This is a genomic window from Micromonospora sp. NBC_00617 (assembly GCF_045161355.1).
Taxonomy (GTDB): domain Bacteria; phylum Actinomycetota; class Actinomycetes; order Mycobacteriales; family Micromonosporaceae; genus Micromonospora.
The window spans coordinates 2,573,669-2,685,985 of the sequence record NZ_CP107751.1 but is presented as its reverse complement, the minus strand read 5'-3'; the positions used below and the strand labels follow the sequence as shown (position 1 = coordinate 2,685,985).

General features: G+C 72.9%; 113 protein-coding genes, 2 pseudogenes and 1 riboswitch (2 of these 116 only partly in view). Of the genes and pseudogenes, 61 read left to right on the top strand and 54 right to left on the bottom strand.

Annotated elements, in window-relative coordinates; translation table 11 throughout:
- Positions 1-437: the 5' portion of a VOC family protein gene (locus OG505_RS12345; RefSeq protein ID WP_405434481.1), read on the bottom strand. Its footprint begins 7 nt before the window's first position; the window shows 437 of its 444 coding nt (coding positions 1-437); its start codon is at positions 435-437; its stop codon lies off the left edge, out of view.
- Positions 438-572: 135 nt separating this feature from the next.
- On the opposite strand from OG505_RS12345, the gene OG505_RS12340 reads away from it, so the two are divergent.
- The 7 genes from OG505_RS12340 (at position 573) to OG505_RS12310 (ending at position 7,616) form a co-directional block, all read left to right on the top strand.
- The gene (locus OG505_RS12340; RefSeq protein ID WP_405434479.1) at positions 573-1,376 is read left to right on the top strand and encodes a DedA family protein; all 804 of its coding nucleotides are present in this window, start codon (positions 573-575) and stop codon (positions 1,374-1,376) included.
- 62 nt (positions 1,377-1,438) lie between these two features.
- Positions 1,439-2,602: a sensor histidine kinase gene (locus OG505_RS12335; protein WP_405433295.1), complete on the top strand. Its 1,164-nt coding sequence runs from the start codon at positions 1,439-1,441 to the stop codon at positions 2,600-2,602.
- Positions 2,593-3,243, top strand: a complete 651-nt coding sequence (locus OG505_RS12330; RefSeq protein WP_405433294.1) for a response regulator — start codon at positions 2,593-2,595, stop codon at positions 3,241-3,243. Before OG505_RS12335 ends, OG505_RS12330 begins: the two co-directional genes overlap by 10 nt.
- Before the next feature lie 506 nt (positions 3,244-3,749).
- Positions 3,750-4,334 (top strand): hypothetical protein, encoded by a 585-nt coding sequence (locus OG505_RS12325; RefSeq protein WP_405433292.1) that lies wholly within the window; start codon positions 3,750-3,752, stop codon positions 4,332-4,334.
- Between the two features lie 415 nt (positions 4,335-4,749).
- On the top strand, positions 4,750-5,169 hold the full coding sequence (locus OG505_RS12320; protein ID WP_405433290.1) for a protein-tyrosine phosphatase family protein: 420 nt from the start codon (positions 4,750-4,752) through the stop codon (positions 5,167-5,169).
- Positions 5,170-5,431: 262 nt separating this feature from the next.
- Entirely contained in the window at positions 5,432-6,745 is a 1,314-nt protein-coding gene (locus OG505_RS12315) for a D-alanyl-D-alanine carboxypeptidase family protein (RefSeq protein WP_405433289.1), read from the top strand.
- 43 nt (positions 6,746-6,788) lie between these two features.
- Complete coding sequence (locus OG505_RS12310) at positions 6,789-7,616, top strand: peptidylprolyl isomerase (protein WP_405433287.1); 828 nt, start codon at positions 6,789-6,791, stop codon at positions 7,614-7,616.
- A gap of 165 nt (positions 7,617-7,781) precedes the next feature.
- On the opposite strand, the gene OG505_RS12305 is transcribed toward OG505_RS12310, so the two are convergent.
- Entirely contained in the window at positions 7,782-8,804 is a 1,023-nt protein-coding gene (locus OG505_RS12305) for a LacI family DNA-binding transcriptional regulator (RefSeq protein ID WP_357490591.1), read from the bottom strand.
- 272 nt (positions 8,805-9,076) lie between these two features.
- Here OG505_RS12305 and OG505_RS12300 point away from each other — a divergent pair, with 272 nt between their 5' ends.
- A complete protein-coding gene (locus OG505_RS12300; protein ID WP_405433285.1) occupies positions 9,077-10,096 on the top strand; it encodes an acetylxylan esterase in 1,020 nt (339 codons plus the stop codon).
- A 66-nt stretch (positions 10,097-10,162) separates the two neighbouring features.
- A complete protein-coding gene (locus OG505_RS12295) occupies positions 10,163-11,038 on the top strand; it encodes a M15 family metallopeptidase (protein WP_405433283.1) in 876 nt (291 codons plus the stop codon).
- A 3-nt stretch (positions 11,039-11,041) separates the two neighbouring features.
- Here OG505_RS12295 and OG505_RS12290 read toward each other — a convergent pair whose 3' ends face one another.
- A complete protein-coding gene (locus OG505_RS12290) occupies positions 11,042-12,229 on the bottom strand; it encodes a spore photoproduct lyase family protein (RefSeq protein WP_405433281.1) in 1,188 nt (395 codons plus the stop codon).
- Positions 12,230-12,431: 202 nt separating this feature from the next.
- Between OG505_RS12290 and OG505_RS12285 the strand changes: the two genes are divergently transcribed.
- The 3 genes from OG505_RS12285 to OG505_RS12275 all read left to right on the top strand — a co-directional run bounded on the left by OG505_RS12285 (position 12,432) and on the right by OG505_RS12275 (position 16,125).
- The gene (locus OG505_RS12285; RefSeq protein WP_405433280.1) at positions 12,432-13,697 is read left to right on the top strand and encodes an RICIN domain-containing protein; all 1,266 of its coding nucleotides are present in this window, start codon (positions 12,432-12,434) and stop codon (positions 13,695-13,697) included.
- Positions 13,698-13,720: 23 nt separating this feature from the next.
- Positions 13,721-14,182: a hypothetical protein gene (locus OG505_RS12280; protein ID WP_405433278.1), complete on the top strand. Its 462-nt coding sequence runs from the start codon at positions 13,721-13,723 to the stop codon at positions 14,180-14,182.
- 743 nt (positions 14,183-14,925) lie between these two features.
- Complete coding sequence (locus OG505_RS12275) at positions 14,926-16,125, top strand: RtcB family protein (protein WP_405433276.1); 1,200 nt, start codon at positions 14,926-14,928, stop codon at positions 16,123-16,125.
- A 44-nt stretch (positions 16,126-16,169) separates the two neighbouring features.
- On the opposite strand, the gene OG505_RS12270 is transcribed toward OG505_RS12275, so the two are convergent.
- From OG505_RS12270 to OG505_RS12245, 6 genes and pseudogenes are all read right to left on the bottom strand, one after another.
- On the bottom strand, positions 16,170-16,961 hold the full coding sequence (locus OG505_RS12270; protein WP_405433275.1) for a maleylpyruvate isomerase family mycothiol-dependent enzyme: 792 nt from the start codon (positions 16,959-16,961) through the stop codon (positions 16,170-16,172).
- Positions 16,962-17,099: 138 nt separating this feature from the next.
- On the bottom strand, positions 17,100-17,246 hold the full coding sequence (locus tag OG505_RS12265; protein ID WP_405434904.1) for a hypothetical protein: 147 nt from the start codon (positions 17,244-17,246) through the stop codon (positions 17,100-17,102).
- 77 nt (positions 17,247-17,323) lie between these two features.
- Positions 17,324-17,491: pseudogene (locus tag OG505_RS12260) on the bottom strand (TetR/AcrR family transcriptional regulator C-terminal ligand-binding domain-containing protein); the annotation flags it as partial.
- Positions 17,492-17,607: 116 nt separating this feature from the next.
- A complete protein-coding gene (locus OG505_RS12255; RefSeq protein ID WP_405433274.1) occupies positions 17,608-18,597 on the bottom strand; it encodes a Gmad2 immunoglobulin-like domain-containing protein in 990 nt (329 codons plus the stop codon).
- Positions 18,594-20,063 carry an ATP-binding protein gene (locus OG505_RS12250; RefSeq protein WP_405433272.1) on the bottom strand — a complete coding sequence of 490 codons (1,470 nt, stop codon included), beginning with the start codon at positions 20,061-20,063 and terminating at the stop codon, positions 18,594-18,596. Before OG505_RS12250 ends, OG505_RS12255 begins: the two co-directional genes overlap by 4 nt.
- 13 nt (positions 20,064-20,076) lie before the next feature.
- Positions 20,077-20,757: a response regulator gene (locus OG505_RS12245; protein WP_405433270.1), complete on the bottom strand. Its 681-nt coding sequence runs from the start codon at positions 20,755-20,757 to the stop codon at positions 20,077-20,079.
- 250 nt (positions 20,758-21,007) lie between these two features.
- Between OG505_RS12245 and OG505_RS12240 the strand changes: the two genes are divergently transcribed.
- Positions 21,008-21,355 carry an L-rhamnose mutarotase gene (locus OG505_RS12240; RefSeq protein WP_405433269.1) on the top strand — a complete coding sequence of 116 codons (348 nt, stop codon included), beginning with the start codon at positions 21,008-21,010 and terminating at the stop codon, positions 21,353-21,355.
- Positions 21,356-21,416: 61 nt separating this feature from the next.
- Here OG505_RS12240 and OG505_RS12235 read toward each other — a convergent pair whose 3' ends face one another.
- Positions 21,417-21,980, bottom strand: a complete 564-nt coding sequence (locus OG505_RS12235) for a hypothetical protein (RefSeq protein WP_405433267.1) — start codon at positions 21,978-21,980, stop codon at positions 21,417-21,419.
- A 214-nt stretch (positions 21,981-22,194) separates the two neighbouring features.
- Between OG505_RS12235 and OG505_RS12230 the strand changes: the two genes are divergently transcribed.
- Positions 22,195-22,848 carry a hypothetical protein gene (locus OG505_RS12230; protein ID WP_405433266.1) on the top strand — a complete coding sequence of 218 codons (654 nt, stop codon included), beginning with the start codon at positions 22,195-22,197 and terminating at the stop codon, positions 22,846-22,848.
- Positions 22,849-22,925: 77 nt separating this feature from the next.
- A complete protein-coding gene (locus tag OG505_RS12225) occupies positions 22,926-23,273 on the top strand; it encodes a hypothetical protein (protein WP_405433265.1) in 348 nt (115 codons plus the stop codon).
- Positions 23,274-23,291: 18 nt separating this feature from the next.
- Here the strand turns inward: OG505_RS12225 and OG505_RS12220 are convergent, their stop codons facing one another.
- Positions 23,292-26,144, bottom strand: a complete 2,853-nt coding sequence (locus tag OG505_RS12220; RefSeq protein ID WP_405433263.1) for an ATP-binding protein — start codon at positions 26,142-26,144, stop codon at positions 23,292-23,294.
- A gap of 205 nt (positions 26,145-26,349) precedes the next feature.
- On the opposite strand from OG505_RS12220, the gene OG505_RS12215 reads away from it, so the two are divergent.
- Both OG505_RS12215 and htpG read left to right on the top strand, forming a co-directional pair.
- Positions 26,350-28,107: a M28 family peptidase gene (locus OG505_RS12215; protein WP_405433262.1), complete on the top strand. Its 1,758-nt coding sequence runs from the start codon at positions 26,350-26,352 to the stop codon at positions 28,105-28,107.
- 219 nt (positions 28,108-28,326) lie between these two features.
- Positions 28,327-30,243, top strand: a complete 1,917-nt coding sequence (htpG, locus tag OG505_RS12210) for a molecular chaperone HtpG (protein ID WP_405433261.1) — start codon at positions 28,327-28,329, stop codon at positions 30,241-30,243.
- Between the two features lie 105 nt (positions 30,244-30,348).
- Here the strand turns inward: htpG and OG505_RS12205 are convergent, their stop codons facing one another.
- Complete coding sequence (locus OG505_RS12205; RefSeq protein ID WP_405433260.1) at positions 30,349-31,002, bottom strand: response regulator; 654 nt, start codon at positions 31,000-31,002, stop codon at positions 30,349-30,351.
- Positions 31,002-32,174, bottom strand: coding sequence for a sensor histidine kinase (locus tag OG505_RS12200; protein WP_405433259.1), 1,173 nt, complete (start codon positions 32,172-32,174; stop codon positions 31,002-31,004). The genes OG505_RS12205 and OG505_RS12200 overlap by 1 nt, the downstream gene beginning before the upstream one ends.
- Before the next feature lie 155 nt (positions 32,175-32,329).
- On the opposite strand from OG505_RS12200, the gene OG505_RS12195 reads away from it, so the two are divergent.
- Positions 32,330-33,703 (top strand): nitrilase-related carbon-nitrogen hydrolase, encoded by a 1,374-nt coding sequence (locus OG505_RS12195; RefSeq protein WP_405433258.1) that lies wholly within the window; start codon positions 32,330-32,332, stop codon positions 33,701-33,703.
- Here OG505_RS12195 and OG505_RS12190 read toward each other — a convergent pair.
- On the bottom strand, positions 33,681-36,497 hold the full coding sequence (locus tag OG505_RS12190) for an AfsR/SARP family transcriptional regulator (RefSeq protein ID WP_405433256.1): 2,817 nt from the start codon (positions 36,495-36,497) through the stop codon (positions 33,681-33,683). The two genes, OG505_RS12195 and OG505_RS12190, sit on opposite strands and share 23 nt — an antisense overlap.
- Positions 36,498-36,678: 181 nt before the next feature.
- Here OG505_RS12190 and OG505_RS12185 point away from each other — a divergent pair, with 181 nt between their 5' ends.
- Positions 36,679-37,080 (top strand): peptidase inhibitor family I36 protein, encoded by a 402-nt coding sequence (locus tag OG505_RS12185; protein WP_405433255.1) that lies wholly within the window; start codon positions 36,679-36,681, stop codon positions 37,078-37,080.
- Positions 37,081-37,164: 84 nt separating this feature from the next.
- Here the strand turns inward: OG505_RS12185 and OG505_RS12180 are convergent, their stop codons facing one another.
- Positions 37,165-37,653: a peptidoglycan-binding protein gene (locus tag OG505_RS12180; RefSeq protein WP_405433254.1), complete on the bottom strand. Its 489-nt coding sequence runs from the start codon at positions 37,651-37,653 to the stop codon at positions 37,165-37,167.
- Here OG505_RS12180 and OG505_RS12175 point away from each other — a divergent pair.
- Positions 37,631-37,987, top strand: coding sequence for a ThuA domain-containing protein (locus OG505_RS12175; RefSeq protein ID WP_405433251.1), 357 nt, complete (start codon positions 37,631-37,633; stop codon positions 37,985-37,987). The two genes, OG505_RS12180 and OG505_RS12175, sit on opposite strands and share 23 nt — an antisense overlap.
- Before the next feature lie 181 nt (positions 37,988-38,168).
- Positions 38,169-38,313, top strand: a riboswitch (cyclic di-AMP (ydaO/yuaA leader).
- The gene (locus OG505_RS12170) at positions 38,313-38,999 is read left to right on the top strand and encodes a transglycosylase family protein (protein ID WP_405433249.1); all 687 of its coding nucleotides are present in this window, start codon (positions 38,313-38,315) and stop codon (positions 38,997-38,999) included. It overlaps the preceding riboswitch by 1 nt.
- An 80-nt stretch (positions 39,000-39,079) precedes the next feature.
- Here the strand turns inward: OG505_RS12170 and OG505_RS12165 are convergent, their stop codons facing one another.
- The 3 genes from OG505_RS12165 to OG505_RS12155 form a co-directional block, all read right to left on the bottom strand.
- The gene (locus OG505_RS12165) at positions 39,080-39,418 is read right to left on the bottom strand and encodes a hypothetical protein (RefSeq protein ID WP_405433248.1); all 339 of its coding nucleotides are present in this window, start codon (positions 39,416-39,418) and stop codon (positions 39,080-39,082) included.
- 111 nt (positions 39,419-39,529) lie between these two features.
- Complete coding sequence (dinB, locus tag OG505_RS12160; protein WP_405433246.1) at positions 39,530-40,717, bottom strand: DNA polymerase IV; 1,188 nt, start codon at positions 40,715-40,717, stop codon at positions 39,530-39,532.
- Positions 40,718-40,774: 57 nt separating this feature from the next.
- Positions 40,775-41,212, bottom strand: a complete 438-nt coding sequence (locus OG505_RS12155) for a VOC family protein (RefSeq protein ID WP_405434478.1) — start codon at positions 41,210-41,212, stop codon at positions 40,775-40,777.
- 94 nt (positions 41,213-41,306) lie between these two features.
- Between OG505_RS12155 and OG505_RS12150 the strand changes: the two genes are divergently transcribed.
- A complete protein-coding gene (locus OG505_RS12150) occupies positions 41,307-42,281 on the top strand; it encodes a helix-turn-helix transcriptional regulator (RefSeq protein ID WP_405433244.1) in 975 nt (324 codons plus the stop codon).
- Here the strand turns inward: OG505_RS12150 and OG505_RS12145 are convergent.
- From OG505_RS12145 to OG505_RS12130, 4 genes are all read right to left on the bottom strand, one after another.
- Positions 42,176-42,757: a GNAT family N-acetyltransferase gene (locus OG505_RS12145; RefSeq protein WP_405433242.1), complete on the bottom strand. Its 582-nt coding sequence runs from the start codon at positions 42,755-42,757 to the stop codon at positions 42,176-42,178. The genes OG505_RS12150 and OG505_RS12145 overlap by 106 nt on opposite strands.
- Positions 42,754-43,305, bottom strand: coding sequence for a GNAT family N-acetyltransferase (locus tag OG505_RS12140; RefSeq protein WP_405433240.1), 552 nt, complete (start codon positions 43,303-43,305; stop codon positions 42,754-42,756). The genes OG505_RS12145 and OG505_RS12140 overlap by 4 nt, the downstream gene beginning before the upstream one ends.
- Before the next feature lie 522 nt (positions 43,306-43,827).
- Positions 43,828-45,402, bottom strand: a complete 1,575-nt coding sequence (locus OG505_RS12135) for an FMN-binding glutamate synthase family protein (protein ID WP_405433238.1) — start codon at positions 45,400-45,402, stop codon at positions 43,828-43,830.
- Between the two features lie 147 nt (positions 45,403-45,549).
- Positions 45,550-46,680: a peptidoglycan-binding protein gene (locus OG505_RS12130; protein ID WP_405433237.1), complete on the bottom strand. Its 1,131-nt coding sequence runs from the start codon at positions 46,678-46,680 to the stop codon at positions 45,550-45,552.
- Between the two features lie 190 nt (positions 46,681-46,870).
- Between OG505_RS12130 and OG505_RS12125 the strand changes: the two genes are divergently transcribed.
- Positions 46,871-47,836 carry a mechanosensitive ion channel family protein gene (locus OG505_RS12125; protein WP_405433236.1) on the top strand — a complete coding sequence of 322 codons (966 nt, stop codon included), beginning with the start codon at positions 46,871-46,873 and terminating at the stop codon, positions 47,834-47,836.
- 204 nt (positions 47,837-48,040) lie between these two features.
- Positions 48,041-49,339 carry an MFS transporter gene (locus OG505_RS12120; protein WP_405433235.1) on the top strand — a complete coding sequence of 433 codons (1,299 nt, stop codon included), beginning with the start codon at positions 48,041-48,043 and terminating at the stop codon, positions 49,337-49,339.
- An 8-nt stretch (positions 49,340-49,347) separates the two neighbouring features.
- On the opposite strand, the gene OG505_RS12115 is transcribed toward OG505_RS12120, so the two are convergent.
- Both OG505_RS12115 and OG505_RS12110 read right to left on the bottom strand, forming a co-directional pair.
- Positions 49,348-49,767, bottom strand: coding sequence for a YchJ family protein (locus OG505_RS12115; protein WP_405433234.1), 420 nt, complete (start codon positions 49,765-49,767; stop codon positions 49,348-49,350).
- A gap of 44 nt (positions 49,768-49,811) precedes the next feature.
- Positions 49,812-50,582, bottom strand: a complete 771-nt coding sequence (locus OG505_RS12110; RefSeq protein ID WP_405434476.1) for an SGNH/GDSL hydrolase family protein — start codon at positions 50,580-50,582, stop codon at positions 49,812-49,814.
- Between the two features lie 89 nt (positions 50,583-50,671).
- Between OG505_RS12110 and OG505_RS12105 the strand changes: the two genes are divergently transcribed.
- The gene (locus OG505_RS12105) at positions 50,672-51,385 is read left to right on the top strand and encodes an MBL fold metallo-hydrolase (protein WP_405433232.1); all 714 of its coding nucleotides are present in this window, start codon (positions 50,672-50,674) and stop codon (positions 51,383-51,385) included.
- A 145-nt stretch (positions 51,386-51,530) separates the two neighbouring features.
- Here the strand turns inward: OG505_RS12105 and OG505_RS12100 are convergent, their stop codons facing one another.
- From OG505_RS12100 to OG505_RS12090, 3 genes are all read right to left on the bottom strand, one after another.
- Complete coding sequence (locus tag OG505_RS12100) at positions 51,531-51,677, bottom strand: hypothetical protein (RefSeq protein WP_405433231.1); 147 nt, start codon at positions 51,675-51,677, stop codon at positions 51,531-51,533.
- Positions 51,678-51,782: 105 nt separating this feature from the next.
- On the bottom strand, positions 51,783-52,394 hold the full coding sequence (locus OG505_RS12095) for a class F sortase (protein WP_405433229.1): 612 nt from the start codon (positions 52,392-52,394) through the stop codon (positions 51,783-51,785).
- An 86-nt stretch (positions 52,395-52,480) separates the two neighbouring features.
- Positions 52,481-52,975 carry a hypothetical protein gene (locus tag OG505_RS12090; protein WP_234591483.1) on the bottom strand — a complete coding sequence of 165 codons (495 nt, stop codon included), beginning with the start codon at positions 52,973-52,975 and terminating at the stop codon, positions 52,481-52,483.
- A gap of 309 nt (positions 52,976-53,284) precedes the next feature.
- Between OG505_RS12090 and OG505_RS12085 the strand changes: the two genes are divergently transcribed.
- Positions 53,285-54,556 (top strand): lycopene cyclase family protein, encoded by a 1,272-nt coding sequence (locus tag OG505_RS12085; RefSeq protein ID WP_405433226.1) that lies wholly within the window; start codon positions 53,285-53,287, stop codon positions 54,554-54,556.
- Between the two features lie 10 nt (positions 54,557-54,566).
- Here OG505_RS12085 and OG505_RS12080 read toward each other — a convergent pair whose 3' ends face one another.
- On the bottom strand, positions 54,567-55,676 hold the full coding sequence (locus tag OG505_RS12080; RefSeq protein WP_405433225.1) for a serine hydrolase domain-containing protein: 1,110 nt from the start codon (positions 55,674-55,676) through the stop codon (positions 54,567-54,569).
- Between the two features lie 111 nt (positions 55,677-55,787).
- Here OG505_RS12080 and rnhA point away from each other — a divergent pair, with 111 nt between their 5' ends.
- On the top strand, positions 55,788-56,261 hold the full coding sequence (rnhA, locus tag OG505_RS12075) for a ribonuclease HI (RefSeq protein ID WP_007459445.1): 474 nt from the start codon (positions 55,788-55,790) through the stop codon (positions 56,259-56,261).
- A gap of 243 nt (positions 56,262-56,504) precedes the next feature.
- On the opposite strand, the gene OG505_RS12070 is transcribed toward rnhA, so the two are convergent.
- The 5 genes from OG505_RS12070 to OG505_RS12050 form a co-directional block, all read right to left on the bottom strand.
- Positions 56,505-56,741, bottom strand: a complete 237-nt coding sequence (locus OG505_RS12070; RefSeq protein ID WP_405433223.1) for a preprotein translocase YidC — start codon at positions 56,739-56,741, stop codon at positions 56,505-56,507.
- Positions 56,742-56,780: 39 nt separating this feature from the next.
- Positions 56,781-58,001 (bottom strand): MFS transporter, encoded by a 1,221-nt coding sequence (locus tag OG505_RS12065; RefSeq protein WP_405433222.1) that lies wholly within the window; start codon positions 57,999-58,001, stop codon positions 56,781-56,783.
- A gap of 120 nt (positions 58,002-58,121) precedes the next feature.
- Complete coding sequence (locus tag OG505_RS12060; RefSeq protein ID WP_405433221.1) at positions 58,122-59,003, bottom strand: pentapeptide repeat-containing protein; 882 nt, start codon at positions 59,001-59,003, stop codon at positions 58,122-58,124.
- 76 nt (positions 59,004-59,079) lie between these two features.
- Complete coding sequence (locus OG505_RS12055) at positions 59,080-60,186, bottom strand: DUF5919 domain-containing protein (protein WP_405433220.1); 1,107 nt, start codon at positions 60,184-60,186, stop codon at positions 59,080-59,082.
- A gap of 232 nt (positions 60,187-60,418) precedes the next feature.
- Positions 60,419-61,225, bottom strand: coding sequence for an SDR family oxidoreductase (locus tag OG505_RS12050; RefSeq protein ID WP_405433219.1), 807 nt, complete (start codon positions 61,223-61,225; stop codon positions 60,419-60,421).
- Positions 61,226-61,267: 42 nt separating this feature from the next.
- Between OG505_RS12050 and OG505_RS12045 the strand changes: the two genes are divergently transcribed.
- The 4 genes from OG505_RS12045 (at position 61,268) to OG505_RS12030 (ending at position 67,897) form a co-directional block, all read left to right on the top strand.
- A complete protein-coding gene (locus OG505_RS12045) occupies positions 61,268-61,870 on the top strand; it encodes an MBL fold metallo-hydrolase (RefSeq protein ID WP_405433218.1) in 603 nt (200 codons plus the stop codon).
- A 361-nt stretch (positions 61,871-62,231) separates the two neighbouring features.
- Complete coding sequence (locus OG505_RS12040; RefSeq protein WP_405433216.1) at positions 62,232-62,948, top strand: hypothetical protein; 717 nt, start codon at positions 62,232-62,234, stop codon at positions 62,946-62,948.
- Positions 62,945-66,157, top strand: a complete 3,213-nt coding sequence (locus tag OG505_RS12035; RefSeq protein ID WP_405433215.1) for a helicase HerA domain-containing protein — start codon at positions 62,945-62,947, stop codon at positions 66,155-66,157. The genes OG505_RS12040 and OG505_RS12035 overlap by 4 nt, the downstream gene beginning before the upstream one ends.
- 21 nt (positions 66,158-66,178) lie before the next feature.
- The gene (locus OG505_RS12030; RefSeq protein ID WP_405433214.1) at positions 66,179-67,897 is read left to right on the top strand and encodes an AIPR family protein; all 1,719 of its coding nucleotides are present in this window, start codon (positions 66,179-66,181) and stop codon (positions 67,895-67,897) included.
- A 114-nt stretch (positions 67,898-68,011) separates the two neighbouring features.
- On the opposite strand, the gene OG505_RS12025 is transcribed toward OG505_RS12030, so the two are convergent.
- The 7 genes from OG505_RS12025 to OG505_RS11995 all read right to left on the bottom strand — a co-directional run bounded on the left by OG505_RS12025 (position 68,012) and on the right by OG505_RS11995 (position 77,263).
- A complete protein-coding gene (locus tag OG505_RS12025) occupies positions 68,012-69,442 on the bottom strand; it encodes a DUF6297 family protein (protein ID WP_405433213.1) in 1,431 nt (476 codons plus the stop codon).
- Positions 69,439-70,062, bottom strand: coding sequence for an ATP-binding cassette domain-containing protein (locus OG505_RS12020; RefSeq protein ID WP_405433212.1), 624 nt, complete (start codon positions 70,060-70,062; stop codon positions 69,439-69,441). Before OG505_RS12020 ends, OG505_RS12025 begins: the two co-directional genes overlap by 4 nt.
- Positions 70,063-70,134: 72 nt before the next feature.
- Positions 70,135-72,471, bottom strand: a complete 2,337-nt coding sequence (locus tag OG505_RS12015) for a tetratricopeptide repeat protein (RefSeq protein WP_405433210.1) — start codon at positions 72,469-72,471, stop codon at positions 70,135-70,137.
- Between the two features lie 38 nt (positions 72,472-72,509).
- Entirely contained in the window at positions 72,510-74,279 is a 1,770-nt protein-coding gene (locus tag OG505_RS12010) for a hypothetical protein (RefSeq protein ID WP_405433208.1), read from the bottom strand.
- Positions 74,276-75,553: a hypothetical protein gene (locus tag OG505_RS12005; protein ID WP_405433207.1), complete on the bottom strand. Its 1,278-nt coding sequence runs from the start codon at positions 75,551-75,553 to the stop codon at positions 74,276-74,278. The genes OG505_RS12010 and OG505_RS12005 overlap by 4 nt, the downstream gene beginning before the upstream one ends.
- A complete protein-coding gene (locus tag OG505_RS12000) occupies positions 75,550-76,182 on the bottom strand; it encodes an ATP-binding cassette domain-containing protein (protein WP_405433206.1) in 633 nt (210 codons plus the stop codon). The genes OG505_RS12005 and OG505_RS12000 overlap by 4 nt, the downstream gene beginning before the upstream one ends.
- A gap of 88 nt (positions 76,183-76,270) precedes the next feature.
- On the bottom strand, positions 76,271-77,263 hold the full coding sequence (locus tag OG505_RS11995) for a helix-turn-helix transcriptional regulator (protein WP_405433205.1): 993 nt from the start codon (positions 77,261-77,263) through the stop codon (positions 76,271-76,273).
- A 44-nt stretch (positions 77,264-77,307) separates the two neighbouring features.
- Between OG505_RS11995 and OG505_RS11990 the strand changes: the two genes are divergently transcribed.
- Genes OG505_RS11990 through OG505_RS11970 form a run of 5 tightly spaced genes read left to right on the top strand, consistent with a single transcriptional unit; the run spans position 77,308 to position 80,934 of the window.
- Positions 77,308-77,787 (top strand): hypothetical protein, encoded by a 480-nt coding sequence (locus tag OG505_RS11990; protein WP_405433203.1) that lies wholly within the window; start codon positions 77,308-77,310, stop codon positions 77,785-77,787.
- Positions 77,787-78,248, top strand: coding sequence for a hypothetical protein (locus OG505_RS11985; protein ID WP_405433202.1), 462 nt, complete (start codon positions 77,787-77,789; stop codon positions 78,246-78,248). The genes OG505_RS11990 and OG505_RS11985 overlap by 1 nt, the downstream gene beginning before the upstream one ends.
- 25 nt (positions 78,249-78,273) lie before the next feature.
- Positions 78,274-78,525, top strand: a complete 252-nt coding sequence (locus OG505_RS11980; RefSeq protein ID WP_405433200.1) for a hypothetical protein — start codon at positions 78,274-78,276, stop codon at positions 78,523-78,525.
- Positions 78,526-78,584: 59 nt separating this feature from the next.
- Positions 78,585-80,075, top strand: coding sequence for a flavin-containing monooxygenase (locus OG505_RS11975; protein WP_405433199.1), 1,491 nt, complete (start codon positions 78,585-78,587; stop codon positions 80,073-80,075).
- Positions 80,062-80,934, top strand: coding sequence for an SDR family NAD(P)-dependent oxidoreductase (locus OG505_RS11970; protein ID WP_405433198.1), 873 nt, complete (start codon positions 80,062-80,064; stop codon positions 80,932-80,934). The genes OG505_RS11975 and OG505_RS11970 overlap by 14 nt, the downstream gene beginning before the upstream one ends.
- Here OG505_RS11970 and OG505_RS11965 read toward each other — a convergent pair whose 3' ends face one another.
- From OG505_RS11965 to OG505_RS11955, 3 genes are all read right to left on the bottom strand, one after another.
- Entirely contained in the window at positions 80,935-82,413 is a 1,479-nt protein-coding gene (locus OG505_RS11965) for a cryptochrome/photolyase family protein (protein WP_405433196.1), read from the bottom strand. It lies immediately after the preceding gene.
- Between the two features lie 75 nt (positions 82,414-82,488).
- On the bottom strand, positions 82,489-83,664 hold the full coding sequence (locus tag OG505_RS11960) for a low temperature requirement protein A (RefSeq protein WP_405433195.1): 1,176 nt from the start codon (positions 83,662-83,664) through the stop codon (positions 82,489-82,491).
- A 69-nt stretch (positions 83,665-83,733) separates the two neighbouring features.
- Positions 83,734-84,153 (bottom strand): hypothetical protein, encoded by a 420-nt coding sequence (locus tag OG505_RS11955; RefSeq protein ID WP_405433194.1) that lies wholly within the window; start codon positions 84,151-84,153, stop codon positions 83,734-83,736.
- A gap of 161 nt (positions 84,154-84,314) precedes the next feature.
- Here OG505_RS11955 and OG505_RS11950 point away from each other — a divergent pair, with 161 nt between their 5' ends.
- From OG505_RS11950 to OG505_RS11930, 5 genes are all read left to right on the top strand, one after another.
- Entirely contained in the window at positions 84,315-85,400 is a 1,086-nt protein-coding gene (locus OG505_RS11950; RefSeq protein ID WP_405433193.1) for an S-(hydroxymethyl)mycothiol dehydrogenase, read from the top strand.
- Positions 85,400-86,029, top strand: a complete 630-nt coding sequence (locus OG505_RS11945; protein ID WP_405433192.1) for an MBL fold metallo-hydrolase — start codon at positions 85,400-85,402, stop codon at positions 86,027-86,029. The genes OG505_RS11950 and OG505_RS11945 overlap by 1 nt, the downstream gene beginning before the upstream one ends.
- Before the next feature lie 377 nt (positions 86,030-86,406).
- Positions 86,407-86,865: a VOC family protein gene (locus OG505_RS11940; protein ID WP_405433191.1), complete on the top strand. Its 459-nt coding sequence runs from the start codon at positions 86,407-86,409 to the stop codon at positions 86,863-86,865.
- A complete protein-coding gene (locus tag OG505_RS11935) occupies positions 86,849-87,958 on the top strand; it encodes a DUF3626 domain-containing protein (RefSeq protein ID WP_405433189.1) in 1,110 nt (369 codons plus the stop codon). The genes OG505_RS11940 and OG505_RS11935 overlap by 17 nt, the downstream gene beginning before the upstream one ends.
- Before the next feature lie 230 nt (positions 87,959-88,188).
- Positions 88,189-88,902: a hypothetical protein gene (locus OG505_RS11930; RefSeq protein WP_405433188.1), complete on the top strand. Its 714-nt coding sequence runs from the start codon at positions 88,189-88,191 to the stop codon at positions 88,900-88,902.
- A gap of 76 nt (positions 88,903-88,978) precedes the next feature.
- Here OG505_RS11930 and OG505_RS11925 read toward each other — a convergent pair whose 3' ends face one another.
- A complete protein-coding gene (locus tag OG505_RS11925) occupies positions 88,979-90,418 on the bottom strand; it encodes a hypothetical protein (RefSeq protein WP_405433187.1) in 1,440 nt (479 codons plus the stop codon).
- Between the two features lie 279 nt (positions 90,419-90,697).
- On the opposite strand from OG505_RS11925, the gene OG505_RS11920 reads away from it, so the two are divergent.
- The 4 genes from OG505_RS11920 (at position 90,698) to OG505_RS11905 (ending at position 93,693) form a co-directional block, all read left to right on the top strand.
- Complete coding sequence (locus OG505_RS11920) at positions 90,698-91,009, top strand: MazG-like family protein (protein WP_405433186.1); 312 nt, start codon at positions 90,698-90,700, stop codon at positions 91,007-91,009.
- A 584-nt stretch (positions 91,010-91,593) separates the two neighbouring features.
- Positions 91,594-92,154, top strand: coding sequence for a hypothetical protein (locus OG505_RS11915; RefSeq protein ID WP_405433184.1), 561 nt, complete (start codon positions 91,594-91,596; stop codon positions 92,152-92,154).
- Between the two features lie 376 nt (positions 92,155-92,530).
- Positions 92,531-92,848, top strand: a complete 318-nt coding sequence (locus tag OG505_RS11910) for a PadR family transcriptional regulator (RefSeq protein ID WP_405433183.1) — start codon at positions 92,531-92,533, stop codon at positions 92,846-92,848.
- Entirely contained in the window at positions 92,845-93,693 is an 849-nt protein-coding gene (locus OG505_RS11905; RefSeq protein WP_405433181.1) for a hypothetical protein, read from the top strand. Before OG505_RS11910 ends, OG505_RS11905 begins: the two co-directional genes overlap by 4 nt.
- 14 nt (positions 93,694-93,707) lie before the next feature.
- Here the strand turns inward: OG505_RS11905 and OG505_RS11900 are convergent, their stop codons facing one another.
- Positions 93,708-93,839, bottom strand: a complete 132-nt coding sequence (locus OG505_RS11900; RefSeq protein WP_405434902.1) for a hypothetical protein — start codon at positions 93,837-93,839, stop codon at positions 93,708-93,710.
- A pseudogene (locus OG505_RS11895) lies at positions 93,824-94,078 on the bottom strand (transposase); the annotation flags it as partial. The pseudogene OG505_RS11895 and the gene OG505_RS11900, both read right to left, overlap by 16 nt.
- A 255-nt stretch (positions 94,079-94,333) precedes the next feature.
- On the opposite strand from OG505_RS11895, the gene OG505_RS11890 reads away from it, so the two are divergent.
- The 3 genes from OG505_RS11890 (at position 94,334) to OG505_RS11880 (ending at position 97,327) form a co-directional block, all read left to right on the top strand.
- Complete coding sequence (locus OG505_RS11890; protein WP_405433179.1) at positions 94,334-95,329, top strand: hypothetical protein; 996 nt, start codon at positions 94,334-94,336, stop codon at positions 95,327-95,329.
- A gap of 203 nt (positions 95,330-95,532) precedes the next feature.
- Complete coding sequence (locus OG505_RS11885) at positions 95,533-96,504, top strand: pirin family protein (protein ID WP_405433178.1); 972 nt, start codon at positions 95,533-95,535, stop codon at positions 96,502-96,504.
- A gap of 154 nt (positions 96,505-96,658) precedes the next feature.
- Positions 96,659-97,327, top strand: a complete 669-nt coding sequence (locus tag OG505_RS11880) for a hypothetical protein (RefSeq protein WP_405433176.1) — start codon at positions 96,659-96,661, stop codon at positions 97,325-97,327.
- A 284-nt stretch (positions 97,328-97,611) separates the two neighbouring features.
- Here OG505_RS11880 and OG505_RS11875 read toward each other — a convergent pair whose 3' ends face one another.
- Entirely contained in the window at positions 97,612-98,280 is a 669-nt protein-coding gene (locus OG505_RS11875; RefSeq protein WP_405433174.1) for a DUF1345 domain-containing protein, read from the bottom strand.
- A 42-nt stretch (positions 98,281-98,322) separates the two neighbouring features.
- Positions 98,323-98,595, bottom strand: coding sequence for a DUF2795 domain-containing protein (locus OG505_RS11870; protein WP_405433173.1), 273 nt, complete (start codon positions 98,593-98,595; stop codon positions 98,323-98,325).
- 182 nt (positions 98,596-98,777) lie between these two features.
- Between OG505_RS11870 and OG505_RS11865 the strand changes: the two genes are divergently transcribed.
- The 6 genes from OG505_RS11865 (at position 98,778) to OG505_RS11840 (ending at position 102,688) form a co-directional block, all read left to right on the top strand.
- Positions 98,778-99,188 carry a DUF2267 domain-containing protein gene (locus OG505_RS11865; protein WP_405433171.1) on the top strand — a complete coding sequence of 137 codons (411 nt, stop codon included), beginning with the start codon at positions 98,778-98,780 and terminating at the stop codon, positions 99,186-99,188.
- Positions 99,189-99,407: 219 nt separating this feature from the next.
- Positions 99,408-100,433, top strand: coding sequence for a TerC/Alx family metal homeostasis membrane protein (locus tag OG505_RS11860; RefSeq protein WP_405433169.1), 1,026 nt, complete (start codon positions 99,408-99,410; stop codon positions 100,431-100,433).
- Between the two features lie 76 nt (positions 100,434-100,509).
- The gene (locus tag OG505_RS11855; protein WP_405433167.1) at positions 100,510-101,109 is read left to right on the top strand and encodes a sulfite oxidase-like oxidoreductase; all 600 of its coding nucleotides are present in this window, start codon (positions 100,510-100,512) and stop codon (positions 101,107-101,109) included.
- A gap of 7 nt (positions 101,110-101,116) precedes the next feature.
- On the top strand, positions 101,117-101,881 hold the full coding sequence (locus OG505_RS11850) for a ferredoxin reductase (protein WP_405434474.1): 765 nt from the start codon (positions 101,117-101,119) through the stop codon (positions 101,879-101,881).
- 67 nt (positions 101,882-101,948) lie between these two features.
- The gene (locus OG505_RS11845) at positions 101,949-102,242 is read left to right on the top strand and encodes a DUF6510 family protein (RefSeq protein WP_405433165.1); all 294 of its coding nucleotides are present in this window, start codon (positions 101,949-101,951) and stop codon (positions 102,240-102,242) included.
- A 41-nt stretch (positions 102,243-102,283) separates the two neighbouring features.
- Positions 102,284-102,688, top strand: a complete 405-nt coding sequence (locus OG505_RS11840; RefSeq protein WP_405433163.1) for a hypothetical protein — start codon at positions 102,284-102,286, stop codon at positions 102,686-102,688.
- Here the strand turns inward: OG505_RS11840 and OG505_RS11835 are convergent.
- Positions 102,675-102,968, bottom strand: a complete 294-nt coding sequence (locus OG505_RS11835; RefSeq protein WP_405433162.1) for a hypothetical protein — start codon at positions 102,966-102,968, stop codon at positions 102,675-102,677. The genes OG505_RS11840 and OG505_RS11835 overlap by 14 nt on opposite strands.
- A 222-nt stretch (positions 102,969-103,190) precedes the next feature.
- Between OG505_RS11835 and OG505_RS11830 the strand changes: the two genes are divergently transcribed.
- Together OG505_RS11830 and OG505_RS11825 are read left to right on the top strand one after the other, a co-directional pair.
- Positions 103,191-103,976: a Scr1 family TA system antitoxin-like transcriptional regulator gene (locus tag OG505_RS11830; protein WP_405433161.1), complete on the top strand. Its 786-nt coding sequence runs from the start codon at positions 103,191-103,193 to the stop codon at positions 103,974-103,976.
- Positions 103,967-104,155: a DUF397 domain-containing protein gene (locus tag OG505_RS11825; protein WP_405433160.1), complete on the top strand. Its 189-nt coding sequence runs from the start codon at positions 103,967-103,969 to the stop codon at positions 104,153-104,155. Before OG505_RS11830 ends, OG505_RS11825 begins: the two co-directional genes overlap by 10 nt.
- Here the strand turns inward: OG505_RS11825 and OG505_RS11820 are convergent.
- A complete protein-coding gene (locus OG505_RS11820; RefSeq protein WP_405433159.1) occupies positions 104,133-104,432 on the bottom strand; it encodes a hypothetical protein in 300 nt (99 codons plus the stop codon). The two genes, OG505_RS11825 and OG505_RS11820, sit on opposite strands and share 23 nt — an antisense overlap.
- A 152-nt stretch (positions 104,433-104,584) precedes the next feature.
- Here OG505_RS11820 and OG505_RS11815 point away from each other — a divergent pair, with 152 nt between their 5' ends.
- The 3 genes from OG505_RS11815 (at position 104,585) to OG505_RS11805 (ending at position 107,321) form a co-directional block, all read left to right on the top strand.
- Positions 104,585-105,301, top strand: coding sequence for a VOC family protein (locus OG505_RS11815; protein ID WP_405433157.1), 717 nt, complete (start codon positions 104,585-104,587; stop codon positions 105,299-105,301).
- A 42-nt stretch (positions 105,302-105,343) separates the two neighbouring features.
- Complete coding sequence (locus OG505_RS11810; RefSeq protein WP_405433156.1) at positions 105,344-105,877, top strand: GNAT family N-acetyltransferase; 534 nt, start codon at positions 105,344-105,346, stop codon at positions 105,875-105,877.
- Positions 105,878-106,019: 142 nt separating this feature from the next.
- Positions 106,020-107,321 carry an NAD(P)/FAD-dependent oxidoreductase gene (locus OG505_RS11805; protein ID WP_405433154.1) on the top strand — a complete coding sequence of 434 codons (1,302 nt, stop codon included), beginning with the start codon at positions 106,020-106,022 and terminating at the stop codon, positions 107,319-107,321.
- A gap of 23 nt (positions 107,322-107,344) precedes the next feature.
- Here OG505_RS11805 and OG505_RS11800 read toward each other — a convergent pair whose 3' ends face one another.
- The 3 genes from OG505_RS11800 to OG505_RS11790 all read right to left on the bottom strand — a co-directional run bounded on the left by OG505_RS11800 (position 107,345) and on the right by OG505_RS11790 (position 110,417).
- A complete protein-coding gene (locus OG505_RS11800) occupies positions 107,345-108,490 on the bottom strand; it encodes an AI-2E family transporter (protein WP_405433152.1) in 1,146 nt (381 codons plus the stop codon).
- A 33-nt stretch (positions 108,491-108,523) separates the two neighbouring features.
- Positions 108,524-109,303 carry a spermidine synthase gene (locus OG505_RS11795; RefSeq protein WP_405433150.1) on the bottom strand — a complete coding sequence of 260 codons (780 nt, stop codon included), beginning with the start codon at positions 109,301-109,303 and terminating at the stop codon, positions 108,524-108,526.
- Positions 109,304-109,442: 139 nt separating this feature from the next.
- A complete protein-coding gene (locus OG505_RS11790) occupies positions 109,443-110,417 on the bottom strand; it encodes a DUF2267 domain-containing protein (protein ID WP_405433149.1) in 975 nt (324 codons plus the stop codon).
- Between the two features lie 201 nt (positions 110,418-110,618).
- Between OG505_RS11790 and OG505_RS11785 the strand changes: the two genes are divergently transcribed.
- Positions 110,619-110,933 (top strand): hypothetical protein, encoded by a 315-nt coding sequence (locus OG505_RS11785; RefSeq protein WP_405433147.1) that lies wholly within the window; start codon positions 110,619-110,621, stop codon positions 110,931-110,933.
- Between the two features lie 152 nt (positions 110,934-111,085).
- Here the strand turns inward: OG505_RS11785 and OG505_RS11780 are convergent, their stop codons facing one another.
- On the bottom strand, positions 111,086-111,412 hold the full coding sequence (locus OG505_RS11780) for an STAS domain-containing protein (protein ID WP_405433146.1): 327 nt from the start codon (positions 111,410-111,412) through the stop codon (positions 111,086-111,088).
- Between the two features lie 279 nt (positions 111,413-111,691).
- On the opposite strand from OG505_RS11780, the gene OG505_RS11775 reads away from it, so the two are divergent.
- A protein-coding gene (locus tag OG505_RS11775; protein WP_405433145.1) for a SpoIIE family protein phosphatase crosses the window boundary here: on the top strand, positions 111,692-112,317 show its beginning. 1,141 nt of this gene lie beyond the right edge of the window; 626 of the gene's 1,767 nt are visible here — the first part of the coding sequence; its start codon is at positions 111,692-111,694; the stop codon falls past the right edge of the window.

Genomic DNA, 112,317 nt, shown 5'->3' with positions numbered 1-112,317 from the left:
CCGAAGGACACGAGAGCGCCGCGCTCGTCGAAGACGGCCGTGCCCGCCCAGGCGACCTCCCAGCGGTTGCCCTCCGGGTCGGCGATGTAGGCCGAGCGGCCACCCCACGGACGGTCGGTCGGCTCGGCAACCACCGTCGCCCCCGCCGCGACGGCCGCCGCGAAGGCCGTGTCGACCCCGGCGCGGTCATCGACGTTGCAGGCGAGGGTCACGCCGGACCAGCCGCCGGCCGGGCCGGCGACGCCGGGTGCCGCCTCGGCGGCCAGATCCGGCAGCGGATAGAGGGCGAGCAGAACGCCACCGAGCAGGAACGCCGACCAGCCGTCGTCGCTCGCCGACAGCTCCGGCCAGCCCAGGGAGCGGTAGAACGACCGCAGCAAACCCATGTCGCGTACGCCCAGGGTGACCACGGACAGCCGAGAGGGGATCGCACTCATGACGCCGATCCTGCCGCAGCGGTACGACAATCGGTTCCCTCGTCGGGGGTCCCCGGCCGGGCCCTCGGCATCCTCAATGGAGGGTCGTCGCGGTCCCCGCGCGTTCTGCGCGACATCCAGGGGTACGCACGGCGGCTGCGCCACCGCGAGCCGCAACGGGGTGCGGTTTTCCGCACCCCCGCCGCCGCGGCCGAACCGCCCGAGGGCGGAATCGTCGGCTACGTCAGCGATCTGGTGGAACGGCTCGGCGGGCCGGGCGCCGGTCTGGCGGTGGCGCTGGAGAACCTGTTCCCGCCGATCCCCAGCGAGGTCATCCTGCCGCTGGCCGGCTTCGTGGCGGCGCAGGGTCGGATGAGCCTGGTCGGCGCGATCTTCTGGACCACGCTGGGCTCGGTGCTGGGCGCGCTGGCGCTCTACCTGGTCGGCGCGTCCCTGGGCCGGGAGCGGATGCGCGCCATCGTCGCCAGACTGCCGCTGGTGAAGCTCAGCGACGTGGACCGGACCGAGGCGTGGTTTCTCCGGCACGGCGTGAAGGCGGTGTTCTTCGGTCGGATGATCCCGATCTTCCGGAGCCTGATCTCCATCCCGGCCGGGGTGGAGCGGATGCCGGTGCGAACCTTCCTGCTCTACACGACGCTGGGCAGCCTGATCTGGAACACCACCTTCGTGCTCGCCGGCTACCTGCTCGGCGACAACTGGCACCTCGTCGAGGGCTACGTCGGCACTCTCCAGAACGTCGTGATCGTCGCCTGCGTCGCGGCCGTCGCCTGGTTCGTCGGCGCGCGGGTGCTGCGGGCCCGCCGCACCGCGCGAAACCCCGAGTCGGCCGACCGCCCCGGTTCGGACCCGGGGCCTGCTGGGCATGGCGCGGGGATGCCGGATCCGGGCGGTCGGGGCACTCTCTACCGGGGCGGCTCCTGGGCCTCGGACGAGCGCTAGCCCGCCGCCTCGATGTCTGCGCTGAGCCGTAGCGAAGGGGATGCCACACGAAGGGACGCCAGGTGACAGGGGAGCGGCACACCCGCCCGTGGTGGGCTCGGCTGCGGCTGCGGCTGCCGCTCGGCGTCGCCGCCGGGAGCGCGACGGCCGCCGTCGAGCTCGGCTTCCTGGCCGTCGCGGCGGTCGCGCTCGTCGTGTCCGCGCCCGCGCCCGCGGCCGGCCGCCGGGTCACCGACCTGACCAGACGGTACGCCGGACAGCTCGTACACCTGGAACGTCGGCGCCTCGCCGGTCTGCTCGCCGCGGACGAGCCGCCCGCGGCGCACGAGGTGGCGACCCGGCGGCAGGTGGGCTACCTGGCCGCCCGGCTGCTGCCCGGCGCGCTCGGTCTGCTGGCGTACGCCGTGCTCGGCATCGGCCTGGTGCTCGCGGGGATCGTGCTGCATGCGGCGGTACGCGGCCAGTTGAGCATTGTCGACGCGCTGTCCCAGGTCGCCGTCGGGGTGGTGCTGCTCCTGCTCAACATCCAGGCCCTCGCCAGCATCGCCGCGCTGGACGTCCGGCTGGCTCGGCGGCTGCTGCGGCCGGGGCGTCAGGCGGAGCTGACACGGCGGGTGCAGGAGTTGACCACCAGCCGCGCAGCGGTCATCGCAGCTGTCGACGCCGAACGGCAGCGCATCGAACGCGACCTGCACGACGGTCTCCAGCAGCGGCTGGTCGCCCTCGGCATGCTGCTCGGCAGGGCCCGCCGCGCCCGCGACGCCGACCGGACCCGCGCCCTTCTCGCCCAAGCCCACGAGGACGTGCAGCGGGCCGTCGAGGAGCTGCGCGAGGTGGCGTGGCGGGTCTACCCGTCGGCGTTGGACGCCAGCGACCTGGGTGAGGTGCTCGCCATGGTCGCCCGCGGTTCCGAGGTGCCGGTGCGGATCCGCTGCGACCTGCCGCTGCGCCCCGCACGACAGATCGAGACGGTGCTCTACTTCGTGGCCTGCGAGGCGCTCACCAACGCCGCGAAACACGCCGCCGCTACCCTGGTCACGGTCGAGATCGGCGTACGGGAAGGGTGGGTCCGCATGCGGGTGCACGACGACGGCGTCGGCGCGGATCTCACCGGGCGCGGGCTGTCCGGGCTGGCCCGGCGGGTCGCCGCGCTGGACGGTCGGCTGGGCGTGACGAGTCCGGCCGGCGGCCCGACCACAGTGCTCGCGGAACTGCCGTGCGGTTAGTTCTCGCCGAAGACTCGACCCTGCTCCGGGAGGGCCTCACGCGGCTGCTGGCCGAGGAGGGCCACGAGGTGGTCGCCGCCGTCGGCACCGCCGATGAGCTTGTCGAGGCGGTCGCCCGGTCCCGTCCCGACGTGGTCGTCACCGATGTCCGGATGCCGCCCACCCACACCGACGACGGGTTGCGTGCCGCGCTGGAGATCCGCGAGCGCTGGCCCGACACCGGCGTCCTCGTGCTCTCCCAGTACGTCGAGCGGCGCTATGCCGCCCGCCTGCTCGCGGACCGTCCCGAAGGAATCGGTTACCTGCTCAAGGACCGGGTCGCCCAGGTGGACGACTTCCTCGACGCCCTCGACCGGGTCGCCGCCCGGGGCACCGCGCTCGACCCGGAGGTGGTCCGCCAGGTGGTGGCCGGATCGGAGCGACCCGACCCGTTCGGCCGACTCACCCCGCGCGAACGGGACGTCCTGCACGAGATGGCCCAGGGGCACACGAACGCCGCGGTCGCCCAGCGGTTGCACGTGTCGCAGAGCGCCGTGGAGAAGCACGTCAACGCCATCTTCGACAAGCTCGGCCTGGCCCACACGGCCGGCTACAGCCGCCGCATCCGCGCGGTCCTGCGCTACCTGGGCACCCCCGCGTAGAGGCCGGGATGTCCCGATTATCCGGGGCTTCCGGTATCGGGGATTCCGGGTGGGTCGTCACCCGCCGGCTCGTTCCGGCGCACCTGGGTGGTGGGCGGTGGGCGTGCTGTCCGGTTGCGGGGCGGGTTGGGATGTGACCGGGTGCATCCGGGGGCCGGAATCGTGGCGGGCCGGGGGCCGTTACACACCCTGACGATCGCAGGACCACGGCCACCCCCGCCCGCTCGACCGGGTTGGGAATGGCCGGCCCGGCCGGGTCGTTGCAGATCCCCGAACGACCGTGGGCCCGCCCCCTGGGTCCGCTACCCGGCCCCGGCGAGGGCCCGGGAATGACCCCGGACCGGTTGTCGTTACACACGGTCCCGGCAACGCGAGCCTTCCCGGTTCGCAGGCCGCCCCCAGACTTTTCCTCTGTTTTGTGCAGCGCCGGACGAGGTGCTCACACCCCGCGTCACCGTCCCCCGATGGTGGTGTGTGGTGTTCCTACCCCCGAAGGAGCTACCCCCATGAACACGATCTTCCGTAAGAGCATGCTGTCCGTTGCTGGTCTCGCGTTCGCCGGTGGTGTCTTCGCCGGCCCGATCGCCCATGTCGCCACCTCGAGCACGGACGCCCGCCCGGTGGCAGTCGTGCAGGCCGACAAGCCCGACATGAGCAAGCTGATCCCGCACGGCACCCAGGGTGCCCAGTCGCACATCGACCTGAACGACGAGCAGACCGCCAACGTCAAGGCGATCATCGCCGCCACGAAGAAGGCCGGCCTGCCCGAGCGCGCCGCGGTCATCTCGATCGCGACGAGCCTGCAGGAGTCGAAGCTGGAGAACCTGGGTCACCTCGGCGACATGAACGACCATGACTCGCTGGGTCTGTTCCAGCAGCGTCCGTCCAGTGGTTGGGGCACGCCGGAGCAGATCACTGACCCGGAGTACTCGACGACCGCGTTCCTCAAGGGCCTCAAGCAGGTTGACGGCTGGCAGGACATGCCGCTGACCAAGGCCGCGCAGACCGTGCAGGTGTCGGCGTACCCGGACGCGTACGCCCAGTGGGAGCAGCAGGCCGCCGACCTGGTCGGCCAGTACTGGAACAGCTGACCCACGGCATGACCCGACCGACTGGCCGGCACCCCGAACCCGGGGTGCCGGCCATCGGCATGTCCACCCCGCCGGCTCGCCCTGGTCCGGCCCGGCCCCGCCCGAACGAGACGTCGCGGCGCAGATCTTGGACAGTCTCCGTCAGCTCGGAACGGAAACTGTCCAAGATCTGCGCGGAGCGGGAACACCGGGAGGTGTCGGCTGGTTGTGAACCAGTGTCGGTGTGACTCAGTGTCCCCGGGCCTCACCTACATAGCCCTCGCGGAATACCGTTCGGCTGGAGCCGCGTCGCGCACTCGCCGAGAGGCGACCTGCACACCGACACCGGCGCCGCCCCCGACCAACTGGTCGGGGGCGGCGCTGTCTGTGCCCACCGGGGCACGATGACCCGCCTCGGTGGCGGCACAATGGGTTGGTGACCGCCGCGCAGATCTGGACGGAGCAGTCGGGGTTGCTCGTACTGCCGAGCGGGGCGGTGGTGCGCGGACGCCGCATCGCCGCTACCGCCTCGCCCGCCGACTTCGCGCTGTTGTTGGCGCCCGGCCCGGAGCCGACCTGGCCGTACCGGCGGATCAGGTGGCCCGACTTCTGGGTGCCGCTCGATCGGGCGGACGCGCTCGACGCGTTGCGCGTGGCGCTGCGCAGGGCAGGCGACGGCGAACGCGTCGAGGTGGCCTGCCGGGGCGGGGTTGGCCGGACGGGAACGGCGTTGGCCGCGCTGGCGATCCTCGACGGCCTGCCGGCCGAGCGGGCGGTGCCCTGGGTCCGGGCGGGCTACCACCCGAAGGCGGTCGAGACACCCTGGCAGCGGCGCTGGCTGCGCCACGTCGCCTGACCACAGATGTCGCCGGCCACGCGACAGGGCAAGGCCGTCCGCCGACCGCTGGCATGGCCAGCCCAAGGCGTCGCGTCGGCCCGCGCACCCACACGCCGACCGCTGGAGTGGCCCGCCCGCACCGCCGAGCCGGTCCGCCGCAGCCTGCGGCGGTTGCAAGGCAGCGCCGCCCTGCACGACTACCTGGTGGAGCGGGCCGTCGCCGCATGGTCGGGCGGCCAACCGCTCCCGCCGGGCGATCTTGTTGACTAGGGTCGGTCAGATGAGAGCTGTGCTGCTGGCGGTCACGGCGTCCGCCGTCCTGCTCGCTCCCGCGCCGGTCACGGCCGCTGCGGCGGCCCCCACGCCCATCGCCGCGACGGAAGCCGCCGCGACGGGTGCCGCCGCGACGGAAGCCGCCGCCGTGCGGTGCCCACGGGCGCCGGCGCCGGCGAAATCCCGGCCGCCACGGCCCTCGCCCCCGCCCGCCGTGCCCGAAGCGCGGGTGGTCGGCGGCGCCGGACTGGCCACCAGCGGCCTCGTCGTGCCGCCCGGCGCGAGCACGCCACCGGCGATCACCGCCACCTCGTGGCTGGTCGCGGACCTGGATTCCGGCCAGGTGCTCGGGGGTTGCGGTCCGCACGAGTACGGCACGCCGGCCAGCGTCCAGAAGCTGCTGCTGGCGGCCACGATGATGCCCCGGCTCGACCCCGCCCAGACGGTGACCGTCACCGCGGCGGACATGAATATCGAGCCCGGCTCCTCCGCCGTCGGCCTGGTCGAGGGCGGCCGCTACACGATCGAGACGATCTGGCTGGGGCTGCTGCTCAATTCCGGCAACGAGGCGGCGAACGCGCTGGCCCGGCTGGGCGGCGGGTCCGACGGCGCGGCCGGGGGAGTCCGCGCCATGAACGACCAGGCACACCACCTGGGCGCGCTCCAGACGCACGCGGTCACCCCGTCCGGCCTGGACGGCAAGGGCCAGTTCACCAGCGCGTACGACTTGGCGCTGATCGCCCGGGCCTGCTTCGCCCAGCCGACCTTCCGGCGGTACGCGCTCACCCGGCTGGCGGCGATTCCGGCCCAGCCGGCGCAGCGGACCAAGGGCTTCCAGATCCAGAACGAGAACCAGCTTATCTACCGGTACCCGGGCGCGTTGGGCGGCAAGACGGGCTTCACCGACCTGGCGCGGCACACCTACGTCGGCGCGGCGGAGCGTGACGGGCGTCGGTTGGTGGTGACGCTGCTGGGTGCCGAGCCGGCGCCGATGCGCGGCTGGGAGCAGGGGGCGGCCCTGCTGGACTGGGGTTTCTCGCTGCCCCGCGATGTCAGCGTCGGCCGCCTGGTCGAGCCGGGTGAGCTGACCGCCACACCATCGGCCACGCCATCGGCCGCGCCGGCCGCGTCGGCCGCGCTGGCCGCGCCCGGCCCGCCGCGCCCGGCGGCGGCCAGCGGCCCGGCGGGCACCGGCTCGGGATGGCTGTGGTCGGTGGTCGCGCTGAGTGGCGCGGGAGTGCTGGCGCTGCTGGGCGGGTTGCTGTGGCACCGCCGCCGCCGGTTGCCCGGTCAGATCGACAACGAGCCTCGGCATCCATAGACTCCGGTCTTTCTGGCAGCAGTACGAGCCCAGGAGGATCCCTGTGTCGAGTGAACTCGAAACGCCTTCCGGCGCGGCGGCACCCCGCCGGTCGGTGCGCGCGCTGACCCGCGTCGCGGGTGTGGCGGCGTTCGCCGCAACGCTGATCGTCGGCGCGTCGGCTGCCGCGGTGGCCGCGCCGGGCGCGGCCGACGACGCGGTGAGCGCGTCCGCCGTCGATGCCCGCCCGCCGCGCACCACGCACGGCCCGTGCGCCTACACCGAGACGCCCGACGAGCCGGCCGCCCGGCCGGTGCCGCTGCCGCCCGACCCGCGCCGCACCCCGGACCGGGGCAGCGTCCGGGTGACCCTCTCCACCAACCAGGGGCCGATCGGGTTGACCCTGGACCGGGCCGCCGCACCGTGCACGGTGCAGAGCTTCCTGCACCTGGTCGGCAAGCGCTTCTACGACCGCACCCCGTGCCACCGGCTCACCGCGTACCCGACGCTGAGCGTGTTGCAGTGTGGCGACCCGTCCGGCACCGGCGAGGGCGGCCCCGGCTACCGCTACCGTGACGAGCTGCCGACCGACCTGCCGCCGGCCCCCACCGACCCGACCGGCGTCCGCCGGGTCTACGCCCGGGGCGTACTGGCGATGGCCAACGCCGGGCCGGACACCAACGGCAGCCAGTTCTTCCTGGTGTACGCCGACTCGGCGCTACGCCCCAACTACACGATCTTCGGCACGGTCGACACCGCCGGGCTCGCCACCCTGGACCGGATCGCCGCCCAGGGAATCGCGCCGACGGCCGAGGACCCGGCGCCGGTCGACGGCGCTCCCGCGCTGCCGGTGACCATCCGGCGTGCCGTCCGGGCACACCACCACCACTGACCCGCTCGGCGCGGTGCGCGGCTCCGGTCGCCCACCGCGCCGCGAGGCGTCCACGTCCCTCGTCGTCGCCGATGCGGCGGGGCGGCAGGCCGGAATTTTCGCGGCTGGACCGGAACGGGTGGAACCGGAATCCGACCCGGTTCGGGCCCGTCGGAACGGAAGGGGTCAGCCGGTCGGCGGGACGGCGGTGCTGTCCCGGACGACCAGCTCGGTGGCCAGCTCCACCCGGGGCGAGTCGATGCCCTCGCCCTGGGCCAGTCGTAGCACCGTCCGCACCGCCAGCCGGCCCATCTCGACCAGGGGCTGCCGGACGGTGGTCAGCGGCGGTGACGCCCAACGGGCTTCCGGCAGATCGTCGAACCCGACCACGCTGACGTCGTCGGGAACCCGCAGCCCACGGCGGCGGATGGCCTCGTAGACGCCGAACGCCATCTGGTCGCTGGCCGCGAAGATGCCGGTCGGCGGGTCGGCCAGGTCGAGCAGCGCCGTGCCGCCGGCGAAGCCGGAGGCGTGGTAGAAGTCGCCCGGGTAGATCAGCGCGTCGTCCACCGGCACACCGGCGGCCTCCAGCCCGGCGCGGTAGCCGTCGAGGCGGGCCCGACTGCACAGCAGGTGCGTCGGACCGGCCACGAACCCGATCCGCCGGTGGCCGACCGCCAGCAGGTGCTCGGTCGCGGCGAGCCCGCCGGCCCAGTTGGTGGCGCCGATCGTCGGGACGTCCATCGCCGGCACGCCGGCCGGGTCGACGACCACCACCGGCACGTTGAGGCGGCGCAGTTGCGCGTGCAGGGGCGGGCTCAGGTGCGACGTCACGAAGATGACGCCGTCGGTGGCGCGGGTGCGCAGGTTCTGCAACCACTGCCGGGCCGCCGTCGGCTGCCGGTGGATCGCGGAGACCACGGTGCCCACCCCGGCGCCGTGCCCGACGTCCTCCACGCCCCGGATGATCTCCACGGCCCAGGGGCTGTCCAGGTCGTTGAAGACCAGGTCGACGAGGCCCGCGCGGCGGACGCTGCGGCTGCTGCGGCGCCGGTAGCCGTGGTGGCGCAGCAGCTCCTCGACGCGTTCGCGGGTGTCGGGGGCCACATCGGACCGGCCGTTGAGCACCCGTGACACGGTCGGCACCGAGACCCCGGCCTCCCGTGCGATCGCGGTGATGGTCACCCTGCGTCCGTCGTCCGCGTCCACCCGCGTCTCCTTCACCGCTCCGGAGAGACGACCACGAGCGTCGTCCATCCAGTGTCCCGGAACGGCACGCCCGCCCCTCGCGCCATCTTGCCTCACGGACGGGGGTTGACGACACGCCAGGTCGGTTCTAGCGTTCGGCTGAGTTGCGGAAATGTTCCGGTAATTTGTCGGATGCGTATCGGCGTACGGCCCCGTCTCCGCCGCCCGGCTGTCGGCGTCGGCCACGCCGTGGACGCACCCCGTTCAGTGCGATGCGACAGACAAGGGGCGCCATGCACACGGACCTGCCCGAGGCGCAGCTACGCGAGTACCGCGGCGTGGTGCGGGACCCGGCCGACTTCGACGAGTTCTGGGCCGACACCCTGGCGCAGGCCCGCGACGCCAACTGGCCGGTCCGACTCGAACCCGTGGTGACCGGCCTGAGAGCCATCGACGTGTACGACGTGACGTTCCCCGGGTTCGCCGGTCAGCCCGTACGGGCCTGGCTGCGGGTGCCGCGCGGGGCCGACACGGCGCTGCCGACCGTCGTGCAGTATGTGGGGTACGGGGGCGGGCGCGGGCACGCGCTGGAGAACCTGCTCTGGGCGTCGGCCGGGTTCGCCCATCTCCAGATGGACACCCGGGGGCAGGGCTCGGGCTGGAGCCGGGGCGTCACCGCGGACCCGGGCGCCGCCGGCCCGGAGGCGCCCGGCGTGGCGACGCGGGGCATCGCCGATCCCCGTACTTACTACTACCGACGGTTGATCGCCGACGCGGTCCGGGCGGTGGACGCGGCCCGGACCCTGCCGATGGTCGACCCGACCCGGGTGGCGGTGCTCGGGCACAGCCAGGGTGGCGCGCTGGCGCTCGCGGCCGGCGCGTTGGCGCGCGGTGTGCGGGCCGTGGTCGCCCTCGTGCCGTTCCTCTGCGACATTCCGCGTGCCGTGGTGGTCACCGACGCCCACCCGTACCGGGAGATCCGCGACTACCTGGCGATCCACCGGGACGCCGAGGAGCGGGTGTTGACCACCCTGTCGTACGTCGACGGCGTCAACTTCGCCCGACGCTGCCGCCGGCCGGCCCGGTACTCGGTGGCGTTGATGGACGACATCGTGCCGCCGTCGGGGGTCTACGCCGCCCACAACGCGCACGCCGGGCCGACCGAACTGTCGGTGTGGCGCTACAACGGCCACGAGGCCGGTGGGATCGACGACGACGAGGCGGCCCTGCGTTTCCTCGACGCGCACCTGGTCGACACCCGCGACGCGGCGCCGACCGTGCCAGCTCCGGCTCCGCTGGCGGCCGGGGGTTGAGCGGGCTCGCGGCGGCCGAGCGCTGATCCGGCGCGTAACCCGGACCGCTGCTGATAGACAGGACGTGTGCGCTGGTCAGTGCGGGTTGGTGGCGGCGTCGCGCTCGCGCTCGTCGCGGTGCTCGGCGGCTGCTCCCATCCGCAACCGCGTACCCGCCCGGCGGCCCCGGTCCCTGCCTCGGCCCCGGTCGCCACCTCGGCGAGCCCTCCACGGCCGTCGGCCACCCCGTCCCCGTCGGCGACCGGCGGGTTGCCGGGTTTCGTGGTGCTGACCGACCTCGACCCGCGCATCCGCGCCGACATCCGCTACGCCACGGCGCACAACTTCGTGGGCCGGCCGATCGTCGGCTACCGCGAACCGCTGTGCCTGCTCACCCGACAGGCCGCCGAGGCGCTGCGCCGGGTCCAGGACGCCGCGCTGGCCGACGGTCACAGCCTCAAGGTGTACGACTGCTACCGCCCGCAGCCGGCGGTCGACGACTTCGTCGCCTGGTCGAAGCGCCCCGGCGAGCAGCAGACCAAGGCCGAGTTCTATCCGGACCTGGCCAAGGACCGGCTCTTCGCCGACGGCTACCTCGGCGCACCGACCGCCCACAGCCGGGGCAGCACGCTGGACCTCACGCTCGTCGACGAGCCGCCCGCCGACCAGCCCGCGTACGTCCCGGGCCAGCGGTTGGTCCCGTGCACCGCGCCGCCGGGGCGGCGCTTCGCCGACAACAGCATCGACATGGGCACCGGGTTCGACTGTTTCGACGCCCGGGCGCACACCGACGATGCTCACGTCACCGGCGCGGCACGGGACAACCGGCAGTTGCTGCGACGGCTGATGACCGACGCCGGGTTCGTCAACTACGACCGCGAGTGGTGGCACTACAGCCTCCGCGACGACCCGCACCCGGACACCTTCTTCGCCGCCCCGGTGGCCCGCTCCTCGCTCGGCTGACGGTCAGGTCCAGTAGAGGATGCGGCAGGCCGGTACGCGGGCGGCCAGCTCGGCGGTGAACCAGCCGCGCAGCTCGGCCATCGTGTCGCGGGGGTAGACGTACTTCACCGCGCCGAACTTGCCGTGTTTGCGGCTGCGGGCCTCCTCGTCCATCTCCAGCCGGGTGTGCGGGTACCAGCCGAGCAGCACCTCCTTGCTGCCCGGCGTGAACCGGTGCGTGATCAGCTCGGCGGTCAGGTCCACCTCGGGAACCCCGTCGACCGCCGCGCGGACCTGGTCGAGCAGCTCCCCGTAGCGTTCGCGCCAGTCCGGCAGCGGCATGATCGGGGCGATGGTCAGCCCGACGGGGTAGCCGTCGAGCGCGAGGCGGCGCAGCGCGGCGAGCCGGTCCGGCACCCGCGCGGTGCCGCCCTCGAACCGTTCGCTCACCGGGGCGCAGTTGACGCTGAACCGGACCCGGGTGCGGCCGGCGTGCGGCAGCCCGACGAAGGTGTCCACGTCGGCGCACTTGGTGGTCCAACGCAACTGCACGGGCGCGTCCCACTCGGCGAAGTGCTGCACCGCCCGCCGCCAACTGCCGGTCAGGTGTTCCAGCGCGAGCGGGTCGGTGTAGCAGGACGCCTCGAAGGTGGTGCCCTCGTCGGCGCGTCGTGCGTTGCGGCTGGTCACCGTTCCGCGCCCGGCGTACGCGGCCAGCCCGGCCAGGATGTCGTCGAGGTCCGCGTACACCCGGGTCACCGGCGGGCCGGAGAGCGAACCGGCGAGGTAGCAGTACTGGCAGTGCGCGGGGCAGCCCTCGGCGAGGTCGACGCGCCAGTCGGCGCTGGGGGCGATCGGTTGCAGGGCACGCCGCGACGGTGGGCTCACCACGATCGCCATGGTCGCCTTGGCGCGGGCGTACGTCTCCCGGTCGGTCTGCCCGCGTACGCCGGTGAGCCGGTTGGACCGCAGTCGTTCCACCTCGATGCCCAGCGCCCGCACCCGCTCGACGATCCGCTGCCCGTGCGGGTGGTCCAGGGCGGCCGGGGTGGCCACCACCCGGCTCGGGGTCCAGCGGCGTGCCGGTCTCGCCGCCGGGGCGAGCCCGGCCAGGTCACGGGTCGGCACCCGCTCACCGCTGGCGTCGTGTGGCGCGGCGGGCACGTCCACGGCGAGCGGCTTGTCGACGTCGACGGCGTCCGGGCTGGTCATCGGGCCGGGGTACCCGCTGCCGCAGGAATCCCACCCGATCGGCCGGCCGGCGATTGACGCACCGGGCGGCACCGCATAACCTTTCGTCTATCTGTAAACCTTATGAACAGATAGTTCACGTCGACGCGGCGGCGCGCGTCCCGACCGAAGGGACGATCAGGTGATCGCAGAACTTCCCTCCCGTACCCGAAGGATCCTGTCGGTGTTCGTCGCCCTCGTCGTCGCCGTGAGCGCCGGGCTCGGCCTCGGCGTCGCGCGCAGCGCGCAGGCCGCGCCGACGTTCAAGGTCCTGGCCTTCTACAACGGCACCTGGGACGCCGCGCACATCGACTTCGACCGGGACGCCCGCGCCTGGTTCCCGCAGGCCGCCGCCCAGTACGGCTTCTTCTGGGAGGCGACCACCAACTGGAGTTTGCTGAACACATCGAACCTGGCCCAGTACAGCGTCGTCATGTTCCTCGACGACGCGCCGCCCGCCGCACAGCGACCCGCGTTCGAGCAGTACATGCGCAACGGCGGCGCGTGGCTGGGCTTCCACGTCAGCGCCTGGACCGACAACCCGTCGAGCTGGAGCTGGTACTACAACACGTTCCTCGGCTCCGGCTCCTTCCAGACCAACACCTGGGAGCCGACCCGCGTCACGATGCGCGTGGACAACCGCACCCACCCGGCCACCCAGGCGCTCCCGGCGACCTTCGCGTCGTCGTTCAGCGAGTGGTACTCCTGGAGCAACGACCTGCGACAGAACCCGGACATCGACATCCTGGCCTCCGTCGACCCGTCCAGCTTCCCGGTCGGCACGGACCCCAACCAGTCCTGGTACGGCGGCTACTACCCGCTGGTGTGGAGCAACAAGCGCTACAAGATGCTGTACGCCAACTTCGGGCACAACCGCATGAACTACAGCACCAACACTGGCCTGTCCTCGACCTTCGACAGCCCGCAGCAGAACAGGCTGCTGATCGACGGCCTGCACTGGCTCGCCGGCGTCGGCACCGTCCCCCCGACGACGCCTCCGCCGACCGACGGCATCTCGCCGACCGCCTGGCACACCGTGGTCAACCGGGGCAGCGGCAAGTGCGTGGACGCGCGGGCCGCCGGCACCGCGAACGGCACCGCCATCCAGCAGTACGCCTGCAACGGCAGCGCCGCCCAGCAGTACCAGTTCGCGCCGACCAGTGGCGGCTACCTGCGGGTCAACAACCGCACCAACAGCGCCCAGGTGCTCGACGTGACCGACCGGTCGACCGCCGACTCGGCGCTCATCCAGCTCTGGTCCTACAGCGGTGGCAACAACCAGCAGTGGCGTGCCGAGTCCGAGGGCGGCGGCTACTACCGGCTGGTCAACCGCAACAGCGGCAAGTGCCTCGACGTGCCGGGGGCGTCCACGGCGGACAGCGTCCAGCTCATCCAGTACGCCTGCAACGGCACGGCCGCGCAGTCCTTCCGGCTGGTGCCGCAGGCGTAGATCGCGGGCGGTAGCGTCCGCGCATGGCCATCCCCGATCGCGTGCCCATCGCGTACGAGTCCGACTACCGCACCCGCTACATCGGCCGGTACGACAAGGGCCAGTTCTTCGGCTCCGTCACCGCGACACTCGCCGACGGTGCCGGAGCCGAAGACGACTGGTACCGACACAAGCGGTGGTACGCGGTGCTGCACCGCTTCGACGCCGACGGCGTACACACCGACTCGGACATCTGGTTCGCCGGCACCAGCGAGGACGAGGAAGCCTCGGGCACCCGTGCCGAGGCTCGCCTCCTCGAATGGCTCGACGGGCTGCCCGGCCTGGTCTTCGGCGACATCGCCATCGGACTGTTCCAGGTCGAGGTCGACGGGCACGTCTTCGGGCTGGTCGACTGGTCCGCGGAGTACGACGGCGAGGACCACGCCGAGTTTCTCCCCGACGACCTGGGCTTCGACCCGCCCTGGGACGGCTGCTACGACACCTGAGCCACGCGGCGCGGTGCGGCTCGGCTCGGCGCGGCTCGGTGCGGTGCGGCGCGGTGCCCTGCCCGAGGCGGACCCCCTGGTAGGCGCCCTGTAGAGCTGCCCCACGAACGGGGCAGGCACGAGGGCCCACGGTCGCCGCCGCGACCACCGCCGCCGTGGGCGCGTGCCGCGACCACCGCCGACGCGTTGGTGGCGGCGCTTCCTCCGGCCGGACCCGGTGGGGGCGCCGCCCCACCTGCGGGGCAACTCGACAGGCCGCGAGAGTGACAGCCCGGGTCCGACGACGGTCCGCCAGGCCGACCAACTCTGCCCGGCCCGATCGCGGCCCGCCGGGCCCGAATCACGGCCTCGCCGGGCCTGACGCAATATCCTTTGCGGACAGCTTCTGACACACCTACCGTGATGTGGAGTACGGCCGACCGAGCACACCCGGGGGGAGCACGCCATGTCGCAACGCACAACCACCGACGCCACCTGGCGCGTGCCGGGTGCCGGTGCCGGTGCCGTCTTGCCGTCCGGCGCGTCGTACCGGTGTCTCGGCCGGCCCGCTCAGGATCGCAACCAGGACCGGTATCCGGGGCGGCGACTTCGCTGACGCCACGCGCGTCGCGCGCGGCCGCCCACCCCGCAGGGGTCGGCGGCCCTTTTCGTATCCGACGAGCTTTCACGCCGGCTCTACCCGGCGCGCGATCATTTACGGTCACCAGGTAGCGCTGGTGTCGGCACGACACGAGGAGACCACGATGGGATTCACCCCTCTCGCCGGTACCCGGGCACCGGTCCGGGTCTGGACCGACCCGTACGCCATCGAGCCGCAGGCCGCGAAGCAGCTGCGCAACATCGGCGCGTTGCCCTGGGTGCAGGGTGTCGCCGTCATGCCCGACGTGCACTTCGGCAAGGGCGCCACGGTCGGCTCGGTGATCGCCATGCGGCAGGCCGTCTCGCCGGCCGCCGTCGGCGTCGACATCGGCTGCGGCATGTCGGCGGTGCGGACGTCGCTGACCGCCGCCGACCTGCCGGACGACCTGGCCGGGCTGCGCTCGGCGATCGAGGCCACCATCCCGGTGGGCTTCGCCCAGCGGCAGGAGGCGGTCAACCCGCGCCGGGTCCGTGGTCTCGAGCAGGCCGGCTGGGACGACTTCTGGAGTCGGTTCGCCGGCCTGGACCGGCGGGTGGCGCAGCTGGAGACCCGCGCCCAGCGGCAGCTCGGGACGCTCGGCGGCGGCAACCACTTCATCGAGGTCTGCCTGGAACAGGGCGGAGACGACGAGGGTCGGGTGTGGCTGATGCTGCACTCCGGGTCGCGCAACATCGGCAAGGAGTTGGCCGAGCGGCACATCGGCGTGGCCCGGCGGCTGCCGCACAACGCCGACCTGCCCGATCGGGACCTGGCGGTGTTCCTCGCCGGAACGCCCGAGATGGACGCGTACCGGCGGGACCTGTGGTGGGCGCAGGAGTACGCGCGGCGCAACCGGGCGGTCATGCTGGCGCTGCTCTGCGGCGTGGTGCGCGAGCACATCCCGCAGGTCGGCTACGACGAGCCGATCTCGTGTCACCACAACTACGTGTCCGAGGAGAGCTACGACGGGGTGGAGGTGCTGGTGACCCGCAAGGGCGCCATCCGGGCCGGGCGGGGTGACCTGGGCATCATCCCCGGGTCGATGGGGACCGGGTCGTACATCGTGCGGGGCCGGGGCAACCCGGACGCGTACTGCTCGGCGTCGCACGGCGCCGGCCGGCGGATGTCACGGGCACAGGCCAAGCGGACGTTCAGCACCGACGACCTGGCCGCGCAGACCGCCGGCGTCGAGTGCCGCAAGGACGCCGGGGTGGTCGACGAGATCCCCGGCGCGTACAAGGACATCACCGAGGTGATGGCCCAGCAGGAGGACCTGGTGGAGGTGGTCGCGCACCTCAAGCAGGTCGTCTGCGTGAAGGGCTGACGGGGTACGCGCGGGCCGGGAGCACCGGCCCGCGCGCCGTCCCTTTAGAAGCCGACGAAGACCCGGCGCAGGTCGTCCAGGGTCAGCGGACCGCTCACCTGCACCCCGTCCGGCGTGTAGCGCGGCCCGAGCCGGCCGACCACCAGCCGCAGCCACGTCTCGGCCGGCAGGGACAGCTCGCCGTCGGGCTGCTCCGGCGCGTCGGTCAGCGTGATCTGCTCGCCCAGCCGCAACCCGAACGTGCGCTCCGGGTCCCGCAGCCGAACCAGCAGGGTCGCCTCCCGGCCGCCCAGCTCCGGCGGCCGGCTCGTCCAGCCCAGCATGCCGCCGATCTGCTCGATCAGCAGCGGCACCGCCTCCGGCGTCACCGCCGCGAACGGGTTGAATGCCACCTCGGCGTCCCACTGGTGCAGCGCGAACTCGCTGAGCCGGAACCGGGCGGCGGTGGCCACGTCCACCGGCTCCGGCAGGAAGCCGAGGTTGATCCGCAACGTCGAGCGGGTGTCCGCGTCCAGCGCCTCGTACGCCTCGACCAGCCGCTGGTTGGACTCCAGGAAGCCGGCCGCGTGCTCCTCGGGGGACATGGCGTCCCAGCGCTGCCAGACGGTGCGGTTGAAGTCGCCGTCCGGGGCGGGCGTGCCCTCGCGGGCGGCGGTCAGCCCGGCGAGGCCGATCTCCGCGCCGCTGCCGAGGTGGCTGAGCACCTGGGAGACCTGCCACTCGCTGGCACCCGAGGGTCGGCGCAGGTCGTCTTCCTTGAGGTCGCGCACGAGCGCGGCAAGCTCCTCGTGGCCCGCCCGTAGCGCGTGGATGATCTGGTCGGCAGCCGTGGACATGTGTCTCCTCAACGGATCTTCGACGATGGTCGGGACGCTTTGCGGCGCGTCTGTCGACGTCCCGGCGCCGGGTGAGCCGGGGGCCGTCGAGGTGGTTCCGGGCATGGTGAAGCCTTCCGTGGTGCGGATGTCGATGGATCAGGCCTGGGACGGGCGGTCGTGCTGGTAGCGGAGCACCGGGATCAGCACCTCATCGACGACCTGGGTGAGGAACGCGTCGTCGGCGGGCAGGCCGTGCGCGACGACACGGGACAGGGTGAGCGCGGGCGCCAGGTCGTGGAACAACTCCCGTTCACCGGCATCCGGGGGATCTCCCCGCGGGCGGCGGCGCGCACGAGGATGGCGGTGCTGGCCACCCGCCCGGCGGGCAGCACCTGGTGGCGTACCAGGCGTTCCAGCTCCGGGCTGGTCCGCATGGCGAAGGTCAGCGCCTGCATCAGGTCGCAGTCGGCGACGCAGATGGCGGCGGTGGCACGCAGCAGTTCGATCAGGTCGCCCCGCAGCGAGCCGGTGTCGGGCGGGTTGTGCACGCCGACCTGACCCTAGTTCGTTGCTGGCCGTTTCCTGCAGGCTTTTATGAGTTTCGTCGCACCCGGCGGACGAAACGGTTACGTTTCCACCCGCGTCGGGCGGATGAACCCCGTGGTCAGCTCCCGGCGGGCGCGAGGATCACCGGCACGGCCACCGTGTTGATCCGGGCCCCGTCGCGCGCGGACACCTCGTACACCTCGATCGTGCCGTGCTGCTCCCGGGCCGTACGCCAGCCGACCACCAGCCGGTACGCGCCCCGGCAGCCACTGCCGCAGCTGGCGGTGCCGAAGCCGGTGGCCACCTCCCGGCCGGCGGCGTCCAGCACCCGGATGCTCACGGTGGCCTCGAACACGTCGGCGGTGCCGGTGACGGTGAGCGGGGCGGTGACCCGGTCGCCGACGCTCGGGGCGGTGACCACGATCGGCGCGAGCAGGTCCGGATAATCGGCCCGGCCGACCGCTGCGCCGCCGCCGAAGCGGACCAACCGGACAGTGGGGAACTGGGTGAGCGTCCACACCACCTGCGCCTCGCGCAGCCGCCGACGCTCCGCCGGGTCGTCGCCGGACGCAACGGGACCGAGTGTCGCCACGCCGTCGGTGATCCGGGTGACCTCGACACCGGCCGGCAGCAGGGTGACCATCCCGGTGGCGGCCTCGGCCGGCGTGGGCCCGGCGGCCAGTTCGGTCAGCGCGAGCCGGGACGTCGTGACGGTGGCCGGCCGGGTGCGTCGGGTGGGGACGAGCAGGCCGTTTCGCACGTACCACAGCTCGATCGTCACCGGGTCCGGCCGGCGGGTGGCGGTGGCCGACGGCGCCGGCGGCCGCGGCGCGGTGCGGGTGGCCGCCGGCGACGGTGGTGACCCGGGCGGCGGGTTGGGTGCGGAGGTCGGGCCTCCGACGGGCGGGGCGCTCGGCGGAGGCGCGGTGGGCGCCGCGCCCAGGACACCGGAGCGGGGAGTGCCGCACGCGCCGAGCAGGAGCGCGGCGACCAACACCGGCACGCCGACCGCACGCCATCCGCCGCGCCAGCGCGCTCGGACCGCGCCGCGCCAGCGCGCTCGGACCGCGCCGCGCCAGCGCGCTCGGACCGCGCCGCGCCAGCTCACCCGTCACCGCCCGTCGGGCCGGCGGTCGCCGCTTCGGCGTCCTCGTCGAGGCTTGTCGCGGGGCGTGGCACGCCGCCGGGCGGCCCGTCCGGGCCGTGCGCGGGCAGCTCCAGACGGAACCGGGCGCCGGCGCCCGGCGCGCTGCGGACGCTCAACACCCCACCGAGCAGGGCGGCGTGTTCCCGGGCGATGGCCAGGCCGAGCCCACTGCCGGGCGCGGAGCGCGCGGCGTCGACCTGGTGGAACCGGTCGAACACGTGTGGCAGGTGCTCGGCGGGAATGCCCGGCCCCTGGTCGGTGACCGTGAAGACGACGAGCGCGCCCGCCCTCTTCACGGTCGCCCGGATCTCGCCGCCGCCGTGCTCGACCGCGTTGGCGACCAGGTTGGCCAGGACCCGCTCCAGGCGACGCGGGTCCGTGTGCAGCGCGACCGCGTCGCCGGTGACCAACACGCGGTCCGACCAGCCGCGCGCCGCGACGATCGCACACAACAGCGCCGGCGCGTCCACCGGCTCGACGTTCGGCCGTTCCCGCCCGGCGTCCAGCCGCGAGATCTCCATCAGGTCCTCGACCAGGCAGCGCAGCCGGACCACGTCGCCCACCAGCAGCCGCGCGGCCGGCCGGGCGTCGTCGGGCAGCCGGTCCAGCTGCTCGCGCAGCAGCGAGGCCGCGGCCACCAGGGCGGTCACCGGGGTACGCAGCTCGTGCGCCACATCGGCGGTGAACCGCCGCTCCCGGGCCTGCGCGGCCGACAGGTCGGCGATCTTCGACTCCAGTGCCTCGGCCATCTCGTTGAACGACGCCGCCCAGACGCTGAACTCGTCGCGCCCGCGGACCGGAAGGCGGGTGGCCAGCAGCCCTTCGGTGAGCGCCCGGGCGGCGCGGCTGGCCCGACCCACCGGCTCCAGGGCGCGGCGGGCCAGGAGATGGCCCACCCCGGCGGCGACCAGCACCACGAGCACCCAGCCGGCCAGCAGCGCGGTGCGCACCTGACCCAGATCGGTGGCGATGTCGTCCTCCACGGTGATCACGTACAGCTCCGCGGTCGAGCCGGGAATACGTCCGCCGACCACCAGCAGTCGGGGTCGCTGGTCCGGCGCCGAGCGCTGGTAGGCGAGCTGCCCGTCGGCGACCGAGGCCCGCAGTCGCGTGCCCAGGGCGGGGGCGTACGCGGGATGGGAGGGACGGGTCGGGCCGTCGACGAGGACGACATGCCGGCCGCTGCCCTCGAAGCTGGCGAGCAGTTCGGTGCCGCGCTGCTCGGTCAGGGGCAGGAACTCACCGGCGAGCAGGAGCTGATAGCGCGCGTCGGCGGCGGCCTGGCGCAGCGAGGCGTCCAGCCAGGACTGCCGCAGCACCACTGCTGCCCCACCGGCGAGCAGGCCGGCGGACACCCCGGCGACCAGCACGAACGCGATCGTCAGCCGGCGCCGCAGGCGGCCCGGCGCCACCGCTCGTCCGGCCATCGCCGACCTCCCGTCAGAGCGTGGACAGCTTGTAGCCGGCGCCGCGCACCGTGCGGATGCGCCGTGGGTGTGCCGGGTCGTCCTCGACCTTGGCGCGCAGCCGCTGCACCGCCACGTCGACGAGCCGCGAGTCGCCCAGGAAACGCTGGTCCCAGACCAGGTCCAGCAGCAGCTCCCGGGTGAAGACCTGGCCGGGGCGTCGGGCCAGCTCCAGCAGCAGACGGAACTCGGTGGCGGTCAGGGTCACCTCTCGGCCGTCGCGGCGTACCACGAAGCCGCCCGGATCGATCTCCAGGTCGCCGACGGCGATGGTGGGCGACCCGGCCGGCGCGCTCGCCCGTCGCAGCACCGAGCGGACCCGCGCCACCAGCTCGGGCAGGTCAAAGGGTTTGCGCAGGTAGTCGTCGGCGCCGCATTCGAGGCCGACCACCACGTCGAGCGTGTCGGTGCGGGCGGTCAGCATGAGGATCGGCACCTGGCTCGTTCGCCGAATCTCCCGGCACACCTCCAGGCCGTCCAGGCCGGGCAGCATGACGTCGAGCACGATCGCGTCGGCCGGGTGCGCCCGCCAGGCCATGAGCGCCTGCCGCCCGTCGACGGCGGTGTCGACCCGGAAGCCGGCGCGACGCAGACCGAGGGCGGTGACCTCCCGGATGGAGGCGTCGTCCTCGACCACCAGCACGCGGCCCTCCACCACCTGAGAGTAGACCCGCAGCGACGCTGCGCAGCCCTGGCGAAACGGTCGGTGTCGGCGGCCCGGTCGGGTCCGGGGGCGGCATCGGTCGCCCTCGACCTCCGGCGGGTGATCCTCGATCTTGGCTACGGCTACCATCGGGTCGCCAACCGCACCAACGCGTTGGTCATCGATGGCCAACCCGTACCGGGCCGTCGCCACCGTGTGACCAGTTCACCTGAGAGGACACGACGTGCAACGTCATGGCTGCGTGATCCGGCTTCGCCCGGAGCACCGGGAGACCTACCTGCGCTTACACGCCGAGGTCTGGCCGGACGTCGAGGAGACGCTGCGCGAGGCGAACTTCCGCAACTACACCATCTTCCTCCACGACGACCTGCTCTTCGGCTACTACGAGTACGTCGGCGACGACTACGAGGCCGACCTGCGGTACATCGCCGCCGACCCGCAGACGCAAAAGTGGTGGAAGTTGACCGACCCGTGCCAGGAATCGCTCGCCGAACCCGGATCGGGGGACTGGTGGGCCCCGATGCGGGAGGTCTGGCACCTGGCCGACGGGGCGGCTGGGAAGGCGCCCGAGCAGCCCCCGGCGAACTAGCCTGCAGCGTGCGGGTGGCCAGTCCCAGTTCTCCGCGCCGCTGCAGGGGCCGCCGCCCCGCTCACCACTGGTGGGCGACGTCCAGCACGACGCGGCTGTGTGTGCCGGGGCCGGCGAGCGTGAACGTGCGGAACGGCAACCGAGCCCGTACGCCGACCGCGAAGGTGCTGTAGCCCTCGAAGCTGCCGCCGAAGACGACGTCGCGCAGCGTTGAACAGCGCAGCAGGTTCGCGACGTGCTCGCCGACCGCGTAGGGCACGGTGCCCTGGTGTTCGGCGTCGTACGCCGGGGCCCACAGCGAGACCCGCAGCAGCGCGCCCCCGGCGGTGTACGGCGACAGCGCCAGCCCTTCGCCCTCGGTCCACGTCTCGCCGTAGCCGACCGCGTAACCGTCGACCGGGCCGGCGAACTCGAACACCACCCGGTCGTAGCAGTCGTGCCCCCCGGTCCGTACGGCGACCAGCGGGGCGTCGCTCAGCGCGCCGGCCGACCTCTCCGCGCTGCCCCAGGTGATCCCGCAGGACGTCGACCCGGTCGTGGTGCCCGCCGCGGTGCTGCTGCCCGCGCTGGCGACCAGACCGGCGAGGACGACCGCCAACGCGGTCAGTGTGCTCCTGATCCTCATGGTGATCTCTCCGCTCGATGCCGGGGTCACGTCGCGGCAGCGTTGCCGGTGACCCTCTGCCGTCACGGTCGTCCTCCCGCGGCACGCGAGCTTCGCCGTGGCGTAACCGCCGGGTAACAGTGGCCGGCAGCCGCCGCCGCGGCGTGGCCGTGTCACCCACGCCGTCCCACAACGCGGTACTGTGCCTGGCAGTCGACACATTCGAGGTGGACCCGTGCCTACCGTCGTCGTCCTCGCGCTGACCCTCGCCCTCGCGCCCGCGCCGTCCCCGTCGGCCACCTCGGGCCCGGTCGGCGACCTCCTCGGCGGTGTGGGCCGGGTCGTCGACGATCTCCTCGACGGCCATCGCGCGCCGAGCGCGACGCCGACGCCGGGCGTCACCCCCACCGCGATGTCCGCGCCGACCCGGCCGCCAGCGACCGCCCCGCCGAGCCCGACCGCGCCGGGTGTGACCGCCGCGACCGCCGGGTCGTCGGCCGGTGTCCGGGCTCCGGCCGCCCCCGGCAGCCCGGCCGGTGGCTCCGGCGCCGACGCCCACGATGCCGCCGTGCCCGTGCATATCGTCGACACCCCGACGCCCGAGGTTCCGCCGGCGCTCGCCAGCCCCACCCGCGGTGGCTGGCCGCCGGTGTCCTACCTGCTGGTCGCGGCCGTCCTGGCGGTGCTGGCACTGCTGCTTCCGCGCCGCCGCGCGTCCGACTCCACGATTGGTCCCGCGTCGGATCCCGGTCCCGCGCCGAGTCCCGACCCGGAGCCGGACCCCGACCCCGGGCCGGACAATGTCCGCCGCCTGCCGACCAGCCTCAACGCCATCTACGAGCTGGGTCGGCTGGATGAGCGGCTTGAGCAGGAACGCCGCCGCACCTGACGTACGGTCTCCCGGTCGTCGGGGTCACTGCGCTGCGTAGGCGCCCTCGCTACGTCGTCTCGGTGTCGGTGCCCGGCGTGCCCAAGGTGACCATCGGGCTGGCCGCCGGTCGTCGCGCCCCGGACGGCACGTTGAGCACGGACATCCTGGTCAACGACGTCGAGGGCGCCGACCGCAGCCCCGGTTTCCACCAGATCGGCTACGACGAGCGCTCGTCGGACACGCCGGTGCCCACCTTCGGCTACTTCGTCGGCCCCGCCGAGCGGATCATCGGCACGGTGGACGGTCGGCAGGTCGATGCCCGGGTGGCGCGCTGGAGCAGGGACAAGCAGGTGGTGATCTTCTGGTTCGACCCGGCCACGCTCACGCCCGGGGAGCGCCTGGACGGGATCGTCGCCCGTGACCGCGGGGGCCGTCGACTCTGAAGCGCTGGCGGCGGTGCCTCAGGCCGGGTCGGTCAGCCGGCGCTCGATGGTCACCGTCGTCCCCTCGCCGGTGGAGACCAGTCGTACGTCGCCGTAGGCGTTCATCAACAGTGCGCCCCGGCCCCGGTCCATGGCCGGCCGACGGTCCCGCCAGGTGCCGAAGTCGCGCACCGAGATCCGGACCCGGTCGCCACCCACCTGGAGCCGGACCCGCACCTCGGGGCGGCTGGGGCGTTGTGCGTGCTCGACGGCGTTGTTCATCGCCTCGGACGCGGCGAGCAGCAGATCCGCCAACACGTCCGTGTGGAGGCCCAGCTCGTTCAACGCCAGCCGGACGTCCTGGCGCATGGCAGCCGCCGAGGTGGGCACGGACGGGTACGTCCACTCCGCTGCCAGGATGTCGCCGAGCCCGTCGCCGGTCGTGCCGACCACGGACCCGCCGGCCGGTTCCCCGCCAGCCGGTTCGGTGGTGGCGCGCACGGCGGGTGCGTTCTCGGCGGGCTCCGCCACCGGCGGGGCGGGCGCGACGGCGGTGGCCCCGGTGGATCGCGTCGACCTCGGGGCGTCGAGCGCGCTCGGGCTGTCGTCGTCGGTCGGTGCGGTGACGTCGTTGCCGGACGGGTCGGTGCGGGCACGACGGATGGCGGCCCGGATGCGGGCGATCAGCTCCGCGGCGGCGAACGGCTTCACCAGGTAGTCGTCGGCGCCGAGGCTGAGGCCCACCACGCTGGCCTCCTCGCCGGCCCGGGCGGAGAGCACCAGCACCGGCAGCGCCCGGGTCGCCGGGTCGGCCCGCAGTCGGCGTACCAGGTCGAAGCCGTCCAGCACCGGCATCATCACGTCGGTGAGCACGAGGTCCGGCGGCTCCCGGTGGATCGCGTCGAGGGCCTGCCGACCGTCGGTGACCGACCGGACCCGCCAGCCCTGACCGGCGAGCAGCCGACCCAGGTACGCGCGCATGTCGCTGTTGTCGTCGGCCACCAGGATCCGGGCGCCGGCCAACTCGTCGGCGACCGGGCCGTGCGCCGTGGCGGGCTCGGCGCTGCTGCCGCCCGGGTCGGCCAGCCATCCCACCGCCTCTGAAACGGCGGCGCGGGCCACGTCGCCCCGCCCGTTGGGTGCTGGCCCGGTCGGCGCCGCGCGCCGCGCCGCCGACCACGGCAGGGCCACCGTGAAGGTGGTGCCGACCCCCACCCGGCTGGTCACCCGGACCTCGCCGCCCTCCAGCCGGGTCAGCTCGTGGACCAGGGCCAGGCCGATGCCGGTGCCCTCGTGGCTGCGCGAGCGCGCGCCCTGCACCCGGTGGAAGCGCTCGAAGAGCTTCGGCAGGTCCGCCTCGGCGATCCCGATACCGGTGTCGGCGACGGTGAGGCGTACCTCGTCGTGGTCGGCGTCCACGGCGATCCGGATGCGGCCGATGAACGTGTACTTCAGGGCGTTGGACAGCAGGTTGGTGACGATACGTTCCCAGTTGACCGGGTCGAGGGTGACCGGCCGGGGCAGCGGCGGGCAGTCGACCTCCAGCGCCAGGCCGGCCCGTTCGACGGCGGCCCGGAAGACGCTGGCCAGCTCCGCGGTGAGCCCGGCGAGGTCGACCTCGCGGGCGTCGCTGCGAGCCCGGCCGGCTTCCAGGCTGGAGAAGGTGAGCAGACTGTTGACCAGGGTCAACAGCCGGGTGGCGTTGCGCCAGGCGGTCTCCACCCGCTCCCGCTGCCCGGGCGCCAGCGGCGCGGCGGTGTCGGCGAGCGCGTCGGCGAGCGGCCCGAGCATGAGCGTCAGCGGCGTACGGAACTCGTGGCTGACGTTGGTGAAGAAGGTGGTCTTCACCCGGTCCAGCTCGGCCAGCGCCTCGGCCCGACGCCGCTCCTGCTCGTACTCCTTCGCGTTGCGTACCGCCATGGCGACCTGTTGGGTCAGCAGTTGGTAGAAGGAGCGGTACGCCTCGTCCAGCTCCCGGTTGGAGCTGACGCCGGCCAGCAGGACGCCGATGGGTTGGTCCTCGGCGGCCGAGGGCAGCGGCAGCGCCAGCGCGGTGCGGGTGGGATCGCCCCACGGGCCGGCGGGCAGGGGCAGCCGATCCGCGACGCCCGTCACGTCGGTGGGTCGACCCTGCGCGGCGTCCGGGAGCGCCCAGGCGCGGGCCGCCGGGCTCGGGTCGGCCAGGTCGACGACGTCCGGCAGCGCCCCGGCCACCGTGGGGTGACCCGGGTCACCGCCAGCGCAGGCCGTCCGGCGCAGCACCGCGCCGTCGCGCAGGTAGATCGCGGCGAACGGCACGTCCAGTGGGTGGTCGTCGATCGCGTCGATCAGCCGGGCGCAGGTGGCGTCGACGTCGACGGTGCGCCCGTCGCCGCGCAGGCTCAGGTCGCGCAGCAGCCGCAGTCGCCGTTCGCCGACGACCTGCTCGGTGACCTCGCTGCACACCGTCAGCACGCCGACGGTGCGGCCGTCGTCGTCGCGGGCGGGGGCGTGCGAGACGCTGAAGTACGCCTCCTCGCGGTAGCCGGCGCGCTCCAGCAGCAGTTGCAGAGCGGGCACCCAACTGGCCACGCCGGTCGCCATGGCCCGCTGGATGAGGGGGGCGAGGACGTCCCAGCCCTCGGCCAGGGTCACCCGCACGTCGTCGCCGAGCGCGGCGGGGTGCTTGTCGCCGATCAGGGCGGAGTACGCGTCGTTGTAGAGCTGGGAGAGGCGGTCGCCCCAGAGCAGGAGCATGGGGTAGCGGGAGGAGAGCACCACCCGCACGGCGGCACGTAGGCTCTGCGGCCAGCTCGACACCGCGCCGAGCGGGGTGTCGGCCCAGTCCAGCTCGGCCATCAGCCGTCCGGTGTCACCGCCGTCGTCGAACAGGTCGGTGCGGGGTCGTGTCACGCTCGACCCGCCCTCATCGCTAAGCCCCCCGTTCCGGGCCCGATGACCCCTGCTGGCGTTACCTACCCATCCTGGCACCTCTACTCACCTGTGCCGACGCCGGTACCCATTGTCGAACCGGTGGGGGTTCGGGACGAACGTCCGATGCCGATGGCATAGATCTCTGTAAGTGTCTCGGTTATCTCTCCAACCCCGAGGAGCCCCCATGAGAGGCAGAACGCTGAGCGCGGCAATCGCGCTCACCGTGTTCACCGGGATGACGGTGACGCTGGCCGCCCAGCCGGTGACCGCGTCACCCTCCGCCCCGACGACAGCGGCCCGGCCGATCGCCGCGTCCGCCGCCGTCCTGGCGGCGCCGGACATCTCCGTCACCAACGTCCAGGCGCATCTGACCCAGCTCAACTCCATCGCCAGCAGCAACGGCGGCAACCGGCGGGCCGGCTCGGCCGGCTACACCGCCTCGGTCAGCTACGTGAAGAGCAAGCTCCAGGCCGCCGGCTACACCGTCAGCGAGCAGACCTGCTCCAGCTGCACGTACCCCTCGAACAACCTCATCGCCGAGTGGCCCGGCGGCCCGACCGACCAGGTGGTGATGTTCGGCGCCCACCTCGACAGCGTCTCGGCCGGCCCGGGCATCAACGACAACGGCTCCGGCTCGGCCACGCTGCTGGAGAACGCGCTGGTCCTCGCCGCGCAGAACCCGACCATGACGAAGAAGGTCCGGTTCGCCTGGTGGACCGACGAGGAACAGGGTCTCAACGGCTCCCGGTTCTACGTGAACTCGCTCAGCGCCACCCAGCGCGGCTACATCAAGGGCTACTACAACTTCGACATGGTCGGCTCGACCAACGGTGGCTACTTCATCAACCGGGTCACCTCCACGACAGCGGCGCCGCTGAAGGCGTACTGGGACTCGCTGGGGCTGCAGCCGGAGGAGAACGTCGAGGGTCAGGGCCGCTCCGACGACTACTACTTCCAGCAGGCCGGCATCCCCACCTCCGGCTACGCCGCGGGCGCGAGCGCCCGTAAGACCAGCACCCAGGCGGCCAAGTGGGGCGGTACGGCCAACTCCGCCTACGACTCGTGCTACCACCGTTCCTGCGACACCACCGCCAACGTCAGCGCCACCGTGCTGAACCGGGCCGCGGACGGCGTCGCGTACGCGCTGTGGCAGCTCGCCGTGGGCGGCGGCACCCCGACCAACGACTTCTCGATCGCGGTCAACCCCACCGCGCTCACCGTCGCCCGGGGGGCCAGCGCCACCGCCACGGTCGGCACCACGACCACCGCCGGCTCCGCGCAGACGGTCAGCCTCACCGCGTCCGGCGCGCCCAGCGGGGTGAACGTCTCCTTCAGCCCGTCGTCGGTGACCTCCGGCGGGTCGGCCACGCTGACCCTGACGGCGTCGGCCAGCGCCGCCACGGGCACCGTCACCATCACGGTCACCGGCACCGGCTCGGTCACCCGCACCGCCAGCCTCACGTTGACGGTCACCGGCACCGGCGGCTGCTCCGGCGGCCAGGTGATCGGCAACGGTGGCTTCGAGAGCGGCAGCACGCCGTGGACCGCGTCCTCCGGAGTGATCACCAACTCCAGCAGCCAACCGGCCCGGACCGGGTCGTACAAGGCGTGGCTCGACGGGTACGGCAGCACCCGTACCGACACCCTGTCCCAGTTGGTGACCGTGCCGGCCGGCTGCGCCAGCTACACGCTGTCGTTCTGGCTGCACATCGACACCGCCGAAACCACCAGCTCCACGGCGTACGACAAGCTGACCGTGCAGGTGGGCTCGACCACGCTGGCGACGTACTCGAACCTCAACGCCGCCTCCGGCTACGCCCAGCGCACGTTCAACGTGGCCGGGTTCGCCGGGCAGACGGTGACCCTGAAGTTCACCGGCACCGAGGACTCGTCGTTGCAGACCAGCTTCGTGATCGACGACGTGACCCTGCAGGCCAGCTGAGGGCGTACCCGTCGAGGAGGGCCGCCGCCGGATGCTCCCGGCGGCGGCCCGTCGCGTCCCGGGCCAGGGGAGCTGCGGGTAGAGCGCGGCGACCCCGCCGGCGAGCCCGGCCTGGCACTTTCTCGGATCGGGAATACGACCCGGACGCGGGCACGACCGCAGCGGTGACGACTCGTATCCTTTGCGCGAACCTCCGAACGAGCCGAGAAGGGAGACGGTGTGAGCAACCAGGCCGAGACGTTGGAGTTCCAGGCCGAGGCGCGTCAGCTCCTCCAGTTGGTGGTCCACTCGATCTATTCGAACAAGGACGTCTTCCTGCGGGAACTCATCTCGAACGCGTCCGACGCCCTGGACAAGCTGCGGCTGGCGACGCTCGTCGACAAGGATCTCGTCGCCGACACCGACGACCTGCACGTCGCCATCGAGGTCGACCGGGACGCCCGCACGCTGACCGTGCGGGACAACGGCATCGGGATGACCCGCGACGAGGTGGTCCGGCTGATCGGCACGATCGCCAAGTCCGGCACCGCCGAGCTGCTGCGCCAGCTGCGCGAGTCCGCCGACGCCCGCGCCTCGCAGGACCTGATCGGGCAGTTCGGCGTCGGCTTCTACGCCGCGTTCATGGTCGCCGACCGGGTCACCCTGCTGACCCGTAAGGCCGGCGAGACCGGCGGCACCCGCTGGGAGTCCACCGGCGAGGGCACCTACTCGATCGAGGCCGTCGAGGAGGCGCCGCAGGGCACCGCGGTGACCCTGCACCTCAAGCCGGCCGACACCGAGGACAACCTGCACGACTACACCGCCGAGTGGACCATCCGCGAGATCGTCAAGCGATACTCCGACTTCATCGCGTGGCCGATCCGGATGCGCGTCGAGCGTCCCGGCGCCGAGGGCGAGGCCGCCACCAGCGAGGTGCAGACCCTCAACTCGATGAAGGCGCTCTGGGCGCGGCCCCGCGACGAGGTCGACGCCGCCGAGTACAACGAGTTCTACAAGCACGTCAGCCACGACTGGGCCGACCCGCTCGAGGTCGTGCACATGAAGGGCGAGGGCACCTTCGAGTACGAGGCGCTGCTGTTCCTGCCCAGCCACGCCCCGCTGGACCTGTTCTCCCCGCAGGGCCGTCGCGGCGTGCAGCTCTACGTCAAGCGCGTGTTCATCATGGACGACTGCGAGGCGTTGGTCCCCACCTACCTGCGCTTCGTCAAGGGCGTCGTCGACGCGCACGACCTGTCGCTGAACATCTCCCGCGAGATCCTTCAGCAGGACCGGCAGATCCAGATCGTCCGCCGCCGCCTGGTCCGCAAGGTCCTCGCCACGGTCAAGGACCTCAAGGCCAACCACCCCGAGCGCTACCGCACCTTCTGGACCGAGTTCGGCGCGGTGGTCAAGGAAGGGCTGATCGACGACACCGACAACCGGGACTCCCTGCTGGAGATCCTGTCGGTCGCCTCCACCCACGACGCGGCGGAGCCCACCGACCTGGCCGGCTACGTCTCGCGCATGAAGGACGGCCAGAGCGACATCTGGTACGCCACCGGCGACTCCCGCGCCACCATCGAGAACTCCCCGCACCTGGAGGCGTTCCGGGCCAAGGGTCACGAGGTGCTGCTGCTCACCGACCCGGTCGACGAGGTGTGGGTCGAGCGGGTCGGCGAGTACGACGGCCGGCCGCTGCGCTCGATCGCCAAGGGTCAGGTCGACCTGGACACCGACGAGGAGAAGCAGCAGGCCGAGGCCGAGCGCGAGCAGCAGCGCCAGGAGTTCGCCGCGCTGGTGCAGTGGCTGGGCACGACCCTCGCCGACAGTGTTCGGGAGGTCCGCCTGTCGTCGCGGCTGACCACCTCACCGGCCTGTGTCGTGGGCGACGCGCACGATCTCACGCCGACGTTGGAGAAGATGTACCGGGCGATGGGGCACGACGTCCCCTCGGCCAAGCGCATCCTGGAGATCAACCCCGGTCATCCGCTGGTCACCGGGCTGCGCAAGGCCCACGAGCAGGGCGACTCCACCGAAATCCTGACCGAGACCGCCGAGCTGCTGTACGGCCTGGCGGTGCTCGCCGAGGGCGGTGAGCTGGCCGACCCGGCCCGGTTCACCCGGACGCTCGCCGACCGGCTGGCGCGCACCCTGTAGCCGTTCGCCCCCTCCGGCCGGCGGGTCGCCCGATCAGGGCCCCGCCGGCCGGTCACGTCGTCGGAGTCGACCTGCGCCACCGCCAGGTGCCCCTGAACGATGCCGTCACTGACCGGGGATCACCAGGCCGGATTCGTAGGCGATCATGACTGCCTGGGCGCGGTCGCGCAGATTCAGTTTGGCGAGCAGGTTGCCGACGTGCGTTTTCACCGTGTGCTCGCTCAGGTGGTGGTGCGCGGCGATTTCGGCGTTGGACAGGCCGGCCGCGATCAGGCGCAGTACGTCCGTCTCGCGGGCGGTCAGGGCGGTCACCGCGGCGGCGAGCGCCGGGTCCGGGTGGCCGCGCCGGTGTAGTTCGCCGATCACCCGGGCGGTGACGCCGGGGGCGAGCAGCGCATCGCCGGCGGCGACCACGCGGACCGCGTTGACCAGGTCGGCTCGTGGGGCGTCTTTGAGCAGGAAGCCGCTGGCACCGGCACGCAGGGCCGCGTACAGGTAGTCGTCGGTGTCGAACATGGTCAGGGCGAGGACCCGGCTCGGGGTGAGTGAGCAGACGTGCCGGGTCGCGGCGACGCCGTCGAGGACAGGCATACGCATGTCCATCAGGACGACGTCGGGAAGGTGATCGAGGGTGGCCCGCACGGCGGCGGCGCCGTCGGGGGCCTCGGCGACCACCTCGATGTCCGGCTCGGCGCCGAGGATCGTGGCGAACCCGGCCCGGAACAGGTCCTGATCGTCGGCGAGCACGACGCGCAGCATCAGACGGCCGCGGGTGCGGAGAGAGGCAAGGTGGCGGTGACGGTGAAGCCATGGCTGTCGGAGGCCGGGCCGGTGTGCAGGGTCCCGCCGCAGGCCTGGGCGCGCTCGCGCATGCCGGCGATCCCGTATCCGGGCACCCCGGCGCCTGAAGCCCGGTTGCCGCGACCGTCATCGGTGATCGACACGGTCAGGGAGTCCGCGCTGTAGCTCAGCAGGATGCGGACCGATCGGGCCTCGGCGTGCCGGACCACATTGGTCAGGGACTCCTGCACGATCCGGTAGGCGGCGACCCCGACGTCCGCGGACGGCTCGATCGGCGACCCGAGGGCAACACCGACCGGCGGATCGGACGTGATCTCGGACCGCGGTCCGGGGACGGATCCGCACGGCGGGGGCGAGACGCTGAGGACGGCGTCGAGTCCGGTGGCGCGGACGCGTTCGACGAGGACGGGCAGGTGGGCCAGGCCCGGCTGGTCGAGTGGCTGGTCGGCGGGTTCGTGCAGGCTGCCGACCGCGCGGCGGAGCTGGACGACCGCGTCCCTGCCGGTGGCCGCGATCGTGGCGAACGTGGCGTCGGCGCGGTCCGGGTGGGGGCGGACCAGAAGTGGTCCCGCCTCCGCTTGGACGATCATGACGCCGACCGCGTGGGTGAGGATGTCGTGCAGGTCGCGGGCGATGCGGGTGCGTTCGCGCAGCACGGCCGCCGCACGTTCACCGGCGACGCGACGATCGCGTTCGGCGACGGCCATGGCCTGGGTACGGCGGGCACGGGCGCTGGTGCCCAGGGCGTACGAGAAGCTGTAGGCGACCACCAGGTACCGCAGCACCTCCACGTCCGGGTGTGGATAGAGCAGCGAGAACAGCAGGCCGCCGGCGGTGAGCAGGATGCCGAGCAGGCGGATCGGCAGGGCGGCCCGCGCCGCGAACGTGTAGAGGCAGACGAGCGGGCCGACCGGCAACAGCGGGGGTGCGCCGAGCGAGGCGGAGACGGTCGTGGCGAGGCCCACGACGACGGCGACCTGGAGCAGTGCGCGGTCACGCCACAGCACCGGGACCGAGGACGCGACCGCGAGCGGCAGTACCCACCAGGCACGTGGCCCGCCGGCCAGGGCGGGCAGCACGGTCGCGGCCACGGCGGCCACGGTGACGGCGAGATCGGCGTACCGCTTCACGTCGGCAGTATGGTCCGGCCCGGCGCTGCCGCGCCTCCCTCCACAGGACCAGATCACCTCCGGTTCGTACGGCGATCCGCCCCGGCCGCTCCCGCCGCACGATCGACGCATGACGACAATCATCGCCGCGCTCCTGAGTGGACTGCTCTGGCTCGGTGGCTCCGGGCTGCACCCGGCTCGCCCCGATCCCGCTGATCCTCGCGTCGTTGCGGGTACGCCCGAGGACCGCGCTCGGTGCGACGATCCTCGCCTGGTCGATCGGCCAACTCGGCATTGTCGGGTACTACCTCGGCACCCTGCGACTACCGGTCCCCGTGGTCGGCGGCGTGTTCCTGCTCGGCCTCGGCCTCGCGGCCGGCACGGTCCTGCTCGCTCGGACACTCCTGCTGCGCGGGCGAACCGTGACCGCCGTTCTCACCGTGCCGTCACTGTGGGTGCTGGGCGAGTACGCCGCGTCCCGCCTGTTCCCGCACGGTGCCTGGTGGAGCCTCGCCTACACGCAGGCGGACGTCCGCCCGGTCATCCAGCTGACCGCGCTCACCGGCGTGTGGGGCGTCACCTACCTGCTGCTCGCCGTCCCGATCGCCCTCGCCGCCCTGCTGAGAAGCCTGCGGCCCACCCGCACTCCCCGGCTGGGCAGCCCACGCCCTGCCCTCACCTGCCTGCTCGCCCTCCTGCTCAGCGTCGGCGGATGGTCGGCCTGGTCATTGAGCCGCTCCCCGGACCCGGCCGAGCCGCTGACCGTGGGCCTCGTCGCGCTGCGACAGCCCGAGGACGGGCTCCCGATCGACGAACCGTCCGGACGTGACCTGCTCGCCCGGTACGTTCCGCGGGTCTCGGGCCTGGCCGCGCGCGGGGCGCGGATCGTCGTGTTGCCGGAGAAGGTGTTCGCCGTGACAGACGCCACCCTGCCCCTGCTCGTCGACGCGCTCCAGCAGGCCGAGGCCCGGGTCGTCGTCGGCGCGGTGCTGCGGCGGGCCGGAACCGCGAGCAACGTGGCGCTGGTGCTGGACCCGAGCGGAACGATCAGGACGTACGAGAAGCAGCATCTGATTCCGGGCCTGGAGGACTGGCTGACGCCGGGTGACGACGAGGTGATCGTGGACGGGCGGTACGGCGTGGCGATCTGCAAGGACCTCGACTATCCCGGTCTGGTCCGGCGGTATCGGGCGCAGGGCGTCTCGGTGCTGCTCGTCCCCGGTTTGGATTTCACCTCCGACGGCTGGCTGCACGGCCGGATGGCCCTCGTCCGTGGCGTGGAGAACGGGCTCACCGTGGTCCGCGCCGCCGCGTTCGGCCGGCTGACGGTCACCGACCCGGGCGGCAGGATGGTGGGCGAGGCCACCGCCGGTGACGCGGAGTTGCTGGTCACGGCCGCTCCGACGACGGGGTTGGGTACGGTCTATTCGCGTACCGGAGATTGGTTTCCGATCTTGTCCCTGGTGTTGTTCGTCGTCTCCGTGGGTGGGGCGGTGGGCCGGCCGAGCAGCAGACCCCGGCGGCCGGTCACGATCCGTCGGCTGCCGTGAGCCGCTGACGGATCCGCTCGGCGTCCGGGTGCCCGAGCTCGTCGAGGATGCCCAACGCCGTTCGCCAGCTCCGGGCCGCTTCCGCCGGCTCGCCAACGTCGGCCAACGCCTCCGCGAGGTGCGTCAGCGTGTCCGCCTCGTAGTAACGGTCCCGGAACTCCCGGTACAGCGCCAGCGCGTGCCGGTACGCGACCACCGCCTCCGCGGGTCGCCCGGCGCGGTGCTGCGCGTAGCCGAGGGTGTCCCAGGTGGGCGCCTGGCCGTGCCGGTCGTCGAACTCGCGCAGCAGCTCCAGCCCCTGCTGGCACGCCTGCACCGCGGCGTCGTGCGCCCCGAGCTGGGCCTGGTACCAGCCGACCGCGTTCAACGCCATCGCCTGCCCGTAGCGGTGGCCCGCCTCGCGGTACAGCGCCAACGCCGCCTCGGCATGCTCGACCACCTCGGCACGCCGGCCCTCCCGGTCGGCCACCTCGGCGAGGTCGAGGCAGGTGTGCCCCTGGTTGGCCGGGTCGCCCAGCTCGCGGAACAACTCCAGCGCCCGCTGGAGCTGACCGGGCGCCTCGTCGAGCCGACCCAGGCGGGCGTGCGCACGGGCCAGGCTGCGGTGCGCGTGCGCCTGCCCGATCACCTCGCCGCTGCGCCGCGCCGCCACCAGCGCCGTGCGCTGCACCGCCAACTGGTCGTGCCAACCGCCCTGCCGGTCCAGGAAACTGGTCAGGCTCCAGGCCAGCTGCCAGGCGTGTCGGTCGAACCCGCTGGCGGCGCATCGTTCGACAAGCGCGATCAGCACGTCGCGCTCGCGCGTGAACCAGGCCACCGCCTCGTCATGGTCGCCGAACTTCTCCGGCCGGACGCCGGCGACGGACGGGGCGAGGGTGATCGGATCCCAGTGCGGGTGCAGCAGCACCGCCGCGCCGTGCGCGGTGTGCAGGTAGTGGTCGAAGAGCCGGCCGCGCGCCTCGGCCCGGTCGCCGGCCGGATCGTGTTCGGCGGACAGTTCGGCCGCGAAGACCCGCAACAGGTCGTGCATCGCGTACCGGTCCGGGCCGCGCTCCAACACCAGATGCGCGTCGGCCAGCTCGCCGAACGCCGCCTGGACGGCCCGTCGACCGCCGCCGGCGAGACTGACCGCCGCCGCCGAACTCACCGTCACGTCCGTACTTCCCCCGACCAGCCGGAACAGCCGCGCGGTCGACGCCGACAACAGCCGGTACGACCAGGACAGCGCCGCCCGCACACTGCTGTCGTGCTCTCCGGTGTCCAGTCCGTTCAGCCGGCCGTCGGCCCGGAGCTGCGCGCCCAACTCGGTCAGGGGCAGCTTTGGCCGGACCACCGCCCGGGCCGCCACCACGACCAGGGCCAGTGGCAGCCGGTCGCAGAGTCGGACCAGCTCGTCGACGGCGGCCCGCTCGGCCTTCGCTCGCGCCCCGATCCGCGCGTGCAGCAGGGCCTGCGCGTCCTCGGCGGTGAGCAGATCCAGCACCACCGCCTCGGCGCCCTCGGTGGCCACCAGCCCGGTGAGCCGGTCCCGGCTGGTCACCAGCACCAGGCAGCCGGGCGCACCCGGCAGCAGCGGCCGGACCTGCGCCGCGTCCCGAGCGTTGTCGAGCAGCACCAGCATCCGCCGACCGGCGAGCAGGCTCCGGTACAGCGCGGTCTGTGCCTGCTCATCCGCCGGCACCTCCCGCGGCGGCACCCCGAGCGCGGCCAGGAAACCCCGGACCACCTGCTCGGCGCTGCGCACCACACCGCTGTGGCTGTAGCCCTGCAGGTTGGCGTAGAGCTGCCCGTCGGGGAAGTGTCCGGCGGCGCGGTGCGCCCAGTGCACGGCGAGCGCCGTCTTGCCCACTCCGCCCGCTCCGGAGAGCACCGCCAGCGGGACCGCCCCGGGTTGCGCCTCGGCGGACGCCCGCAGCGCGTCCAGACGAGCCAGCTCCGGGCCGCGCCCGGCGAAACCCCGGACATCCGATGGCAACTGCGCCGGGATCGGGCGGTCCGGGTGGGGCCTGGCGACGAGGCCCGCTCCGGCGGGGGCGGGGGACGGACCGGGAGTCGGCGCGGCGATCTCACCGCGCAGGATGGCCTGGTGCAGCTGGCGGAGCTCGACGCCCGGGTCCGCGCCGAGCACGTCGGCGAGGCGGTCCCGCAGCCGGGCGTAGTACGCCAGCGCCTGTGCGCCGCGACCGGCCGCGGCCAGCGCGTGCAGCAGCACGACGGCGACCGGTTCGTCCAGGGGGTGATCGTCGGCGAGCCGGGTCAGGGGGTCGATGACCGCGTCCGGCTCGCCCCGCCGCAGCAGGCCGCGGGCCCACTGCACGGCGGTGTCGGTGTGCCGGCGGTGCCAGTCCTGCCGGACCCGGGCCGCCCACTCGCCGGGCAGCCCGGCCAGCGGCTCGCCGCGCCACAGCTCCAGCGCCCGGCGCAACAGCTCCACCCGCTCGGGGTCGTCGTCAACCAGTCCATCGGCCCGGCGCCGCAGCGAGTCGAAGTGCTGGCCGTCCACTGTCTCCGGTGGCTGGTCGAGCAGGTACCCGCCGGAGCGTCGTACCAGCGCGTCCGGTGCGCCCGCGTCGGCCAGCACGCGGCGGAGCCGGGCGAGGTAGACGTGCACGTTGTGGCGGACCCTGGGCGGTGGCGTGTCGCCCCAGACCCGGTCCACCAGCGACTCCACGTGGACCGGTCGGCCGACGTCGACCGCCAGCGCGGCCAGGACGGCGCGCTGGCGGGCTGCTCCGGCGTCGACCAGGCGGCCGTCCGCCCAGACCTCGACCGGCCCGAGGACTCGAATCTCCATGAACCGCCGCTCGCCGCGTCGCCAGTCGGACAATCCGCCGACGAGCGGCCGGATTGAGATTCCGGCAGGAATTCGTCGACCTGCCGCGCAGATCATGTTGGCACAGCGGCATCGATCAACGCGATGTCGGCAATTCGACTCACGACCTGTTCCGGTCGTGACGACACCGGAGGTCACCATCGTGCGAAGTGCTCTGCGAAGGTTCACGTCCGCCCTGCTCGGCGTGGTTGCCGTGGGCGCCGCGCTCGGCGTCGCCCCGAGCCCGGCCCAGGCCAACTACGCCTGCCCCTCGGGTCTGCTCTGCCTGTACGCCGGGGCCAACTTCAGCGGCGACATCTTCCTGCTCGACGGGCCGTACAACGGCTGCAACGACGTCGGGCTGCCCTCGTACTTCCGCAACAGGACCCAGTCGATCATCAACAACCGGCCGTCGGGCACCGTCTCCACCTTCTGGGACAACGCCAACGCCACCGGCCTGCTCGGCTACCAGCACGCCTACGGCTACCGGGCGAACCTGGCGTACGACTCGGCCGCGATCGGGGGGACCTGGAACCAGCGGATCGAGGCGGTCCGCGTCTGCTGAGCCGCGGACCGAACCGGGTAGGGGGGCGCAACGACGGCGCCGGCCGGAATCCACGGGGGACTCCGACCGGCGCCGTCGCGCGGCTCAGCCCGGGTAGTAGCAGACGTTCGGGATGACCGGGCCGCCGTTGACCCCGAAGATCGCGAAGCCCATGTACGCCCGGGTCTGCGGGCCGTACTCGCCGTCCTCGGCGATGTTCGCGTACACGATGTCCTCGTTGATCTTGTGCTGGGCGTACCGGACGGCGTCGCGGGTCTTCGAGCCGTAGTTGCCGTCGAGGGTCAGTGACCGCGCGTAGCAGTTGTTCAGCGCCTCCTGCAGCACCAGCACCGCCGAACCCGAGTGGCCGTAGCTGAGATAGCACTGCTTGTTCCCGGTCTGCCAGCCAATGGTTGGCACGTGCATGTCCGCGCCGCCGGGGTAGCCGCCGACCCGGTAGAAGGTCAGGCTGGTGCACGGGCTGGAGGCGTGCGCGGCGGTCGGTGCGAGCAGGGTCAGGCCGGCGCTGGCCAGTACGGTCACGAGAGTGGCGGCGGCACTGCGGCGGCCGATGCGGCTCCGGTGGATCGGCATGCTCTCCTCCTGGGAAGGTTGCCGGGGTCGACCCGGTGTGCTTCCGAACATCGCGGCCGTCGATCTATGGTTTCCTGCCCGAACGTCAATTCCCAGGAGCGCCGATCGGCCCGTTCCTCGCCCGGCGCACCAGCGTCGCGCATCCGCTCGCCTGTACGCGCACGAGGAGGGCGGCGCCACCCATCCACTGGTCTGGGCACGCACCCTCGGTCGCAGCCGGGTGGTCTACTCCGCTCTCGGTCACGACACCCGGTCCTACGAGTCGCCCGGACACGTCGAACTGCTCCGTCGCATCACCGCCTGGCTGCGTACGGACGGTGACCACCGGGCCTGATCGGAATCGGTCCATCATGGTCGGTGCACAGCCGCGCGTCATCCGCAACCGCTGGCAGAGGCGCTATGCGTGCGCCGGTGAACAAGTTCACAAGCGTTGGGCGAGGGTCACTGACCGTGCCTACCGTCGGTCGAGTCCACCACCGTGGACACCACGACCGGCAACGCCAAATCCTGCCCCCGGTCGTCGGATACCAGAACCCCGGGCAGGAGCGGGGGACCCACGTTCCTCGGTGCATGTCACCTCGGGGTGAAGCCGCCACCGCGCGGCCGGGCTCCTCGGCCCGAACCCGACAGCTCACCTCGCCGGCGTGGAGGAACCACACATGACGTCTGTCTACACGCCCCGTCATCGACGGGTCACCACCCGCCGCGTCGCCGTCGGCACCCTGGCCGTCGGCGCGGTCACCGGCGCCGTCGCCCTCTTCGGGCCCGCGGCCCCGGCCCAGGCCGGTGTCAACTGGGACGCGATCGCCCAGTGCGAGTCCGGCGGCAACTGGAAGATCAACACCGGTAACGGCTACTACGGCGGCCTGCAGTTCTCCCAGGGCACCTGGGCCGGCTACGGCGGCAAGAAGTACGCCGCCCGTGCCGACCTGGCCAGCCGCGGCGAGCAGATCGCCGTCGCCGAGAAGGTACTCGACGGGCAGGGCATCGGCGCGTGGCCGACCTGTGGCCGCAAGGGCGGTTCGTCGGGCGGCGCCGCCGCGAAGTCCTCGACGAAGTCGTCGAAGTCCACTGCCGAGAAGGACCGGTCCACCGCTCGGAAGGATCGCTCCACCGCCCCGAAGGAGCGGTCGTCGCGCGGCGACCAGCCGGCGACCCGCAACCACGAGCGCACCGCCCCCGCGGCCGGAGACGACACGTACGTCGTCAAGCCGGGGGACACCCTGTCGGAGATCGCCGACAGCCACCGCCAGGCGGGCGGCTGGCAGGCCCTGTACGAGCGCAACCGGCAGCTGATCGGCGCCGACCCGGGTCTGATCCTTCCGGGCCAGCGGCTCAGCCTGTAAGAGCACCAGCAGCGGGCGCTCGACCGGATTCCGGTCGAGCGCCCGCTGGCATGTCGGGGAGGCGGTTCGGCGGGTGGGCCTCAGGCGGCCGAAGCGGTCGCCGTCGACACCGACCCGGTCGCACGGGTCTGCCGCGCAGCCGAAGCCCTCTCCGGGGACCGGCCGGTCGACGCGGCGGCGTCGGATCGCTGCGGGGCGGCTGTTGGCGATGTGTCGTCCGCCCGCCGGGCCAGCCGGAGCGACTGTTCAGCGGTGCTGCGCGCCGCACACGGCCAGGGTTGGCCGGCGCAGAGCAGGTTGCGGCACGCGCCGTTCCCGTCCGGCTCGTGTGCGCCCAGCACGTCGAGCGCGAGCTGCCAGAGCAGCGGATCGGTCACGTCGCGCGGACGCTCGGCACGCCGGCTCGCACGGTTGCTCATGTCGTCGGACATGGTGGTCCCCCCTGTCAGGCTGATTCCCCCAAACGTCTCCACTCGCACCGCCGGTAAACCCCCACCCGCTGTGATCTGCGTGGCAGCGCGTCGTGCCCGTCAGTCCGGCAACAGCGGCATCTCGACGCCCGGGTCCCGGCCCAGCAGCACCGCCCGGGTGAGCGCCGCCGAGCCGAACCGGTCGCGGACCGCGTCCACCGCGGCGTCCAGGTCGGCCCCGGTGTCGACGTCGAACGGCAGCTCCGGCTGCACCGGGTTGTCGTCGAGATTGCCGACCGAGACGCCGATCAGGGTGACTCCGCGGCGCTCGATCTCCGGCAGCGCGGCCCGCAGCAACGCCCGCGCGGCGTCCAGCAGCGGCGTGGTGTCCGCGGTCGCCTTGCGGACGGTGTGCGAGCGGGTGGCCCGGGTGTAGTCGCCATAGCGCAGCCGCAGCACCACCGTGCGCCCGGACCGCCCGGCCGCCCGCATCCGCCGGGTGACCCGGTCGACCAGGCCCGCCAGGATGGCGTCCAGCTCCGCGGGGGCATGCGGGGTAGGGCTCAACGCGTGCTGCGCGCCCATCGAGCCCCGGCGGCGGCCCACCTGCACCGACCGGGGGTCGCGGTTGTGGGCCAGGGCGTGCAGGTGCCGGCCGGCGCCCGCCCCGAGCAGGGACACCAGCGCGGCCTCGCCGAGCCGGGCCACCTCCCCGACGGTACGGATCCGGCGCTCCCGTAGCTTTGCCGCGGTGACCGGGCCGACGCCCCACAGCCGTTCCACCGGCAGCGGGTGCAGGAACTCCACTTCGGCGTCGGGGGCGACGACCAGCAGCCCGTCCGGTTTCGCCACCCCGCTGGCCACCTTCGCCAGGAACTTCGTCCGGGCCACGCCCACTGTGATCGGCAGGCGGACCCGGTCGCGGACCTCCCGGCGCAGCCGCTCGGCGATGTCGACCGGTGCGCCGACCAGCCGCCGCAGGCCGCCCACGTCGAGGAACGCCTCGTCGATGGAGAGCCCCTCGACCAGCGGCGTGGTCTGCCGGAAGATCTCGAACACCGCCCGGCTGGCCTGCGTGTACGCCGCCATCCGGGGCGGCACCACGATCGCGTCCGGGCACAGCCTGCGCGCCTGCTGGCCACCCATCGCGCTGCGGACACCCCGCGCCTTCGCCTCGTAGCTGGCGGCGAGCACCACACCACCGCCGACGATCACCGGCCGCCCCTGCAGGCGCGGGTCGTCGCGCTGCTCGACCGACGCGTAGAAGGCGTCCAGGTCGGCGTGCAGGATGTGGGCGCCGGTCGACACGTACACATGTTCGCACGACGCCCGTCCATCGCGGCGGTGAGCTGGGCGAACGCCCGATCAGTCGAGGCAGAACTCGTTGCCCTCGGGGTCGGCGAGCACGAGGTGACCGGCGCCGAGCGGGGGAGCGGGCTCGTGCCGTGCGAGGCGGGTGGCGCCGCGGGCGACGAGCCGTTCGGCCTCCGCCTCCAGGGCCGCCATCCGCTCGTCACCCGTGAGCCCGGGGGCGGCCCGCACGTCGAGGTGTACGCGATTCTTGGCCTGCTTGCCCTCCGGCACACGCTGGAAGAACAGGCGCGGCCCCGCGCCCCTGGGATCGACCACCGCCGACGCGTCGTTGCGGCGCTCCGGTGGCACACCCATCGCGTCCAGCGCGGCGTCCCACGAGTCGAAGTCCCCGGGCGGCCCCTGCAACTCGTAGTCGAGCGTCTCGGCCCAGAACGCCGCCAGGCTGGCCGGGTCGGCGGCGTCGAACGTGATCTGCACCTCGCGGGCCATGACAGCTCCCTCTTTCCTGGTCTGGCTGGTCATGCCGCCACCCTCTCGCGGATGGCGGACAGGATCGTTCCGCTATTCGTGCAACGATCGGCGGGTGACGGTGGAGGCGACGACGGAGCGGGTGCTGCGGACGCTGGCCCTGTTGCAGCGGCGGTCGTCGTGGACGGCCACCGAGCTCGCCGCCGAACTGGGTGTCACCGACCGCTGTGTGCGCCGTGACGTGCAACGGCTCCGCGCGCTCGGGTATCCCGTCCAGGCGTCGGTTGGCGTCGGCGGCGGCTACCGGCTCGGCGCGGGCACCCGGCTGCCGCCGCTGCTTCTCGACGACGAGGAGGCGATCGCCACGGCGGTTTCCCTGCGACTGGCGTCGGGAGGCACGGTCGCCGGGGCGGGCGAGGCGGCTCTGCGGGCACTCACGAAACTTGACCAGGTGATGCCGGCGCGGCTGCGCGCCGAGGTGCGAGCGGTGCACGGCTGGACGGATACCCTCGTCGGACCGGTGGTGGAGATCGATGCGGAGCTGCTGGTGACCCTCGCCCGTGCCTGCCGTGACGCGGTGCGGGTGCGGTTCCGCTACGCCGGTCGCGACGCCGGTGAACGGGAGCGGACGGTCGAGCCGGTCCGGATGGTCACCACCGGCCGTCGCTGGTATCTGATGGCCTGGGACGTCGATCGTGACGACTGGCGGACGTTCCGCCTGGACCGGATGCGGGCCACGGTGGCGACGACCTGGCGCTTCCGATCGCGCGAGCATCCGGATCCGATCGCTTTCGTGCAGCGGTCGGTGACCGACGCGCCCTACCGGCAGCTCGCCCGGGTGCGGGTGCACGCCCCGCCCGAGCGCGTGCGGGAGGTGGTGCCGCCGCAGGTGGGGCGCGTGGAGGCCGACCGCGACGGGTGGTGCGTGCTCGTCATCGGCGGCGACAGCCTGGACTGGCTCGCCGCGCACATCGCCCGCCTGAGCTATGAGGTGGAGGTGCTGGAGCCCGCCGAACTGCGCGAGGCCGCCGCCCGGCTCGCCCGCCGCCTGGCGGCGCTGGCCGGGGCGGCGTCGGAGCCCACGGTGTAACGCCGCAGCGACACCGGGCTGCCGTCCGGGGCGGTCCACGATGCCGTGCTCGTGCCCGTGCACCGCCATCCGGTGCGCTCGTAGAGGGCGACGGCCGCGGCGCCGTCGGCGACCACTTCGAGCACCAGACGCACCCCACGCGCGTCCGCCCAGTGCCGTGCCCGGGCCAGCAGAGCGCTGCCCAGCGCCAGCCCGCGGGCGGCCGGCGCCACGAAGAGGCGGGCCACCTCGGCTGCCGGATCGGCGCGCGGCTCGTCCGCCGGGTCCGGCAGGCGGTGCACCGCGACGTGTCCGACGATCGTTCCAGCGGGGTCGACGGCGACCCAGGCGCGCGCCGGGTGCGGCTCGCGCAGCCAGCGGTGCGGGTCGGCCGGCCAGTTCAGCGGATAGCGGTCGACCCGGTGCACGTCGGCGAGCGCCGCGACGCAGCCGTCGAGGTCGGCGGCACGCCGGCGGCGGATGCGCGGTGGGTTCACAGCTCGTCGAAGGGGCGGGCGTAGCGGAACTCGCCCCGAATCGACTCGCGCCACGCGGTCAGCGGTCGAGCCATGAAGTACGGCGGACCCCACGGCTGTGGCGGTGTGACGCCCAACTCGACGGCGGGCCGGAACCCGAAGCGCGGGTAGTACTCGGGATGCCCGAGCAGCACCACGAGCGGTTCGTCGCGGGCGTCGGCCGCGCCGAGCACCGCGTGCATCAACGCGGTGCCGACGCCGCGACGCTGCCACGCGGGAAGCACGCCGAGCGGCCCCAGGCCGAGGGCGACCGGCTGGCCGGCCACCCGCGCGCGGGTGGCCACCACGTGCCCCACCACCAGGCCGTCCGGATCAACCGCCACCAGGGAGTACGCGGGCAGCCAGCCCTCATCGGCGCGCAGCGCGTCGACAAGCGTCGCCTCGGCCGGCGTCGCCTCGACTGGCGTCGCCTCGGCCGGCGTGCCGTCGTCCGTGGTCCTGGCGAAAGCGGCGGCGTGCACCGCGCGGATGGCATCGACGTCGGCAGGCGTCTCGCGTCTGATCAGCACCGCGCCACGATACGGGTGTCGCCGGCAGCGGCTCCACGCGATTACCAATCGGCGACCGCCGATGACGAATGCCCCGACCGGTCGATGCCAGATGCAGCCCCGGCAGCGACCGTCGTGCCGGCCGACGCGACATCGCCCCTGCACAGCACGCTCCGCTCCCCCCGCTCCCCCCGCTCCGCCCCGCTCCGCCCCGCTCCGCCCCGCCCCGCTCCGCCCCGCCCCGCCCCGCCCCGCCCCGCCCCGCTCCGCCCCGCTCCGCTCCGCCCCGCTCCGGAGGCGACGCGCGCGACCCGCGCGGCCCCGCTCCGCCCCGCCCCACTCTGGAGGCGACCCGCGCGGCCCCGCCCCGCTCCTTAGGCGACGCGCGACCCGCGCGGCCCGTCACCGCGAGCGGTGGACATGATGCGGCAGAGCGGTATTCCTGTGAGTCATCTTTATGACGCACAGGAATACCGCTCGTCGGAGTTATGGCCGCCCAGAGCAGAAGGCCGCGTCTGCTTCCGCCGTCCTGAGCCGCCGCGCTCAGCCGACGGCGGTGGCCGACGGAGGGGCGCTGCCACCCCGGGGCGACTCCGGGGTCATCAGCCGGATGATCTCCTTCTGGTCGGCCGGCGAGGGCAGGCCCCAGTGCGGTTGGTAGCCGTACACCTCGTGCAGTGGGGTGGAGCCGGTGCGGCCGTCCAGGATCTCCACGGCGTCCGTGCCGATCAGGCCGGGGTGTTCGACGCCGCACGCCTCGGCGACCTTCGTCAGGTCCCGGCGCAGCGTCCGCAGGTAGTTGGCCGCCCGGACGGATTTGAGCGTCGGGTCGAGGCCCCGCGCCAGCCACGCGTTCTGCGTCGCCACACCGGTGGGGCAGGTGTCGGTGTGGCACTTCTGCGCCTGGATGCAGCCGATCGACAGCATCGCCTCCCGACCCACGTTGACCATGTCGCAGCCCAGCGCGAACGCCACGATGGCGTTGTCCGGAAGGCCGAGCTTGCCGCTGCCGATGAACACCACCTGCTCGTGCAGGTCGTGTTCGGCGAAGACCTTGTAGACCCGGGAGAAGCCCTGCTGGAACGGGAGCGACACCGAGTCGGTGAAGATCAGCGGCGCGGCGCCGGTGCCGCCCTCGCCGCCGTCGACCGTGACGAAGTCGACGCCCCGGCCGGTGTCCCGCATCAGGCTGGCCAGCTCCTGCCAGAAGGTGAGGTCACCGACCGCCGACTTGATGCCGACGGGCAGGCCCGTCTCGGCGGCCAGCAGTTCCACCCAGTCGAGCAGGCTGTCACAGTCGGAGAACTCGGCGTGCCGCGACGGGCTCACGCAGTCCTTCCCCGCCGGGATGCCCCGGGTGGCGGCGATCTCGGCGGACACCTTCGCCCCGGGCAGCAGCCCGCCGAGGCTCGGTTTGGCGCCCTGGCTCAGCTTGATCTCCAACGCCCGGACGGGGGCGCCGGCGACCAGGTCCTTCAGCCGGTCGAGACTGAAGCGGCCGTGCTCGTCGCGGCAGCCGAAGTACGCCGTGCCGAGTTGAAAGACCAGCTCACCACCGTTGCGGTGATACGGCGACAGGCCGCCCTCGCCGGTGTTCTGCAGGCACCCGGCGAGCGCGGCCCCCTTGTTCAGGGCGGTGATGGCGTTGCCGGAGAGCGAGCCGAAGCTCATCCCGGAGATGTTGACCACCGACTCCGGTCGGAAAGCGCGTGCCCGATCCCGCGCTGCGCCCAGCACCTTCGCGCACGGCAGTCGCACGTCGTGCCCGGCCGTCGGGGACGACGGCGGCACGGCCCGGCCGAACGTGCGGTGCTTGATGATCGGGTAGCCGGGAGTGTGCTCGATGTCGTTGTCCGTGCCGAAGCCGAAGTAGTTGTTCTCCTGCTTCGCCGACGCGTACACCCAGCGACGCTGGTCGCGGGTGAACGGGCGTTCCTCGTTGTTGCCGGCCACGATGTACTGCCGAAGCTCCGGCCCGATGGCCTCCAGCAGGTACCGGGCGCGGCCGAGCACCGGAAAGTTGCGCAGCAGCGCGTGGTCGCGCTGGATCAGATCCCGCGCGGCGAGCGCCGCGACGGCGGCGGCGACGGCGGGTACGGCTCGACGGGCCCATGTCATGCCGGGCAACCTTTCCGCCTGAGGCGTCGGCCAAACCGACGCGCCGCCGACATTGCGCTGCTCAGGCCCCGAGTGCGTGCTGGTGACCAGCGTCCGCCCGCGGCGAAGGCGGCACGGGGATCACCCGGTGCCGCCTCCGGCGCAGGGTCAGTGGTGCGTGAACGACTGGCGGACCGAGCCGCCGACGATCGCGCACCACGTGCTCGTGCTGAGCTTGCCGTTGCGCGGCAGCCCGTGCAGCGCCTGCAGGTCCTGCACGGCCCTGCGGGTGGCGTGGTCGTACGCCCCGGTGACGGTGACCGCGTACCCCTTGGTCGCGAGGATCTCCTGTACGGCCGTGACCGGCGCGCCGGCGGCGTGCTGGTCCAGCTCGGGCGCCAGGGTCTCCCAGGTCGCCGTGGTGAGCGTGGCGTCCACGTCCACGGCGATGCCGTTGCGGGCCTGCCAGTCCTGCACGGCGGCCACGGTCGCGGCGTCGAACGTGCCGCTGACCGTCACGGCGTAGCCCCGGTGGGCCAGCAGGTGCTGCACCACCCGGACCGACGGCGAGTTGACGAACCGCCACAGGTCCGGCCAACGGCGGGCCGGGACGTCGCCCAGCTTGGTGCCGAGGGCCGCGTGGACCCGCCGCCGCAGCTCCGGGAACTGCCGGTAGAACGCCGCGCCCGGGCACTCGGTGGTGCGGAAGTCCCAGTGGCCGAAGATGTCGAACGCGTGCAGCCCGTACTGCCGGCAGATGGCCACGCAGAGCTTGACCAGCGAGTTGGTCAGCGCCTCCGGCGGGGTCTCGGTGACGTAGGTGCCCTCGTTCTCGATGCCGATGGCCCGGCCGTTCTCGCCCGGGCAGTGCGCCGAGATCATCTGGCGGTCGCCCGCTTCGAGGCGTTCCAGGCTGCCCCGGCGGCCCTCCAGCACGTGGCCGCCGCGGCTCACCGTGAAGTGCTGGCCGGTGTCTGACCAGCCGTTGCCGTCCATGTGCAGGTCCTGGCAGTCGTGGGCCAGCTTGACCGCCTGCTCGCGGGAGTAGTCGGTGACGTTCGGGAACGCCATGTGATGCACGATGATCTTGTTGGTGGGGATGGCGCTGACCGACAGCGGGTCGTTCGGCGGGCGGGCGGCCCACTCGTCGCAGCTGATGATCCAGTCCAGATCGGTGCCGGGAGTGGCCTGCGCCGCGCCCGAAAAGGCGAGTTCGCTTCCGACGACGGCGACCGTGGCCGCGCCGAGACCGGCCCGCAGCAGCGTTCGGCGGTCCACTTCGGAATGGTCGACGTGCATGACATCTCCTCCTGCGGCCGACGGCGGGGGGATGAAAAGTAGCTCCAGTGGCCGCACGTACTCCGGAGAATATTGCCAAGACTCGTCCGTGCGCTAGACCCCGCGAAGCGGGAGCGGCGTTTCCCCGGCCGCTGGTGGGGGTAGGTCGGGGACCTACCATCCCGGCTGCTCCGCATGGAGGAACGACCCTATGAGTGACAACGTCAGCGACGCGGTGGGCGAGGCCCTTCGCTCGGTGATGCTCTTCCTGCCCAAGGCCGTCGCCTTCCTGGCGATCCTGGTGGCCGGTTGGCTGATCGCCAAGGCCGTACTGAAGATCGTGGAGAAGATCCTCGAACGCGTGGGCTTCGACCGCGCCGTCGAGCGCGGCGGCATCCGCCGGGCTCTGAGCCGCTCCCGGTACGACGCCAGTGACATCGTCGCGAAGCTCGCCTACTACGCGGTGCTGCTGCTCACCCTGCAACTCGCCTTCGGCATCTGGGGGCCCAATCCGATCTCCGACCTGATCACGGCCGTGGTCGCGTGGTTGCCCCGCGCCTTCGTCGCGATCGTCATCGTCGTGGTCGCCGCCGCCATCGCCAACGCCGTCAAGGACATCATCAGCGGCGCGCTGGGCGGGCTGTCGTACGGCCGGGTGCTGGCCGGTATCGCCTCGGTGTTCATCCTCGGCCTGGGCGTCATCGCGGCGCTGAACCAGATCGGCGTGGCCACCGCGGTCACCACCCCGGTGCTGATCGCGGTGCTGGCCACTGTGGGCGGCATCCTCGTCGTCGGGGTCGGTGGTGGCCTGATCCGTCCGATGCAGAGCCGCTGGGAGGCGTGGCTGACCCGCGCCGAGCAGGAGTCGCAGCTGATCGCCACGCACGCCCGCGCCTACCGGGCCGGTCGCCGCGACGCCGAGGCCGAACTGGCCCGCTCGACGGCTGCCCGCGCCGACGCGGACGCGGACGCCACCCAGGTGACGACGCGGCCGTCCGATCCGGAGGCCACGCAGGTGGTGACCCGCCCCGCCGACGCGGACACCACGCAGGTGGTGGATTCCCACCGTGACGCCGACACGACCCAGGTGATCAGCGGCGGGGTTCCGGGGCAGCGCACCAGCGACGACAGCGAGACCACGACGGTCATCCCGCCGGTGGATCACCACCGGCGCTGAACCTCGGCGGGACGACGGGGCGGGATCCACGCGGATCCCGCCCCGCTCCCGTCGTGCGCCGAAAGCGCTGGCCGGCAACCTTCACGCCGGTCTACCATCGCCGGCATGACCTGGCGACATTGATCCAATGCCGTAGGCCGCACCCGTGGACCGCCACGGGCACCGCACGTCCGGTGTCCGTCTCCACTCCCACGGGAAGGCCCCATGAGCCACCTCGCCTCGCGCGTACCCGACCCGGCGGTCCGCCGGCTGTCGGTGACCCTCTACGGGTACGCGTTCCTCAGTGACCTCGTCCTGCTCTACCCGCTGTACGTGGTGCTCTTCGCCGACACCGGCCTGTCGGTGGGGCAGATCTCGTCGCTGTTCGTCATCTGGTCGGCCGCCGGCATCCTGTTCGAGGTGCCGTCCGGCGCGTGGGCCGACGTGGTGTCGCGCCGGCTGCTGCTGTGCCTCGCCCCGCTGGTGACCGCCGCCGGCTACGCGCTGTGGGTGCTGCTCCCGTCGTATCCGGCCTTCGCGGTCGGGTTTCTGTTGTGGGGCGCCGGCGGGGCGCTGGTGTCCGGCGCCCTGGAGGCGCTGGTCTGGACCGAACTGGACCGGCTCGGCGCCGTCGGCCGGTACGCCCGGGTGCTCGGTCGGGCCCGGACGGCGGGTGTGCTGGGCGTGGTGGTCACCGGGGTGCTCGCCGGCCCGGTGCTCGCCGTCGGCGGGTACCCGGCGGTCGGCGCGGCAAGCGTGCTCGCCTGCCTGCTCGCCGCCGCCGTCGCGGCCCGGTTCCCCGAGCACCGCCGGCCGCCCGGCGCGGCACCGGCACACCCCGCGCACGACCCGCCGCCGGGCGTGCCGCCCGTCGCCGCGGTGCCCGGCGACCAGTCGCCCGATTCGGCGGCACCTGACGACGACGGCGACCTGACCTGGTGGGGCACGCTGCGGGCCGGCGTGGCACAGGTCCGCGCGCGGCCCCCCGTACGGGCGGCCGTGCTGCTGGTCGCGGTGGTGGCCGCCGACTGGGGCGCGCTGGACGAGTACACGCCGCTGCTGGCCGTGGACACCGGCGTCGGCGCGCAGGCCGTGCCGCTGCTGCTCCTGCTGTTGTGGGCCGGCGTGACCGTCGGTGGGCTGCTCGCCCCGGCGGGGGAGCGGTTGGGCCGCCGGGGTTACGCCGTGCTGCTCGGTCTGGTCGCCGTCACGCTGGCCGGGGGCGCGCTGGTCCGGCACCCGGCCGGCTTCGCGCTACTCGCGGTGGCGTTCGGCGCCGCGCAACTGGCCACCGTGCTGGCCGACGCGCGGTTGCAGGCCCGGATCACCGGCACCAGTCGGGCCACCGTCACCTCGCTGGCCGGGATGGCCACCGACGTGCTGATCATCGGGACGTACGCCGGTTACGGTCTCGTCGCCACGGCGGCCGGCAACGCGGTGGCGTTCGCGGCGGCGGCCGGGGCGTACGTCGTCGTGGCGCTGGCGCTGCTGGCCCGCCGGCGACACCCCGGACCGACACCGTGACGCCGGAGTCAGGGCTGGTCGCCGTCGAGGTAGACCCATCGGCCGTCCTCGCGGACGAACCGGCTGTGTTCGGTAAGCGTGCCCGGCCGACCCGCCTCGCGGTAGTGGGCGTGGAACGTCACCGTGCCGGTGGCGTCGAGCAGGCCACCGCGCTCGGTCTCGACGATCTCCAGCCGGGTCCACCGCTGCCCCGGGGTCAGCTCCAGCCGGGCGGGTCGGGTCGACGAGTGCCAACTGCGCAGCAGGTAGCTGGCGTCGCCGAGGGTGAAGGCGCTGAACCGGGAGCGCATCAGCGCCTCGGCCGTCGGCGCCTGGGCGGTGCCGCCGTGGACCGGCAAGCAGCAGTCGGCGTACGCCTGGCCGGAGCCGCACGGGCAGAGCCGTCCGGTCGTCGCGTTCGCCCGCCGGCCACCCGTGCCCTTGCCCATCCCGCCATCCTGCCGCACCGCCGGCCGCCCCGAGCGGCCGGCCGTCAGCGGTCCAGCGCCACCGGCAGGGGCACCGGCCGTTTCGCGACCCGGTCGTCCCCGGACGACCGGCCGCGCAGGTGCCGGGCCACCCAGGGCAGCAGGTGCCGGCGGGTCCAGGCCAGCTCGGCGCCGAGCACCTCGGCGCGGCGCCGCAGTGGCGCCGGCGGCAGCGGCGCCGTCCAGGAGTCGTCGAACCCGGGCAGACCCGCGGTGTACGCCAGCGCGGCGGCGATCCGCGCGTGCCCGGCGCTGTTGGCGTGCAGCCGGTCGTCGCTCCACAGCCGCGGATCCGAGGCGACGGGATGCGCCCCCAGGTCCAGCAGCGTGGCCCCGGTCTGCGCGGTGGCCGCGCGCAGGGCCGCGTTGAGCGCCAGCATCCGGCCCCGCAGCGGCCGGGCCAGCGGCATCACCGGCGCCGGGTCCGGCATGGTGAAGGTCAGGACGGTGGCGCCCTGCCCGACGAGTGCCCGTTGCATCGCCGCGACGTCCTCGGCGACCTGGTCCGCGTCGAAGGAGGGGCGCAGCACGTCGTTCATGCCGGCGACCACGGTGGCCAGGTCGGGGGCGAGATCGAGGGCCGGCTGGAGCTGCTCGGCGCGGATCCGCGCGGTGGTCCGGCCACGGATGGCCAGGTTCGCGTACTCCAGCCCGCCCTGGGCGCGCGCCACCGCCAGGGCGAACCGGTCGGCCCAGCCCCGGTAGCCACCGTCGCCGTCGGGATCGTCGAGCCCTTCGGTGGTGCTGTCGCCGATCGCCACGTACCGCTGCCACATCACCCGGGCGAGGTTAGCCCCCGTCCGGACGGCGGCGGGCCGATGGTCGACGGGCAGTGATGGTTGACGATTGTCCCTAGACTCGCGCCATGACGCGTTCCCCCGCGATACCGCTCGCCCCGAACGCCTGGCGGATCCCCACCGTGGGTCGTTCGGCCGTCAACTCGTACGCCTTCGTCGACGACGACGGCAGCGTCACGCTCGTCGACTGCGGGCTGGCCAAGGCGCCGGCCCGGATCGTGCGCGGGCTGGCCGCGATGGGCAGGACCCCGGCGGACGTCACCCGGATCGTGCTGACCCACGCGCACCCCGACCACGCGGGCGGCGCGGCCGAACTGGCCCGCCGCACCGGCGCCCCGGTGGCCGCGCACGCCGACGACGTCCCGTACGCCGAGGCCGGCCACAACCCGCCCGCCGACCCGGCGGTGACCGGCGGTCGGTTCTTCACCCGGGTGGCCGGCGGTCGGTTTCCCGCCGTGCGGGTGGCGCAGCCGCTCGCCGACGGCGACGTGCTCGACGTCGGCGGCGGCCTGCGGGTGGTGCACACCCCCGGGCACTCGCCCGGTCACGTGTCGCTGCTGCACGAGCCGACCCGGCTGCTGATCACCGGGGACGCGCTGTTCAACGTGCTCGGCGTCCGGTGGTCACCGAGGTTGCTGTGCAGCGATTTCCGGATGACCCGGCAGACCTCCCACGTGCTCGGGGAGCTGGAGTACGACATCGCCGCGTTCACCCACGGCCCGGAGCTGACCGACCGCCCCCGGGAACGGATCCGCGCCTTCCTGAGCCGGACGCCCTCCTGACCCGGCGCCGATCTTGCACTTACTGTCCCCGCATTGCCGGCAAAGGGTGCGTATCGGCGACAGAAAGTGCAAGATCGCTGAGGAAGGGGTCAGAGCCAGCCGGAGCGGCGGAACAGGCGGTACAGGGCGAGGGCCGCCGCCGCCATCAGGGCCAGCGCGCCGGGCGAACACCGCCGGCGTCCGGGTTGGACCGGCGGGGCGTGGGAACCTCTCCGCCGGGGCGGCCGAGCAGCCGCCGGGCCAGGGCGCGTACGCCACGGCCGGCCCGGTCCCGTACCGCTCGCTGATCCACGACGCGCCCCCCTCCCGCGCACCGACGCGGCCACGGTGCTCGCAGGGCATGGTGCCGCCGGATTCTGCCCAGTGGCGTCCGGCTCCCGACAGCGGGGTCCTCGCCTCAGGCGGTGCGGGTGGCGAAGACGACGATGTTGTCCACGTAGTTGCCGGTCGAGTCGTCGAACCGGCCGCCGCAGGTGACCAGGCGCAGTCCGGCGGCGTCCGCCGGGCCGTAGACCAGGCCGCTGGGGAAGCGGTCCTTGGGGTACGCGTGGACGCCGTCCACTGTGAACGTGGTGACCCGCGCGTCGGCACGGGTGACCTGGATCTCCTGGCCGGCGCGCAGTCGACCCAGGTCGAAGAAGACCGCCGGGCCGGCCGGGGAGTCGACGTGTCCCACCAGGACGGCGTTGCCGGTCTCTCCGGGGCTGACCCCGTGCCGGTACCAACCGGCGAGGGTCGGTTTGTCCAGCGGGGGGACTTCCAGCACCCCGGCGGCGTCCACGCCGACGGGGACGATCTCCGCGCGTACGCCGATGGCCGGGATCTGGACTCGGACGGGCGCGGCGCGCGAGAGCGGCGCCAGGTCCGGCGCGGGCCGGGTGCGTGTCGGCGCGTCGGCCGGCGGGCGTGGGGGACGTGCCGGCTCGGCGGTGAGGCCGACGGTGATCAGCCCCAGCCCGGACACGCCGAGCAGGGCGACCACCGCCGGCAGGGTCTGTCGCCTCCACACGTGCTGACCTCCGTAGGGATCGTCGGATGCCCGTGCCGGTGTCACCGGCACGGGCATCCGTCCTCAGGGATGGAGCGCGTCGCCGGTCAGGCGACGGTGGACACCGGACGACGCCGGCGGAACAGGACCACCGCGCCGGCGGCGGCGGTGCCGAGCAGGGTGCCTCCGGCGGCGAGGGCGCCCGCGTCACGACCGTCGCGGTTGTCGCCGCCCGAGCCGGCCGGGGCGCCCCCGATCGGGGTGACGGTGAACGTGGCGCTGCCCGCCGAGCTGCCGTCGCCGCAGGTCGCGGCCACCGTGTACGTGCCGAGGGTGAACCCGGCGGTGAACAGTTCGGCGCTGAGCCCGCCGCCGGCGGCGGCGGTGGTGGATCGGACGTTCTGGTCGCGGTTGGGTCCGGTGACGCGGAAGATGACGTCACCCGACTTCGGGTTGCAGGTCGTCGCGGTGAGTACGACGGTTCCCCCGACCGGGGTGGTGGCCGGTGACACGACGGTGTCGGCCAGTGCGGCGCCCGGCAGCAGGAGCGTGCCGAGGCCCACGCCGAGCGCCGCCGAGCAGAGTGCTGTTGAGACCTTCATACGCGTCTTCCCTCACTTTTCGTCCGCTGACTGCGTGGGACGTCGTTCGGGTGGCCAACTCCGTGACTAGCACCGGTGTGCCCAACACTAGGTCGGTTGGGACCTCGATCAGGTGAAAATGAGAAACCTTCGTTGCCGTCACGTGTCCACCCGAAGGCGGGGGAGAGCAGCGCTTACGCCCGGACGGCCCGAGGGTGCCGGTGCTCCGATCGATGTCCGCTCGGGTCGGGCTGTCACTCCTGGGCCGATGGCGAGGTATGGCCGGCGACGGCGGAAATAGGCCCACGCGACGCACGGCCCGACCGGACGGTGTGGCAGCGTGGTGCGGTGACCGATTCCGCCCCGCTCGACGTCGACCTCGCGCTGCTCGGCGGCGGGGGCGCCGCCGCGCTGCTGCTCGCCGCGCTGGACCGGCACGGCGTCCGCGACCTGCGGATCGCCGTCGTCGACCCGGTGCGCAGGCGCGGCCAGGACCGCACCTGGGCATTTTGGGGCGACCCGAGCGCCGACCTCGACCCGCTGCTGAGCGCGAGCTGGCGGCAGGTCGAGGTGGCGACGTCCGCGCGGCGCCGCGTCCTGGACCTGACCCCGCTGCGGTACGCCATGCTGCGCTCCGGCCCGGTCTACGACCGGGCTGCCGAGGCCGAGCGTCGGCTGGACGCCATCCGAATCGTCGCCCCGGCCGAGACGGTGGCCGACGACGGCGCCCGGGTGGTCGTCCGCACCGGCGACGGGCGTGTCGTACGGGCCGGCTGGGTGCTCGACTCCCGCCCCCGCCCACCCGCGCGGGCGGGGCGGACGACCTGGTTGCAACACTTCCGCGGCTGGTGGCTGGAGTCCGACCGCCCCGCGTTCGACCCCCGGCGGGCGGTGCTGATGGACTTCCGCACCCCGCAGCCCGCCCGGGGCGTCTCCTTCGGCTACGTGCTGCCGGTCAGCGACCGCTACGCCCTGGTCGAGTACACCGAGTTCGCACCCGACCTGCTCACCGACGCCGGGTACGACAGGGCGCTGGCCGACTACCGCGACCTGCTCGGGCTCGACCCGGCGGGGCTGCGTGTCCGCGAGGTGGAGAACGGGGTGATCCCGATGACCGACGCGCCGTTTTCGGCCCGGCCCTCGCCCCGCGTCGTCCGCCTCGGCACGGCCGGCGGCGCGACCCGCCCCTCCACCGGCTTCACCTTCTCCACCATGTACCGCCAGGCCGACCAGGTGGCCCGCGCGCTCGCCGTCGGCCAGCCGCCGGTGCCGAAGCCCGCGTACCCGGCCCGGCACCGCTGGATGGACGCGGTGGCGCTGCGCGCGCTGGACCGGGGCGGCGTCGGTGGTCCCGAATTCTTCGACCGGCTCTTCGACCGCAACCCGCCCGAGCGGGTCCTGCGCTTCCTCGACGGGGTCACCACCCCCGCCGAGGAGATCGCGATCATGAACTCCACCCGACTGCTGCCGATGATCGCCGCCACGGCCGGCGACGCGGCGCACCGCGTGCGCGACCGGCTGCGGCCCGCCCGGCCCGCGCCGGCCATCCCGGCGGCAGTGGTGGGCGGGCCGCTCCGGCCCGTCGCCGACCCGGAAACCTGACCCGGGCCGGTCAGCGCTTCGCGGTCACCCGGTCGCGGATCAGCACGCGCAGGTCCTCCATCGGGTCACCGTCACCGGCCCCGAGCAGCGTCTTCGTCGCCGCGATCGTCAACCCCAGCTCCGGGTACGCGTACGCGAGGCTGCCGCCGCTGCCGGCCGCGCCGAACGAACCGTCGTCGTCCACCGCGTACCCGAGGCCCCAGGTCGTCTCCTGCCCGAACACCCACTCCGGACCGGGCGGCCCGTCCAGCGTCGCCGCCTCCCGCATCCGGGTCGGCGAGATCAGCCGGACACCCTCCACCTCGCCGATCAGCGCCGCGAGCATCCGCGCGGCCGCCCGGGCGGTCATGGTGCCGGTGGCCGGCACGTCGGCCGCCAGGACGTCGGCGCGGCTGCCGATCTGCGCACCGGGCCGGACGCCGGGCGGGGCGACCCGGTCGAAGTTCGGCAGGTTGGCGCTCGCGTAGTCGAACAGCGCCGCCATATTGCGGTCCTCGACACGGGCCAGCCGGCCCAGCTCGGCCGCCGGAACCCCGAGGTACAGCTCGTCGGCCACGCCGAGCGGCCCGGCCACGTCCTCGGCGAGCACCTGGGAGATGCGTCGGCCGGTCACCCGGCGGACCACCTCACCGACCAGCCAGCCGAAGGTCCACGCGTGGTACGCCTTCACCTCACCGGGCGGCGCGATCGGCGCCGCGTCGGCCAGGATGGCGCACATCCGGTCCCAGTCGGTGAAGTCCTGCGGCGTCACGTCGGCGGGCAGGGCGGGCACGCCGGCGGTGTGGGTGAGCGCGTGCCGCAGGGTGACTTGATCCTTGCCGTGCCTGGCGAACTCCGGCCACACGTCGGCGATCCGCAGGTCGTAGTCCAGTTCGCCGCGCTCGGCCAGCACGTGCACCACCGTCGAGGTGAGGACCTTGCCGGTGGAGGCGCTCCAGATCGGAGTGTCGGCCCCCAGTTCCCGGCCGGTGGCCCGGTCGGCGACCCCGGCCTGCACCGTCAGGATCGGCACGCCGTCGAGGTACGCGGCGACCTGCACCCCGGATTCGCGTCCGCTGACGATCAGCTCGTCAATCATCTGCCGTACGTCGGCCCGCAGACCGTCCCAGTCCCCGTCCACGGTCGTCGACTCTGACAGACCAGGCAGCGATCGCGCGCATGATTTTCGGCGACCCGCGTGGCGGCCCCCCGACGGGCCAGCGCCAGGTCACCGCCCGGTAGGTTGCCTGCCATGGTGGATGCGGCGGCCGGCAGGGGCGTACAGATCTGGACCGACGGGGCGTGCAGCGGCAACCCCGGGCCGGGCGGTTGGGGCGCCCTTCTGCGCTACGGCGACCACGAGCGGGAGCTGTGCGGCGGCGAGGCCACCCCGACCACCAACAACCGGATGGAGCTGATGGCGGCCATCCAGGCCCTGGAGAGCCTGAACCGGCCGGTCACCGTGGAGCTGCACACCGACAGCACCTACGTGCGCAACGGCATCACGAGCTGGCTGGCGTCGTGGAAGCGCAACGGCTGGCGGACCGCTGCGAAGCAGCCGGTCAAGAACGCCGACCTGTGGCAGCGGCTGGAGGCGGCCTGCGAGCGGCACGAGGTCACCTGGCTGTGGGTCAAGGGGCACAACGGTCACCCGGAGAACGAGCGCGCCGACGGGCTGGCCAACAAGGGCATGACCGAGGCTCGGGCGGCGCTGGCGAGCCGCTAGACGAGTAAGTCCCCACTCAGGACTGGCCGGGGTTGCGGCGAGGGACGCTGGCCAGCGCCTTTGGCTGCCCGCCGTGTCGATGTGCTGTTGAGCCGTATACCTCAGAGGTATGAATATGACTCTGAGGTATACCGCTCACGACTGCATCCGCCCCCCACGGAGGTCACCGACGGTCACCGACGCCGCCGGCGGCGCCCACCGCCCCAGCCAGGGTCAGGACTTAATCCTCTAGGTCCGCACGAATCAGCGGGTCGCGTCGGGGTGTCCCGGCATGCTCGACCCGCCGCCGCTGCTGCCGGACGAACCACCGGCGACACCCGAGTTGTCGGGCTCGGTCACGATGTCCGGCCTGACGTCGGTGTCCGCCGGTGCGGGCACCTCGGTGTCCGCCTCGACCTGCGCCAGTGGCACCTGGCCGGCCTCGTCCTCGCTGTGCTGCGGGTCGCCCGGCTGCTCACCTTGGCGATTTCGGTAGCCCACGCCGTGCCCCCCGTCGATGCCGGTCCGCGTCGGCGGTGGCTACCCGGCGTCGTCACTTGCGAAACCTCGCCCAGCGGCAGTCGCCGGTTCGGTGAGCGGGGCCGGCTCCGGCGCGGCGCTCGGCAGGCGCAGCGACCTCCGGCGGGTGAGCGCGATGGCCGAGGCGAGCACCAGGGCCGCGGACACCACCAGGAAGCCCGGGGTGTTGCCGACGTGGTCGGTGACCGCCCCGGCGGTGGCGGAGCCGATGGCGAGGCCGATCTGCCCGGCCGTCTGCAACCAGCCGTACGCCTCGGCGAGCTGGGTTGTCGGGGTGGATCGGGCCAGGAGTTCGTCGGTGACGGCGAGGAACGGTGCCAGCGCGAGCCCAAAGACCGCCAGCGCGACGGCCATCTGCGGCACGGTCCGGGGCAGTGGCAGCGCCAGCGAGGTGAGCGCCAGCGTGCCGACCAACGTCAGGTAGGCGCCCCCGGGGGTGCCGGGTCGACCTCGGCGCGCCAGTAGCAGGCCGCCGGCCAGGCTGCCCACCGACCACACGGTGACCAGCAATCCGGCCTGGTCCGGGTGCCCGACCGTGGTGGCGAAGGCGGGGACCAGCACCCACATGCCACCGATGCCGGCCATGTAACCGATGTGGGTGCTCAGCATGGTGCGCCGGGTACCCCGGCCGGAGGTCGCGGCCCGGCCTGCGGCAGCCCGGACGTCGACGGTGTGGCGGGGCACCACGAGGACGGTGCCGACCAGTCCCGCGGTGCCGATCGCGGCGAAGGTCAGCAGCGCCCCGGCCGGTCCGCTGACCAGCAGACTCAGCGTCACCGCGAGCGGGCCGCCCACGTACAGCAACTCCTGCCCGACCGCGTTGACGGCGTACGCGCGGCTCAGCGCGGGGGCGGGGACCATGCGGGCCAGCTGGGAGCGTCCGCTGCCGAGCACCGGAGGTGTGCTGAGCCCGGCCACGGTGGCCAACGCCACGAACACCGCCGGGCTGGTGGTCACCGCCAGGGCGACCAGGGCGAACAGGTGGACGGTGCCGGTGCCCAGCAGCACCGGTCGATGACCGATCCGGCCCAACAGCCGTCCGACGAAGGGTGCGGTGAGCGCCAGACCGATGCCGCAGCCGGCGCTGGCCGCTCCGGCGGTGGCGAAGCTGCCCGTGTTCTCGTGGCCGAGCAGCACGACGAGCAGCTGGCGCATCGCCACCGGTAGTTGCGCCACGGTCATCAACACGATGAGCAGGGCCGCTCGCCGAGGCAGGTTCACGACTGGTGAATCTAACCGAGGACGGCGCGGTCGACCTGCTGGGCGGGCTGCGGCCGGCCGGGTGTGGCGCCGGCCGGAGCCCGCCGGTGCCCGCGTACCGCGCCGCTCGTCGCACCGCCGTCAGCGGCGGCGACCCCGGCGGGTCGGGGCGGCGGCCCGCGCGGGGCGGCGCACCGGCGTGAGCGCCAGCGCCGTCCAGTGCGCCGGCCGGGTCAGCGTCGCCGGCAGGCCGGTGCGCACGTCACCCCGGGCGGCGTCCAGCTGGGCCTGGTGCAGGAACAGGGTGGCTCGCAGGTCCGCGCCGCGCAGATCGGCCCCGCGCAGGTCGGCGCCCGTGACGTCGGCCAGACCCAGGTCGACGCCGCGCAGGTCGGTGCCGACCAGCAGCGCGCCGCGCAGGTTGGCCCGGCGTAGGTCCATCCGGCGCAGGTCCGCCCCGAGGAGCTGCGCGCCCCGACGGTCGATCCCGCCGGGAGAGCGGGCCGCGTCACTGGCCTGCGACAGCAGCGGGTTGACGCGGGCCCGGTGCGCGTCGACGTCCACGGCGCGCAGCCGCGCCGGATCGCCGTCGGCGAGTGCGGCGATCTCGGCGCGGGCGTGATCCAGCTCGGCGCGCAGCGCGGCCGGTGGGCGCAGCGACACCGCCTCGCCGAGATACCAGAGCAGTTCGTGCAGCGGGCGCAGCACCGTGAACGCCTCGGCCATCGCGGGCAGGGTCTCCGGGGCGTCCCGCCAGTCCCGTCCACCGAAGGTGACCTGGGCGACCTGCTGCCCGGCCCCGAAGCAGTCGAAGACCGTGCAGCCGGCGAACCCCCGCTCCCGCAGCTGGGTGTGGATGCCGCAGCGGTGGTCCGGGCGCAGGTTCGGGCAGGCCCGTCCGGCCGGCTTGTCGATGGCGAAGTCGGCCGACGCGGCGAAGGCGGGAACCACGCAGCACAACCCGAAACAGCGCGCGCAGTCGGCGCGCAGACGCGCCGACGGCGGCGCGGGATCTGTCGACACGAGGTAACGCCCTCCTGGCGATCGAGGTGGCGACCCCCATTGTCCCGCGTCTCGGCCCGACCCAGCGGGTCGGGGGTCACCGTCCGTGCGCGTCGCCGGTCCCCCCGGAGCGGGGAGCGGGGGTACGCGAACCATCCGGTGGCGGCACCAACCGGCGGATCTCCCGCTGCCCGTCGCCGCCGCCGTACTTCTGGTCGAAGTGCCGGCGTACGATGACGGCCGAGGTGCGGTCCCCGTCGACCGGCTCGGCCAGGGCGAACACCCCCGGGGCGCCGCCCGGCGCGCGCGGCGGCAGCACGGCCCGCACGGTCAGCGGCCCGGTCACCTTGAACACACCGCAGTCGACGTAGTGCTGCCCCTCCACGCTCACGTAGGGCACCTGCACCTCGACCACGTCGGAGTCGTCGTGGCGCAGCGTGACGGCGACCGACCAGTACCGCTCCAGGTTGACCGTCGCCTGCTCGTGCTCCCACAGCTCCTCGAACCGGGCGTGCACGAACCCGCCCCAGGGGCTGTCCATGTCGACCTCGAGCTGGGGCACGTTGAACGACAGTTTCCCGATCGGGAAGAACGAGATCAGCGCCCGGCTGTCCCACTGGTAGAGCTGGATGGACGGGGACGCGTCGTAGAGCCGAACCTGCAACCGGTGCCGCAGTCGGGCGTCGAGCGAGTCCTGGAACAGCGCCAGGTGCCGCAGGTTGGTGCGGATCTGGCGCGGCACGTCCACCCGTTGCCGCTCCAACTCCTCCGAGCGCTGCTGCGCGGCCGTGCAGTCCGGGTCCAGCAGGAGCAACTGCACCTGCGCGCCGTTGGTGAGCGCCGCCCGCACCCCCCGCAGCGCCTCCTCGCGTTGCGTGTCCTCCAACAGGATCGTCCAGGTGTCGAGGATCCGCACCCGGCGTCCGGAGCGGTGCAGCCGGGTCACGAAGGCGTGCTGGTCGAAGCTCAGGTGCTCCTGCACCCGCGCCCTGCGGGCCTCCTCGAACAGCGGGTCGAAGATGACGTACGAGATGGCCGCGAGGACCACGCTGGAGCCGATGTTGAGCAGCAGGTCGCTGAGGAAGCCGCTGCTGCGCCAGGCGGCCAGCAGCATCACGAGGGCGATCCCGAGCAGCGCCCCACCGACGCCGAAGGCACGTCGTTGTCGGCCGCCACGGTCGCCCCGACCAGCCCAGTCGGGCATCCGGTCCCCTTCCGTCCTGGCCCCACCGATCATCGAGATGCGGAGGATACGTGCCGGCTTTGCCGCTCGCTGTCCTGTTCGCGACCGACGCCTTCGTCGACCGGGCCGCCTGCACCGCTTCAAAAGTGACGGTAACGGGGTCGGGCGACTGCGGAGGGTGGCGGTGGGGTGTTCGTCGTCCAGTTCGCGTACATCGTCCGCACGTCCAACGGGCGACTGGGCTGACGAGCGCTCAGACCCGTCGCCAGTCGTCGTTGGTCAACGCGGCGGCCTGCGGACCCATCAGCAGCATGCCGCCGTCGACGGGCCAGGACGCCCCGGTGACGTAGCTGGCGGCGGGGGAGGCCAGCAGCGCGACCACGGCCGCCACCTCCCGGGCGTCGCCGGGCCGTCCCACCGGCACGCCGGGCCGGTCCTGGGTGAACGGGTCGACGTCCTCCTGACCGGTCATCGGCGTGGCGATCTCGCCCGGAGCGACGGCGTTGACGGTGATCCCGTCGGCGGCCAACTCCTGAGCCATCACCCGGGTCAGCAGTCCCAGGCCCCCCTTCGCGGCGCAGTACGCGGCGGAACCCACCCGGGGCGCGTGCTCGTGCACGCTGGTGATGCTGATGATCCGTCCCCCGGCGCCGACGGCCCGCATTCGTCGCGCGGCCCGCTGCGCGCACAGAAAGGGCGCGTCGAGGTCCACGGCGAGCACTTCGCGCCACTGGTCCCAGCCGGTGTCGACGAACGGCGTCGAGGCGCCCGTGCCGGCGTTGTTGACCAGCACCCCGATGCCGCCGAGCCGGTCGGCCAGGTCGTCGATCACCGCCGCCGCGTCCGGCAGGCGGGTGAAGTCCACCTCGGCGACCTCGCACCGCCGCCCGGTGGCGCGGACCTCGGTCGCGGTCCGCTCGGCGCCGTCGGGGTCGCCGTACCAGGTGATGCCGATGTCGAAGCCGGCCTCGGCCAGGGCGACCGCGCTGGCCTTGCCGATGCCGGAGTCCGCGCCGGTGACCACGGCGATCCTCGGGTAGTTGTCGTATCGCTGGGGCATGGCTGCGCAGTACCCCGACCGGGCGCGGCGTACCGTCGCCGGATGCGGATCACCCGATTCACACACTCCTGCGTCCGCGTCGAGCACGACGGTGGGGTGCTGGTCGTCGACCCGGGCACCTGGAGCGAGCCGGACGCGCTCGTCGGCGCGGACGCCGTCCTGGTCACCCACGAACACACCGACCACGTGGACGTGCTGCGCCTGGCCGGGCTGGGCGTCCCGGTGTACGCCCCGGAGGGCGCCCGGCTGCCCGAGCTCGCCCCGCTGCCGGTGACGCGGGTGCGCGCGGGGCAACGCTTCACCGCCGCCGGCATCACCGTCAGCGCGCACGGTGGCCGGCACGCCGCCATCCACGAGGGCCAGCCGGACTGCCCCAACCTCGGCTACCTGATCGGCGACGGGCTCTACCACCCGGGCGACTCGGTGCACGTGCCGGACGAGCCGGTGCACACCCTGCTCGTTCCCGCCCAGGGGTCGTGGCTGCGCCTGGACGAGGCGATCCGCTTCGCCCGCGCGGTGGACGCCGCCGCCGCGTACCCGATCCACGACGCGCAGCTCAACGAGCGTGGCCTGGCCAGCGTCTCCGGCTGGTTCGCCGAGACCATCCCCGGCTACCGCCACCTCGCCCCGGGTGACACCGCCTGACTGCCGTCACCATCGGTCGCCGTCGCACCGAACCGGGATGCGGCGGCGGGTCCGCACGGCGCACGTCGTTGGCACGCCTCGTCAGGCTCACCGCCAGCACGAATGCCTCTACGCGTTAGCGGGCCGGGCCCGCTGTCGGCTGATCTATTCCGGACGAGGCGGCGGAATCAATGTTTTTCAGCCTTGATCGAAAGTCCGGAATATGACAGCGGTTCACGCCGCTTGGCACCTCAGCGGGCTCGCGCTCACCTCGAACGTGCCGCAATGATTGCTTCTCTCGGCAGCGTGGTCTCCCACCCACGGCCGGTCCCGCCAGGCATGCCGTCGTCCGTGCCCCCTCGCACACCCGGAGAACTGCCTCATGTCGAACAATCTTCTCGGTACGCCAGCCAGGCAGGCGCTCGTGGCGCTGATGACCCACGTCGCGGAGGCGTCCAATCCGGAGTTGTACGAACAATTTCGGCTGCGGATCGAGAAGAACGTCCGGGAGGAACTCGAATCCGCCGGGTTCATCGTCTGGCGCAAGGGCCTGCGTGGAACGATCATTCACGAGTTGACCGATGAGGGCTGGAAGCGGGCTCGCCGCGAGGTGGGGGCAGACGCTCCCGAACGGGCCACGTCGGCATGGCTGCTGCACTACGGGACGTTCAAGCACCTGGACCGGCTGCTGGCGGCCCACAACCTGCAGTTGGCCGATCTGTACGTCGGACCGCCGGGCGTCCCCGGCACCGACACACAGCCCTCCAACGAGGAGGTGTCCACGCCGCCGAAGGGCGCGGCCGTCCCGACGAACGGAGATCAGGCGGGCGAACCGGACGGTATCGAGGGCCGGATACGCGAGACGTACCTACGCCTCGCCGATGCACCAGGCAGTCTGGTTAGCCTGGCGCGACTGCGGGGCAGCCTGGCGGATCTGGCCCGCGACGACCTCGATCGTGTGCTCCGGGCAATGGACCGGCGGCGGGAGATCCACCTCGAGCCGGACCCCAACCGCAAGGCGCTGACGCAGGCAGCCCGGGACGCCGCGGTCGTCATCGGCGGTGAGGACAAGCACTTGATCACCATCGACCACTCATGATCGATCAGGCCCAGCGGCAGGCACTGCTGGAGTTACGGCGGCTGGACTGGGCGCCCACCCAGGAGGACGTCTGGTCCCCGCTGGACATCCACCTCGATGCGCTCAACGGTGAGGCCGGTGCCGCTCTTTTGCGCGCGTACGGGGAAGCGCTCGCGAGCACCGGACGGAGCCCACTCGGGCTGATCCTGGAGGGCCAGCACGGCGCCGGCAAGACCCACCTTCTGCGCTGGGCACGTGAGCAGGTGCAACGCGGTGGCGGCTATTTCTTCCTCCTCGGGATCTCCGACGGCAGAGCTTTCTGGCCGAATGTCGTGCACACGCTCCTGCGGGGTCTGCGGCGTTCCGGTTCGTACCGGCACACCCAGTTGGAGGTGCTTCTCGACCGGCTTTGTGAGCAGGCCGCCGTGGGAAGGGAGTTGCGCGACCGGGTTCGTGGACGACATCCGTTGACCACGGAAACGCTCGACACCTTCGTGACCGCGCTGCGGCGGGTGGACCCCGATCTGGGACGCGAATGTCGGCATACGTTGCGGGCCCTGGTGTTGCTGGCCGCCAGGGACGATACGGCTCAGGACCTCGGTGAGGCGTTCCTGACCTCGATGCCCGATGAGGACCCTGGCGACCACGCCCGGTGGGGCCTGCCAACCCGGGCAAAAACGGCACAGGAGGTCGCGGAGGAAATCTCCCGCCTGTTGTCCAGCACCGGTGCCAGCATGCTCGCGGTCGATCAGATCGACACCGTCATCGCGCAGGCTCGGACCTCCGGCGTCGACCACGGGCAGCCGGATGCCGCGCCGACCGAACCTGTCGCCGTTGCCGAGGAACTCGGGCATGGGCTGATGCAACTGCGGGAGGCGCTGCGGCGCACCGTGACGGTGGTGGCGTGCCTGCCGACCTCGTGGCAACTGATCGGCAATCGCACCGTCGACTCCGTGCGCGACCGGTTCCGTCGGGAGACGCGGCTGAGCCGACTGCCGTCACCCGAGGTGGGCGCGGAGCTGGTCGCCGCGCGCTTCGGCCCCCTGTTCGAGTCGGTCGGGTTCGCGCCGCCGTACCCGACCTGGCCAGTGATGCCGTCGGCATTCGTCGCCGCCCCCGACTACACACCGCGATCCCTGCTCGAGCGGGTGGACGAGCACCTCCGCGTCTGCCTCATGACCGACAATGTCGAGCCACTTCATGAGTTGGACCAACGGGTTGCGCCACCCGAGAGGGCGCCGACGGCTCGGCCGCAGGATATGGAGTCGGTGCAGCGGCGGTTCGTCGAGCTGCGCGAGTCGGTCGGCATCGACCACGCAATGGATCCCGCCTGCGAGGACGTCGAGATGCCGCGCCTGCTCGGGGCCGGCCTGCGGGCTTGGACGGTCGAGCAGGGAGATCTGGACGGGCGGTACAAGGTCGTGCTCGGCGAGGACGGCAACCCGTCGATGCACGCATGGCTTCGGGAGAGCCTCGACGAGACGACCGAGGACGAGGCGCACTGGTCGTTCCGTGCGCTGTCGCACACCCACCACCGGGCCGTGCAGGCGCGAATCGAGCGGCTTCGACAACTCGTCGGCCTGGATCCCAGCATCGACAAGCGGCGTGCGGTCCTGTTGCGCAACGCCGGCTGGCCCACCGGCCCGGTGACCCGACGGCTCGTGCGGGAGTTCGAGGCTGCGGGCGGGTTGATCACCATGGTTTCCACCGACGACCTGCGCACCTTCGCGGGGCTCGCGGTGTTGCTCGACGAGAACGCTCCGGCGCTCGATGACTGGCTGCGGCTGCGCCGTCCCGCCGGCAACACCGCGCTCTTCCGAACGGTCTTCGGTCCACCGCCGGGCACTGCGGCTGCGCAGCCGCCCGGCCCCGGGCGGCCCGCAGGCCCGTCGGATCAGCCGGGTCCATCCGATCCAGCACCGCGCGAGGTGGGCGACCGCGACCCCGGCCGGACCGCATCCGACGAGCCGTCCGGCGTGGTGTCGTGTGCGGAGACGACCGGGGGCGCCGGCCTGCTCCTCGGGACGGTGGTCGAGACCGGTGTGTCAATTCGGGTGCCGTTGGAGTCGTTGCGCAAGCACACGGTCATCTTCGCCGGCTCGGGATCGGGCAAGACCGTGCTGATTCGGCGGCTGATCGAGGAGTGTGCCCTGCAAGGGGTCTCGACGATCGTGCTCGACCCCAACAACGACCTGGCACGGCTCGGTGATCCATGGCCGGAGGCGCCGCCGTCGTGGCAGCCGGGAGATGCCGAGAGGGCAGCCGCTTACCTGCACGGCACGGACGTGGTGGTGTGGACTCCCCGTCGGGAAGCTGGGCGACCGCTCAGTCTTCAGCCGCTGCCGGACTTCGCCGCCGTGCTCGACGAACCCGACGAACTTGCTCTCGCCCTGGACACGGCCGTGGCCGGGCTCGCACCTCGGGCGCGAATGGGCGGCAAGACAGCGAAAATGGACCGTGGGCGGGCGGTGCTGCGTGAGGCGCTCGCGTACTTCGCGTTCAGCGGAGGCACTGGTCTGCGTGACTTCGTCGCGTTGCTCGCGGACCTGCCCGACACCGCCACCACGCTGACCCGGGCCGGTGAACTGGCGCACGACATGGCCGAGACCCTCAAGGCGGCGATGATTCTCGATCCGCTGTTCGGTGGTGCCGGTGTGCCCCTGGACCCGGGCGTTCTCCTGACCCCGTCGGCCGGCAAACGAGCCCGTATATCAGTGATCAGTCTGGTGGGGCTGCCCAGCAACGAGCAGCGGCAGGGCTTCGTGAACCAATTGCAGATGGCGCTGTTCGCGTGGATCAAACAACATCCCGCCGGTGATCGCCCGCTCGGCGGGCTCTTCGTGATGGACGAGGCGCAGACCCTCGCGCCATCGGGTTCGTTGACGGCCTGCACCGAGAGCACTCTCGCCCTGGCCAGTCAGGCCCGCAAGTACGGTCTCGGCCTGATCTTCGCGACGCAGGCGCCCAAAGGCATTCACAACCGGATCGTCGGCAACGCCGCGACCCAGTTCTTCGGCTTCCTCAACAGTCCAATCCAGATCGCGGCGGCGAGGGAGGTGGCGCAGGCCAAGGCGAGCGCAGTCCTGGACATCTCCCGACTGACCGCCGGGCAGTTCTATGCCGTGGGTGAGGGCCTCGGCTTCCAGAAGCTGGCAACACCGATGTGCCTCAGCCACCACCCGACGAGCGCGCTCACCGTGGAAGAGGTACTGGTCCGGGCCCGGAGTTGACAGACCGGCAGGGGGAACAGCATGGATATCGTCATCGACAGCCTGGTTCGGCAGTTTCAAACCGACCGCGACCTCGTCGGGCTGCCACAGGACGAGGCATTCGAAGCCTTCGCGGGCTTCTGTGTGCTCAGCTCGTTCTACGAAAGCGACTTCAGTCCGGACGTCTTCCGGATGGGGGGTGGCAACGACCTCGGCATCGACGTGTTCGGCATTCTGGTCAACGGTGAGTTGCTGCACGACGAGGCGGATGTCAGGGCGGCGACCGAGCAGGCACGCCAGTTGGACGTACGGATCATTGTCGTGCAGGCGAAGACCAGCCCCAAGTTCGAGTCGAAGGTCATCGCCGACCTGGCGGACAACCTCGCGCATGTCGTCGACAAGGCCGACCTGCCATATCCGGCCTCCACGGACGTGGAGAACCTCCGAGGATGTCTCCGGGCGGTCTACGCGAACATCGCGAAGTTCTCCGGCGGCCGGCCCAAGCTGCACGTCCGGTACGTCACCACCGGTGGCCAGGTGGCGGACATGCTCCGCAAGAAAGCGGCATCGGCCGAGCGGGGACTGATGCGTTCCGGCCGCTTCGACGTGGTCGACGTGCACTGCGTGACCCGCGACGAGTTGCGTGAGTTGTACAAGCGCGCCACGCAGGCGGTACCAGCCACCTTCGAGATGCTCAAGAAGCTCTCACCGCCGACCATGCCCGGCGTCGTGCAGTCGCTGTTCGGCCTGCTACCCGCCCGCGAGTTGGTGTCCCGGGTGCTGACCGATCCGGCCGGCAACATCCGCAAGGCCCTTTTCCACGAGAACGTGCGGGACTTCCAGGGCTACAACGGGGTCAACGCCCAGATCCGGGACGCCATCAGAGATCCACTCCAGCACCGTCGCTTCGCCGTACTCAACAACGGCGTCACCATCGTCACCAGAGGGCTCAACGTGGTCGGTGACGAGGTGCACATCCGAGACTTCCAGGTAGTCAACGGCTGTCAGACCTGCCACGTCTTGTTCGACGAGCGGGATCGGCTCACCGACGACGTGCAGGTCAGCGTCCGTATCGTGCACAGCGAGGACGAGAAGGTCATCGCTGGCATCATCGCCGCGACCAACCGGCAGACCGCGGTGAGCGAGGAGGAGCTTTCGACCAGGGAAGACTTCCACCGCCGACTGGAGGACTGGTTCGCGGCGCAACCGGCACCGCGCCGACTGTGGTACGAACGCCGGTCCAAGCAGTACGCGACCCGCAACGAGGTGGAGAAGACGCGGGTGGTCAACCGTTCCCAACTCACCCGTGCCTATGCCGCGATGTTCCTCGGGGAGCCGGCGGCCGCCGGTCACTATCGCGACCTGACCCAGCGTCACCGCGATGCGCTGTTTCAGCAGGACCATCTCCCGGACGCGTACTACGCGGCGGCTGCCGCCCACTACCGCCTCGAGTGGCTGCTGCGAACCAGGCGGATTCGGGCGACGCTGCGGCCGGCGCGCTACCACCTCATGGCGGCGATGCGGTGGCAGGTTCTCGGAACGGAGCGCCTCACCGGCAATCCCCGGCGCGCCAGCGAGCAGTGCCGGCGACTGCTCGATCTGGTGTGGGATCCCAGTGCTTCGGAGCAGGCCGTCCTCAAACTCCTGCCCACCCTCGGGGGCATCATCGACGCCGAACAGCAGAGTGGTGTGCCCCTCGGACAGATGGTCCGCAACCGCCGGTTCGCCGACGCCGTTCGAGCGGCGGTGTTACGAGGATGACGGTCGCGTCCTCTGCGCTCCGACGCCCCATCTCCGGGGCAGGTCGACAGGGCCCACCTGAGAACCTCGGTAGGCGCGCCACCAGGACCCTCGCGGTGGGGCGGGGACGCGGGGTCAGCCCAGGAAGAGCTGCACGAGCACGAGCACGGCCAGCAGTGCCGGCCCGCGTGAGCCCTGGCGCAGCAGGTCGACCGGGACCATCCCGAACGGCGTGTTGACCGTCGCGCCGCCGTAGTTGATCGGCGGGCGGGTGCCGGCCCGCCAGGCGGCGGCCACCACCCCGGCCGCCAGCGTCGGCGCCAGCCAGGCCGGGCCGGCGTCGAGGGTCGGCAGACTCGGCAGGGTCAGCAGCCACCACAGGCCCGCGCCGACCGCCGGCGCCACCACGTGGATCCCGCGCAGCGCCGCGTCGCTGCCACCGAGCGCCCGGCGCAGCCCGGGTGACCGACTGACCGCGCGCAGGCCGCCGGTAAGCCGGTCGGTGGCGACGTAGGCGAACACCACCTGGGTGGCGCCGGCGAGCCCGGGCAGGGCGAGCGCGGCGGCGTACTGGACGCCGACCAGCCCGGCCCAGATCAGCAGGGCGCTGGGGTGGCGGCGCAGTCGGCGTACGTCGGCCTGCAGCAGCGCCCACCACGGCGGACCGGGCAGGAGGCGGCGGCTGCGGACCCGGCCGATGCGCCGCCACCGCCGGCTCTCCACCAGGCTGGTGAGCATGCTCGGGTCGAGCAGGATCGTGGCCGTCGCGGCGGCGTTGGCGAACTGCGCGCCGGTCGTCAGCGTGGCCCGGTCCACCCGGGGCAGCGCGCGTACGGCGAAAACCGCGCCAAGGACCGCGAGGGGCACCCCGACAGCGACCAACGCGCCGGTCGGCAGCGCCGCTGGCCGGGGAAGTTCGTCGCCGAGGCGACCGGCGATCACCGCCAGGGTCGCGATGACGGCGGCCGTCACCATCGGCGTCGCCCCGACCACCGTCGGCCAGCGGCGGCCCGCCCGGCTGCTCTGGGCGACGACGCTCAGGGCGAGCGCGGCGGCGCCCCACCCGGCGCCGGCCGCCGCGGCCCAGCCCACGGCACCCAGCTGGGTGACGCCGCCCAGCACGGCCACGGCCACCGCGAGCAGCGCCGTGCCGGCCGCCGCGCCCGCCAGCAGGACGCCGAGGCGCGGCGCCAGCCAGGCCCGCCGGTCGACCGGGGCGCTGGTCACCCAGCTCTGGGTGGCCGGGGTGACCAGCAACGGGCCGAGCGCGCGCAGACCCCGCCAGGCGAGCCCCGCGCCGGCCAGCAGCGCGGCGACCGCCAGCCACCAGCGCACCCCCGCATCGGCCCGGCCGACGGAGGGGGAGACCAGCACGTCGCGGCTGGCGCTGACCGCGAACCAGCCGTACATGCCCACGAAAAGCACGATGACGTACGCGTCGCCCAGCACGTCGCCGAGCGAGTGCTCGTGGTGGCGGCGGCGGGCCCGGCGCAGACGCGTACGCACCTGCCGGGCGGTGGGCAGCCCGGCGGGCGTCTGGGCGACCGTGGCCGGCGGGGCGCTCACCGACCGATCTCGATCCGCTCGTCGACCACCGCGTCGATCAGCTCCGGGTCGTGCGAGGCCAGCAGGACGGCGGTCCCGGCGTCCCGTTCCCGGCGCAGCCGGTCGGCCAGCCACTGCCGGCCGCGTACGTCCAACCGCTGCTCAGGCTCGTCCAGGATCAGCACCCGTCGGGGGCGCACGAAGCACGACGCCAGCGCCAGCCGGCGGCGCTGCCCACTGGACAGGGTCACCGGCAGCTGGTCGCGGGCCGGTTCCAGGCCCAGCTCGGCGAGCACCTCCTCGACCGGCTCGGCGTCGCCCCCGTGGGCGTACGCGACCAGCTCCAGGTGCTCGACCACCGACAGGTCGGGGAAGAAATCGATGTCATCCAGGGCGGCCGCGACCAGCGCCCGCACCTGCGGATCGGTCTCGTCGGCCCGGCGGCCCTGCACCAGCACCTCACCGGCGTCCGGACGGTCGGCGCCGACCACGCACCGCAGCAATGTGGTCTTGCCGCTGCCGTTGGGGCCCAGCAGCACCGCGATCCGACCCGCCGCCACCGTGAAGCTCACGTCGTCCAGCACGACCAGGTTGCCGAAGTTGCGGCTGAGTCCCCGCACCGAGAGAGCGTCCACGGTCACACACTCTCCCAGACCCGTGCCACCGACCAACGCGAGCGATGGACATCACGCCGGCTGGGCGGGACAAGCGGCTCAAGGGCCGGCCGGCGGCGGGTCGAGGTCCTGCTCCAGGCGATCGTCCGCAGCGGCCCGCGCCGGGTCGTCGTCGACCTCCTCGGCCACCGCCGCCGCGTCGGCCCAGAGTCGCCGCGCCTCGGCCCCGTCGCCCAGCGCGGCGGCAGCGTCGCCCAGGTACAGCAGGGTGCGGCCCAGCCCCGCCGTGGGCCGGGTCGCCGCCCGCAGCCGCCGGCTCTCGGCCAGCAGCTCGTACGCCGCCCGCGCCTGCCCCGGCGTGCTGGTCAGCAGCGTCGCCCCGGCGTTGAGCAGCGCCGCGGCACGGCTGGTCGGGTCGTTGACGGACTCGTACTCGCGCAGGGCGGCCCGCCACGCCTGCGCCGCGTCCAGGTGCTCGCCGAGGGTCGCGTGCACCAGCACCAGATTGGTCAGCGCCGCGGCGTAGCCGCGCGCGTCACCCACCGACCGGAACGTGTTCGCCGCCCGCACCAGGTGGTGGTGCGCGGTGTCCAGCTCACCGCGGGCCAGTTGCGCCGCGCCCAGGCCCAGGTCGGTGAGGGCATGCCCGGCGCGGTCCGCCGTTGAGCGGTGCCGGCGGGACAGCTCCAGGTGCTCCACCGCGTCGTCGAGCTGCCCGAGGTCGAGCAGGGCCAGACCGAGGTTCATCCGTGCCTGGGCGGTGCCCCGCCGGCCGCGCTCGGCCACGGCGAGGGTGAGCGCCGCCGCCGCGCCCTGCGGGTCGTGCCGGCGCCGGCGCAGCACACCCAGCTCGTTGTGCGCCCACCCGGCGATCTCCGGCCGGTCGTCGGCGGTCGGGGTGGCCAGGACCGTGCGGCAGACCTGCTCCCACTCGTCGAGTCGCTCGACGTGCGCGAGCCACCCGCACAGCGCCACGGCCAACCGGAACCACCACCGGCGGACCCGACGGGGCAGCGTCTCGGCCGCCCCGGCCGGCACCCGGACCACCGCCAGCAGCAGCTCCTGGTGCAGGTCGAACCAGCCGTACGGGTCGTCGTCGAGCGGCAGCGACCACTCCCGGTCCGGCGGGGAGCCGAGCACGGCCAGGTTGGCCGCGTGTCGTTCGGCCCGGCGGGCCAGGTGCCGGGTCAGCCGGGCCTGCGCGGCGACCCGGGAGCGGGCCGGCTCGGCGTCGCGCAGGTGCAGCCGGGCGTTCGCGGCGAGCAGCGGGCGGACCTCGTACCGGTCGCCGCTCGCGCCGACCACGAACGCGGCGGCGGCCAACTGGTCGAGAAGCGCTGTCACCCGCTCGGGGTGGCGGCGGGCCAGCGCGGCGATGGTCGGCCGGTCCACCGGGGCCGGGGTCAGCGACATCAGCCGGTACAGCCGACGCGCCTCGCGGGTCAGCGCCCGGTACGCGGTGTCCCGTTCGGTGACGAGCTGGGCCGCTGGCGACACGGCGACGCGCTGGTGGGGCGGGGTGCGTACCGCACGGCGCAGCGCGTCCAGCACGTCGGAGTGCCGCCAGCCGTGCTGGGCGGTGCGGTATCCGAGCGCCCGCACGGTGCGGGGCTGCCGCCCGCACAGGTCGACGATCTCGCGTACCGCCGGGTCGGTGCGCGGGTCGGCGCGGCGGATCCGGGCGGCGGGCGCGGCCCCGCCGGCCGCCGCGAACAGCTCGACCGCCTCCTGGGGACCGGGCTCGGCGATCCAGTGCTCCACCACGCCGCCCAGGCCGCTGAGCGCGGGGCCGCCGGCCAGCAGCAGCCGGCAGGTGCGGGCGGTCGGCGGCAGCAACGCGCGGACCTGCTCGGGACGGTCGACGTTGTCCAGCACCAGCAGGATCTTGCGACCGTCGAGCTTGCGGCGCAGCGCGGCGGCGGCGGCCGCGAGGGCGTCCGGGCGGCCCGACGTCGGTGGCGCGGTGCCCAGGACGCCCGCCAGCGCGGTGAGCACCTGCCGTGCGGAGCGGGGACGACCGCCGCGGCGCAGGTCGAAATGGTACTGCCCGTCCGGGAAGTCCTCCCGGCACAGGTTCGCCGCCTGGACGGCGCAGGCGGACGTGCCCACCGCCCGCCGGCCCAGCACCGCCACCGCGTGCTCGCGGGCGAGCAGGTCGAGCACCGCCTGGACGTGCTCCTCCCGGCCGGCGAACCCGGCCGTGTACGGCAGGGTGGGCACGTCGGTCAGCGGTGTGGTCACGACGTCGGTGGGCTCCGGGCCGGTCTGGCGGACGGCACGTCGTCGGCGCAGCTCGAACGCCACGAAACCGACGCCGCCGATGACCGCCACCACGATGCTGGCCGGGCCGAGCACACTGGCCGCGAACTCGGACAGCAGGTTGCTGGCCAGATTGCCGAACACTCCGCTGAGCAGCGTGCCGATCGTCACGAGCATCGGCCAGCGCGGTGTCCGGCCGGGACCGGTGGGGCCGGTCACCGGACACCCCCGGAGACCAGCCCGGCGACGAGCTGCCGTCGGGCGAGCACCATCAGCACCACCGGAAGCACCGAGGCGAGCACCGACCCGGCGGCCAGGACGCCGCTGTTGGACACGAAGCCGCGGCTCTGCCCGGCCAGGAACAGACCGAGCGGGGTGGCCTCCGGCCCGCTGAACAGCAGGCCCACGGCCAGGTCGTTCCAGACCTGGACGAACTCCAGCACGGAGACGGCGATCACGGCCGGCAGGTTGTGCCGGGCCAGCCGGTGCAGGGTGCCCCACCAGCGCCGACCGCCCAGCCGGGCGCCCCGCACCTGCTCGGCCGGCAGGTCGGCGAACGCGTTGCGCAGCACCAGCACCGCGAACGGCACCCCCAGCGCCACGTGCACCAGGGCCAGCCCGCGGGCGGTGCCGGAGGAGAGCACCACGCCGAGCACCTCGTTGACCGGCCCGGCGATCACCTGCACCGGGACGACGGTGGCGGCCATCAGCAGCAGCCCGGTCGCCTGCGCGGCCGGCCCGGTCAGCCACGCCAGCGGGTACGCGGCCAGCAGCGCGACGAGAAGCACCGTAGCGGTGACGACTGTCGCCAACAGCAGCGTGAAGCCCAGCGCCCGCCACAGCTCGCCGCCACCGAGCAGCGCCGCGTAGGAGCCCGTCCCGGGCGGCGCCGACCACCAGCCGCGCGCGGCGGCGTCCACCTGCCCGTGCGCGGAGGTCGCCACGAGCACGACGAGCGGAATCAGCCAGGCCACCGCGCCGCCCGCGACGAGCAGCCGGAACAGTCGTCGCGGCGGCGGGGTCGTCGGGGTGGGCCCGGGTGTCGCCTCGACGCGGGGTGGCGGCCACGCCTGACGGACGAAGAACGCCGCCACCAGCATCCCGGCGGCCACCGCCACCAGCCAGACGACGCCGAGCGCGGCGCCCTGCCCGGTGGTGGTGCCGCCCGAGGTCTGCCAGACCCGCAAGGCGAGCACCGCCGCGTCGTCGCGGACCGACCCGGGCGTCATGACGAGGATCAGGTCGAAGGTCCGGCTGGTGCCGAGCGCCACCAGCGCGAAGACCACCGCGACGGTACGCAGCAGCAGCGGTCGCCACTGCGCGTCCCACAGGACGTGTCGTCGACCGCCGCCGTAGGCGCGGACCGCGTCGGCGAGGCTCGGCGGCAGCCGGTCCAGTGCGGCTCGGAAGACCAGCACGGCCAAACCCACCCACGCCCAGACGAACGCCGACATCAGCGCCACCGTGACCAGGCCCGGCCCGAGCAGTTGCGGCGCGTTGTCGTCGGCGCGGCCGGTCAGCCGTGCCGCGAGCAGGGTGGCCAGGCCGCGGGTCGGGTCGGGGTCGTACATGAGGCGGAAGGTCACCCCGGTGACGACCAGCGGCAACGCCACCGGCACCAGCAGGATCAGGCGGACCAGCCCGCCCTCCTGGGAGCGGCGGGACGCCACGGCGAACAGGTAGCCCAGCGCCGTCACCACCGCCGGCACCAGCACCGCCCACAGCACCGTCCGGCCGACCACCGCGCCGGTGCCGGGCGCGGCGAGCGCCGCGCGAAAGTGCTCCGCGCCGACCCAGCGACCGTCGGTGGTGACGCTGGCGTGCAGCGTGCGCAGCACCGGCCACAGCACCAGCGCGCCGAGCAGCAGCGCGGCTGGCAGCAGCAGCGCGGAGGTCGCCCCGGCCGCCGGGTAGGCCCGGCCGCGCCGGGGCGGGCCCACGTCGTCGAGCACCGCCAGCTCGCCGAGCACCTTGACCTGACTCATCGGTCACCGCCCGCGTCGCGGGCCGCCGTCGCGAGCTGCCCGGTGGCCCGGCGAACCGCCGCACCGGCGGAGACACCGTCGGTGACGTCGGCGAAGAAGTCCTGCATGATCCGCCAGATGCCCACCCCGTCGGAGCCGGTGAACGGACCGGGCAGTTGGTCGGAGAGGTCGAAGTGCAGGGTGTCGGGGCCGCGCATCTCGCGGGCCAGCTGGCGACGGACCGGGTCGGCGTAGTCGGTGAGGGCGATGGTGGTGTTCGGCGACAGGTAGCCACCGGCGCGCAGCCAGGGCTGGAACGAGTCGGCCCGGGTCAGCCACTCGACCAGCTCCACCCCGCCCCGGGCGTCGGCGAACACCACCGCCACGTCCCCGCCCACGATCAGCGCGCCGCCGCCCGTGCCGGCGCTCGGGAACCGGAAGGTGACCGGCTCCTCCGTGCCGCGCCGGAACCGGCCGACCACCTCGGCGGTGAAGTCGGCCTCGAAGACCATCACCGCCCGTCGGGAGCGCACCACCTGGATCACCGACTCCTCGTACTGGGTGAGCAGAGCGCGTCGGCCGCCGCCGGGGAAGGCGCCGTCGATGCTCCACAGCTCGGCGAGCCGGTCCAGGGTGTCGCGCACCGGCCGGCCCTGCCAGTCGGCGTCCGGCCCGGCGAGGGCGTCGTAGGCGGTCGGCGCGAGGTCGGCCAGCACGTTCTCGAACCAGTCGGTGAGCACCCAGCCATCCGCCGCGCCGATCGCCAGCGGCGCCGGGCCGGCGCCGCGCCGGGCGAGCGCGCCGAGGCGGCGGGTCAGCGAGACCAGCTCGTCCCAGCTGGTCGGCTGCTCCGGCAGCATCGAGGGCAGGTGCCAGACCAGTGACTTGTGCGCGGCCTTCACCCAGACGCCGTAGCGCTGCCCGCCGGCCATCAGCAGGTCGCTGAGCCCGATGGGCACCGCGTACTCGGTCGAGGGGCGCACCGGGCGCAGCCAGCCCCGCGCGGCGTACTCCGTGACCAGGCCGGGGCGCGACAGGATCGCCACGTCCGGCGAGGTGCCCGCGAGGTGTCGGGCGCGCAGGAACGCGTCGATGTCGTTGCCGGCGCTGACCACGCGCACCGGGTGGGGATAGGTGGCCACGACCTCCCGGAAGCGGTCCAGCTCGCTGCCGCTCCAGACCACCGCCACCTGCACCGAGCGGCTGCCGCCGGCACACCCGGCCGCGGTCGCCGCCGCGCCGGCCGCGGCGGCGCGCAGCAGCGTACGCCGGGTGACCCGGCCGGCCGGCGTCACCGCAGCGCCTCGTCGGACTCGGTGACCAGCTCGTGGCAGCGGGGGATCTCGGCGAGCGTGGCCGGATCGGCGGTGCAGACGAGCACGGCCACCCCCGGTGCGTCCGGAGGCGCCAGTCGGGGCAGCAGGTCGGCGAGGCGACTGCCGCCGGAAGGGTCGACGGGCAGGTCGACGACGAGCACCTCGGGCAGGCAGACCGCCGCCCGGGCCAACGCCACCCGGAAACGCTGGGCGTCGGAGAGCAGGTGGGGCAGCAGATCCAGCGTCGGTGCCAGCTCCAGCCGGTCCACCACGGTCGCCGTCCAGTCGTCGGCCACCTCGTGCACCCGCTCGCGTTTGCGCTGGCCGTACTCGATGTTGCGGCGCACGGTGAGCTGCGGCAGCAGCGCGCCCCCAGCGGGCACGTAGCCGATCTGCCGGCGCGGCGGCGCGAGGGCCGTGACATCCCGGTCACCGACCATGATCCGCCCGGTGACCGGGGCGGCGAGCCCGGCCAGCACCCGGGCCACGGCCGTGCCGACCCGCGGTGGCGCGACCAGGGCGACCGTCGCGCCGGACGGGACGTCGAGGGTCACCGGCCCGGTGCCGGGGACGGCGACCAGTGCGCGTAGTCGTAGCGTGGCCCTCACCTCCGGTGACCGCTGGTGCCCGTCCCAGGGTGGCACACCCTGCCGACAGTCGATGTCCCGCCGTCTTCCACTGTGGAAGCGGCGGTGGCTAGCGGGTCGGCTGGCCGGAGGGGGCGTAGAGGGCGGCCAGCCCGGCGGCGGTGGCGGCCAGGCGGTCGCGCAGCGCGAGCGGGGTGAGCACCTCCACGTCGGCGCCGAGGCGCAGCAGGTCACCGTGGGCGTGGGTGAGCGACTCGATCGGCAGGACGGCGGTCACCCAGCCGTGCGCGTCGGGTGGCCCGGCGCTGGCGTCCACGGCGGACACCACCGGGTCGCTGCCGATCTCCCGCAGCCGTTCCCGGCCGGCGGGGGACAGCCGTACGGTGGCCTCGTCCTGGTGCAGCCGTTCCCGGAAGCGCAGCACGTGCTCCCGCCACCAGGCCGGCAGGTCGAAGTCGGCCGGTCGGTCGAACTCCTGCGCCAGCGGGGTCAGCGCGAGGATCTGGTTGACCCGGTAGGTCGCCGGCTCGGCGCGGCCCGGTCGGGTGGCCACCACGTACCACCGGCCGCCCTTGAGCACCAGGCCGTACGGCTCCAGCACCCGGGTCACCTCGCCGCGCCAGCCGCGGTAGCGCACCTCGACGCGCTGCTGGCGCCAGACGGCCTCGGCCGTGCGAGCCAGCTCGGGAGAGGCGTCGCCGTCGGCGTACCAACCGGGTGTGTCCAGGTGGAAGCGTTGCCGCAGCTGGGTGGCCCGGTCGCGCAGGGGGGCGGGCAGCGCGGCGTGCAGCTTGAGTTGCAGGGCGGCCACCACGTCGCCGTAGCCCAGCTCGTCGGCGGGGCCGGGCAGCCCGGCCAGGAAGAGCCGGTCGGCCTCCTCGGCGGTCAGGCCGGTCAGCCGGGTCCGCCAGCCGTCGACCAACTGGTAGCCGCCGGCGTGCCCGGCTTCGCCGTAGAGCGGGATGCCGGCGGCGTGCAGCGACTCCACGTCCCGGTAGATGGTGCGTGGGGAGACCGACAGCCGCTCGGCGAGCTGCGCGGCGGTCAGCCGGCCGTGCGACTGGAGCAGCAGCAGAACGGAGAGAAGTCGACTGGCCCGCACTTCACTGACACTAGCTGTCAGGGGAGTGGTCCTACCGTCCCGGCATGGCATTTCGCGACAAGGATTTACGAACGCTGGCGCCGGTCCTGGTGGACGGTCGGCAGCTCAAGCGCTACCACATCGACCAGCCGGAGCGCCCGATCGAGCCGGAGGTGCGCAAGGCGGCGTACGACCTGCTGCCCGCGCTGCTGGCCGACGTCCCGTCCGACGGCACCCCGGCTGCCGGCTGGGTGGTGCTGCACCGGGGTGCGGACACCGGCGCCTACCTGCTGGCGTACACCTGGGTGTGGGACAACGTGGTGGAGGCGCGCATCGCCGTGGCCGGCCAGCCCGCGCTGGACTGCCCGGACGACGACCCGACCCACTTCGTCGACCTGCGGCGGCCCGGTGTGGGCTGCGTGTGGGAGTTGGCGGTGCTGGAGCACGAGCGGGCCGCCTGGGTGCGCCACGTGTTGACACCCCAGACTCCCGATTTGACCGGCTATCTGGATGACACGCGAGCGGAAGGGCCGGTGGGCCGCTGATGGGCGACTTCGACTTCTTTGTGGGCACCTGGAACGTGGTCAACCGTCGGCTGCGCGAGCGGCTGACCGGCTGCGACGAGTGGGACGAGTTTCCCGGGGTGTCGGTCGCGCACAGCTTCTTCGGTGGCGGCGGCAACTTCGACGAGATCACCCTTCCGACCAAGGGTTTCTCCGGCGCCACGATCAGGATCTTCGACCCGGCGAGCGAGCAGTGGTCGATCTACTGGATGAACAGCGGTCGTGGGGAGTTGGAGCAGCCGCCGATGGTGGGACGTTTCGTCGACGGGGTGGGCCGCTTCTACGCCGACGACCAGCACGAGGGGCGGCCGGTCCGGTGCCGGTTCATCTGGTCGGGGATCACCGCGACCACGGCCCGCTGGGAGCAGGCGTTCTCGGTCGACGACGAACGCACCTGGGAGACGAATTGGATCATGGAATTCACGCGAGCGTCCACGGACTAACCTGCGGGCGTTCCGGTGGTCGGAGGTGACCGGGTTCGAGGCGCGGCCCGCGCTGCTCCTCGGCGAGCCGACCGTGCGGGACGCCTGCTGGGTGCGCACGACCGACGGGGCGTTCGAGTCGGCGGTGCAACGGCGTTCCCGCACGGGAGGCTGGCGCAAGAACAACGGCCCGGTGCTCTCCGCCGACGACTTCGCGCGGATGCTCGCCCGGCTCGAGGCCGAGCGGACCTCCCACCGCTACGGTCAGCTCGGCGGCCCGGCGGTGGTCTCGCGCTAGGTACCAAGCGTCCGGGGCGGTGTTAGTGTCCGTCCACCGCCCCGGACGGGAGGAACGCGATGCCCTCCGACCACGTCGACGTGCTCATCATCGGCGCCGGCCTGTCCGGCATCGGCGCCGCCTGCCATCTGCGCCGCGACTGCCCCGACAAGACGTACGCGGTGCTGGAGGCACGGGACGCGGTCGGTGGCACCTGGGACCTGTTCCGCTACCCGGGCGTCCGGTCCGACTCGGACATGTTCACCCTCGGCTACTCGTTCCGGCCGTGGACCGACGCCACGGCCATCGCCGACGGCGCGGCCATCCGGGAGTACGTGCGCCAGACCGCCCGGGAGTACGACGTGCAGCGCCGCATCCGCTTCTCCCACCAAGTGACGCGCGCCGAGTGGGACAGCGACGCCGCCCGCTGGACGGTGCACGCCCAGCGCGTCGACACCGCCGAGACCGTGGTGCTGACCTGCTCGTTCCTGTTCGCCTGCACCGGCTACTACCGTTACGACGAGGGCTACACGCCCAGCCTGCCCGGCGTCGACGCGTACGCCGGGCGGCTGGTGCACCCGCAGCACTGGCCCGACGACCTCGACCACTCCGGCCAGCGGGTGGTGGTGATCGGCAGCGGCGCGACCGCCGTGACGCTGGTGCCGGCCCTGGCGCGGCGGGCCGCGCACGTGACGATGCTGCAACGCTCACCCACGTACGTCATCGCCCTGCCCTCGCGCGACCGGCTGGCCGGCGCGCTGCGGCGCTGGCTGCCGGCGAACGCCGCGTATGCCGTGGTGCGGTGGAAGAACGTGCTGCTCTCCACGGTCAACTTCCAGCTCAGCCGACGCGCGCCCGGCCTGGTCAAGCGGCTGCTCCGGCGCGGCGCGAAGCGCCAGCTGCCGGTCGGGTACGACGTCGATCGGCACTTCTCGCCCCGCTACGACCCCTGGGACCAGCGGCTCTGCGTGGTGCCCGACGGTGACCTGTTCACCGCCGTGCAGCAGGGGCGGGCGTCCGTGGTCACCGACACGATCGACACGTTCACCACGCACGGGGTCCGGCTGGCCTCCGGCGACGAGCTGAGCGCCGACATCGTGGTGACCGCCACCGGGCTCAACCTGCTCGCGCTCGGTGGCCTGACGCTGCGCGTGGACGGCGTCGACGTCGACCTGCCCGGGACCGTCGCCTACAAGGGCATGATGCTCTCCGGCGTGCCGAACTTCGCGCTGACCATCGGCTACACCAACGCGTCGTGGACTCTCAAGGCCGATCTGGTCGCCGGCTACGTCTGCCGGCTGCTGCGCCACCTGGACCGCACCGGCCAGCAGGTCGTCACCCCGCTCCCTCCGCCCGACGCGCGGCGGGTGCCGCTCATCGACCTGCGCTCGGGCTACGTGCTGCGCAGCGTCGACGCGCTGCCCAGGCAGGGCGCGCGGGCACCCTGGCGGCTGTATCAGAACTACGCCCGCGACGTGCTGCTGATGCGGCACGGCCGGCTCACCGACGAGGGTGTGCGCTTCTCCCGCGGCACCCGCCAGAAAAGGAGCACCGATCGTGCGGAGGTTTGAGTTCGCCGGCGCGACGGCCGTGGTGACCGGCGCGGCCAGCGGCATCGGCGCCGCGTTGGCGCACGGCCTGGCCGCTCGGGGCAGTGACCTGGTGCTGCTGGACCGCGACACCGAGCGGCTGGACGCCGTCGCCGCCGCCATCCACGCCGCACACCCGGACCGGCAGGTGCACACGTACCGGGTGGACCTCGCCGACGCGGCGGCCACCGCCCGGGTCGCGGTCGAGATCGGCCAGCGACACCCTCGCGTCCGGCTGCTGGTCAACAACGCCGGCGTCGGCCTCGGCGGCCGGTTCGACCAGGTGACGTTCGACGAGTTCAGCTGGGTGATCGACATCAACTTCCGGGCCGTGGCGCAGCTGACCCACGCGCTGCTGCCCGCCCTCAAGGCCGAGCCAGGCGCGCACCTGGTCAACGTCTCCAGCCTGTTCGGGCTGATCGCGCCGGCCGGGCAGGCCGCGTACGCGGCGAGCAAGTTCGCCGTCCGCGGCCTCACCGAGGCGCTGCGACACGAACTCGTCGACGACGGCATCGGTGTCACGTCGGTGCACCCCGGCGGGATCCGCACCCGGATCACCGAGAACGCCCGGATCGGCAGCGGCGTGTCGATCGAGGAGTACACCGCCGGCCGGGCCCAGTTCGAAAAGCTGCTCACCATCGCGCCGGGGCGGGCCGCCGAGGTGATCCTGCGAGGCGTCGAGCGGCGCCGGGGCCGGGTGCTGATCGGCTGGTCGGCGAAGCTGCCCGACCTGCTGGCCCGGATCATGCCGGCCTCGTACAACCGGTTGCTGGTCGTCGGCCTCAACCGGGGGGTCGCCCGGCCCGTGCCGGCCCCGCCGCCCGTCGCGGACCCCACCTGATCACGGAGGGCTGCTGCCCCGCTTCTCCTCCTGCGCCAGCACCGCCTCGCGGTGCTCCGGCTCGTCGCGGCGGGCCAGCTCCGCGGCGAGCCGCGGGTCGGCCACCAGCCGCTCCCGGTTGCGGTGCAGGAAGCTCTCGAAACCCCCGGTGTACGGGCAGGCCAGCTCGCCGAGCGCCCGCTCGGGCGTGTAACGGCAGCCGGCGCAGTAGTCGCTGATCTCGTCGATGTCGGTGCCGTCCACCGCGTACGGGCGGGTGTCCACCCGGGCCAGGTCGGCGTACTGGCTCATGCCGATGACCGTCGCGTTCATCACCCAGTCGGTGCCGTCGACGAAGCAGCGCTCAAACCAGTCCGCCACCTCGGTGGGACGCCAGCCACGCTGCAACGCGTAGTTGCCGAGCACCAGCAGCCGGGGGCTGTGGTGCGTCCACGCCCGGTCCCGGACGGCGGCGAGCACGTCGGCGAGGCAGCGCGCCTCCACCGCGTCGGCGTCCAGCTCGGCGAACCACTGCGGCATCGGCTCGGTCGCGGCCAGCCAGTTCGCGCCCCGGAACCGTGGCTCGTGGTACCAGTACAGCTGCCAGAGGAACTCCCGCCAACCCAGCAGCCCGCGGATGAACGGCTCCACCGCCGTGCGTGGCGCGACGCCGGACCGCCACGCCTGCTCGGCGGCGCGTACCGCCGGCTCGGGGTGCAGCAGCCCCAGGTTGAACGACGACGACAGCGCCGAGTGCGCGAACAGCGGATCGTCGGCGCTCATCACGTCGGCGTAGCGGCCGAACCCGGGCAGCCGGTACGTCAGGAAGTGCGCCAGCCGGGCCTGCGCCTCGGCGTGCGTGGCCGGGTGCTGCCGGGGGCCGTCGCGGCCGACGAACCGCACCCCGTCGGCCGCCCACCGGTCCAGATCGTGGCGGACCTGCGCGTCGATGTCGTCCTCGACGATCGGCGGTGGAGGCGGCGGCGTCGCCGGCACGGCCGGGGCCTCCACCCGGGGCCGGCGCGGCGCGGGGGCGCCACCGGACCCGCCGGTTCCCCGGGCCGTCCCGCTCAGCACGTCGTGCCAGCGACGAGCCTGCCGGTAGAAGTCGGCCATCCGCAACGGGCCCCGACGGGTGCGGTCCGCCCACGTTACGAAGTCGGCCTGGCTGGTGATGAAGCCGCGCGGCGGCAACACGGTCAACCCGGGCACCGAGCGGGCGAACTCCAGCGCGGCCCGGGAGTGCGGATGGCACACCTCCACCGGCTCGGCGACCTGAGCCAGGGCCTCGCGGAACGTGCCGGTGCGCAGCAGCAGCGCCCGGTCGCCCAGCTCGGCGGCGCGGTGGCGTACGGCGGAGAGGATCAGGTGCGCCTTCTGCCGGTGCATCGGCCGACGGCGAAACAGCTCCCGGACCTCCACCAGCAGGACCAGTTGATCGGGGTCGTCGAGGAAATGTGGCCCGAGTTGGTCGGCCAGCAACCATCGGCGGCGAGGCATGCCGCAATTCTGCCGACTTCCGGGCCGTCCCGCGCGCCGGCAGGCCGAGCGGTCGATGCCTGATCCAGATCGGGATCAAGCCGGGAGCGTCGCGGCCGCCCCGGCGTCGCGTCCGCGCAGCAGCACCGTCAGCGTCACGAGGGCGACGAGTAACACCGCGAGCACCTGCACCGGGGCCGGACCCAGCGGCACGAGCAGCGCCAACAGGGCGACGACCGGATAGGCGACGACCACCGCGCCGTGCTGCTGGCGGCGCACGAGCAGCACCCAGACGGTCAGCAGGTAGACGGCTGTCGGCACGGCCACCGCGTACGCGGCGGTCGTGCCGGAGATGTGCGCGAGGTGCCGCTCGTGGTCCACCGCCACGGGCAGGCCGGCCCCGACCGCGGCGATCGCCCCGAAGATCAGATAGTGGCCGTAACCCCAGATGAGCGAGTACGGCAACCGGTCCGGCGCCTCGACCGGACGGTCGAAGTAGAGCCACCAGAGCGCGAACACGATGAGCGCGCCGGCCGCCGCGAGCGCCCAGAGACCGTGGTCGCCCGCGTCGAGCCCGGTCTGGATCGCCACCGAGATCGCCAAAACCGCCTCGCCGAGCACGATCAGCGTGAACAGTCCGTACCGCTCGCCGATGTGCCCCGGGTGCCACGGCGTCATCCCCGGACGCTCGGCCACCGCCGGCACCAGCAGATCGGCGAGCGCCAGCAGCACGAACGCCCCGATGCCCCAGCCGTCGGGCAGCGCCAGCCGCAGCAGCCAGCCGAGCTGCACCACGGTCACGCCGATCGCGTAGCGGCGTGCCGCCGCCCGGTGCGCCGGATCGCCGGCGGCCGCCCGGATCCACTGTGCGACGGCGGCCAGCCGCATCACCACGTACCCGTAGGTGATGATGGTGAAGTCACCGTCGGTGAAGGCCCGGGGCACCCCGGCCGCCAGGATCAACGCCCCGGTGATCTGCACCAGCGTCGTGATCCGGTAGACGTCGTCGTCGGTGTCGTACGCCGAGGCGAACCAGGTGAAGTTCATCCACGACCACCAGATCGCGAAGAACACCATCAGGTAGCTGGTCAGCGCGTGGACGAGGTGGCCCTTGGCGACGTCGTGGTGCAGGCTGGTCGCCGCCTGCGCCACGGCCACCACGAAACACAGGTCGAAGAAGAGCTCCAACGGGGTGGCCGCGCGGTGCGGCTCGTCGCGGCGGCGGGGCCTCATCGGCCGGTAGAACGGCCGCACCGAACGACTGTGGGTCACCGCAGCTCCTCAGGCCGACCGCGGGCTCGCCCACCCGACAACGGGTGGCGGCGACGCGATTCGCCCAGGTCAACCGCGCCGACGGCCGTGGGTCAACCCCTCCAGCACCAGGGTCAGGCCGGCGCCGACCAACCAGACGTCCTTGGCCAGCCCCGTGCCCTGCTGTGTCGGCCGTACGCTGCCCGGCTCGCGCAATCCGGGCGTCTTGAGGTACAGCTGCACGAGGCCCGCGCCGAACGCGGTCAGGCCGAGCCCGACCAGGGGCGCCGGGACGAACGGCGCGAGCAGCGCGGCCCCCAGGGCGATCTCGGAGTACGACAGCAGCTTGGCGAACCGCGGCGGCTCGAACTGACCGAGCTGCGGCATGGCCGCCACCGCCATCCCGTGCATGGCCTGCGCGGCCTCGCCCTCCAGGTTCCGCTTGCCCAGACCCGAGTTGAGGATGTACGCCCCGATGGTGACCCGCAGCGGCAGGTGCGCGAATTTCATGATCACTCCCGGTGGTCGTGGTCCGAATTGTGACCCGCGTACCCCGCGTGATCCCCGATAACCCGTGATCGCGGTAGGTTCGGCAGGGGCCCACCCGCCGAGCCCGGTTCACCCACCTGCCCGGTGTCCGGCCCCGCCGCAGACCACCAGCAGGAGGCGAAGTGAGCCAGGAAGTCCGGGGAGTCATCTCCCGCAGCAAGGGCGCACCGGTCGAGGTCACCACCATCGTGGTGCCCGACCCCGGCCCCGGTGAGGCGATCGTCCGGATCCAGTCCTGCGGGGTCTGCCACACCGACCTGCACTACCGCGAGGGCGGCATCAACGACGACTACCCGTTCCTGCTCGGGCACGAGGCGGCGGGCGTGGTCGAGCAGGTGGGGGAGGGCGTCACGGACGTCGCCCCGGGCGATTTCGTGGTGCTCAACTGGCGGGCGGTCTGCGGCGTCTGCCGGGCCTGCCGTCGGGGTCGGCCCTGGTACTGCTTCAACACCCACAACGCCGCGCAGCGGATGACGCTCACCGACGGCACGGAACTCACCCCGGCGCTGGGCATCGGCGCGTTCGCCGAGAAGACGCTGGTGCACGCCGGTCAGTGCACGAAGGTGGCCCCGGCCGCGCGGCCGGCCGCGGTGGGCCTGCTCGGCTGCGGCGTGATGGCCGGACTGGGCGCGGCGATGAACACCGGCAACGTGACTCGCGGCGACTCGGTGGCGGTGATCGGCTGCGGCGGTGTCGGGGACGCGGCCGTCGCCGGCGCTGCCCTCGCCGGCGCCACCACGATCATCGCGGTGGACACCGACAGCCGCAAGCTGGACTGGGCCCGACAGTTCGGCGCGACGCACACCGTGAACGCCTCCGAGACCGACCCGGTCGAGGCCATCCGTGCCGCCACCGGCGGCTTCGGGGCCGACGTGGTGATCGACGCGGTGGGGCGACCGGAGACCTGGAAGCAGGCCTTCTACGCCCGGGACCTGGCCGGCACGGTCGTGCTGGTCGGCGTTCCGACCCCGCAGATGCGGATCGAGCTGCCGCTGCTGGACGTCTTCGGGCGCGGCGGCGCGCTCAAGTCCAGCTGGTACGGCGACTGCCTGCCCAGCCGCGACTTCCCGATGCTCACCGAGCTGTACCTGCAGGGCCGTCTCGACCTGGACGCCTTCGTCACCGAGGAGATCGCTCTGGATCAGGTCGAGAACGCGTTCGACCGGATGCACCACGGCGACGTGCTCCGCTCGGTGGTGGTGTTCTGATGGCCGTCCGGGTCGACCACGCGGTCACCTCCGGCACGTTCTCGCTCGACGGGCAGACGTTCGAGGTGGACAACAACGTCTGGGTGATCGGCGACGACGACGAGTGCGTCATCCTCGACGCGCCGCACGACGTGGCCGCGATCCTCGCGCTGGTGGGCGGTCGCCGGGTCCGGGCGATCCTGGCCACCCACGGGCACGACGACCACGTACGGGTGGCGCCCGAACTGGCCGAGGCCACCGGCGCTCCGGTACTGCTGCACGCCGCCGACCGGGTGCTCTGGGACATGGTCCACCCCCAGCTGCCGCCGCACGGCGAGTTGCGGGACGGGCAGAGCATCGAGGTGGCCGGCACCGTGCTGTGGGTGCTGCACACTCCCGGGCACAGCCCCGGCGCGTGCAGCTTCTACGCCCCGGACCTGGGGGCGGTGTTCACCGGCGACACCCTGTTCCACGGAGGGCCGGGCGCGACCGGGCGCTCGTACAGCGACTTCGACACCATCGTCGAGTCGATCCGTACCCGGCTGCTGACCCTGCCCGCCCAGACGGTCGTGCACACCGGGCACGGCGACGACACCACGATCGGCGCGGAGGCCCCGCACCTGCCGGAGTGGCTGGCACGCGGTCACTGACGACGGCCTGCGCCCGGCCTGCGCGGCGCCCGGCCTGGGTGTCGCGGCCGGGCTGGGTGTCGAGGCCGGGCCGACGCCCGGCACCGCGGCTCAGCGTTCGTCGGCGGCGCCGAGCACCGGCTTGACGTCCAGGACGGGGGTGCCGTCGAGGGCCTCCGGCCGACAGGTCGGTCAGGGCCCGCTCGACCTGCGGGTCGAAGATCAGCCACGCCGTTGGCGCACCCTCATCGCCCTGCCGGGGCGCGCTCGCCGCGTCGGTCAGCGGCGAGGCCACCCGACCGACCGGACGCAGCAGGTACGTGTCGTCGCCGTACGTCTCGACCATCGTCGCTCCCCTCCGGACGGTGTCAGCCTAGGGCGTTGTTAGGATCCGGCGCATGGCCGCCGAGCAGCACCCCGTACCCGTCGTCCGTCAGCTTCGCCTCGTGGTGGAGGCGGCCGACCACGAGGCTGCGGTGGCGTTCTACCGGGACGCCCTCGGCCTGACCGAGGAGGCGGCGTTCACCGGTGACGGCGACGCCCGGGTGGTGATCCTGGACGCCGGTCGGGCCACCCTGGAGATCGCCAACCCGGCGCAGAAGCGCATGATCGACGAGGTCGAGGTGGGCCGGCAGGTCGCGCCGCGCATCCGGGTGGCCTTCGAGGTCGACGACACGCGGGCGACCACGGCCCGGCTGGTCGCCGCCGGGGCGAGCGAGATCGCGCCACCGACGCGTACGCCCTGGCAGTCGCTGAACTCTCGCCTGGACGCCCCGGCGGACCTGCAGATCACCGTCTTCGAGGAGTTGGGCGCACCGCAGGAGCGAGCCGGGACCCGGCATGACGGCGACGTCTGAGCGACGGTTCAGCGCCGCGCTCACCCCGGCGCAGGCGGCAGCCCTGGCGTACGTGCGGTCGTCGGTGTTGGTCGAGCGTCCGGCGGCGCTCGCCGCGATCGAGCAGCACCTCGCCGCCGCCGATGTCGGCCACCGGCCCCACAGGCTGCTCGCCGCGGCAGCCCACCGTGGTCGGCTCACCGTCAACTTCCACCCCGATCGTCTGTGCGCCGACGGGCGTGCCGTCGCGGCAGCGCTGGCCGAGGACGGGGTGTACCGCAGTCAGTTCGTCACCGGGATCTCCAACGGCGGGCTCACCGCGTACTCCGGGGGCGACCGCGATCGGTGGGAGCACCGGATGTTCGGCGGCGCGTACCAGCGGCCCGGGGTGGCCCCGGCGGAGCGACCCACGTACGGCGGGATCAACCTGCTCGACCATGCGGACGGTGCCTGCCCCCGCTTCGGCTCCTGTCACCTGCGGCTGCGTCCGGCGGTGCTGAGCCGGGCGACCTTCTGCCTCGGCGACAGCCACCTCGGTCCGGGCGTGGTGGGCACGGCCGACGCCTTCGAGGCGGTGCTCGCCGGGCTGCTGGCCGGCGTCGCCAGCACCGGCGAGTGCCTGGGACGGGCCGGGATGGATGTCGCCACCCTGGCCCGGACGCTGCTGGAGGCGCCGCGCACGCAGGCCACGCTCGGGCGCGCGCTCGACGACTACGTGGAGGCCCAGATCCACGGTCCGCTCGACCTCGCGCACGACGTCGAGGAACTGGTGGTGGATCCGTCCTTCGCCGGCACCCCGACCGGGGCGGCGCTGGAATCGATCGCCCGGCGGTACGGTTTTCCGCTGCGGTGGCACCCCGGCTTCGCGCTGGCCGTCGACCGGGTCGACGCCGAGTTCCGCGGCCCCGCGATCCCGGTGCTGGCGGCACGCCTGCACCGGGAGTTCGCCCGACCGGGCGTGCCGGTGGACGCCGAGCTGATCGGTCGGGGCGCGGTGTCGGTGGTCACCGAACCGCAGCGGTGGGCGGACCTGGGCCCGATCGCTGACACCCTGCAGCACCTCAAGCAGCTCTGGCATGTTCTCGTCCGGTTCGGCACGGCCCATCGCGGCTGACCCTGCCGGGGCACGCTGCGTCGTATCGTCCCGTTTCACCGCCCGAGCGCCTGCCGCCCGATTGTCGGAGTGACCGGGACCGCAGACGCCCGCGGCTTGGGCATTTCCGGAATGACCGACACGTCAACCCGGTTGTGTCCCCCGTACCGCCGGAGCCCAAACCCCTTTCCGCGGTCATCCCCCGAGGAGCGTTCACCCCGGAGCGCTCCGCACGATCGAAAGGAACCATCGTGAAGGTCGACTTCACTCGATGGCTCCCCGCCATCGCCAAGGACTCGTACCGCAAGACCGCGCTGAGCGTGGTGGGTGTGGCTGCCCTCGGCGGTCTGGCGCTCGCGCCGACCGCGACCGCCGCCCCGGTCACCACCGGGCCGCACCAGGGCGCTGTCGCCGCCATCGACCTCGCCACCGGCAAGGCCGCCACGTCGGCCCAGCAGAAGGACCAGGCGGTCGAGTCCGGGCTGACCACCGGCTCCGCCACCGGCAAGCCGCCGGCCGGCAAGCCGAGCCGCGACGAGTTGATCCCGCACGGCGTCGAGGGCGCCCAGTCGCGCATCCCGCTCGACGACGCGCAGCTCGCCAACGCCCGGGCGATCGTGGACGCGGCCAAGAAGAACGGCGTCGGCCACCGTGGCGCGGTGATCGGTGTCGCCACCTCGTTGCAGGAGTCGAAGCTCTACAACCTCGGCCACCTCGGCGCGTACAACGACCACGACTCGCAGGGCCTGTTCCAGCAGCGCCCGTCGTCCGGTTGGGGCACGCCCGAGCAGATCACCGACCCGGAGTACGCGGCCACGGCGTTCTTCAGCGCGCTGAAGAACGTGGGCGGCTGGCAGGACCTGCCGCTGACCGCCGCCGCGCAGACCGTGCAGGTCTCCGCCTTCCCGTACGCGTACGCGCAGTGGGAGGAGCAGGCGGCGGACGTCGTCCAGCAGCTCTGGTGACACGACACGCACACATACGCCGGCCGGCTTCCCTCTCGGGAGCCGGCCGGCGTCGTCGTGTCCGAAAGGCGCCGCCTCAGCAGGCCGCGTACAGGCGACGGGTGCCGACCCCGGCGGCGTACGCGGCCCGGTCACTGAACCGGCAGCCGTAGTCGGGTCGGGCCACCACCGCCGGATCGGTCACCGTGTCGCCGGCCGGGCGTTTGCCGGTGCGTACCCAGGACACCAGGTCGTCCCAGGCGGCGCCGGCCTCGGCCGGGCTGAACTCGCAGTGCTGCGCGGCCCGGATGGCCCGCTGCACCACCAGCCGGCCGCGACCGTGCCGCGCGACGTCGGTGGCGTACGCCTGCTCCATGCTGAACGGCACGAACATGTCGCCCAGATCGTGCAGGCTGACCACGGGCGCGCTCGGCCGCCCGGCGATCTTCGGCACCTCGGTCAGCGTCGGCAGGAGTCGCTGCACGACGTTCTCCGGAGCCACCCGCCGCACCGACGAGTTGACGTCGACCGGGCTGTTCGGGCTGTAGCGGGTCAACAGGTTGGTGGAGACCTGGCTCGGCCGCTGGGCGGGGGAGTCGCCGCCATCGGTCACCGCGATGGAGAAGAGGAAGTCCTTCCAGACCGCGAAGGCCGCCTCCGCGCCGGGCCGTGGCCCGCCCGAACGGTTCACGGTGATGGCCCGCAACTGCTTGCCGCGGTCCGTCGTGGTGTCCGGGCCGGTCGGCGTGAGCCCCGCCAGCCCGAGCGCCACCTGGATGCGGGGCACCGCGTTGCTCAGGTAGTCGGCCGGCGTCGGGTAGGCCGGCACCCCGGCGAGGGCCTGCGCGACCAGGTTGTAGTCCAGATAGAAGTCCAGCAGCGTCTGGTCACCGAGCACGCCGCACATGGGCAGCGCCCCGTCGTAGTAGCCCGGGTACTGCTCCAGCGAGCGCCCGATGACGTACCCGCCCATCGACACCCCCGCCAGGTAGGTGCGGTGCGGTCGGCGCACCGTCCGTCCGAAGTGGTCGGCGAGGTCCCGCGTGCTCAGCACACCGGAGCGAATGTCGAAGCCGTTGCGGTCGTACGACGACGACGCCCACGCGTACCCCTGGGCCAGCAGCCGCTGGCGCAGCTCGAACGCCGGCGGCTCCGGCGAGAGCACCGTGCCCTGGCCGCGGTAGCCGTGCGCCCACACCACCAGGTCGCCGTTCCACCGGGCGGGAACCTCGATGATGTACGCGGCGTGCCGGTGCACGCCCTGGCGTACCGTCGTCGGCTTGCCGGCCACCACCAGGGGCGCCAGCGGCGGATTCTGGAAGGTGTAGCCGGGCAGCGGCTGGTCGCCGGAGGGGTCGTGGCCGGCGGTGGAAGCGGCGGCGGTGGAAGCGGCGGCGGTGGAAGCACTGGCGGTGCTGGGTGCGGCGGCGGTGGGTGCGGCGGCGGTGGGTGCGGCGCCGAGCAGCCCGACGGCCAGGGTCAGTGTCGCAGTGGCGGCGATCAGGCGGCGGAGCCTGCGAACGGGTACGGACAGCATCGATGCTCCCCATCGGACGGATGTCGCCTGCGGGGGCGACCAGGCGGGACGGTTGCCTACCGGCCGGTAGCGCACTGAACCTAGGACTGCCGTCGACCGGAGTCAATGACTGAGCTGACCGACCAGTCAGACGGTCGGTCCGGCCTGCCCGGCCGCCCGTGCGGTGCGCCCCCGAGCGGGCGGGTCGGGTGGGTGACCGGTGGGGGCGGTCGGGTGGGTGACCGGTGCGGCGGTCGGGTGTCTGGCCGGTGGGGCGGGCGGTCGGGTTGACTGGTCGCCGTGGACGACTCGATCTGGGCGGCGACCCGGGCTGCGCGGAGCTGGCTGGACGCGGCAAACGGCACCGGGCAGACGGAACTGACCTGCCGCATCCTGAAGGTGACCGAGGAGGCCGGGGAGGCGTCAGCCGCCTGGATCGGTCTGCTCGGGCAGAATCCGCGCAAGGGTGTCACCCACACCCGCGAGGACGTGGCAGCCGAGTTGGCCGACGTGGTGTTCACCGCCCTCGTGGCCATCGAGAGCCTCGGGCTCGACGCGCAGACCGTTCTGGGGGCCTGTGCGGAAAAGGTCCGCTCTCGCCTGGAAGGTTGACGTCAACCCGCCCTCCACGATCGACACGGTGTCGGCGAGGTGGGGGTGTCCCCGCTGGCCGGATGCCGCGATATCGCCGATCTGGAGTCGATCAGCCTGGGTGTCCCGGTGCGGGCCGGGCGTGGTCGGTGTCTGGCTGGGCGGGATGTCCGTTTCTGGATGGCTGTGGGGTGTGACCGGTTGCATCAGCGCCGCGGAATGGTGGCGGGCCGGGGGTCGTTACATACCCTGACGATCGCAGGACCACGGCCACCCCGTCCGGCTCGACCGGGATGGGAATGGCCGGTCGGGCCGGGTCGTTGTAGACCCCCGAACGAGCGTGGGCTCGCCCCCTGGGTCCGCTAGTAGCTGGCCCCGGTGGGGGCCCGGGAATGACCCCGGCCCGCCGGTCGTTACACACGGTCCCCGCGCCACGAGCCCCCCGGCTCGCAGGCCGCCTCCGGTGCCACGAGCGATCAGCCCGTAGGCCGCCGCCCCCAGACTTTCCCCCCCTTTTGTGCAGCGCCGGACGAGGTGCTCACACCCGCGTCACCGTCCCCCCGGTGGTGGTGTGTGGTGTTCCTACCCCCGAAGGAGCTATCCCCATGAACACGATCTTCCGTAAGAGCATGCTGTCTGTTGCTGGTATCGCGTTCGCCGGTGGTGTCTTCGCCGGTCCGATCGCCGCGCACGCCAACCCGGTTGATGCCAAGCCGGTCGCGGCAGCCGTGCACACCGCGGCGTCGAAGCCGCAGGGTGCCCAGTCGCACATCACCCTCAACGACGAGCAGACCGCCAACGTCAAGGCGATCATCGCCGCCACGAAGAAGGCTGGCCTGCCTGAGCGGGCGGCGGTCATCTCGATCGCGACGAGCTTGCAGGAGTCGAAGCTGGAGAACCTGGGTCACCTCGGTGACGCCAACGACCATGACTCGCAGGGTCTGTTCCAGCAGCGCCCGTCCAGTGGTTGGGGCACCATCGAGCAGATCACTGACCCGGAGTACTCGACGACCGCGTTCCTCAAGGGCCTCAAGCAGGTTGACGGCTGGCGGGACATGCCGCTGACCAAGGCCGCGCAGACCGTGCAGGTCTCGGCGTACCCGGACGCCTACGCCCAGTGGGAGCAGCAGGCCACCGACCTGGTTGGCCAGTACTGGAACAGCTGACCCACCGCACCACCCCGACCGATGGCCGGCACCCGAGAGAGAACGGGTGCCGGCCATCGGCGTACCCAACCCCCGCCTACTGACCTGGCCACCACCCCTAGCTGCAGGCCCGGCCATCGCCCAGCGCGCCGAGTGACGGCCGACCCCTCACATCCACGGACGCAGCTCGGCTGAACGGCATTGGCCCGCGTGACGGTGAATCTTGGACAGTTTCCGTTAGGGCCTGTGTCGAAGTCGGCGGTGGTCGCGACTGTTGTCGGGTCTGCGCAGGCTCGGTAGGCCGCACCTTCACGGAGCGAAAGCGGGGCGGTTGAGCCACCAACTGGACTCTTCACGAGCTATGCAGAATTCTTTATAGGGTCTACGCTGGCGCACCATGGCGAACCTCCGAATGACAGTGCCGCGCCTGCTGGTGTTAGAGGCGTTCCTTGATGAGCCCGAGTGCGAGCGATACGGCCTCGAGCTGGCGCACGTAGCCGGGCTTGAGCCGGGCACGATCTATCCGATCCTCGTGGCGTTCGAGGGCGTCGGCTGGCTCACGAGCCGAGCGGAGGAGATAGATGTCCACGTCGAGGGCCGCCCTCGGCGGCGGTACTACCGCCTCACTGCGGATGGCGTGGCCGCCGGTCGTGCCGCCATCGCCGCTCGAAAGCAGCGCGCGCAGCGGGCGGGCGCCCGGAGGCTGGCGTGGTGAGCCCAGATCGAGAAGGTGAGCCGGCGCGGCGCCTCACGCTGCCTCCTACCGAGCGGGCCACGGTCGCGGTGCTGTGCCGTCTACTGCCGGCGAGCTTCCGAAGCCGGCAGCGCGACGAGTGGACGGCTGACCTACTGAGCTTCACAAGCGGTGCGAGCGCCCGCTGGCGGTATCTGGCCAGCGCAGCATGGACGCTGCCCGCACTGCGCCACGCTGCACGTCGCGGTGGCTTTGCCGACCTGTCCACCGTCACTCCAAACCCTGGCGCACTCGCCTCGATGGCCCACGTCTTCCTCCTCGGGCTAGGTTGGCCAGTGCTTTCCTGGCTGATCATGGTGCCCGTTACCTACATAGCAGCGGACGTTCCCAGTCGCATCGCCCGGACCGGGGCGCTGGTCGACCCGAAGACGCTGTGGCCGACGGACGGACCGTTCGTCATTCTGTTTCCCCTGGAGGCCCTGCTGCGCCTGGGCGCCTGGGCAGTAATCCTCGGCGGTCCCTTCCTGCTGGGCGCCTTCGGCGCATCAGGGCTGGTACTTGCCGTCATGCGGCGTCGCCGCAGCGGTAGGCACCGGCTCGTCATCGCCGCAGTCGGGCTCGTCTGCCTCGCCCTGACAATCGTGACCGGCCTCGCCTGGTCCTACGGCGCCTTCCACCCCCACCTCGACAGCGGGCGCACGGCAGCCGTACTGGGCATTGCGGCCGGGATCCTCGCCCTCGCCGGACGACGCCTCAGCGCGCGGGTCCGAAGCACGCTCGCGGTACTCAGCGTTCTCTCGGTCACCGTGCCTTTCGTTCATCTCACGACAACCGGTGCCGCAATGCTGAACTGGTACCTCGACTAAGGTCTATGTCGAGGTCACAGCCACTCGTTGATCGCGGCGAGGTGGATGGTGACCGTCGGCTTGCTCGGGATCGTCGCGGCGATGCCGCGCCGGCGCAGGTAGGCCCGGTTCGCCTTCGACGTGTACGCCTGAGCACCTTCTTCCAAGTGCCATCACGCTGCCACCTGCGGAACAGGGCATACACCGCCGACCAGGACCCGTACTGCGGTGGCACGTCCCGCCACGGCGCACCCACGCGGATCCGCCACCGGATTCCGTCGATCAACTGCCGCCTACTCCATGACGACGGTCGACCTGGCCGCTTCGGTGCTGGCAGCAACGGCTCCAGCACCGCCCACTGCACGTCAGTCAGGTCGAACCGCCGCGTCACCGCTAAGGTGTCCACGAGGTCTCCGGTTTCAGGTTCCGCTTGATCGCTGAACCATCTACCGGAGACCTCACCCATTTTCGATCTCCGACACGCGAAGATCCTCAAGCCAGCTCAAGCCCCGGCACCGACTTCGACACAGGCTCTAGGTGCGAACGGAAACTGTCCAAGATTCACCGACGCGACGTAGCGGAGCGGCGTGGTCGGCGCGGAGTGATCCGATCGGCCGGCGGGTACGTACCTCCCGGCGGGGACCGGCGGAAGGGCAGAGGCATGGCCGCAGTGGGTGACGGCACCGAGCACCAGGCAGAACACGAACCGGGGCAGCGACCAACCCACCCGGCCGTGGCGCGTTCGGCCGCAGATCAGTCGGAGCGCGAGGGCGGCTCGGCCGGGCCCGGCTCCGACGCGGGGCGCCGGTCGGAGGCGGAGCCGCGACCACTGGGTGCCGAAGCGGCACCGGGCCGCTGGTCGGTCGGTGCTCGGCTGCTGTTGGCCGCCGCCGTGGTGGTGCTGGTTCTCGGTGCCTCGGCCGTGGTGGTCATCATCGCCGACCCCTACCGCCTCGGCCAGGCGTACTCCGGCGCACCCGACGGCGTTCAGTCGGACGGCACCCGGCCTGACGGTACCCGGCCGGGTGCGGATGCGGCCGCCGACCAGACGATGACGACGCCGCTGGCGGGGCGGCAGAAGGCCACCTTCGTGCTGGCGGACGGGTTGTCCTCGTTCGACCTTCGGGTGGCCGACCTGGGCGACGACCTCTACCGGATCAGCAGCCCGGCCGGCTCGGGCGTGGCCGTCCGTCCCGTGGTGCAGGGTGAGACCGTCCGGCTCGGGGTGGTGGCCACCGGTACGTCCGAGGGGCGGGCCGCGCGGGTGCTGCTCAGCGAGCGGGTCGCCTGGCGTCTGCGCCTGGAGGGCGGGGTGGGCGAACAGGTGCTTGACCTGGCGCAGGCACGACTTCTGGGCGTGGACCTCGTCGGCGGCTCCGCCCGCACCGATCTCATCCTGCCGCCGGTGAACGGCGGCACGACGACCGTGCGGCTGACCGGTGGCGTCAACCGGTTCGACATCCGGGTGCCGGGTACCCCACCGGTACGGGTGCGGGTGGGAGCGGGGGCCGGTTCGGTCGCGGTCCGCGAGGAGCGCTGGGCCGGGGTCGCCGCTGGCGCGCTGCTGAGTACGCCGGGATGGGACCGCTCAACCAACCGCCTCTTCCTTGATCTGGTGGCAGGCGCCGGCACCGTGACGGTGACCGACTCTCGGTGACCGGCCCGCGACTCGGACGCCGACCAGGTTCGTCGGTCGCCGGGCCGACGACGTCGGGTGTTGGCCGGGCCGCCGGGGGAAGCGGGCCGGGCGTCGGGCGGTCGGGTGGGACGCCGACCAGTCCACCGTGACGTGCTGGGTCGGAGGTCACCCCTGATGGGAAGCGCCGCAGCCCGGGGAGGGCGCAAGCGTACAGTCGGGCGGTGGAGCGTACCGAATCGATGCTGGCAGAGACCCGACCGCCCGGTGTGGCCGACGTCGATCCCGGCAGCGTGCTGCTGCCGGGCCACGACGTGCCGCTGGGGCGGTACACGACCGTCCGGCGGTTGTTGCCGCAGCGGCCTCGGCGGATGGTCGGCGCGTGGTGCTTCGTGGACCATTTCGGCCCGGACGACGTGGCGCAGCGGCCCGGCATGGAGGTGCCACCGCACCCGCACACGGGCCTGCAGACGGTGACCTGGCTGCTGGACGGCGAGATCATTCACCGCGACAGCCTCGGCAACGTCCAGGCGATCCGGCCCGGCCAGTTGAACGTGATGACCTCCGGACACGGCATCGCCCACTCGGAGCGGTCGCCGGCCACGCACCCGCCGGTCATGCACGGCGTGCAGCTCTGGGTGGCGCTGCCGGACCCGGCGCGGGCCGGCGCCGCGGACTTCGCCCACCACGCCGACCTGCCACGGTGGCGGGACGGCGACCTGGACGCGACCCTGCTGGTCGGCGAGTTCGCCGGCCAGCGGTCCCCGGCGGTGGTGCACACCCCGCTGATGGGCGTGCAGCTTGAGCTGGGCGGGGCGGCGCCGACCACGCTGTCGTTGCGGCCCGATTTCGAGTACGCCCTGCTGGCGATGTCTGGCTCCGCCGAGGCCGCCGGGGTGGGGTTCGAGCCCGGCGCGTTGCTTTACCTGGGTTCGGGTCGACGCGAGGTGACCGTGCGCGGCGGGGCGGGGGCCCGGCTGTTGCTGCTCGGGGGTACGCCGTTCGAGGAGCCGCTGGTCATGTGGTGGAACTTCGTGGGCCGCTCGCACGAGGAGGTCGCCGCCGCTCGGGAGGACTGGATGGCCGGCCGGCGTTTCGGAGTGGTGGCCGATGACGCGGCGTCGCCGCTGCCGGCGCCCGCCCTGCCCACCACCCGGCTCAAGGCCCGCGACCGCACCGGCGGCCTGCACGGCTGACCGGGCCGAGGCACCGGACCGGCACGCGCCGGGCTAGGACGCGGGCCGGGTCAGGACGCGGGCCGGGTCTGGGCGCGGGCCGGGTCAGGACGCGGGCCGGGTCTGGGCGGGCTGGGGCGGCGGTTGGCCGACGGTGGCGTGGGTAGTCGCCGGCATGGCGACCACTCTGATCACGCCCGTGGAGGACCGCAAACGCCTGGCCCGCCGGCTGGCCGGCATTGGACGAGGCTTCGCCGAGCAGTACGGCTTCCGCGTGACCAACAATCCGGCGAGCCTGTTCCAGGTGCTCTACCTCGCGGTACTGCTCGCCCGCCGGGGTGACTTCCGCCGGGCGGTGGACGGCGCGCGGGCGCTGCGCGACGAGGGGTGGGACAGCGCCGCCCGGCTGGCTCGGTCGCTGCACCAGGACCGGGTGCGGGTGCTGCGCGACAGTGGTCAGCGCGGTGACGTCGACGCGTTGGCCGACGTGCTGGGTGATCTGGCCCGGACGGTCGTCGAGCGGTACCGGGGCGACCTGCGCCGGTTGCGCGCGGTCGCTCACCACGAGTCGGCTGCCGAGCGTGCGCTCCTTGCTGACCTGCCCGGGGTGGACGACCAGGTCATCGATCTGTTTCTGCGCGAGGCGCAGGCGCTGTGGCGGGAGGTGGCCCCGGTCGCGGACCGGCGGGCGCTGGCGGCGGCCCGCCGGCTCGGGCTGGGCCGCTCGGCGGATGACCTGGCCGGCTTGGCGAGCGGCGAGTCCGAGCGGCTGGCCTGGCTGGTGGGGGCCCTGGCCCGGGTCGACCTGGAGCACCGGTACGCGGAGCTGACCGGCCGACCCTGACGTGCCCTGGCCCACACTTAGCCAAAAACTGACCGTACGGAGGATGGTCTGTCGTATGGTTGTACCCGGCAGTGCTGACCGCTCGGTTCGAGCGGTCAATCCACCGCCTGGTGACCGCGACCGGTTCGGACGCGGTTCACCGCCTGGACAGGTTGCGTGGCGCCCCGGTTGCGGTTCGTGGCCAAGGGGCGCCCGCCTGTCCCGGCGAGGCGCCGCCGTGACGCACGAGCCGCCGCCCGTTCCGCACAACCGCCGCCGCCCGTGACGCAGCCGGGCGCGAGCGCTCAGTGGGCCAGACCCGCCAGCAGATTTACCGTGACGGCGATGATGAACGCGCCGAACAGGTACGACACCAGCGCGTGCCACAGCACCGTACGACGCATCTCATTGCTGGTCAGGTTGGTGTCGGAGACCTGGAACGTCGTCCCGATGGTGAACGCCACGTAGGCGAAGTCCGAGTACCGGGGCGGTTCGCTCTGGTTGAAGTTCACCCCGCCGTCGGGGCCGGTGTAGTAGATCCGGGCGTAGCGGGCGGTGAACACGGTGTGCACCACCAGCCAGGACAGCAGCACGCTGAAGACGCCGAGGCCGCCGTGCAGGTCGCGGCGCGGGCCGGGTGGCGCCGCGTGGGCGCTGGCCACGACGAGGCCGACGGCCAGCAGGCTGGCGAGGCAGGCGGTCAGCAGCACGACGTCCCGGGCGGCCCGGTTGGGGTCCTCGTGCACGGCGAGGCGGGCGGTGCGGGTCGCGTCCATCGGCCAGAGTTTGCGCCACACCAGCACCAGCCAGCTCAGCGCGGCGGCGTCCCAGCCGGCCAGCGGGGCGAGCGACGGTGACAGTGTCAGAGCGAAGACGCAGCCGGCGATGACGCCGACCACCGCCACGACGACGAGTTGACCCGCCGCCGGGGTGTGCCCGTCCGGGGGGCGGGACAGCGGACCGGTGCCGGTCATTTGCGACGCCGGCCCGTTGCGGCGGACACCACCACCGCCGGGTCAGATGCCGCGCAGATGCTGCGACACCCGGTTGTGCTTCTTGTCCCGGGCCTGCGCGGCGCGTTGCGAGGGGCCCACCTCGGGGGCGGCCTCGATGCCGGCGGACCGGGCCACCTCGTTGCCGTTGGCGTAGTCCACGGGCGGCAGGGCGCGCAGGGCCTTGAGCACGTCCGGCGGGGCACCCTCGCGTTCGGCCTCGCGGACCACGTCGTCCTTCTCGGCCGGGTAGTCCAGGCTCGACAGGTACTGCAGGACGTCCGCGTAGCTCGCCATGTCTGGGGCTCCCTCGGGGCAACGATGTGGTCACGACCGGCGGCGGTTACCCGTCCGCCGCCTGGTCACGCGCGGGTGGGCAGAGGAAATCGTCCGGGTCGCCGCGGGAAATCCGGTGCCGTTTCCACCACGGCGCCGCGGGTACCCGCAGGCCGCCGCCGACAAGCCCGAGGGAGTACGCGATGAACTACGACACCTTCGTCGATCAGGTTTCCCAGCGCACCCGGACGTCGTCTGAGGAGGCGGTCGAGCTGACCCGGGCCGTGCTGGAGACGTTCGCCGAGCGGCTGACCGGCGGCGAGGTGCTGGACCTGGCCGCGCAGCTTCCGCAGCCGCTGCAACTGGTGCTCAAGCCGAGCCCGAGCACCGAGCAGGCGGACCGGTTCGGAGCGGCCGAGTTCGTGGCGCGCGTGGCGCTGCGCGCCCACGTGGAGGAGCCGGCCGCGCGGGACGCCGTCCGGGCGGTGTTCACCACCCTGCGCGAGGCGATCACCGGCGGGGAGTTCGACGACGTGGCGACCCAGTTGCCGCGCGACTACCGGGGCCTCGTGGAGCAGGCGATGGCGCCGGGCGCCACGCTGCGCCGCGCCTGACGAGGGGCGAGAAACCGAGAGGCACAGCGGTTGGCCAGGGCAACCACCGACGTCCGGCGTGGCGTGTCGATCGGCCCTGGCCTAACCTTGTCGTGCGAGGGGAGTACTTCCCACGAACCATCCCGGTCAGTACGGCACGCCCGGCGTGCCTCGGGTGGTTGCCCATCTGGTGATGGGTGAAGGAGACCTCGAACATGACACGGTGTTCGAGGAGACCCCATGACCAAATTGTCATACCTGGCCGCAGCGAGTGACCTGTCGTCGGTGGGTACGCCCACCCTCTGGGCGGTGACCATCGCCGGCGTGGTGCTCCTGCTGGTGCTGGACTTCCTGGTGACGCGCAAGCCGCACGAGGTGTCCATGCGGGAGGCGATCGGCTGGTCGGCGTTCTACGTCGCGCTGCCGCTCGCGTTCGGCGGCTGGGTCTGGTCCCGCTACGGCTCCGAGCAGGGCGTGCAGTACCTGACGGGTTACCTCGTCGAGAAGTCCCTCTCGGTCGACAACCTCTTCGTCTTCATGCTGCTGCTGGCCGCGTTCGCGGTGCCGGCCGTGCTCGCCCAGCGGGTGCTGCTTTACGGCATCGCCGGCGCCCTCGTGCTGCGGGCGGTCTTCATCGCCCTCGGCGCGGCGGCCTTGCAGACCCTCGACTTCGCGTTCCTGCTGTTCGCGATCATCCTCATCGCCACCGCGGTGAAGCTGCTGCGCGACGCCCTCTCCGGGCATCAGCAGGAAGTCGACATCAACAAGATGCGTTCGGTGAAGCTGCTGAGCAAGATCATGCCGGTGGTCGACGAGTACCACGGCGCCCGGATGACCGTGCGGCAGGGCGCGAAGCGGGCACTCACGCCGTTCGCCCTGGTGGTGGTCGCGGTGCTGGCCACCGACATCGTCTTCGCGGTCGACTCGGTGCCGGCGGTCTATGGCATCACCGAGGACCCGTACCTGGTCTTCGCCACCAACGCGTTCGCCCTGCTCGGCCTGCGGGCGCTCTACTTCGTCCTGCACGCGGCGCTGAGCCGGCTGGTGCACCTCAGCTACGGCCTGGCGATCATCCTGGCGTTCATCGGCCTCAAGCTGGGTCTGCACTGGGCGCACGGCATCTGGGACAGCGTGCCGCAGATCCCCACCCTGGCCTCGCTCGGCGTGATCATCGGTGTGCTGGTGGTGGTCACCCTGACCAGCCTGCGCGCCACCCGGGGCGACGGCGTGTCCGACGAGCGCAAGGTCGTCACGGAGCGGCACTGACCGCGCCCCGCCGGGGCGACAAGGAAGTACGCGGGAAAGCTTCCGCCCCGGCCAGCATGGGTGGTACGACTGTGCGATGGGAATCGTGTCACCGGGTTTTCAGGGTCGGCCCCGAACACAGGAGCCGGCCCTGCCACCCGGTCAGTACCTGACCGAGGACTTCCCGGTGCTCTCGGCCGGCCCCACGCCCCGGGTGTCACTGGACACCTGGGAGTTCGTCATCTCCGCCGAGAACGGCAGCGAACACCGGTGGTCGTGGCAGGAGCTGATGGCCCTGCCGCAGGAGACGCCAATGGTGGACATCCACTGCGTCACCCGCTGGTCCAAGCTCGGCACCACCTGGCAGGGAGTCGCACTGGACACCCTGCTCGCCGACGTCGACACGGGAGCGCACTTCGCGCTCGCGCACTCCTACGGCGGGTACACCACCAACCTGCCGCTGGACGACCTGCGCGGCGGCCGGGCCTGGGTGGTGCACACCTTCGACGGTGCGCCGCTGCCCGCCGAGCACGGCGGGCCGGCCCGGCTACTGGTCCCGCACCTGTACTTCTGGAAATCCGCCAAGTGGGTGCGCGGCCTCCGGCTCAAGACGATGGACGAGCCGGGGTTCTGGGAGACCGCCGGCTACCACGACTACGGCGACCCGTGGCGCGAACAGCGGTACCAGGGTGACTGAGCGGGCGGTGGCGACGGGCACCCCGGCCCGGGCGCCGATCAAGTGGCGGGTGGCGCGGCTGGTGGAGCGCCGGGTCGAGACGGCGACGGCGCAGACGCTGGTCCTGGAGGTGCCGGACTGGCCGGGGCACCTTCCCGGGCAGCACGTCGACGTGCGGTTGACCGCGCCGGACGGCTACCAGACCGCCCGGTCGTACTCGATCGCCGGGCCGGTCGTGGACGGCCCCGGCGGCCCGCGCATCGAGGTGACCGTCCAGCGGGTGCCCGACGGCGAGGTGTCGCCGTACCTCATCGATGTCTTCGGCGCCGGTGACCCGGTGGAGGTCCGCGGTCCGCTCGGTGGCTGGTTCATCTGGCGGCCTGAGCAGACCGAGCCGGTGCAGCTGGTCGCGGGCGGCTCCGGGATCGTGCCGCTGATGGCGATGATCCGGGCGCGGCGGGCGATCGGCAGCAAGGTGCCGTTCCGGCTGATCTACTCGGTGCGCACCGCAGAGGACGTGATCTACGCCGACGAGCTGCGCCGCCGGGGCCGCGACGACTTCGGCCTCGATGTGGCGTACGTGTACACCCGCGAGGCGCCCGACGGCTGGCGCGGCGAGCCGCACCGGATCGGCCTGGCCGACGTGAACACCCACGGCTGGCCGCCGGATCTGCAACCGCTCACCTACGTGTGCGGTCCGACCGGGTTCGTGGAGGCCGTGGCCGACCTGCTGGTGGGGCTGGGCCACCCGTCGCGGGGGATCAAGACCGAACGCTTCGGCCCCACCGGCTGAGAGCCCGTCCGCCGACTGTCCCGCCCGCTGACCGTCCCGCCCGCCGACGCAACGTCGAGGAGACCCGATGACCGAGATGTCGTACCTGGACGGCAACATGCTCGACGGCCCGATGCGCGAGCTGTTCACCGTCGACCTGAGCACCGCGATGGGCCGCTGCGAGAACTGCGGAACGACCGGCTCGATGGCCAGCCTGCACGTCTACTCGCACGCTCCGGGCCTGGTCGCGCGCTGCCCGTCCTGCGAGTCGGTGATGGTGCGCCTGGTCCGCGCTCCGGACCGGGCCTGGCTGGACATGCGCGGCGTCACCTACCTCCAGGTGCCGATGCCGATGGAACAGCCGCTTCCCGAGCCGCTCTGACCGGTCGCCCGGCGCTCGCGCCGCTGCGGCAGACTGGCCGGATGAGCACCGGTCGGTGGCGCGGCGTTCCACTGCGGGCCCGGCTGGTCGTGTCGGCGGCCGTCCTGGTCTTCGCCTACGGCACCGTCGTGCACGTGCTTCAGGTGTTCGTCCCCGGGCTCCGGCCGCTGCTCGCCCTGCCCGGATGGCTCGCGGTCTACTTCGTGTCCCTGACCCTGTGGGATCCGTTGGCGGCGCTGCTGCTGGCGGCTCGCCGTCCGGCGGGGCTCGCGCTGGGCTGCGCGGTGCTGGTGACGGACGCCGCCGCGAACGGGTACGCCAACTACGTGCTCGACCCCGCCGATGGCGTCACCCCGGGCCGGATCGGGCAGGCCGTCATCACCGCCCTCGCCGTCACCCTCGTGGCGCTCACCCCGTGGCTGACCCGGTGGTTCAGTCCGCGATGAGCGGCCGGCGGCGGTACGGGGTCCAGCCGACGAACCGCGCGAACATAGCCTGCGGCGCGGGCGCCTCGTCGGGGTTGAGCCGGTACAGGTCCCGGATCGCCTCGTGCAGTTGCCCGCACAGGTAGATCGACAGGCCGATCAGGTCGTGCTCGTGTTCGGCCTTGAGCACGAGCCGGGCGGTGGGGCAGGGCCACGGGCCGCCGCAGGCACGGCAGCACCACATCGGGCGCAGCGGGGTGTGCGGCGGTGTGCCGGTCGGTCCGGGTGGTGAGGTCACCATGATGCGCTCCTTCGCAGCTGGGGGGAGGGGCCGCCGCGGTACGGGGGATCGCGGCGGCCCCTCGTTCGGTTCCGCCCGTCGTTCCTGCCGGGCCGGGCGGTTCCGCTACGTGACAGTCTGCTGACCCTGCCGCTACTGTCGGAAGGCGCGCGAGTCCTACCAGCGCCGATGTACGTGTCCGACGCCCCCGGTGTGCAGAGGTGTGCAGTGGATCGTTTGCCCATGCTGGAGCTGTTCGCCGGCGAGCTGCGTCGGCTGCGGACGGTCGCCGGTCTGTCCCAGGAGGCGCTGAGCGAGCGGATCAACTACTCGGCGTCGCTCGTCGCGGCCGTCGAGCAGTGCCGGCGTCCGCCCCGGCTGGAGTTCACCGAGCGCAGCGACCGCGTGCTGGACGCCGACGGCCTGTTGCTGCGCATCCGCGAGACGATGATCCGCGAGTCGGTCATGCCGTGGTTCCGCGAGTGGGTGACGATCGAACAGGAGGCGACGGCGCTGCGCTCGTTCCAGCCGCTGGTGCTGCCCGGCCTGCTGCAGACCGAGGGCTATGCTCGGGCGCTGCACGAGGGTGCCAGTCAGTTGCTTGGTGATGAGATGGAGCAGCAGGTCGTTGCCCGAATGCAGCGTCAGGGAATCCTCACCCGCGAGAAGCCTCCCCTCTTCGTCGCCGTACTCGACGACACCGTTCTCGAACGACCCGTGGGCGGACCGGCGGTGATGCGCGAGCAGCTACAGCATCTGCTGGAGATCGGTCGGCGGCCACGGGTTCATCTGCATCTCGTGCCGCGCAGCGTGGGCGCCTATCCCGGCCTGAACGGGGCCTTCGTGATCGCCACCCCGGCCGACGGGGACGGCGTGGCCTACCTGGACAATCCTCTAAAGGGGACGGTAATCGAGCGCCCCGCCGACGTACTATCGCTGCGACAGTCGTGGGAATCGGTACGGGCCGAGGCGATGCCGCACGGGCAGACCCTCAGCGTGATCTCGGAGGCGGCAGCGGCATGGACCTGACCGGAGCGATCTGGCGCAAGAGCACGCGCAGCAGCGGCAACTCCGGTGACTGTGTCGAGGTCGCGGGCAACCTGCCGGGCGTGGTGGGTGTACGCGACAGCAAGGACCCGACCGGGCCGGTGTTGCTCGTCGCTCCGGCGGCCTGGCGCGCCTTCGTCACGTTCGCCACGCGCCACTGACCGGGTCGGCGAGCGCCGACCGGATCATCCTCTCGACCAGCCGTGGCGTGACCGGGTCCAGGGCGAACACCTCGGCCACCCGCTCCGGATCCGTGGTGATGATCGGTCCGTAGTTGAGCCACGGGTCGTCGAAGGTCACCCGCTCCTCCAGCCGGACATTCTGGCCGCCGTTGATGCCCCACACCCTGACCACGACGTGGCCCGGATCGGCCCGGCTGACCGTCCATCGATAGTCGACGTCGTCGACGCGGATCTTCCGCTTACGGGTCCTGGCCACGGTGCGAGGTTAGGCGGCCAGGCGGGCACGGCGGTAGGGGAATTCACGTCGACGGGGGCTTCGTCGAATACTCGGATGCGGACCGGCGTGTTCATCCTTAGGCTTCCGCTCCACGGCCGACAGCGGCCAACCGTATCGGAGTGTGCAGAGCGATGGCGTCTCACCTGTTCGCGATCAGCTTCGACGCGATCGAACCGCTGCGTCTGGCGCGGTTCTGGTCCGGCATGCTCGGCTGGGAGATCGTCGACGATCCGCGCGAGGGCGTGGGGCTCGTGCCCACCGACGACACCGGGTTCCGACTCCGCTTCGCACCGAACGAGCAGCCGAAGGTCGTCCAGAACCTCATGCACTTCGACCTGACGAGCACGTCGCCGCAGGATCAGGAGCGGACGGTCGCCAGGGCGATCGAGCTGGGTGGACGGCACATCGACATCGGCCAGGGCCCGGACGTCGACCACGTGGTGCTGGCCGACCCGGAGGGCAACGAGTTCGACGTCATCGCGCCGGGCAACAACTTCCTCGCTGGCTGCGGCTTCGTCGGCGCGTTGGCCTGCGACGGTTCGCAGGAGGTGGGGTACTTCTGGGCCGATGCGCTCGGTTGGCCGCTGGTCTGGGATCAGGACCAGGAGACCGCGATCCAGTCGCCGCGCGGCGGCACGAAGATCACGTGGGGCGGGCCGCCCTACATGTCGAACGAGGGCAGGGGTCGGGTGCGCTTCGACCTGGCACCACCCGCCGACGGTGACCAGCAGGCGGAGGTGGACCGTCTGCTCGCCCTCGGCGCGAGCCGGATCGGCACCGACCAGGCCGGTCGAGTCGTGTTGGCTGATCCCGACGGTACCGAGTTCTGCGTGCTGACGCCCCGCTAGCCGGTTGGACAACTGTCCCGCCGATGGTCAGAGTGGTCCGCCGTGAGATACCTGCGCAGCGGTGGTCCCGCGGCCATCCGGCGACCCCGGCCCGGCGACGTCGACGAGTTCGTGGCGGCCGCGAAACGCAGTCGGGACCTGCACCACCCGTGGCTGGCCGCGCCGGCGACCCCGCAGGAGTACGACCGCTACCTGCGCCGCATCCGCCGCCGGGACAGCGCCGGCTACCTGATCTGCGACCGGGCCAGCGGCGCGATCGCCGGCTACGTGAACATCAGCGGCATCGTGCTGGGCGCGCTGCGCGGCGGCTACCTGGGGTACGCGGCGTTCGCGCCGTACAGCGGCACCGGGCACGCCTCGGCGGGCATCGCGCTGGTGATCGACCACGCGTTCACGACGGCCGGGCTGCACCGCCTGGAGGCGAACATCCAGCCGGGCAACGAGCCGTCCCGGCGGGTGGCCCGCAAGCTCGGCTTCCGCCTGGAGGGCTTCTCGCCGGACTACCTGTTCATCGACGGCGCGTGGCGCGACCACGAACGCTGGGCCATCACCGCCCCCGCCCCACCGTCCGCGTGATCAGAAGCTACGCGTGGCCTTCGACCAGGAGCGGGGCGTGCAGGCCGTGGGCACCAACGGCAACGTCTGGCTCGACGGGCGCTGAGCGGCGCGCGCCGGCGCTTTGACGTTTGTCCGGGGCTGCGACGGGAAACGGCCCGCAATGACGAAACCTCGTGTGGTGATCGTGGGGGCCGGGTTCGCCGGTTACCACGCGGCGAAGACGTTGAGCCGGATCGCCCGGGACCGGGCCGAGATCGTGGTGTTGAACTCCACCGACTACTTCCTGTACCTGCCGCTGCTGCCCGAGGTGGCGGCCGGCGTGGTCGAGCCCACGCGCATCGCGGTGCCGTTGACCGGGACCCTCAAGGGCGTCCGGGTGGTGATCGGCGAGGCGGACCACGTCGACCTGCAGAACCGCTGGGTCGGCTTCACCCAGCCCGAGGGGGACAAGAACCGCCTGGCGTACGACCGGCTGGTGCTCGCCGTCGGCAGCGTCAACAAGCTGCTGCCCATCCCGGGGGTCACCGAGTACGCGCACGGCTTCCGCGGCCTGCCCGAGGCCGTCTACCTGCACGACCACATCGTTCGCCAGGTCGAGCTGGCCGAGCAGGCCGAGGACCCGGCGGAGCAGCGGGCCCGCTCCACGTTCGTGGTCGTCGGGGCGGGCTACACCGGCACCGAGGTCGCCGCGCACGGGCAGCTGTTCACCGACGCGCTGCACGCGCAGCGGCCCCGGCTGACCGTCCGGCCCCGCTGGATGCTGCTCGACGTCGCCCCCCGGGTGCTGCCCGAGATGGACAAGCGGATGTCCGACACCTCGCACAAGGTGCTCAACCGGCGCGGGGTGGACGTGCGGATGGGCACGTCGGTGGCCGAGGCGACCTGCGACGGGGTCAAGCTCACCGACGGCGAGTACGTGCCGACCTGCACGCTGGTGTGGTGCGTGGGGGTGCGGCCGGACCCGTTCGTCAACGAGCTGGGCCTGCGCACCGAGAAGGGCCGGCTGGTCACCGACGAGTTCCTCAACGTGCCCGGCTACCCGGAGGTCTTCGCCTGCGGCGACGCCGCCGCCGTGCCCGACCTGGTCAATCCGGGGCAGATCTGCGGCATGACGGCACAGCACGCGGAGCGTCAGGGCAAGCGCGTGGCGCACAACATCGCCGCGTCGTACGGCTTCGGACAGCGCAAGCCGTACAAGCACCACGATCTGGGTTGGGTGGTCGACCTGGGCGGCAAGGACGCGGCCGCCAACCCGTTGCACGTCAACCTGGCCGGGCTGCCGGCCAAGGCGGTCACCCGGGCGTACCACCTGATGGCGATGCCGGGCAACCGCACCCGCGTGGGGGCCGACTGGGTGCTCGATGCCGCGCTGACCCGCTCGGCCGTGCAGCTGGGGCTGGTCCCGGCGAACGCGGTCCCGCTGGAGAGCACGTCGCCGGAGGTCGCGGCGCGCGGCCGCTGAGCGGAACGCGTCGACCCGGCCGGTCAGCCCCGCGAGGTGGCGGGACCGGCCCGTCCGCGTGGTGGCTCGGCCGGCGGGGGCGGTTCGCCGGGGTCGGCCGGTGGGGGTGGATTCAGTCGTCGCGGCCCGTACTCGCGCAGCAGGATCTGCACGATGCCGGCGGCGGGGATGGCCAGCAGCGCGCCGAGCAGCCCGGCCAGCTCCGCCGCGAGCAGCACGCTCAGCAGCACGGTCAGCGGGTTGAGCCGGACCGCGCGAGACAGGATGAGCGGCTGGAGCAGATGGTTCTCCACCTGCTGGTAGACGACGAAGAAGACGAGCACGATGATTCCGGCCGTGAAGGAGTGCAGGAACCCGGCGCCGGCGGCGATCACCGCGCCGATCGTCGCGCCCACCAGCGGTATCAGGTCGGCCACCGCCACCAGCAGCGCGATCACGCCCGCGAACGGCACCCCGGTCAGGGCCAGCACCAGATAGGTCAGCACCCCGCAGATCACGCTGATCAGCAGGTTGCCGGTGAGGTAGCCGTTGATCGTGCGCGACACCTCCCGGCCGAGCCGGCGTAGCCGCTCGCCCTCACCGTCCCCGGCCGCCGCAAGGAGGCTGCCGGTGATCCGCGGCGACTCCAACACCATGAGGTACGCCAGCACGACGACCGTGACCAGCCCCGCGACGGTCTCCAGGACACCGCGCACCACGCCCACGGCGGGTTGACGCAGCCGGGCGCCGGCGTCACGCAGCTGGTCCGAGTGCTCGCTGACGTAGCGGCGTGCCCCGGTGCGTTCCAGGAGCTGGCCCGCCGGGCCGCGACCGGCGCGCGCGTCGCGCAGCAGCTCGGGCCCCCGCTCGGCGAACCGGACCAGCTCGTCCAGCAGCGGCACCAGAATGACCGTGGCGAGGACCGCCAGCACGACGAACGCGGCGAGGAAGACGAGCAGCGTGGCCACCGCCCGCCGCCGCACGAACCGGCGTTGCAGCCAATCCACCGACGGCTTGAGCGCGACTGCGAAGAAGGCGGCCACCACCGCCCACACCAGCACCCGGCGGGTCGCGTACACGAAGGCCAGAGCGAGCGCGGTCGCCAGCACCAGGCCGATCACGACCAGGGCCCGGCGGGCGGTGGCCCGATCGTCGGCGTTGCTCACCCGCCGGGCCTTCCCGGCGCGCACCGTCGGAAACCCGGCAATGCGGACGCGCACGCCCTAGTAGTCGTCGGTGAACGGGTGGGCGCCGGCGACGAACGTGTCGAGCGCGGCGGCGTGCAGCAGCCCGCCCGGGATCGGGTCGCGCAGGGCCGCCGCCGCGAGTCGGCCGACCGGCAGGCCGCCCGGGCGATGCGTCCCGGCGAGCACCAGGTTGCCGTAGCGCCGACCGCGCAGCATCCGGCGGTCCCCGAACACGCAGACGTCGCCGAAGACCGCCCGCAGCGTCGCCACCTGCACCCGGGTGCCGACCAATGGCGGCAGGTCCGTGACGTTGACCAGGTAGAGCCCGCCCGGACGCAGGGCACGGGCCACCTCGGCCGCGAACTCCACGGTGCGTACGTGCCGGGGCATCCGGGCCGCCCGGTAGATGTCGGCGATCACCAGGTCGTACGCGCCGGGCGCGGCGGCTGTGACGGCGTCCCGGGCGTCGGCGATCTCGACCCGCACCTCGGGTGGCAGCGGCGGCAGCTCCCGGGCGACCAGCTCGACCACCGCCCGGTCGCGCTCGACCACCCGCTGCGCGGAGCCCGGCCGGGTCGCGGCCAACCAGCGCGGCAGCGTTAACGCGCCGCCGCCGAGGTGCAGCACGCTCAGGGGTACGCCCGCCGGGGCGGCCACCTCCACGGCCGAGGCGATCCGCCGGACGTACTCGAAGTGCAGGTGCCGGGGATCCTCGACATCCACGTACGACTGTTCGACGCCAGCGGAGAGCAGCGTCCGTCCGGTTCGGCGGACCGGATCGGCGACCAGCTCCAACCGGTCGGCGGCACGGTTCATGACGGCACGCTAACCGAGCGGCTCGCGGGCCCGAACCGCCGGTGGGCGGACGGGCCGCGTACCACGCCCGGCACGGCCGACGGGCCGGCGGCGCGGGAGGTACCCGCGTCCACCGGCCCGCGTGCGCCGTCTGCGGCGGTCAGCCGCCAGCCATTCCGGCGCCCACCTCGTCGACGGCGTCGTCGATCGAGTGGGCGAGGTCCACGTCGAGCGCGGTCACCCCGTCGGCCTGGTTGGTGCGCACGGTCAGCACGGCGGCCGTGCCGCCCGGACGTCCGATGCTCGGGCCACGCCCGGTCTCCTCGCGCAGCCGGTCCAGCCGGGCGAGCACCCGGTCCAGGTTGTCCGGCGGCAGCGCGATCACGCGGTACAGGCCGGCACTGTCACCAGCCCAGTACGGCAGGTCGTCCAGCGCCGCCCGGAGCTGGGCCTCGTCCAGGGTCGGTGTGGTGGTGGAGGCGCCCACGATGCCGCCGCCGGCCGCTGGCGGGTTCAGCAGCTCCCGCAGGCCGTCGGGGACGTGCAGGGACTCGACCAGGTCGCCGTCCTGGTCGGCGAGCGCGGCGAGTGTCGCCTCGACCTGGTAGCGGGCCTGCTCCGGCGTACGTCCGCTGATCCGGCCCACCTCGGCCAGGAAGCCGGGCAGGTCCCGGTGCCGCTCGATGCCGTCGACGGGCACGACGTCGTGCAGCGAGTTCGGCACGGCGGCGAGCAGCCGTTGCCGCTCCGCCGCGTCCAGTGCGAAGGCGAGCACCAGCACTGTCGCCTCGGCGCCCACCTTGGCCGTCGAGAAGTCGACGCCGGACCGGCGTCGGACGTCGTCGACCAGCTCCTGGTAGCCGACGCTGTTCACCCCGGCCGCGCCGCCGGGTGGCGGCTGCGGGCGCGGATTGTCCGCGGCGCCCCTCGACGGCGGGGCCGGTCCACCGCGCGTGGTGTCCGACTTGTGCCGTCCGGCCGGTGGTGGGCCGGTCCGCTTGCCCTGGTCCAGGCTGGTGAGCTGCTTGGAGGCGCTCAGGCTCGCGCCGAACTCACTGGGCTGGCCGCCCTGTTCGCGGGCCTGCCGGGCCAGCGCCCGGCGCCGCTGGTTGTCGCCCTCCATCTGCTTGCGCATGGTGACGCCCCTTCCGCTGGGGATCGATCCTGCGCCCGTCGCGTTCCCGCCGCCCCGGGAGCCGAAACGGACGCCGCCGGCCGGGTAGGGCTGAGCGTCGATGAGGCTTCATCCGGCCGGGGTGAGGGATGTTCACCCGTGCGGCCCACAGGATCGGGGCAGGACCGCAGTTCTTCCGAGGTACGCGGAAGGAAGGTCGTCATGAAACGGATCGTCGAGATCGTTCCCGCTCGACCCGGCTGGTACGCCCGCTGGCAACTCGCGCCCGACGCCACCCGGTGCTATCCGGTGAGCCTGTGGGCGTTGCTGGAGGAGGCCGACGGAACCGGCCGGGAAGTGGTCGGAATGGACTGCATCGGCCAGTGGCCGGGTGCGGACGACAACGAGGCGGGTGGGGAGTTTGTCCGCTACCTGTACCAGACGCCCGACTCGGGGGAACCCGACGACATTCAACCTCCGTCGGCCATCGAACTGCGCGACGGCGGCCCCCGGCTCCAGCCGGTGACCGCGCCCTAGACCTTCCTCCGGCCCCCGACCCCAGGTCCCAGGGTCGGGGGCCACCCCCTTTTTCCAGGGGTGGCGACCAGACGGTGGGTGGGTGCGGTCGTCAGCCCAGGGCGCGCAGGTGGGCGGCGCTGTCGTCGGCGACGGTGTTCTCCACCGCCGGGTCACGCGGTGGCGGCGGACTGCTGCGAGCCGGGGCCGACCGTCCGGGTCGTCGGCAGCGGCCGGTCGAGCAGCGCCGCCACCCCGGTGATGTCCAGGATCGTCGCCAGGAAGCGGGGGACCGCCCGCAGTCGTAGCGTCGTGTCGACCTCCTGCCCCTCCCGCCACGCGTGCACGATGACGCCCAGACCGCTGCTGTCGATGAAATGCAGGTCGGCGAAATCCAGCATGATGGCCCGTGGCGCGTCGGCGAGGACCCGGTCGACCTCGGCGCGCAGCGGCGCCGCGGTCAGGTACGCCAGTTCGCCGCCCACGCGGATCAGGGGCATGTCGGGATCGGACCGATCGACGGACATGCTCAGCTGGATCGCTTCGGGGCCCCGCCCTTCCAATGCCACGATCACGCCTTTCCGCACGCGGCGAATCCAGCCGGTGCGAGGGGATCGTAACAACCGCCGGGCGGGTCCGCCCGGTACGCGACCGAGGGCCCGCGACCTGCCGTGGGATGCCGGTCGAGGCGGACCGGCGTAGGGTGGCCGGAGAGGTTTGACCACAGACGCCGGTTCCGGTGCGGGTTCGGGTGGACGACAAGGAGTGAGGCTCAGCTGGTGACTGCTTCCGACGTCAGGGACACCGACCCGGGCGACGGACGGATCTCCACGCCGAGCACCACGCGGCCCCCGGTGTGGTCCGCCGACGCGCCGTCCTGGCCCTCTCCGACGCTGCCGCCGCTGGCCCCGGACCGTGATCAGGCCGCGCCCGACTGGTCCGAGGTGGTCGAGCACTTCCGCGAGGGTCTGGTGGTCTGCGACGCCGACGGTGTCGTCCGACACGTCAGCCCGGTGGCCGAGCGGTTGCTGCCCGAGGTGGTTCCCGGTGTTGCGCTGGCCGCGTCCGGCGTCGCCGGTCTGGGCGAGGGGCGCCCCGGCGGCTTCACCCACCACGGCCGTCGGCTCACCGCTCGCCAGGTGCCCCTCTCCGCCGGTCGCTGCTGCTGGTACGTGGAGGACGTCACCGAGAGTGTCAGCCGCGCCGACGCGCTGCTCGCCGAACGGGCCCGCTCGGCGTTCCTGGCCGTGGTGGGCGACAAGCTGGGCAACCCGCTGCACCCGGACCGGGCCGCCGCGGCGGTCGTGCGCCTCACCGTGCCGACCCTCGCCGAGGTGGCCGTGCTGGTGCTGGCGCCGCGTGCGGGGCGTGCCCGGTGGTGGCGGGCCTCCCGGGTCGACGACGA

What these genes read in the sequence shown, in the direction of transcription:
- OG505_RS12325 (WP_405433292.1), top strand. Translation starts at nt 3,750, where the DNA reads ATGAACACGATCTTCCGTAAGAGCATGCTGTCCGTTGCTGGTCTCGCG.
- OG505_RS12315 (WP_405433289.1), top strand. Translation starts at nt 5,432, where the DNA reads ATGAGAGCTGTGCTGCTGGCGGTCACGGCGTCCGCCGTCCTGCTCGCT.
- OG505_RS12300 (WP_405433285.1), top strand. Translation starts at nt 9,077, where the DNA reads ATGCACACGGACCTGCCCGAGGCGCAGCTACGCGAGTACCGCGGCGTG.
- OG505_RS12290 (WP_405433281.1), bottom strand. Translation starts at nt 12,229, where the DNA reads ATGACCAGCCCGGACGCCGTCGACGTCGACAAGCCGCTCGCCGTGGAC.
- OG505_RS12280 (WP_405433278.1), top strand. Translation starts at nt 13,721, where the DNA reads ATGGCCATCCCCGATCGCGTGCCCATCGCGTACGAGTCCGACTACCGC.
- OG505_RS12275 (WP_405433276.1), top strand. Translation starts at nt 14,926, where the DNA reads ATGGGATTCACCCCTCTCGCCGGTACCCGGGCACCGGTCCGGGTCTGG.
- OG505_RS12270 (WP_405433275.1), bottom strand. Translation starts at nt 16,961, where the DNA reads ATGTCCACGGCTGCCGACCAGATCATCCACGCGCTACGGGCGGGCCAC.
- OG505_RS12250 (WP_405433272.1), bottom strand. Translation starts at nt 20,063, where the DNA reads ATGGCCGGACGAGCGGTGGCGCCGGGCCGCCTGCGGCGCCGGCTGACG.
- OG505_RS12235 (WP_405433267.1), bottom strand. Translation starts at nt 21,980, where the DNA reads ATGAGGATCAGGAGCACACTGACCGCGTTGGCGGTCGTCCTCGCCGGT.
- OG505_RS12215 (WP_405433262.1), top strand. Translation starts at nt 26,350, where the DNA reads ATGAGAGGCAGAACGCTGAGCGCGGCAATCGCGCTCACCGTGTTCACC.
- OG505_RS12205 (WP_405433260.1), bottom strand. Translation starts at nt 31,002, where the DNA reads ATGCTGCGCGTCGTGCTCGCCGACGATCAGGACCTGTTCCGGGCCGGG.
- OG505_RS12190 (WP_405433256.1), bottom strand. Translation starts at nt 36,497, where the DNA reads ATGGAGATTCGAGTCCTCGGGCCGGTCGAGGTCTGGGCGGACGGCCGC.
- OG505_RS12175 (WP_405433251.1), top strand. Translation starts at nt 37,631, where the DNA reads ATGCGGCTCCGGTGGATCGGCATGCTCTCCTCCTGGGAAGGTTGCCGG.
- OG505_RS12180 (WP_405433254.1), bottom strand. Translation starts at nt 37,653, where the DNA reads ATGCCGATCCACCGGAGCCGCATCGGCCGCCGCAGTGCCGCCGCCACT.
- OG505_RS12170 (WP_405433249.1), top strand. Translation starts at nt 38,313, where the DNA reads ATGACGTCTGTCTACACGCCCCGTCATCGACGGGTCACCACCCGCCGC.
- OG505_RS12165 (WP_405433248.1), bottom strand. Translation starts at nt 39,418, where the DNA reads ATGAGCAACCGTGCGAGCCGGCGTGCCGAGCGTCCGCGCGACGTGACC.
- OG505_RS12155 (WP_405434478.1), bottom strand. Translation starts at nt 41,212, where the DNA reads ATGGCCCGCGAGGTGCAGATCACGTTCGACGCCGCCGACCCGGCCAGC.
- OG505_RS12135 (WP_405433238.1), bottom strand. Translation starts at nt 45,402, where the DNA reads ATGACATGGGCCCGTCGAGCCGTACCCGCCGTCGCCGCCGCCGTCGCG.
- OG505_RS12130 (WP_405433237.1), bottom strand. Translation starts at nt 46,680, where the DNA reads ATGCACGTCGACCATTCCGAAGTGGACCGCCGAACGCTGCTGCGGGCC.
- OG505_RS12125 (WP_405433236.1), top strand. Translation starts at nt 46,871, where the DNA reads ATGAGTGACAACGTCAGCGACGCGGTGGGCGAGGCCCTTCGCTCGGTG.
- OG505_RS12120 (WP_405433235.1), top strand. Translation starts at nt 48,041, where the DNA reads ATGAGCCACCTCGCCTCGCGCGTACCCGACCCGGCGGTCCGCCGGCTG.
- OG505_RS12115 (WP_405433234.1), bottom strand. Translation starts at nt 49,767, where the DNA reads ATGGGCAAGGGCACGGGTGGCCGGCGGGCGAACGCGACGACCGGACGG.
- OG505_RS12110 (WP_405434476.1), bottom strand. Translation starts at nt 50,582, where the DNA reads ATGTGGCAGCGGTACGTGGCGATCGGCGACAGCACCACCGAAGGGCTC.
- OG505_RS12105 (WP_405433232.1), top strand. Translation starts at nt 50,672, where the DNA reads ATGACGCGTTCCCCCGCGATACCGCTCGCCCCGAACGCCTGGCGGATC.
- OG505_RS12090 (WP_234591483.1), bottom strand. Translation starts at nt 52,975, where the DNA reads ATGAAGGTCTCAACAGCACTCTGCTCGGCGGCGCTCGGCGTGGGCCTC.
- rnhA (WP_007459445.1), top strand. Translation starts at nt 55,788, where the DNA reads ATGGTGGATGCGGCGGCCGGCAGGGGCGTACAGATCTGGACCGACGGG.
- OG505_RS12055 (WP_405433220.1), bottom strand. Translation starts at nt 60,186, where the DNA reads ATGCCCGACTGGGCTGGTCGGGGCGACCGTGGCGGCCGACAACGACGT.
- OG505_RS12050 (WP_405433219.1), bottom strand. Translation starts at nt 61,225, where the DNA reads ATGCCCCAGCGATACGACAACTACCCGAGGATCGCCGTGGTCACCGGC.
- OG505_RS12045 (WP_405433218.1), top strand. Translation starts at nt 61,268, where the DNA reads ATGCGGATCACCCGATTCACACACTCCTGCGTCCGCGTCGAGCACGAC.
- OG505_RS12040 (WP_405433216.1), top strand. Translation starts at nt 62,232, where the DNA reads ATGTCGAACAATCTTCTCGGTACGCCAGCCAGGCAGGCGCTCGTGGCG.
- OG505_RS12035 (WP_405433215.1), top strand. Translation starts at nt 62,945, where the DNA reads ATGATCGATCAGGCCCAGCGGCAGGCACTGCTGGAGTTACGGCGGCTG.
- OG505_RS12030 (WP_405433214.1), top strand. Translation starts at nt 66,179, where the DNA reads ATGGATATCGTCATCGACAGCCTGGTTCGGCAGTTTCAAACCGACCGC.
- OG505_RS12015 (WP_405433210.1), bottom strand. Translation starts at nt 72,471, where the DNA reads ATGCTCGTGACGATCGGCACGCTGCTCAGCGGAGTGTTCGGCAATCTG.
- OG505_RS12010 (WP_405433208.1), bottom strand. Translation starts at nt 74,279, where the DNA reads ATGAGTCAGGTCAAGGTGCTCGGCGAGCTGGCGGTGCTCGACGACGTG.
- OG505_RS11990 (WP_405433203.1), top strand. Translation starts at nt 77,308, where the DNA reads ATGGCATTTCGCGACAAGGATTTACGAACGCTGGCGCCGGTCCTGGTG.
- OG505_RS11985 (WP_405433202.1), top strand. Translation starts at nt 77,787, where the DNA reads ATGGGCGACTTCGACTTCTTTGTGGGCACCTGGAACGTGGTCAACCGT.
- OG505_RS11975 (WP_405433199.1), top strand. Translation starts at nt 78,585, where the DNA reads ATGCCCTCCGACCACGTCGACGTGCTCATCATCGGCGCCGGCCTGTCC.
- OG505_RS11965 (WP_405433196.1), bottom strand. Translation starts at nt 82,413, where the DNA reads ATGCCTCGCCGCCGATGGTTGCTGGCCGACCAACTCGGGCCACATTTC.
- OG505_RS11955 (WP_405433194.1), bottom strand. Translation starts at nt 84,153, where the DNA reads ATGAAATTCGCGCACCTGCCGCTGCGGGTCACCATCGGGGCGTACATC.
- OG505_RS11945 (WP_405433192.1), top strand. Translation starts at nt 85,400, where the DNA reads ATGGCCGTCCGGGTCGACCACGCGGTCACCTCCGGCACGTTCTCGCTC.
- OG505_RS11940 (WP_405433191.1), top strand. Translation starts at nt 86,407, where the DNA reads ATGGCCGCCGAGCAGCACCCCGTACCCGTCGTCCGTCAGCTTCGCCTC.
- OG505_RS11935 (WP_405433189.1), top strand. Translation starts at nt 86,849, where the DNA reads ATGACGGCGACGTCTGAGCGACGGTTCAGCGCCGCGCTCACCCCGGCG.
- OG505_RS11925 (WP_405433187.1), bottom strand. Translation starts at nt 90,418, where the DNA reads ATGCTGTCCGTACCCGTTCGCAGGCTCCGCCGCCTGATCGCCGCCACT.
- OG505_RS11915 (WP_405433184.1), top strand. Translation starts at nt 91,594, where the DNA reads ATGAACACGATCTTCCGTAAGAGCATGCTGTCTGTTGCTGGTATCGCG.
- OG505_RS11910 (WP_405433183.1), top strand. Translation starts at nt 92,531, where the DNA reads ATGGCGAACCTCCGAATGACAGTGCCGCGCCTGCTGGTGTTAGAGGCG.
- OG505_RS11890 (WP_405433179.1), top strand. Translation starts at nt 94,334, where the DNA reads ATGGCCGCAGTGGGTGACGGCACCGAGCACCAGGCAGAACACGAACCG.
- OG505_RS11880 (WP_405433176.1), top strand. Translation starts at nt 96,659, where the DNA reads ATGGCGACCACTCTGATCACGCCCGTGGAGGACCGCAAACGCCTGGCC.
- OG505_RS11875 (WP_405433174.1), bottom strand. Translation starts at nt 98,280, where the DNA reads ATGACCGGCACCGGTCCGCTGTCCCGCCCCCCGGACGGGCACACCCCG.
- OG505_RS11870 (WP_405433173.1), bottom strand. Translation starts at nt 98,595, where the DNA reads ATGGCGAGCTACGCGGACGTCCTGCAGTACCTGTCGAGCCTGGACTAC.
- OG505_RS11865 (WP_405433171.1), top strand. Translation starts at nt 98,778, where the DNA reads ATGAACTACGACACCTTCGTCGATCAGGTTTCCCAGCGCACCCGGACG.
- OG505_RS11860 (WP_405433169.1), top strand. Translation starts at nt 99,408, where the DNA reads ATGACCAAATTGTCATACCTGGCCGCAGCGAGTGACCTGTCGTCGGTG.
- OG505_RS11855 (WP_405433167.1), top strand. Translation starts at nt 100,510, where the DNA reads ATGGGAATCGTGTCACCGGGTTTTCAGGGTCGGCCCCGAACACAGGAG.
- OG505_RS11845 (WP_405433165.1), top strand. Translation starts at nt 101,949, where the DNA reads ATGACCGAGATGTCGTACCTGGACGGCAACATGCTCGACGGCCCGATG.
- OG505_RS11840 (WP_405433163.1), top strand. Translation starts at nt 102,284, where the DNA reads ATGAGCACCGGTCGGTGGCGCGGCGTTCCACTGCGGGCCCGGCTGGTC.
- OG505_RS11835 (WP_405433162.1), bottom strand. Translation starts at nt 102,968, where the DNA reads ATGGTGACCTCACCACCCGGACCGACCGGCACACCGCCGCACACCCCG.
- OG505_RS11830 (WP_405433161.1), top strand. Translation starts at nt 103,191, where the DNA reads ATGCTGGAGCTGTTCGCCGGCGAGCTGCGTCGGCTGCGGACGGTCGCC.
- OG505_RS11825 (WP_405433160.1), top strand. Translation starts at nt 103,967, where the DNA reads ATGGACCTGACCGGAGCGATCTGGCGCAAGAGCACGCGCAGCAGCGGC.
- OG505_RS11815 (WP_405433157.1), top strand. Translation starts at nt 104,585, where the DNA reads ATGGCGTCTCACCTGTTCGCGATCAGCTTCGACGCGATCGAACCGCTG.
- OG505_RS11805 (WP_405433154.1), top strand. Translation starts at nt 106,020, where the DNA reads ATGACGAAACCTCGTGTGGTGATCGTGGGGGCCGGGTTCGCCGGTTAC.
- OG505_RS11795 (WP_405433150.1), bottom strand. Translation starts at nt 109,303, where the DNA reads ATGAACCGTGCCGCCGACCGGTTGGAGCTGGTCGCCGATCCGGTCCGC.
- OG505_RS11790 (WP_405433149.1), bottom strand. Translation starts at nt 110,417, where the DNA reads ATGCGCAAGCAGATGGAGGGCGACAACCAGCGGCGCCGGGCGCTGGCC.
- OG505_RS11785 (WP_405433147.1), top strand. Translation starts at nt 110,619, where the DNA reads ATGAAACGGATCGTCGAGATCGTTCCCGCTCGACCCGGCTGGTACGCC.
- OG505_RS11780 (WP_405433146.1), bottom strand. Translation starts at nt 111,412, where the DNA reads ATGCCCCTGATCCGCGTGGGCGGCGAACTGGCGTACCTGACCGCGGCG.